Here is a 115,343-nt window from a genome sequence, read left to right as displayed (position 1 = left end):
TCGGTAGTAGCTGTCTTCACACTGGCGGACGAAGAATGCCTTCTGCAACAAGCTCAGACTTTCGCGGATGGCGCCGGCGCTGGGATAGGGGCCGAAATAGCGGCCGATCTCCTTCTTGGCGCCTCGATGAATGCTGAGCCGAGGAAAGTCCCCACTGGAAAGAAAAACATAGGGGTACGACTTATCGTCGCGTAGCAGAATGTTGTACGGCGGCCGCCATTGCTTGATAAGCGTTTGCTCAAGCAGTAGCGCTTCGGTTTCGTTGGCCGTAATCGTCGTTTCGACTTGGGCGATTCTGGCCACGAGCGCGGCTGTTTTCGGTGCTTGCCCGACCTTGCGAAAGTAACTGGCCAGGCGCTTTTTAAGGTTCTTCGCTTTTCCTACATAAAGCAGCTTGGCTTCGGCATCGAACATCCGATAGACGCCGGGACGTCCGCTGCAAGAAGCCAGGAATGCTGAGGAATCGAAGCCGCTCATCAATTGATGGTGTCGACCATGCCGTGTCGTACGGCGAGCAACGCTAGCTCGACGTCACTGGTGATCGACAGCTTTTCATAGATGCGATAGCGGTAGGTGTTCACGGTCTTGGGCGACAAACAGAGCTTATCAGAAATAGCCTGGACCTTTTGACAGTTCGCGATCATCAGCGCGATCTGGATTTCCCGTTCGGACAATAGATCGAAAGGAGAGTCGTTGACCTTGGGCTGAAAAGACTTCAGCGCGAGTTGCTGGGCGATCTGTGGGCTGATGTAGCGCTGGCCGGCGAACACCATGCGAATCGCCTGGATCATTTCTTCCAGCGCCGCGCCTTTGGTCAGGTAGCCAGCCGCACCGGCCTGAAGCAGCCGTGTTGGAAACGGATCTTCCTCGCAAATGGTGACCGCTATGACCTTGATGTCAGGATGGCTGCGCAGCAGCTTGCGTGTCGCCTCGAGGCCGCCAATGCCGGGCATCTTGACGTCCATCAAAACGACGTCCGGCTTGAGCTCACGGGACTTCTTGATCGCCGCCTCACCGGATTCCGCCTGACCGACCACTTGCAAGCCATCGATATCGGCAAGCATGCGGGAAATGCCTGTGCGTACTAGATCGTGGTCGTCGACCACAAGCACTCTAATCAAGCAGACACCTCTTTCTGGACAAATTCAAAGCTGGGCTGGCTGCTCGCTTCATAAGCGGCGAACTTTAACAAAAAAAATAGTGCATTACCCAGACCATACATCGCAGCATGGCGTTTTGGCATCACAGGATTGACTTACGCGGCTTGCCGAGTGAACGCGAGAGCGCAGACTGAAGTCATTGGTAATGATCAAATCGTTACCCATGTATGGAGTCACTCTTGTTTGCCAGCTTCGTCGCCGCCATTGTTCTGGCTACCGTTCATGTTTTTGCAGGCCGTTTGCGCAGGCTCGATAGCCTGCCTCGTAGTCGATGGCTTTCCATGGCTGGCGGCGTTTCGGTCGCCTACGTGTTCGTCCATCTGCTGCCCGAACTGGCGCGCGGTCAGGCGGTGATGGACGGCAGTGACATCTGGGTGCTCAGCTATTTGGAGCATCATGTCTACTTGCTGGCGCTGCTTGGCCTCGCCTCATTCTATGGCTTGGAGCGGCTGATCAAGGAACATCGCCGTCGCTTGCCGGAACATGCCGAATCCCATGCGGGTGTGTTCTGGCTGCATATCGGCGCATTCGCCGTTTACAACGGCCTCATTGGTTATCTGCTGATTCAGGGTGAAAACAGCAGCCTGACTACACTGGTGCTCTATTGTGTCGCGATGGGCCTGCATTTTCTGGTCAATGACTTTGCCCTTCAGCACGACCATAAGGGGTTATTCAGGCGCCGCGGTCGCTGGTTCCTCGCCGCGATGCCGCTGGCCGGTTGGACGCTCGGCCTCGCTACGGAGATTTCGGAGCTCGCCGTGTCGGCACTGACCGCTTTTGTAGGCGGCTCGATCATTCTGAACGTATTGAAAGAGGAATTACCCGAAGAGCGCGACAGCCGCTTCAGTGCCTTCCTGCTCGGCTCGGTCGGCTATTCGACATTGCTGCTCAGCTTTCAGGGCAGCTAGCCGGAGCGAGCGTGGTCCGCGGCCTGTACCGTCACTGCGCCATGAAGGCGGGTAAATATGCGACCAGCTATGGGAGGGCTCTCGGCTCAGCGAGCCTTCAGCAACCGCTCGATTTCGCTTGGAGTCAGTACTTTCCCCATCGACACGACTTTATCGTCAACCGCCAGAGCCGGGGTCGACATGACGCCGTGAGCGGCGATCTCCGCCATGTCGGTGACCTTGACGATCTGTGCTTCGATACCGAGATCGCTGACCGCTTGCTGAGCATTCTCAGTGAGTGCAACGCACTTTTTGCAGCCTGTACCAAGGATTTTGATGATCATGAAATGATTCCCTTACAAGTCATAGAAGTAGGTGGCTGATGCTGTTGAAGAAGTAACCGATCAGCATGATGCCGACTACCACGATGCCAAAAAAGAGAGCCAGCAGCGGCGCCTGAACAACCTTTTTCAGCATGATGAGTGACGGCAGGGACAGCGCAGTCACCGCCATCATGAAGGCCAGCACAGTGCCAATGCCGACACCTTTTCCGACCAGCGCCTCTGCAATAGGCAGGGTGCCGAAGATGTCGGCGTACATCGGCACACCGACGAGCGCAGCCAGCGGCACCGACCACCAGTGGTCCTGACCAATGGCGTCGGTGATCACCTCTTCCGGAATCCAGTTGTGTATCGCCGCGCCAATGCCAACCCCGAGCAGCACGTAAAGCCAGACCCTTTGCGCGATTTCGATTACCTGATCCCGTGCATAGACAAGCCGATCACGCAGTACCAGTTGCTCTTCAGGGAGCTCGAGAGCCTTGTGCTGGGTTACGAAGGCTTCGACGTAGCGCTCCATCTGCGCTTTGCCAATGAGCGTCCCGCCAACTACCGCCAGGATGATGCCGACCACGACGTAGGCCAGCGCGATGGACCAATTGAACACGCTGGCCAAGAGGATCATCGAGGCAAGGTCCACAAGCGGCGAGGAAATGAGAAAGGAGAAGGTCACGGCTAGCGGCAGTCCGGAGCTGGTAAAGCCGATGAACAACGGGATCGACGAGCAGGAGCAAAAAGGCGTGACTGTGCCGAGCAACGCTCCAGTCAGGTTTGCCTTGAAACCATGCATGCCGCCAAGAATCCGCCGAGTGCGTTCCGGCGGAAAGTAACTTTGTACCCACGAAATCAGGAAGATCAAAGCCGACAGCAGAATGAAAATCTTAATTACGTCATATATGAAGAAATGCAGACTGCCCCCCAGGCGGCTGGCCAGGTCCAGGCCGAATACCTCTTCGAGCAGTAAGCGCACCAGAGAGGACAGCCAATCCATTCGCAATAGCTGGTCATCGAGCCATGTGAAAGCGTCCACCTGCTTCTCCTCTAGCCTTGCGGCAGCGCCCGCTCGTACCAGTCTCGGCTTTTGTTGACGGTACGAACCAGCCAAAGCATCACCGGCACCTCGATGAGCACCCCTACGACCGTCGCCAGCGCCGCGCCCGAGTTGAAGCCGTACAGCACGATGGCGACGGCTACCGCGAGCTCGAAGAAATTCGACGCGCCAATCATGGCGGACGGCCCGGCGATGTCATGGCGCACTTTCAGCTGTCGGTTGAGCCAGTAACCCAGCGCGGCAATCACGAGTGTTTGCAGCAGGATCGGCACCGCCAACATGGCGATCACCAGAGGCTGTTCGACAATCGCTTCACCTTGAAAGGAGAACAGCAACACGAGCGTCGCCAGCAGCGCCAGGATAGCGAACGGCTGGATACGGGCCAGTGCTGCCTGAAATCTGTCTTCACCGCGCCTGCGAAGGCGGGAGCGAATGAGCTGAGCAATCGTCAGTGGGATGACGATATACATCACGACAGAAAGGATCAGCGTATCCCACGGCACAGGGATCGACGAGACTCCTAGCAGCAAGGCCACGATGGGCGCAAAAGCAAACACCATGATCAAGTCGTTTACTGCTACTTGAGTCAGGGTGAAGTTGGCGTTGCCGTTACACAGGTTGCTCCAGACGAACACCATGGCTGTGCAAGGGGCCGCGCCGAGCAGGATCAGGCCGGCGACGTAGCTATCGATCTGGTCAGCCGGCAGCCAATCCGCGAATACGTGTCGGAGAAACAGCCAGGCGAGAAACGCCATGGTGAAGGGTTTGATAGCCCAGTTCACGAGGAGGGTCACGCCCATACCGACGCGGTGCTCAAAGATCTCATGAAGTGCGCTGAAGTCGATTTTCATCAGCATCGGGATGATCATCACCCAGATCAGCACCCCTACGGGGATGTTCACGTTTGCCAGCTCCATCGCACCGACCGTCTGTGCCGCCTTTGGCGCAAACAGGCCGATGAGCGTCCCGGCAACGATGCACAGAAAGACCCAGAGGGTCAGGTAACGCTCAAAGAAACCGATTGGCGCACCTGCGGCTTTTTTTCCTATGGTTTCGCATTGGGTAGACATGGAGCTTCTCGTTATTTCATCTAGGTCGCGGTTTTGACGTGCTAGCAGCCGGTGGCAGCTCCGTCAGCATCGAAGTCATCTGATGGGCCATGGGCCGCGCACGGCAGCTCACGCCCATCGAGAGTCACGGCCCGGTCATGCTGCTGCGCTTTTGCAGCCGAGCTTGCCAAGAAACCGTCTGAGCATATTCGCTTTACAGCATATGCGGCTATCAATATATTCTCAGCTTTCCGTGTGGAGCCTGCTCCACGTCAATCCCATCGTCCAGGCCATGAATTCCATGATCGAACCTCTAACGCCTGACATGGTTTTTAAATGCCTCTCCGATGAAACCCGAGCGCGCATGACCTTGCTGATCACGCTCAAAGGAGAACTGTGCGTTTGCGAGCTGACGACCGCGCTTGAGCAAAGCCAGCCGAAGATTTCGCGGCATCTCTCCCAGTTGAGAAGCTGCGCAATCCTTGAAGACAGACGCCAGGGGCAGTGGGTGTATTACCGACTGCACCCGCATCTACCCGATTGGGTTCACGAGATGCTGCAAGTCGTGCTCAATGCCAATAAACAATGGTTGAGTAGTGATGCTGAGCGCCTTGAACGCATGCATGAACGGCCTGACCGCGCGGCAGTCTGCGGCTGAATCGGAGCGATCCGTGAGAGCGCAATGGCCGTGCACAGCTAGCGCGGCTCCGCACGCATCAGCCCGTGCGCGTTCGACGACAGGCTCGAATTTCCAGGTACGCATGGCGGCTCTCCCCGCCCTTCCGCAACCGGCTCGATGCGAACGCCGCGAATGATGAGTGACGCCCTGATGCGAGAAAAGCAATGAACGAAAGTCTTCCCAATATCGACCTCGAGCATCTCGATTTGCCGAGTCTGGCTAAGCTCAACCTGCCCAGCGATCCAGCACACAAACCGCGCATTCTGTTGCTCTATGGCTCGAACCGCGAACGCTCGTTCAGTCGCTTGATGAGCCAGGAGGCGGCGCGTCTGTTGGAGGCAATGGGTTGCGAAACGCGAATCTTCGACCCCGCCGGCCTGCCCTTGCCAGACGACGCGCCCGAATCTCATCCCAAGGTGAAGGAGCTGCGCGAGCTGGTGATCTGGTCGGAAGGCCAGGTGTGGTGCTCGCCGGAACGACACGGGGCGATGAGTGCGGTGTTTAAGGCACAGATCGACTGGGTACCGCTGAGCATGGGTGCCGTCCGCCCGACGCAGGGCAAGACCCTGGCGCTGATGCAGGTCTGTGGGGGCTCGCAGTCCTTCAATGCGGTGAATCAGATGCGCGTGCTGGGCCGCTGGATGCGGATGGTCACGATCCCCAACCAGTCTTCAGTACCTAAGGCGTTTCTGGAGTTCGACGACGCCGGGCGAATGAAACCTTCAGCCTATTACGACCGGGTCGTGGACGTGATGGAGGAACTGGTCAAGTTCACGCTGCTGATACGTGGACGCGGTGGCTACCTTGTCGATCGCTACTCCGAACGCAAGGAATCGGCCGAGGCCCTGTCAGCACGCGTCAATCAGCGCTCGATTTGAAACAAGGAAAGGCAACCATGTCGCACCCCTATGACGTTCTCGATATCCCGGGTTACGCAGGCCGTTTGATGTTCACGCCATGCCCTGGCACCAAGGGCACCGACGTAAGTGAAGCGCTGACGACGATCGAATCAGCTGGCGCGCAGGTACTTATCACGCTGATGCCGAATGCCGAGCTGGCAGCCAACCATGCGGATGACCTTCCGGCTCGCTGCGCCGAGCTTGGCATGGAGTGGTTGCAGCTACCGGTGTCCGATGAACAGGTCCCGCAGGCTGACTTCGATTCTGCTTGGCATCGCCATCGGGAAATCATCCTTGCGCGACTGGCCGAAGGCGCCACGCTGGCGATCCACTGCAAGGGTGGTTCCGGGCGCACCGGGCTGATTGCCGCGCGCATCCTGATCGAGCTGGGCATGCCCCGGGAGACCGCCGTGAAAGAGGTCCAGGCGCTTCGGCCCAAAGCCATTCAACACCCGGCCCATGTCGGCTGGCTCGCACAATTTGGCGACTGACCTCTGATGCTGAAGACCTTTGGCTTGTTCTTCATCACCGCACTGGCCGAAATCGTCGGGTGCTATCTGCCGTACCTATGGCTTCGTCAAGGCAAAAGCGCCTGGCTCCTGATACCTGCCGCGGCATCATTGATGCTGTTTGCTTGGCTGTTATCGCTGCACCCGACAGCAGCCGGACGCGTGTATGCCGCCTATGGCGGCGTTTACATCGGCGCTGCAATCGTCTGGCTGTGGCTCGTCGACGGCATCAGGCCTACCGGCTGGGATCTACTGGGGTCGGCCGTCGCATTGGTCGGCATGGCCATCATCATGTTTGCGCCTCGCGGCGCCTGACTTACGGAAATCAACCATGACGCTCAAAATTGGTATCAACGGTTTCGGCCGGATCGGCCGTCTGGCCCTACGCGCGGCCTGGGACTGGCCGGAGCTGGAATTCATCCAGATCAACGATCCCGCCGGGGACGCAGCCACTCACGCCCACCTGCTGAATTTCGACTCGGTGCATGGCCGCTGGCAGCACGAAGCAAGCAGCGACGGCAATTGCATTGTTGTGGATGGCAAACGAATCCGGGTCACTGCTAACAAGGCCATTGCCGATACCGATTGGTCCGGCTGTGATTTGGTCATCGAAGCCAGCGGCAAGATGAAGACGGTGGCAGTGCTGCAAAGCTATCTCGACCAGGGCGTCAAGCGTGTTGTGGTCAGCGCGCCGGTCAAGGAAGCCGGGGCGCTCAATATCGTCATGGGGGTCAATGACACGCTGTTCGATCCAGCGCTGCACCGGATCGTTACCGCAGCCTCCTGCACCACCAACTGCCTCGCCCCGGTGGTCAAGGTGATCCATGAACACCTGGGCATCCGCCATGGTTCGATTACCACGATCCACGACCTGACCAATACCCAGAGCATCCTCGATCAGCCCCATAAGGATCTGCGTCGCGCCCGAGCCTCGGGCATGAGCCTGATCCCGACTACTACCGGTTCAGCCACCGCGATCGCCGAGATCTTTCCGGAGTTGCGCGGCAAGCTCAACGGCCACGCGGTACGCGTCCCGCTGGCCAATGCATCGCTGACCGACTGCGTTTTCGAAGTCGAGCGAGCCACCTCTGTCGAGGAAGTCAACACGCTACTGCAGGCCGCAGCAAGCGAAGGTCCACTCAAGGGCATCCTTGGCTATGAAACGAGGCCGCTCGTTTCCATCGACTACCGCACCGACCCACGCTCCTCGATCATCGATGCATTGTCGACCATGGTCGTGAACGGCACACAGGTGAAGCTGTATGCCTGGTACGACAACGAGTGGGGCTACGCCAACCGCACCGTGGAATTGGCACGCAAGGTCGGTCTAGCCCCTTGATCCTGAGGATGGCGCGCTCGCGACGCCATCCGTACCCTCCGCACCGCAACAGGACTCGTCATGTACACCCTCTCCCGCCTCGCTCCGGAGGTTCGCCAGTATTTGCTGGTGACCGGCAACTACTGGGCGTTCACCCTGACCGATGGTGCGCTGCGGATGCTGGTAGTCCTGCACTTTCATGCGCTGGGCTATACGCCGTTGCAAATTGCCGCCCTGTTTCTCTTCTATGAAGTGTTCGGTGTCATCACCAATCTGGTTGGCGGCTACCTGGGGGCCCGAATTGGGCTAAACCGCACCATGAACATTGGCCTGGCCATGCAGGTCGTGGCCCTGATGATGCTCACGGTGCCCGCCGCATGGCTGACGATTCCCTGGGTGATGGGCGCGCAAGCGCTGTCGGGCATTGCCAAGGACCTGAACAAGATGAGTGCCAAGAGCTCGATCAAGCTCTTGGTGCCGGAGGGTCAGCAAGGCACGCTGTACCAGTGGGTAGCTGTGTTGACCGGGTCGAAGAACGCGCTCAAGGGTGTCGGTTTTTTCCTCGGCGGTGCCCTGCTTGCTGTTATCGGCTTTCGCGGATCACTTCTCGTCATGGCCGCGGCGCTGTCGCTGATCTGGATTTCCAGTCTGGTATTGCTGAAAAAAGACCTGGGCAAGGCCAAGGCGAAACCGAAGTTTCGCGAAATGCTCTCCAAGAGCCGGGCCATCAATGTTCTGTCAGCCGCACGGCTGTTCCTGTTCGGCGCCCGAGATGTCTGGTTCGTGGTGGCGCTACCGGTCTATCTGTCCGCGGTGTTTGGCTGGGACTTCTGGCAGGTAGGCGGCTTTCTCGCGCTCTGGGTGATCGGCTATGGCATCGTCCAGTCACTTGCCCCAGCTATTACGGGCAAGAGGCGTGGTGATGTTCCAGACGGGCGCTCGGCGTTTGGTTGGGCGCTACTTCTGGCCGGCTTGCCGGGGGGAATCGCGTTGGGGCTGGGCACCGATTGGTCAGCCCAGGCGGTACTGCTCGGCGGCTTGCTGCTGTTTGGAGCGCTTTTCGCCATAAACTCATCGCTGCACAGCTACCTGATCGTCTCTTATGCAAAGGCCGACGGTGTATCGCTGGACGTCGGCTTCTATTACATGTCCAACGCGCTGGGCCGACTGGTTGGCACCCTCCTCTCTGGTTGGGTCTATCAGCGATATGGACTCGAGGCCTGCCTCTGGATCTCGAGCGTCTTTGTGCTGCTGGCTGCACTGATCTCGATCGCCCTGCCGCACCGTGATCACGCAGTGAAACAAGCCAGTTGAGCGTGACGCAGCGAACAACGAGACATTCCGGTTTGCGCCGGTTCATCGCCTGTTCGCGCTTTGGGTCTATCAGCGGTGGCTATCGCTGAGCAAGTGACTCAGTACCGATCGCAATTTCCCCGCCTTGACTGGCTTGTTCAGCACTGGCACGCCAAACCCGTGCAGTTGGCGGCGACACTGGTCGCTGCGATCGGCCGTCACCATCACCACGGGAATTGGCTGCGCAAAGTGCTCCCTCAACGCAGTGGCCACTTCCCAGCCGGTCACGCCCTGATCGAGATGGTAGTCGGCGAGAATTGCCTCCGGCGGCGCTCCGTCGAGCACAGCCAACGCGGCTTCCTGGTCGGTGGCCGTCAACACGTCGCAGCCCCATTGCCCCAGCAACGCAGCCATGCTGTGGAGGATGCTCAGCTCGTTGTCGAGGACCAGCAAACGACGCCCCGGTAACGGGTTGCCAAGCACTGGCATCAACCCAGGCGCTTCGACCGGCAGGTGCTCCGGCGGATCGGCCAGTGGCACATCAATGCTGAAGACGGAGCCTCGACCAAGCTGCGAACGCACCCGAATCGGATAGGCCAGCATCGAAGCAATGCGATCGACAATGGCCAGACCCAGCCCGACGCCGGGGCGCTCGGTGGCGCGCTGTACACCCAGCTGATTGAATTCGAGGAAGATCGATTGCATCTGATCCGCTTCGATTCCGCGACCGGTGTCCCATACCTCGATGCGCAAGTATTCGCCGCGCTTGCGCGCGCCCAGCAATACGCGGCCGTGATCGGTATAGCGGCAGGCATTGCTGAGAAAATTACGCAGGATGCGCGTCAGCAGCCGGAAATCGCTGCGCAACGCGTAGGCCGGAATGTAGTGGTCAAAACCAAGGCCAGCTGCATCCGCCACGGACTGAAATTCAGAAACCAGTGGTAACAGCACTTCATCGAGGCGATAGACGTCGATGTCGGGCTTTATCGCCTGCTGGTCCAATTTGGAAATATCCAGCAAGTCCGTAAGCAGATCTTCAGCCCCTTCAAGCGCCTGATGCGCCCGCTCCACCAGATTGGTCTCAGCATCCGGCAAACGGCGTTCCCGTAGTGTCGAGATCAACAAACGTGCAGCATTGAGCGGCTGCAATAGATCGTGGCTGGCGGCGGCCAAATATTTGTCTTTACTGTGGTTGGCCGCCTCGGCAGCATCCCGCGCCTTACGCAGCTCTAGGGTCCGTTCGGTGACCCGCTGTTCAAGCTGTTCGTTGAGTTGCAACAGGCGCATCTGGGCCAGTTTGCGATCGGTGATGTCCGCTACAAAACCCTCGACCAGACCGTCTTCGTCCGGCTTGAGCAAGAGGTTCATGATCACATCGATAGCGGTGCCGTCCTTGCGCCGCAGACGGGTGTCGTAACCGAACAGGCCTTGCTGTGTCTTCAGGGTGTGGCGAATTTGCTCGAGCTCGGCTTCACCACCGATGAACAGGTGATGCGAGAGATCGGTCAGGTGCCAGAGCGCCTCGGCCGGGTTTTCGTAGCCGAGCATCCTTGCCAGCGCTGGATTGGCTGCACGGATGCCTTCCTGCAGGCTTGCCTGGAAAATGCCGTGTACAGCATGTTCGAACAGCCACTTGTAGCGGTTACGCTCGGCCTCGAGTTCTTCGAGACGGGCCACGAGCTCAGGGTAATGGCTCTTGCGGGCGGAATGTGTACCCAGCCCAAGGAGCCCGACGAGCGCATCGTCTTGTTCAGAGTGCTTCGGCATAGACCACTTCGACGTCTCGTTGGGTCGACGAACGAGGGTTGGTCAGAATGCAGGGGTCCTGCATAGCGTGCTGCGAAAGAAACGGGATGTCGGAGAGGTCCACGCCATGCAAGCCCAGTGTTTCGTGGAAACCAATGGCCTGCTTGAGGCTGATCAGATGTTGCATGAGCCGTTCACGGATCTGCCGATGGCTCAGCCCGCGACTATCGATACCAAGGGTTTCAGCGACCACTTTGAAGCGATCCGGCGCTGAATCGTAGTTGAACGCCACCACGTGCTCGACCAAAACCGCATTACACAGACCATGCGGTAGGTCCAGGTAACCGCCCAAGCTGTGCGACATCGCGTGTACTGCGCCAAGGATCGCGTTGGAGAAGGCCAAGCCGGCCTGCATGCTACCGAGCATGATTTTCTCGCGTAGTTGGATGTCTGCCGGATTGGCGATCATCTCAACCAGATGGCCGTTGATTAGCCGCATCGCCTCCAGCGCGTGCGGATCGGTCAGCGGTCCATGGCCAGTCGAAACGAAGGCTTCTATGGCATGGACCAGCGCATCAATACCCGTACAAGCCGACAGGAACGGATCCATGCTGAGGGTGGTTTCCGGATCGATCAGTGAGACATCCGGTACGGCGCCCTTGCTGACGATGGAAAACTTCATCCGCTCGGTCTGGTTGGAAATGATCACGAACTGCGAAACGTCGGCAGAAGTGCCCGCGGTCGTGGGAATCAGAATCAACGGTGGGCTTGGCACACGCAGCGTGTCGACGCCCTCGAACTCGATGATATTCCGGCCATGCGCCACCGCGATACCGATGCCCTTGGCGCAGTCCATCGGGCTGCCGCCGCCAACCGCGACGATGACGTTGCACCCCTCGCTGCGGTACATCTCGGCACCCAGCATCACTTCTTCCGAGCGGGGGTTGGCCGACACCTGGGTAAACAGGTGGTAGTCGATGTCCTGCCGGCTCAGGCTTGCCTGGACATCACCGACCCAACCGGCAGCTACCACGCCTGGATCAGACACGAGCAGCACCTTTCGGGCGCCGAAATTTTTCGCGTAATTGCCGGCGCTGTGCCGACAGCCCGCGCCGAACACGATCTCTGGGGATACGAACTTACGTTGCAGGCTAAGGTTGGGGCTCATACGACGGCCTCTCGTTATTATTTGTTACTTTTGGCAAGCGTACTGCTTTCCTCCATCAAAGCAATCGGCAAAACGGAGCATGGCGGTGCGAGGGCTGCTTTACTGGCCGCCGGTTCGACCCAGCAGCGACATATAGAAGCGGCACTCGCGCTCCAATGCACCTGCCAGGTTGGCTGCCTGGCGAAAACCATGACGTTCTTGCGGATAGAGGCAATATTCCACCCGCACACCCTGCTCGCGCAATGCGCCCACCATGGACTCGGTTTGTTCGGGCAGAACCACCGCATCCAGCGCGCCCTGGAAAAAAATCACCGGAACCCGTATCTGTGCAGCGTTGTTAAGCGGCGTCCGCTCCTTGTATCGCTGAGCGTCACGCTCAGGATCGCCTATTAGCCAATCCAGATAATCCGCTTCGAATTTGTGCGTCACGCGCCGCAAGGCCATCGGATCGCTGACCCCGTAGAGGCTGGCACCGCCAGTAAAACCGGCATCGGCGGCCAACGCGCAGAGGGCGCTGTAACCGCCCGCGCTGGAGCCTCGGATGAAGGTGCGCGCGGAATCGATCTGGCCGCGAACGGCCAATGCCTGCACCGCCGCGCACGCATCCTCGACGTCCACTACGCCCCATTCGCCGCGCAAACGCTGCCGATAGGCTCGGCCAAATCCACTGCTGCCCCGGTAATTGACATCGGCGACGGCGAAGCCCCGTTGCGTCCAGTACTGAATACGCGGGTCGAAAACCGGATAGCTCGCGGAGGTCGGCCCGCCATGCATGAACACGACCAGCGGTGGTTTCTCTCCGGGCAGGCCAAGGCAGTCGGCATTACGGGGTGGATAGAAAAAAGCGTGCGCCACCTCCTCCTGGCCCGTCGCAAAACTGAACGGTTGCGCGCAAGACAGCTGCTCGGCCGGCAGGGGCTGTTCGCCGCCGGCCAGGATCGCAATTTCACCGGTTAGACGTTCGATTGCCAGCACGGCGGGCATCCGATCAGGAGCCCCGGCAATGCAATAGTAGTGGTGCTCATCCACGGCCAACTGACGACAACGACTGTATGCAGGCGCGAGCTGCCGCTCGCTACCCTCGGCGTCATGCTCGAAAAGCAGGCCGTGCCCCTCCACCAGCCGAGTCAATAGCCAGGCACCGCCAGTTAACGGCACATAGCTGACGGTCGCTAACTGCCAGGGCGCCGGAGCGTGGTCGAAGCGGTGTCGAGCGAAGCGCTCCGCGGGCACGAGAGAATTGCCTTGGCTCCGCCAGGGTTGCCACCAGCCGGCACGGTCGGTCAGGCAAAACAGGTCACCATTGCTGGCGAAGCGAGGCTGTTGCAGTGACTCCGAATCGTCACTGCCAGCCATGCACACCGCGGGGCCGAGTCGGCCATCTGGTAGGACGTCGGCGATCCAGAGACTGGTAGCCGTCCAGGGTTGCTCGGGACGCTGCCATTCAATCCAGGCCAGACGCTCACCTGTAGCGTCCAGCGTAGGCGAGGCATAGAAGTCGGCACCTTCGACAAGCATCTGATGCACGCCTGCAAGCGAAACGCTTACCAACCGATGCCGGACGTCCTCTTCATCATGGGCTTCCTCGACCGCCAGGATCGCGCCACGGCGTCGATCATATTGCAGATCACCGTAACGGCACTGCAGGCGCGAGGTAAGCGCCGCCGGCTGACTCGCACTCGAACCGTCAACGACTTGCAGATAGATCTGCTGATCCTTTTCGTTGACGAACGCAACGCCTTCATCGGTGAGAGTAAACGCACCGCCACCGTATTCGTATACCCGGCTGCGCAGCGAGAAGCCCGTAGGGGTCAGGCACTGTGTTGTACCGTTGCGCCAATACCACAGCGTGCAACGGGCGTCGGCTGGGTCGTATTGGATCCAGAACAGCCCGCCATGGCCGGCGCGCAGCTCAGCGAAGTCGCGGCTGGCCGAGGCGGCTTTTTCAGCGGTCCATTCACTCATCCAAAAGCCGTAGGGCGTTTCTGTCTTGATCATCACTGTCGATCCCGGTCGGTCAGGCTGCCGTTCTTTAAACGGACCTACACCTTGAGAATCAGCTTTGACGCCTTTTCGTTGCGGAAGGTCAGTTCATCCAGCCCGCGCGGAGACTGCTCGGCCTCGGTACGCGCTGCAAGAATCTTGTCGTGATGAGACGACTTGCTGCACACCGGATCGGCGTTGGCAGCATCGCCTGTGAGCATGAAGGCCTGGCAGCGGCAGCCGCCGAAGTCCTTTTCCTTCTCGTCACATGACTGACACGGCTCGGGCATCCAGTCGAAACCGCGGAATTTGTTGAAGCCCATCGAGTGCTTCCAGATCTGCTCGATGCTTTGCTCGCGGACGTTCGGAAACGTGATGGGCAGTTGTCGCGCACTGTGGCACGGTAGTGCCGTACCGTCTGGAGTGATGTCGAGGAACAGGTTGCCCCAGCCGTTCATGCAGCCCTTGGGGCGCTCTTCGTAATAGTCCGGCGTGACGAAGATCAGCTTGCAGGGATGGTTCTCGGCAGCGAGCTTGTCGCGCCATTCATTTGTGATGCGTTCGGCACGCACCAGCTGTTCCTTGCTCGGCAGCAAACCGGCGCGGTTAAGTTCGGCCCAGCCGTAGAACTGACAGGTCGCGAGTTCGACGAAGTCCGCTTCCAGCTCCAGGCAGAGCTGAATGATGCGGTCGATGTTGTCGATATTGTGCCGATGGGTCACGAAATTCAGCACCATCGGATAGCCGTGCGCCTTGACCGCGCGCGCCATCGCAAGCTTCTGTGCGAACGCCTTCTTCGAGCCCGCCAGCAGGTTGTTCACCTCTTCGTCGGCGGCCTGAAAGCTGATCTGAATATGGTCGAGCCCAGCGTCCGCGAACGAAGCGATCTTTTCTTCGGTCAAGCCGATGCCGGAGGTGATCAGGTTGGTGTAGTAGCCCAGATCCCGTGCCGCCTTGATCAGCTCGGCCAGATCCTGGCGAACCAACGGCTCGCCGCCGGAAAAGCCCAATTGTGCCGCGCCCATCTCGCGTGCCTGGCGGAACACCTCGATCCACTCGGCTGTGCTCAGCTCATCGTGGCTGCGCGCGAAGTCCAACGGATTCGAGCAATAGGGGCACTGCAGCGGGCAGCGATAGGTCAGCTCGGCCAATAGCCACAGCGGCGGACCGGGCTCGAAACCCGGCTTAGCGAAGCTCGATCCAGAACCGTTCAACGGCTACCTCCAGGAATGCGACGATGTCCTCCTCGATGCCCTCGGCATCGGGAAAGCGGCTCTGCAGATCAGCCACAATGGCGCCCACGCTCCGAGTGCCATCGACCTCGCCCAGAACCGCTGATGCGCTCTCATTCAGCTTGATCATGCCTTCGGGATAGAGCAGCACATGACAGTTCTGCGCCGGCTCCCATTGAAAGCGGAAACCGCGGCGAAAGACTGGAATCTGCGTCAGTTGGATATCGCTCATGGTCCTCTGTCTCGCCAGTAAAACATCATCGGTATGGGGCAGTGGGCTGCCGCCCCGGGGCTCATCAGGCCGTTCAGTCAGCCGGTTAGAAACTGATGCCCTTATGCCAGACGCGCTCGCGGGTCACCGTATGGTACGGCGGACGGTCCAGCTCATAAGCCATGCTCATGGCATCCAGCATGCTCCAGAGGACGTCCAGTTTGAACTGAAGAATATTCAGCATGCGCTCCTGGGCTTCTCGCGTCTTGTAGTGCTCGAGCGTGATGCGCAAGCCATGCTCGACGTCGCGGCGCGCTTCCTTCAAGCGTTTGCGGAAGTAGTCGTAACCGGACGCATCAATCCAGCTGTAGTGCTGGGGCCACGCGTCCAGACGGGATTGGTGAATGGTCGGGGCGAACAGCTCGGTGAGTGAACTGCTGGCAGCCTCCTGCCAGACGGCGCGGCGGGCGAAATTGACATAGGCGTCGACGGCGAAGCGCACGCCCGGCAGCACCAGTTCCTGCGACAGCACCTGCTCGCGGTCCAGGCCCACCGACTCGGCCAAGCGCAGCCAGGCTTCGATGCCGCCCTCCTCGCCTGGGCTTCCATCGTGATCGATGATGCGCTGGACCCACTCGCGGCGGGTATCGCGATCCGGGCAGTTTGCCATGATCGCCGCATCCTTCACCGGAATGCAGACCTGATAGTAGAAGCGATTGGCAACCCAGCCCTGAATTTGTTCGCGGGTCGAGCGGCCTTCGTACATGGCGCGGTGGAACGGATGATGGATGTGGTAGTAGTCGCCCTTGGCGCGTAGCGCTGCTTCGAACTCGGACGGAGTCATGGCTGGCAGGGTCATAAAAACTTCCTTACGGGTTGTGCGGGCTGTTCCTTCAGGCACAGGTGAGCACCTTCAGCCACTGAGTTCTCTGGTGATCGCGGGCGGATGCAGGCTACAGCTCGATACTCATGCCATCGAACGAAACCTCGATCCCATGCTCGTCGAGCACTGCGCGTTCAGCGGAATCCTCGTCGAGGATCGGATTGGTGTTGTTGATGTGGATGAGAATCTTGCGTGCGGCGGGCATACCGTCGAGCACTTCGATCATGCCGCCAGGCCCGCTTTGTTGTAGGTGGCCCATTTCGGAGCCCAGCTTGGTCCCGACTTCGCGCACCTGCATTTCGTCGTCGCGCCAGAGCGTACCGTCAACCAGCAGGCAGTCTGCACCTCGCATCAGCTCCAGTAGCTCAGGGCTGACCTTACCGAGGCCCGGTGCGTAGAACAGCTTGCCGCCGGTGTTATGGTCCACGATCAGCAGGCCGATGTTGTCACCGGGATGCGGGTCGTTGCGGTGCGGCGAATACGGCGGCGCCGAGCTGCGCAGCGGGATTGGCGTGATTTCGAGTTGCGGGCAAGTCGGAATGCGGAAGCTGCCTTCCAGCGCAATCCGATTCCAGCGCAGCCCGCCGTTCCAGTGCTCCAGCATGTTGAACAGCGGGAAACCCGTGGTGAGGTCCTGATGGACCATTTCCGTGCACCAAACCTGGTGCGGGCAGCCTTCGCGCAGCGTCAGCAATCCCGTGGTGTGGTCGATCTGGCTGTCCAGCAGAATGATGGCTCCAATCGCGGTGTCGCGCGGCGCCCGCGCCGGTTGCAGCTTGGGGAAGGCTTCGAGCTGCGCGCGGATATCAGGCGAGGCGTTGCAGAGGATCCAGTCCTCGCCATTGTCACTGATGGTGATGGACGACTGGGTGCGCGCCTGAGCACGGAGCGTGCCGGCTCGCAGCCCGGCGCAGTTAGCACAATTACAGTTCCACTGAGGAAAGCCGCCGCCAGCAGCAGAACCTAAAATCTGGATGAACATGGGCAGCTCCCAAAAAAACGGAGCCCCGACCGGGGCCGGGGCAGTTCAATCAGCGATTGGCGAAGTACATGGTGACTTCGAAACCAATGCGCAGGTCGGTAAAAGCAGGTTTAGTCCACATGGCTGATTCCTCTTTTTGTGATGACGGAAGTATTCCGGCAACTCATTAAGCACCCTGATCCGTCAAAAGCGGAATGGTACTTTGGAAGGAGACAGCGCTCTGCATTGGTAGTGCCTCGACTGCCTCCGTTTTCGTAACGCGCGCTTACCTGCCTGCTCAGCGGCGCACAGCAGAGCGGCCGTGGGTGCCGCGCCAGGCCAGCTCGTTGGTGATTGTCGCCATCGGCGAGAACATATCGAAGTCGAACGCGGTCAGCGGGACCTGGTCCTGCACACGCAGCGGCCAGTCATGATTGGCCAGCGCCGCCTTGCCTATCGCCACGAAGTCCAGCACGCCGGCGTCTAGCAGTTGTTGCGCCTGATCACCGGTGCCGATGCCGCCGTTGCCGATGATCGGAATCTCGACGGCACCTTTGGCAATTGCCGCCAGACTCTCGCCCTCCTCGAATGCCGGGGTACTGATGTCGGCTTCGGTTACATGGATATAGTCGAGTCCGGCGGCGGCTAACGTGGCGATACGATAGCGCGCCGCCTCTAGCCCTCCGTCCCATTTGAGCCGGCTGTCAGTGACCATGCCTTGTGATAGCCGCATGCCAACAACCAAGTCCGACCCGACCGCTTCACGTACCGCGCGGAGGATTTCCAGTGGCAGGGCCAGTCTCGCCTTGTAGTCACCGCCCCACCGGTCGGTGCGCTGATTGAACTCAGCGGTCATGAATTCGTGCAGCAGGTAGCCGTTGGCACCATGCAACTCCACTCCATCGAAACCGGCGTCGCGTGCATGTTTTGCTGCCTGGACGAAGCCGGCAATCGCTTCCTGGATTTCTGCCTCGGTCATCTCCGCCGGCGTTGCGTAAGGGCCTTCGCCGCCGTAGAAGCTCAACTGCCGCCCGCCAGGCTGGACTGCCGATGGGGCTACGTGACGGGCGTGATGGATGTTGCCCTGAGTCTGTGCGCCGCCGTGCATCAGCTGGGCGATGATGGCTGCACCGGCCTGATGGACCGCACTGACAATCGGCTTCCAGCTGTCACGTTGTGCCTCGGTGGCCAGGCCTGGCTGGTTCAGGTAACCCTGGCTGTAAGCGGTGTCGGTGTAGGTGCCTTCGGTAATCAAAAGGCCGAAGCCGCCCTCGGCAAAGGCCTGGTAGTAGTCGCGCATCAATTCGTTGGGTTGCCCTTCCGGCTCGGCGCTTACGCGGGTCATCGGAGCCAGCACGGCGCGGTTGCGCAGGCGCAGCTGATTCAGCTGGGCAGGTTCGAGCAATTGGGGCATCAGCAAGTCCTCATGAACGTGGGTCATGCTGAATCTGAGGTGCAACGGGCGTTGGAGTTCGCCCCTTACGCTCGCCGGGCTTGGCGAGGGCATAAAAAAACGCGGCCTTTGGGGCCGCGTTGCGTTGATGGACCACCTGCCGCACCCGGTCGGTCGAGGGTCCCCGCACTGATCGCGTGCGAGCAAGTCAGCCGGCGCGCTGGAGCGAACGCGCCGGGTCTCTCAAGTTGCAGTGCCGCGCGCTTAGAAGAAGCCCAGCGGGTTGATGTCGTAGCTGATCAGCAGGTTCTTGGTCTGCTGATAGTGATCGAGCATCATCTTGTGGGTTTCACGACCAACACCGGACTTCTTGTAGCCGCCGAACGCCGCGTGCGCTGGGTACAGGTGATAGCAGTTGGTCCAGACGCGACCGGCCTTGATGCCACGGCCCATGCGGTAGGCGCGGTTGATGTCGCGGGTCCAGACGCCAGCACCGAGACCGAATTCGGTGTCGTTGGCAATCGCCAAGGCTTCGGCCTCGTCCTTGAAGGTCGCAACCCCAACCACCGGCCCAAAGATCTCTTCCTGGAACACGCGCATCTTGTTGTGGCCCTTGATCAGGGTCGGCTGCACGTAATAACCGGTCGCCAGGCCGCCTTCGAGCTTCTCGGCGGCACCGCCTGTGAGAATCTCAGCACCTTCCTGCTGAGCGATTTCCATGTACGACAGGATCTTGTCGAACTGCTGTTCGGAGGCCTGAGCGCCGACCATGGTGTCGGTATCGAGCGGGTTGCCACGCTTGATCGCCTTGATCTTCTTCATCACCACTTCCATGAAGGGTTCGAAGATCGACTCCTGAATCAGTGCACGCGACGGGCAGGTGCACACTTCACCCTGGTTGAAGAACGCCAGTACCAGACCTTCAGCGGCTTTTTCGATGAATGCCGGTTCAGCATTCATGATGTCTTCGAAGAAGATGTTCGGGCTCTTGCCACCCAGCTCCACGGTGCTTGGAATGATGTTTTCGGCAGCGCAGCGCATGATGTGCGAACCAACCGGTGTCGAACCGGTGAACGCGATCTTGGCGATACGAGTGCTGGTAGCCAGCGCCTGGCCTGCTTCGCGGCCGAAGCCTTGAACGATGTTCAGCACGCCTGGTGGCAGCAGGTCACCGACCAGCTCGGCAAAGACCATGATCGACAGCGGCGTCTGTTCGGCCGGCTTGAGCACGATGCAGTTACCCGCGGCCAAGGCCGGAGCGAGCTTCCACGCAGCCATCAGCAACGGGAAGTTCCACGGAATGATCTGACCGACTACACCCAGGGGCTCGTGGAAGTGATAAGCCGCGGTGTGCTCGTTGATTTCAGCGGCGCTGCCTTCCTGCGCACGGATGCAACCGGCGAAGTAACGGAAATGGTCAGCCGCGAGCGGCACGTCGGCGTTCAATGTTTCGCGGACCGCCTTGCCGTTGTCCCAGGTCTCGGCGATGGCCAGTTTTTCCAGGTTGGCTTCGATACGGTCGGCGATTTTCAGCAGCACCAGAGCGCGGTCCTGCACAGAGGTCTTGCCCCAGGCATCAGCGGCAGCGTGGGCGGCATCGAGAGCGTGCTCGACATCCTCGACCCCGGAGCGCGGGAATTCGGCGATGACTTCTCCGTTGACCGGCGAGGTGTTGACGAAATACTCACCCTTGACCGGCGGAACGAATTCACCACCGATGAAGTTGCCATAACGTGGCTTGAACGTAATGACGGAACCTTCTTTGCCGGGTTGGGCGTAAATCATGAGCGGCCTCTCTAATTTTTCTGCTTGTCGGAGCCTGACCGAACATGGACAGGACATGGGACGATCTTAGGCAGCACAACCGCTTGCCCGGAATGCACCCAAGGGACAGATGCGTTCCTCATTTGGTAGTAGATGCAATGGAGCTGTACGAGTCTCGGAGTGACGCAATACGCATGCGAATCGACCAAAACGGGCGAAACAGTTGAGTGCCGAGTGGCACCTGTTAGGTCGCCAGGTCACAGTGCAAGAGTCGGTCAGCACTTTCGACGGATTCACTCCACAAACAAAAAACCCGCCACGAGTGGGCGGGTTTTTGCAGCATCGAGGCCGGATATCGGCCCCTTTGATTTGCCGCTTAGCGCTTGGCTACGACCTCATCCTTCGGCAGTTTGAAGGTCCAGACCATGCCGCCCTGGTTGAAGTCCTTGATGCGCTTGGCGACTTCGCCGCCCCAGAGCGGTACAGCGCCGCCCCAGCCGGAAAGGACCGAAACGTACTGTTCGCCATCCATTTCCCAGGTAACCGGAGAACCGATTACACCGGAGCCGGTGTTGAACTCGTAGACCTTCTCACCCGTCTTGGCATTGAACGCCATCAGGAAGCCTTCCGGGTTACCGGTGAACACCAGATTGCCCTTAGTTGCCAGTACGCCACCCCACAGCGGCGCGTAGTTCTTGTAGCGCCAGACTTCCTTGCCGGTTTTCGGATCAATGGCGCGCAGCACGCCAATGTATTCCTCGTTTAGCGGATGGATGGTGAAGCCGGCACCCAGATAAGCCGCGCCCTTCTTGTAAGCGACGCCTTCGTTCCAGATGTCCATCGCCCATTCGTTCGAAGGCACGTAGAACAGTCCGGTGTCCTGGCTGTACGCCATTGGCATCCAATTCTTGCCGCCGAGGAACGATGGCGCCACGGTGACGGACTTGCCCTTGTCAGCCTCTCCTGGTGCGCCGGGACGGTTGGCGTCGTCGTAGATCGGACGGCCATCCTTGTCCAGACCCTTGGCCCAGGTGATCTTGTCAACGAACGGGAAGCCGCGGATGAACTTGCCGTTGGTGCGATCCAGTACATAGAAGAAGCCGTTACGGTCCGCAGTACCGGCTGCTTTGACGGTTTTGCCGTTTTCCTTGTAATCGAAGGAGATCAGCTCGTTCACGCCGTCGAAGTCCCAGCCGTCATGCGGCGTAGACTGGAAGTGCCATTTGATCGAACCGTCGTCCGGGTCCAGCGCCAGGCGCGAGGAGGAATACAGGTTATCGCCTGGGCGCAGGTGCGAGTTCCACGGCGAAGGGTTACCGGTGCCGAACAGCAGCGAGTCGGTGTCCGGATCGTAGTAGCCACCCAGCCAAGGCGCTGCACCGCCGGTCTTCCACAGGTCGCCCGGCCAAGTCTTGCCGGCTTCGCCGCCGGAAATGCCGTTCTCGACCTTTTTGCCGTCCTTCATCACGTAGCCCATGTGGCCTTCGACGGTCGGACGGGTCCACAGCAGTTCGCCGTTCTTGGGATTGAAGGCCTGGATCATGCCTACAACGCCGAACTCACCGCCGGCCAGGCCGGTGATCAGTTTGCCCTTGACCACCATCGGGGCGGCCGAGATGGAGTAGCCAGCCTTGTAGTCGGCCACGGTCTTTTTCCAGACGACCTTGCCGGTGTCCTTGTTCAGCGCGACCAGCTTGGCGTCCAGGGTGCCGAAAATCACCAGGTCGTCATACAGGGCTACGCCACGGTTGATCACGTCACAGCAAGGCATGATGCCGTCCGGCAGGCGAGCGTCGTACTGCCACAGTTCCTTGCCGGTGCGGGCATCGACCGCAAACACGCGCGAGTAGGAGCCGGTGAGGTACATCACGCCGTCTTTGATCAGTGGCTGCGCTTCCTGGCCACGTTGCTTTTCGCCCCCCAGGGAAAAGCCCCAGACCGGGCGAAGCTGACTGACGTTTTCAGTGTTCAGGGCATCCAGGGTGCTGTAGCGCTGGCCTTGCAGCCCCAGGCCGTTGGTAACGATCTGATCGGTGGACTTGGCGTCATCGAGAATTTCCTGATCGGTGACTGCCCATGCCGACACGCTGGACACGGCCATGGCGGCGCAAAGCGCTGTCAGGGCGAAGGGCTTGCGAAGACCGGTGTGCTTCATTGCGGCTACCTCTACGGGTTCATTGTTATCGTCGCCGGGAAGTTTTCCCGGTCTAGTAGCGATTCTTGGATCTAGCCGCTCCTGCAACAATTACACGCAGTACCGATTTTTCTCCTCCCTTGGTAGCAATACTCGCCGTAGGCCACGCCATCCGTGCATCGTGATGGCAGAGCCGGACGACCACACCGGCACCGAAGTTGGGGCCGGTGTGCCCGAAAAGACAATTTCTCGCGCCGAGTTCGAGGCTTACAACGGACGCCCCTCTGCTCACAAGGACACGAGCCATGCGCCGCCTCATCATCTGCAGCATCCTGTTGGCATTGGCTGCCACCGCCAACGCCGCTCAGCCAATTCGGCTGGGCTTGAATTACCCAAGCACCGGCAACTACAAGAGTGAAGGTCTTGAGCTGCGCCGCGGCGCCCTCCTCGCCATCGAGACCATCAACCAACAGGGCGGCGTGCTGGGTAGACCGCTCGAGCTGATCAGCCGCAACTCAGCCGCCCGTGAAGAAAAGGCGCGGGCCAACATCGACAAGTTTGCCGCCCAAGGTGCCTCGATGGCCTTTGGCGGTGCCACCAGCGAGGAGGCCATAGCCGCCGGCCAGCGCGCCCGCGAGCTGGGCATGTTGTTCTTCCCTACGCTGGGTTACGCCAACGCAATCACCGGGCACGACGGCCAGCGCTATCTGTTCCGTGAAACCAACAGTGCCTTGATGAGTGCACGCGTGCTAGGCGAGTACCTGAGCTGGCATCTGCCGAACCGTCGCTACCACTACGTCAGCCTCGACGACACCTGGGGCCACAGCATGGAGCAGGCACTGCGCGAAGCCACCCGCAGCCGGGACCGAGCCCGCCATGGTTTCTCGCGCATCAGTGCCAGGGGCGCACACCATGAGGAGTATCGCGCCGCGCTGAAGAAGGCCGCGGCCAGTGACGCCGATGTATTGGTCGTTATCCTGCTCGGCCAGGATCTGGTGCAGACCATGCGTCTGGCGCATGACCTCAAGCTCGACCAGCGGATGCAGATCATCGTGCCCAACCTGACCGGCAGCATCGTCGAGCAGGCAGGCCCACAGGTGATGGAGCACGTCATTGGCACGGCAGCCTGGACCTGGCGCGTCCCGGCCCTGGTCAAAAGCGAACAGGGGCAGGCTTTCGTCGAAGCCTTTATCGCCCAGCATCAGCGCTACCCCGACAGTACAGCCGCATCCGCCTTCGCCATCGTTCAGCAATGGGCTGAGGCGGTACAGCGTGCAGGCAGCCTGCACAGCGAAAAAGTCATCAAGGCGCTGGAAGACCATCACTACAGCCTGCTCAAGGACGAACAGTACTGGCGCAGCTTCGACCATCAGAATGTTCAGAGCATCTACGCTGTCCGGGTCCGATCGCGTGATGAGATCATGCAGGACAGGTTCAAGCAGGATTACTTCACCATCATCCATCGCATGGATGGCGAAGCGGCAGCCCCAAGCCTCGATGATTGGCACGAGGAGCGCGGTGACGAGCTGATCTTGCGCTAGGCACTGCGTTGCGCAAGGGAACACCACAGATTGAACGCCGGGCTCATGGGTCGTTAATCACCGAACGAATGAATGCCCGGAGTTCACTTCGAGCCGATACAGTAGGCGCCTAATGATCAGGGCGTTCATGTCCCCATGCGGGGCAGCGCTGAAATGACGCCATTCTCACGTCAAATCGGGCTTTATCAATGAAACAAACGTGGTCCCCTTTTCCCTGGGTGTGCTTCGCCATGTGCGTCGGTGTCATGGGCACAGCGCTCATCTCGCCGCTGTACCCGCTGTACAAGCAGGCGTGGCAGCTTCGTACCAGCGATATATCGCTGATTTACATCATCTATATGGCAGGGGCGCTTTTCGGGCTGTTGTTCATGGGCCGCCTGTCCGACACCCTGGGCTTTCGCAAGGTCATGCTCAGTGGCTTGCTGCTCGGCTGGGCTGGGACGCTGGTGACGATGCTGGCGTGGAACCTGCCGAGTCTCAACATCGGCCGTTTTGCGGTCGGTCTTTCTTCAAGCCTGATCGTGACCAGCGCGTCAGTGGGCCTGGTGCAGATTTCCCGTGATGGCGCGTCGCAGCGGATATCGATGATCACCAGCTTCCTGCTTGCCTTGGGTTTCGGCCTTGGCCCGCTTACTGGCGGCGTCATTGGCCAGTGGTTCGCGCACCCGCTGAAAACCACCTACATCCCGTCCTTGATCCTCGGCGTGCTGGGTGTCTACGCCTTGATGCGGGTGCAGCTCAAGCCGCATCCAGAGTTCAGCGCAGCCGCCCCACTGGGTTTACGTACGTTCATTCCGCGGCTGACCTGGGCCTCACGCCAGGATTCGCTGGCGTTTCTGCTGACCTGTGTGTGCCCTTTTTTCGCCTTTGGCGTGTTCGGGATCTACGCGTCGATGGCCCCGCTGTTTCTGGAGAAGATGCTGCCCTGGCATGGCCCGGTGGTGAGCGGCACCTCCATTGGCGTCATCCTGCTCGCTTCCGCCATGATGCAACTGGCCTGCGCGCGGATGAGTCTGCGCTGGTGCGGACTGCTCGGTCTGTTGTCAGTGGTGTTGAGTAACGCAATGCTCGTACTCAACTTCACGGCCGGCTCGTCGCTGGTGTTCATCATCGGGGTCTGCGCTGCTGCTGCGGGCCATGGAATGTGCCTGTTGGCCGGTATCAGCATGGTCAACCGTATTGCCAGCCCTGCCGAGCGCTCGGGGCTGATTTCGACCTACCTGGTGTGCGGCTACGTTGGCAGCATCGTGCCCTTGCTCGGCGTCGGCTGGGTCGCCGATCACTACGGGCTGCCTGTTGCGATCAGCTTGCTGGGCTGGATGGTGGTAGCACTCGCTACGCCACTGGCCGTGTGGTTTTTCCGGCATCCGCGAATGCAGCCAGCCTGAACGGCGCTGCGAACCGACACCCAGGCCAACGAGTTTGAGATGTAACCCGGAACGCCTAGTCCGTGACCAGGCGGTAGCCCACTCCCGCCTCGGTAATGATGAACCGCGGCGCGGACGGGTCATCGCCGAGCTTGCGCCGCAAATGGCCGACAACCACGCGCAGGTAATGGGTATCGCCGCTGTGGCTGGGGCCCCATATGTCCTTGAGCAGCTGCTGCTGCGTGACGACCCGGCCTGTGTGCTGGGCAAGCTCAGCCAGTACCGCGTACTCCTTGCGGGTCAGGCTGATCTCCTGCCCGTCCAGGCTAACCCGTCGGTACGCGAAGTCGATGCATAGCGGACCTGACATCGCCTGCGCCGGCCCGCTCGATGCCCCCTGGTTCTGACGCAGCAGTGCACGGACCCGAGCGAGGAACTCCTGGATGCCGAATGGTTTGGTCACGTAGTCATTCGCTCCGCCATCGAGCGCCATGACCTTCTCGGTCTCGCTCGACCGTACCGACAGTACGATCACCGGCACCTGACTCCACTCGCGCAATTCGCGCAGCACGGTCTGCCCGTCCATGTCCGGGAGGCCTAGGTCGAGCACGACCAGGTCGGGTTTGTTCAAGGCTGCCGAGGCCAGACCGTCCTGACCGTCTCCACTCTCGCTCACGCGATACCCCTGCGAGCCGAGGCTGATGCGAAGGAATTTCCTGATCTGCGGCTCGTCGTCGATGATCAATATGCTGGCTTGCTGACTCACGTGAGGTCCTTTTCCATCTCAGGCTGAGGTTGTAACGGAAGCTCCAGGGTGACGCTCGCGCCTCTTCCGCCGAGCCCGTCTGCAACGAACACCCGCCCCCCATGTGCGCCGATCATGCCTTGGCAAATGGCGAGGCCGAGTCCGGTGCCCGGCCCGCCCCGATCGCCGCGCGCGGCCGTATAGAACATGTCGAAAATGCGTTCACGTTCGGCCTCGGGAACGCCTGGGCCCTCATCGCTGACGATGAAACGCAGGGTGCCGGCTCCTGTCGAGACTGCAATCTGCAGCCTGCCTTGAGGTGGAGAAAAACGGGCCGCGTTTTCCAGCACATTGACCAGCGCCTGTTCGACCAATGCAGGGTGGACGTACAAAAGCGGCAGATCATCGGGGACCAGCAGCTCAAGCCGCAGGTCTGCTAGCACACGGTGCAGGCGTTGCAGCGCACTGGCGATGATGTCGGCAGGTGTCGTCCAGTCACGGATCAGCTTCAGGCCGCCGTGACCGAGGCGCGTCATATCCAATAAATTTTGAATGTAGCGGTCAAGGCGCTCGGCTTCGTCACGCGTCGCCTCAAGCAGTTCCTGTCGATCCGCCTCACTCATGCTGTGCCCCAGACTCGCCAGGCTGTCGATCGAGCCACGCATGGCTGTAAGCGGCGTGCGCAGATCGTGGGACACGGATGCAAGTAACGCGCTGCGCAGCTCCTCGGTCTGCCCGTGCAGTCGGGCCGCCTCCAACTCCTGAGCCAGCGTGGCGCGCCCCAGTGCTTGTGCCAGGGGTTGAGCGAGCGCAGCGATCAGACGACGCTTCTGTAGCCCTGCCGTGTCTGCGCCCAGCTGGCGAATGCCTAGCAAACCCAGCGGCTGTCCATCGCCACTCAAGGGCAACCACCACCATTGCCCACTGGGCAAGGTATCGGTTCCCTTCCCCGCTGGCTGACCATGCTTGAACGCCCATTCAGCAGCCCCCCTTTCCGGCTCGGCCAGCAGCGGCTCAGCCCCGATGAACATCCATTTCCCCTGCTTGCCGCGCGTCGCGATGACGGCTTCCAGGTTCGCCACCAGTTGCAACTGGCGAACAGCGGCAGCGCCTACGGCCTGAACATCGGTGGCAGCACTCAACTGGCGCGAGAGATCGAGCAAAGCAGTGGTCTGCGCCTGAGTCTGACGCAACGCCTGAAGCTGTCGCCGTTGGCGGCTGGCAAGATTGCCCGCAAGCACCGCCATCAACAGAAAAAACATAAGCGTCAGAACGTCTTCCTGACGCGCGACGATGAACGTGAACGTCGGTGGAATGAACAGGAAATCGTAAAGAACAAACGACAGCCCCGCACATGCCAGGGCCGGCCCCAGACTGCTGCGCACGGCAACCACCAGCACGGCCGCGAGGAATACCAGCGAAATGTTAGGTAACGCGAGATAGCGGGACAACATCAGTGCCACGCCCGTGGCAGTCAGGGTCGCCAGCGCAGCAAGCAGATACTGACGCCAATCCAGAGTGGCGGTGGTTCTCACGGGTGCTGCGGCCAGTGCAGGCTCTTGGCCAAGCACACTGATCTCCAGACCGCGCCCTCCCTTGATCAGTTGCTCAGCTATCGATCGGCGCATCGAGAACTTCCAAACCCTACGGACTCGGCCGCCGCCTACCAACACGAGGGTGGCGCGACGCTCAACGGCATGCTCGATGAGCGTTCGCGCCACCCGCTCGTCACGCAACTCCACAACCTCTCCGCCAAGACGTTCGGCCAGTTGCTGGGCGGACTGGAGATAGCCGAGCTGAACCTCGCCTCGACTCGCGCCGGTGTCGACATGTACGACTGACCATGGGAGATGCCGGCGTTCAGCGACCCGGGCTGCATGCCTGACCAGTCCTTCCGCGTAGGCATCACCATCGATCCCTACCAGCAAGCGGCCCCGGACTGCCGGAGCGGTTTGACCCTGCAACCGGTGGCGTCGATGCAGGTCTGCATCCACCCGCGCCGCTGCGGTCTGCATCGCCAATTCGCGGAGCGCGGTCAGGTTGGTTTGAGTGAAGAAGGCATCGATCGCCGCACGCGCCTGTTCCGGCACGTAGACCTTACCCTCACGAAGACGCTCCAACAGCTCGCGCGGCGGCAGATCGATCAGCAGAATGTCATCGGCCTGATGAAGCACCCAGTCCGGGACCGTTTCCCTGACCTGCACACCGGTTATACCGCGCACCTGATCGTTGAGACTCTCGAGGTGCTGCACGTTGACCGTGGTGTAGACATCGATACCCGCTTCGAGCAGCTCAAGGACATCCTGCCAGCGTTTGGCATGCCGGCTGCCGGGCGCATTGCTGTGCGCCAGCTCGTCGACCAGCGCGAGACTTGGCCGCAATTGCAGCAGGCCGTCGAGGTCCATTTCGAACAGCGTCACACCTCGATACTCGCTGCGGCGCATCGGCTGTTCAGCCATTCCAACCCGCATCGCCTCGGTTTCCGCGCGACCGTGAGTCTCGACCACCCCGACCCGCACATCGCGCTCTAACTGTCGCTGGCGCTGTGCGGCCTGAAGCATCGCGTAGGTCTTGCCTACGCCAGGTGCCGCGCCGAGGAATACCTTGAGCCGCCCGCGTCCTTCGCGGGGCGCGTCATCAAGCAGGGCATCGGCACGTTGAGCATCGCTCATTCATTTCACTCGCCGGAATCAGGCTGCGGATTGTCCGCCAGGGCGAGGTTCAGAGCCAGTACGTTGACGATCGCGGGGCCTACAAGAGGCGTCGTCAGCTGCGCCTGAATCAGGCGATCCAGCGCTTGCTCAGAGACCCCTCGAGCGGCAGCGACACGGACAGCCTGAAACTTCGCGGCGGCCAAGGTGAGGTGCGGATCCAGGCCGCTGCCAGACGTCGTCACCAACTCCATCGGCACGGGCTGTTGTGCCGTGCCGTTCCACTCGCTGACGCGCTCGCGGGCCTGATCGACCAACTGCGGGTTGCTGGGGGCCAGATAACCCAGCACGGCATCGACAGCGCCTTTGCGGTAGCAGTGACCCTCATGATCCGCACCCGACAAACGGGTTTCGGCAGTGAACGGGATACCGGCCACTTCATGCCCAGCCGGCGCCTTTACCGGGTCAAGGCCGCGCAGATATTCAACGATGGATTTGCCTTCTGCCGTGTCGTCGGCCAGCGACGAGAGCAGCGCTGCCCATGAGAGCTCGGTCGATGAAACGCCTGGCGCCTTGAACATGGCCGTGCAACGACGATTGCCAAAGGTGATGGTGCCGGTCTTGTCTAGCAGCAACACCTGAACATCGCCGGCGGCCTCCACTGCCCGTCCAGACTTGGCGATGACGTTGAGCCGCACCAGCCGGTCCATGCCGGCGATCCCGATGGCAGAAAGCAGACCACCAATGGTGGTAGGAATGAGCGTGACCAGCAGCGCCACCAGGTACACCAGCGGGAGATCCCCGCCTGCGAACCGTGCAAAGGGTTGCAGCGTGGCAACCACGACAAGAAAGATCAGCGTGAGCCCGATCAGCAAAACGTCGAGCGCAACCTCGTTGGGTGTCTTCTGTCGTTTGGCGCCTTCCACCAGCGCGATCATACGGTCCAGTGTGGACTCGCCGGGATCGCTGCTGATACGCACAAGCAACCAGTCGGAGACCACGCGCGTATTGCCGGTGACCGCCGAGCGGTCGCCGCCCGATTCGCGGATAACCGGGGCCGATTCACCGGTAATCGCTGCCTCGTTGACGGCGGCGATGCCCTTGATGACTTCGCCATCGCCGGGGATCAGTTCACCGGCCTCGACTCTCACCACGTCTCCGCGGCGCAAGCTGCCGGCGGCAACGCTCCGGAACGCGCCGGTCTCCGTGCGCAAATGCGCCTCCAGCCCCTGCGATCCCGCTTTCAGGCTATCCGCGCGTGCTTTGCCGCGGCCTTCAGCCAGCGCCTCGGCAAAGTTGGCAAAGAGCACCGTGAACCACAACCAGAGTGCGATCTGTACAGCGACACCCGTGCTGACCGCCGCGTTGGGCAGCAGGCACAGCACGCTGGTCAGCACCGCGGTGAGTTCTACCACCAGCATCACCGGCGAACGTGCCAACGTCCGTGGATCAAGCTTGATGAAGGCCTGGCGCAGCGCAGGCTTGCATAACGAAGCGAAGGACGTGGCGGTGGTTTGCTCGGCACCCTCGAGTGCCGTTTGATGGACGTTCATCATGACGCTCCTCAGAAGCCTTGCAGCAAGAAATGTTCGGCGACCGGCCCGAGTGCCAGCGCAGGCAGAAACGTGAGCCCGCCGACGAGCAGAATCACCAGCGTCAGCAGGATCACGAACAGGGGCCCGTGGGTGGGGAAACTGTTTGCGTCGACCGGCGCACGGTTCTTGGCCGCAAGGCCACCGGCAATGGCAAGCACCGGCAGGATGAAACCAAAGCGGCCCAGTAGCATGGCGAACGCGATCATGAGGTTGTGGTAAGGCGTGGCCGCGCCAAACCCGGCGAAGGCCGATCCGTTGTTTCCAGTGCCGGAGGTATACGCGTAAAGAATTTGGCTGAGGCCGTGCGGCCCAGGATTGGTGATCGACTCGGCAGGACCTGAAAGACTGACGCCGAGAGCCGTGAGCACAAGAACACCCACCGGCATCACCAGCAGCGTTGCGACCAGCAGCCGAACCTCTCGCGCTTCAAGTTTCTTGCCCAGATATTCCGGCGTGCGCCCGATCATCAGACCAGCCAGGAACACCGTGATCAGCACAAACAGCAACATGCCGTACAGCCCGGCGCCGACGCCGCCAAAGATGATTTCGCCCAGCATCATATTGACCAGAGGCACCATGCCGCCCAGCGCGCTGAAGCTGTCATGCATAGCGTTGACAGAGCCATTGGACGCCGCGCTGGTTGTTGTCGCCCATAGCGCCGAGGCCGCGATACCGAGTCGGCTCTCCTTGCCCTCCATCGACCCGACCTGCTCAACCGCCAGACCGGACAGCATTGGATTCTCTTGATGCTCGGCGACCAGCGTGACGCCAAGGCCCAGGACGAACACGGTCAGCATGCAGGCAAGAATGGCCCGGCTCTGCCGCAGGTCTCGTACGTAATGGCCGAACATGAAGACCAGCGCGGTGGGAATCAAGATGATCGAGACCATCTCGAACAGGTTGCTCCAGGCGGTCGGGTTCTCGAAGGGATGCGCCGAGTTGACGCCGAAGAAGCCGCCGCCGTTGGTACCCAGTTGCTTGATTGCGATCTGGCTGGCCGCTGGCCCCAGCGGAATGGTCTGCTCGCCGCCGTGCAGCGTGACTGCCTGAACGTAACTCGCAAAACTCTGCGGCACCCCCTGCCAGACCAGAACCAGCGCAAGCACGACGCAGAACGGCAACAGGCAATAAAGCACTGCTCGGGTCAGATCGACCCAGAAATTTCCGATTGCCTTCGCCGAACGGCGTGATAGCGCGCGACAAAACACCACCAACACAGCCAGACCCACTGCCGGACTGACGAAGTTCTGCACGCCAAGGCCGACCATCTGGCTGAAATGGCTGAGCTGGGCTTCGCCGCTGTAGGCTTGCCAGTTGGTATTGGTCACGAAGCTCACAGCGGTATTGAGGGCAAGGTCCCACGCCATGCCCGGCACCGCTTGCGGGTTGAGCGGAAGCCTGGCTTGCAACATGAGCATCGTGAACAGCGATACCAGGCTCACAGCAGTCAACGCCAGTAACGCCAGGCTGTAGGTTTTCCAGTCCTGCTCGCTGTGTTCGTCAATCCCGGCGGAGCGGTAGCAGATGCGCTCGATCGGGCCGAGAACAGGCGTCAACCAAGTACGTTCACCCTCCATGGCTCGAAACAGGTAGCGTCCCAACCAAGGGGCAGGTATCAGGACCAGCGCGAAGAACGCCGCGATCATCCAGTAATCGTGAGTGTTCATTGGCTCTCCTAGCTGCGTTCGGCGCGCAGCAGCGCAACCAGGAGATAAATGAACAGGGCTATGGCCAAGGCCAGCGATAGCCCGTCGAGAAATGTCATGGGGATCAGCTCCGTAGGTCGCATAAGTGCGGTACGGAGAGTTTCAGAGCGAGGGGCGTAAAGATTCGATTGCGCCTTCAGCGCAGCGGCGTAAAGAAAGCGTATTTTTTAAACGACTCGGCTGGCTCATGCACTCGCATCGGCCTGGCCGAATGTGCTTAAGCGCAGCTTCAACCCAACACCTGGCAGCGTGCGGTTGAAGCCACCTGTACAGCGCCATGAGGACGGCGATATCAATCGAAGCAACGGTTTACCGTTGGACGTCAGTTCTCGCCCAGCTGCACCTGATACAGCTCGGGCAGTTCATAGCGCAGCCCGTAGTCGGCATAGATCGCTTCAACAGCACCGTCTTTGACCAGGCCCTCCAGCTCGCCCTCGAGCGCATAGGCCAGTTGCCGATTGGATTCGTGCACGGCCATACCCAGCTCCCAGACCTGCTTGCCCATGTTCGGATAGGCGTTTTCTGCAGGTTTGAGATGACTGTCATTGGCCTGCCCGAGCATCCAGTCGATCTCGCCGCGCATGGCCATCGTCGCGTCAACTTCTCCGGCCTGCATCGCTGCGAATGCAGCCTGTGCTGTCGGGTAGTGATGCAGCATCTTGGCGATGCTGCCGTTGAACACCGACGACAAATAGAACGAGGGAACACTCTCCACTTCAACCCCGACCGGGTGGTAGCGGAACACGGCCACACTGGAGAGATCTTCCAGGCGGCGATCGTCATAGGCCGACTGCCAGCGCTCACGCTGGTACGGACCAAACATGACCACCAGCTCGTTGATCAGCTCGCCCAGCTCGTTCTGCTTGTAGGAGAACTCGCGATCGTAGGGCACGCGCATCATCACGTCGGCCAGTACGTTCGGTCTCAGGTAATGCCCTTTCCAGATGAAGTTGCGCAGGTCGTCATCCAGCGTCTCGTCTGGCGTTACCCACAAAACTTCGATCTTTAGCCCAAGCTTGGACGCCAGTTTTTGCGCGAGGTCGAAGTCGACCCCACGCGGCTTGCCATCGGCCATGAAGCTGTAGGGTGGGAAGTTTTCATACATCGCCACCTTGAGTACGCCCGAATCGATGATGTCATCGAACGCACGCACCTTCACTACTTCCGCCTGTGCCAGCGCGCAAGCCATCAACAAGCAGAGCCCTGCAAGCAACTGGCGCATGATGATCACCGCTTGGCAGCTTCACTTTCGATGTAGGTACGGATCGCCCAGAGCGCTTCCTGGCTGAGGTAGTCGGCCATGCGCGGCATGTAGACGGCACCGTCTCGAACGGCACCGTTGATTACACGTTCCTTGAACCACTCATCACCATCGTAGTCCGCTTCAAGCTCACGCAGATCGGGTGCGATGCCGCCAGAGATTGCCTCAAGGCCATGGCAGCGCGCGCAGTTCTGGTTGTAGGCCGAGGAACCGATTTCAACAGCTTTGTCATGATCTTCGCTGGGCGCGCGGTAGGGGTTTTCATCAACCCACTCTTCGCCTAGCGGCGTCAGCCCTTTGGTTTGCACCGTTTGCGGCGTGACATCGCCATGGGCAAAGGCAAAGCCGGCGAAGCCGAGCAGACCAGCAGCAAAGAGCGCACGCAGTTCAGTTTTATTATTCATGACTACCACCGTTGAGTTCGAATACCTGAGCAAGGCAGCCCCACTAGGAGCGCATGGTGGTCATCTTGGGCATTGCGCCCGGATGGCAGAATCCTGCTTTGGTTGTCGGAGTCTCCTCCCTTGGTAGTAGGGCCTCGTGCAACACCGATGCGGCACACAGGTAGCAGGCCGAAAATACAGCCGTATTAGGAAGTTTTCCCTGAATCAGCGGGAGCTTTTCCGTATCAGCCGTCGCGGCACCGTCCCAATAATCGAATCGCCTGACCAGCCGCTCGCTGCGCAGCGAGCGGTCGGCCTCGTCCGAATCGACCAAGGGATACCAACCATGACAACAACAGCCACCCTGGGCAATAAACGCCCTCTCGCCATCGCGGTTCTGATTGGCGGTCTAGCTCTGAGCGGCTTGGCAGCTGCCAAGAACGTCACCTGGGAAGACATAGCCAACGATCACCTCTCGACCGAAAACGTATTGCAGTACGGCCTGGGTACCAACGCCCAGCGCTGGAGCCCGCTGCAACAGGTAAATGATGAAAACGTGTTCAAGCTAACGCCGGCCTGGTCGTTTTCGTTCGGTGATGAAAAGCAGCGAGGACAGGAGTCCCAGGCGATCGTGCACGATGGGGTCATCTACGTGACCGGTTCGTACTCACGCGTGTTCGCGCTCGATTCGCGTACCGGCAAACGTCTCTGGAGCTACGCCCACCGCCTGCCCGCGGACATTCGCCCCTGCTGTGACGTGGTCAATCGAGGCGCGGCGATCTATGGCGACAAGATCTACTTCGGCACGCTGGATGCCCAGGTAGTCGCCTTAAACAAGGACACTGGCAAGGTCGTCTGGAAGAAGAAGTTCGGTGACCACGGCGCGGGTTACACCATGACCGGCGCACCAACTCTGATCAAAGACCAGAAAAGCGGCAAGGTGCTGTTGATTCATGGCAGCTCGGGCGACGAATTCGGAATAGTCGGCAAGCTGTTCGCCCGCGATCCGGACACCGGCGAGGAAGTCTGGATGCGTCCCTTCGTCGAGGGCCATGTGGGTCGTCTCAACGGCAAAGACAGCACACCGACCGGGGACGTAAAGGCGCCCTCCTGGCCCGATGATCCCAATTCACCCACTGGCAAGAAGGAAGCCTGGAGCCAGGGTGGCGGCGCGCCTTGGCAGAGTGCGAGCTTCGATGCCGAGACCAACACAATTATCGTCGGTGCGGGAAACCCGGCGCCCTGGAACGGTTGGGCGCGTACCGCTGACGGCGGCGAGCCGAAAGACTACGACAGCCTCTATACCTCCGGGCAGGTCGGTGTGGACGCCACCACGGGCGAAGTGAAGTGGTTCTATCAGCACACACCGAACGATGCCTGGGACTTCTCCGGCAACAACGAGCTGGTGCTGTTCGATTACAAAAACAAGGACGGAAAAACCGTCAAGGCGACGGCCCACGCTGACCGCAATGGCTTCTTCTACGTGGTCGATCGCGAGGATGGCAAGCTGCAGAACGCCTTTCCTTTTGTCGACAACATCACCTGGGCCAGCCACATCGACCTGAAGACCGGTCGGCCTGTCGAGAACGAAGGCCAGCGCCCACCCATGCCCGAGCCAGGCGAAGCGCATGGCAAATCAGTGGAGGTTTCGCCGCCATTTCTCGGCGGCAAAAACTGGAATCCCATGGCCTACAGTCAGGACACAGGACTGTTCTACGTGCCGGCCAACCATTGGAAAGAGGACTACTGGACCGAAGAGGTCAGCTACAAGAAGGGTAATGCCTATCTCGGTCAGGGCTTTCGCATCAAGCGCATGTACGACGATCACGTCGGCATTCTTCGCGCCATGGACCCCACCACGGGCAAGGTTGCCTGGGAGCACAAGGAATCGCTGCCGCTCTGGGCGGGCGTGCTTGCCACTAAGGGCAACCTGGTATTCACCGGGACCGGTGATGGTTACCTGAAAGCCTTCAACGCCAAAACCGGCGAAGAGCTGTGGAAATTTCAGACCGGCAGCGGAATCATCGCCCCGCCCATCACCTGGGAGCAAGACGGTGAGCAATTCATCGGTGTGACCGTCGGCTACGGAGGCGCCGTACCGCTGTGGGGCGGTGACATGGCTGCACTGACCAAGCCTGTTGCGCAAGGCGGCTCGTTCTGGGCGTTCCGGATCCCGAGTTGGGACAAGCAGACCGCCAAACGCTAAGTCGAGGCTGCGCCGTGATGCGGCGCAGCCTCCCGCGCTGGACAGCTGGCGTTGCCAACTCGGTTGAACCGCAAGGGTTGGCGCTCTCCGGTTCATCGAGCCGTCACACATCAGCTGTCCATCCCCCTTCAAATACGGAGCTGTCATGAACCCGATTCTTCTTTTGCTGCCCCTTGCATTGCTCGCCAGCACCTCGTTGCTCGCTGACGACGATCAGCCAACCATCATCAATGGCTGCGTCATCCAGCCAGAAAGCAGATGCCCCAACGCCGACCTACGTAATGCCGACCTGAGCAATCAGGACATGCGCAAGATGGACCTAGGCGGTGCCAATCTGGCAGGTGCCAACCTGCGTCATGCGAATCTCGATCTGGCTAATCTGGAAAAGGCTGACCTGACCGGCGCGACCCTCACCCGCGCCAGCCTGCAACAAGCCAACCTGCGGGTGGCGAACCTCACCAATGCCCACCTGGTGGCGATTCAGGGATGGGGCCTGTTCGCTCAGGCCGCACGTTTCAACGGGGCTGACCTGACCGCGGCAAATCTCGAGTTTGCTCGTTTGAGCGGGGCGAAAATGCAGGGCGCAAATCTAACCGCCGCCAACCTTGAAATGACCTGGCTGAGCAAGGCCGATCTTGCACGCGCCACGTTGACCGACGCGAACCTACAAGAAGGCAAGTTCAACGATGCCAACCTCGCAGAGGCCACCCTGACTGGCGCGCGCCGGCACTATGCAACCTTTCAAGGTACCAATATGGATAGCTGTATCGATTGCCCTATGGATTGGGAGAAGTGAGGGATACGCATCAAATATGCGTCTGGGCGCGTTGTGCGCTAGTCTCGCCTGCATCAACGACGCCACTGCACCCCGCTGCTCTTGTCAGCGCTTGCCGGAACCCCTCATGCCCCTCATCCGTATTCCGCAGGTCGTCGAATTGGATGCCCTGCCCCGCTTCGATGGCCTTCATCTCGATCAGATCATCACACCCGAAACCCCCGCAGCGTTCAGCCAAGCCAAGGAAGAGCTGCTCGGCTGGCCGCAGGTCGGCTTCGATACCGAATCCAAACCCACCTTCAAGGTGGGTGAAGTATCGACGGGGCCGCATTTGATTCAGTTTGCCAGCCCCGAGAAAGCCTACCTGTTCAAGGTTGGCTCGGATGGCTGTAGCGAAGCCGTCAGTGCAGTGCTCCAGTCAGATCGGGTGTTGAAAGTGGGGTTCGGGCTGAGCACCGACCGCAGCCGTTTACGCAACCGCCTGGGTATCGAAATGCGGTATTTCATCGATCTGGGCACAACCCTGCGCTACCAAGGCAAAAAGGGACAGGTCGGGCTGCGCGGGGCGGTTGCGGCCGTATTGGGCTCCCGGGTGAGCAAGTCACGTAGCGTATCCACCTCGAATTGGAGCAATCGCTCACTTACGGATGCGCAAAGGCTTTATGCGGCGAATGATGCCTACGCCGCACTCATGGTCTTCCTCGCCCTGAGTGGCGATGACGAAGGTGTTTTTGAAGACCGGATTGTTGCTGGAATGCAGCTAAAGCGCTGACACGGCGACCGGCTGACGCAGCCGCTTCTGTGCACTCATCGTACCGAGCGTGCAACCCATCTATCTCAGAGGCGTCTATCAAGAACCGACTCTTGAGGATATAGATGTGGAAGGCATGTTTTTCAGCGGCTGGTCGACACTGGTCCGAACCCTGGTCATTGGCATCCTGGCTTATATAAACCTGATCGTGCTGCTACGTATTTCCGGTCGCCGCACGCTCTCCAAGATGAACGCATTCGACCTGATCGTCACAGTAGCTCTGGGGTCGACCTTCGCTACCATTTTGCTGAACCGCGATGTATCGCTCGCCGAAGGCACCTTGGCTTTAGCGCTTCTGATCGGTTTGCAGTATCTGGTCACATGGTCCAGCGTCAGAGTTGGTTGGGTACGCAAGCTCGTCACCGGCGAACCAGCACTGCTGCTGTATCAAGGGCAGATGCTCAGCAGTGCGATGCGGGTGGCTCGGGTAACTGAAGAAGAAGTTCGCTCGGCGATACGATCCAGCGGATCTTCTTCCATCGATGACGTTGAAGCGGTCGTTCTGGAAACAGATGGCAGCTTCAGTGTGATCAGCCAAGGTTCCGGCAGCCAGCGCTCGAGCCTATCCGGTGTCATGACGCCGGGTCCTAGAGACGTCGAGCTTTAGGCGAACACACTGGCCGTCAACGGCTCCGGTACACGTGGTGCCATCCCCAGCCGTCGGCGGCCAGTAACGCGCCCAACAAACGGCGCCGCTCGGGTGCGTCGAGCACGTGGTCCTGGTTCGATCTAAGCGGTATTCCGGCTTCTCCAAGTGACGCGAGATCCATGACCGGAGCCTTGGCGTGGCTATCTACGCGGCCGAGGTAATTGGCACGTTGCATCTCGAGATGCTGGTCCAACGCTGAAACGAGCATTTTGTGCTTCAGCGTATCTTGCGGCACCTCTCCAGCGACCCCTTCGAGCAACTGCAACACCTCGTGCAAGGTCGCCACGGCAGGTATGACGTTTTTCTCCGCCTGCTTGTTATGAAAGCAACGAATCACCGGATAGGCGTGATGATTAAGAGTGTGCTCAACCAGCATCTGCCGTATGTCGCTGGCGTTGTCGTAAAAGCGCGAAAAATCAGACCCGTTCCAACTGTTGACGAGGATTTCCTGCGGCGTCCGGCCCATGCTGCTGATGAGCAGACTCAGCTGGTTTTGCAGGCTGACAGCCGACAGTACCGGAACGATGTAGGTGATCGCAGCCGTGATGAAGGTCAGCCCGCAGAAGGCTGCGGCACTGGTCAGTACCCGCCAGCCATCGGCGGATGCGGAGAAGTCCCCGACGCCTAGCGTCGATAACGTGAAGCCTGCGTAATAAAACGTCTCCCACCTGTCCGCGATGAGCTTGGTAGTGTCATTAACCACCGCGCCTGGATCCGACGCGAGCATCAAAAACAGGCTGAGCCATAGACTGGCGATCCAGGTGAGTAGCGCCAGCAGCAGCACGCATTGCCCGGCATACTCCAGCAGCCGGGACTCCCCTCGCCGTCCCGCAGCGCTGAAGAAGCAGTGCCATACCATCTTGGAAACCGCGTTGGTGATCGGCCCACCGCCTCGCGTCGACAGGGTGGTTTTGATGATATCCATCGCTGTAATCAGAAAAAGCACAATTCCCAAAACAAGAAAAACCATATGGCGCGTGTTGCTCCATTGCTGAAGGATTCAGAAGTTATGAAGAATCCAGCCGCTGTTAGTTCAGCGCCGGTTTCCTCTACCGAGTAACCAACCCGGCAAGACAGGCCCAACGCCACTACAAACTTTCATGTCAGACCCAGCGCTTTGAGGTATCTTCACCCACCAAATTAGCGCTCCCACACACCTATCGAATTGCCAGAGGACGGCCCGATGTCGGCCTGTTTGAATTCAGGCTGGAGTTTTTCAGCTCCGGTGCTGATGACGCTGCTAGTCGGGCTGGGCGTCGCGGTATTGGCACGCTGGGTCCGTCATCAGCCGCAATTCGCCGGCAGTTCCGCTTTCACGCTGATGCATCTGGCCATCCTCTGGTGGCTCGGCGCCGCTGCCTTGGAAATGAGTGTCCACCAGCAGAGTTGCAAGATGTTCTGGGCAGGCATGGCTTGGCCCGCCATTCTCGGCGTCCCGACGTTCTGGTCGGTGTTTCTCTGGCAATACGTCAACAGTATTCGCAGCCCCCTCAGACCGCTCACCATTACGGCCTTGATGGCAATGCCAGTGGTGTTCTGGTTGTTGGCACTGAGTAATCCCTGGCATCTCCTGTTTTACGGTGCGGCGAGCGCGCCAATTTCATCAGCGCCAAACGCTCCGATTGCCTATCAGCACGGGGCGCTGTTCTATCTGGCAGCAGCTTACGGCTACCCCTTCATGATTTTCTGCATGGGTATCACGCTGCGCGCAGCCGCCCTCAGCAGCGGCCTCCATCGACGGCACTACCTGGTGTTCCTGGTGCTGACTACGATCCCATGGGGCGCCAATATCAGTTATGTCGCGTTCGATTGGACAGTGTTCGGCTTTGATCCGACGCCATTCAGCTTCGCATTAACCATCGCCGGCTTTGGCTGGTTAATCAGCGGGCTGCGTCTGTTCGATCTGTTACCGGTGGCGCGCCACTTGCTGCTCGACGCATTGATCGACCCGGTGCTGGTGATCGATCCGCAACGCCGTGTTATCGAGGCCAACCCAGCCGCACTTCGCATGGCAAATCTGAAGAAGGACTGGCATGGCCGCGCCCTTTCGCAATGGCCATACATAGGCGAAATGCTGGACGGCATATCGCAACGGTCGGTGCTGGAAGAGTCACCCCAGCTTTTAAGCGTTGCCGCACGAAAACAGCACTTCGAGGTGCGTGTTCAGACAATCTCACGCACAACACGGGAAGGACCGGTGACCCTAGGCCAGATGCTCTACCTGCGCGATATCACAGAGTTTCAGCGCAGCCAGCAGCAGTTGGCCGAAGCGCTGGCGTTGAGCAAGCAGCAGTTGGCGACCATCTCGGACTTGCATGAAACCCTGCAAAATCAGGCACTGCGCGACCCGCTGACGGGGCTCTACAACCGCCGTTACCTGGATGATTTCTTTGCCCGTGAACTGGCTCGAGCGCAGCGTGATAACGCAGCCATCACCTTGGCCATGGTTGACCTTGACCATTTCAAGCTGCTGAACGATACCCACGGCCACGGGGTGGGAGACGATGCCTTGAAGGGCGTGGCGGCATTTCTATTGGGCGAACTGCGCAACACCGATGCGGCATTTCGTATCGGCGGCGAGGAGTTTTTGCTGATGTTGCCGCGCACGCAGCCGACAGAAGCCTTGGCAAAGCTGACGCGACTCTGTCGGCAATTCGCGGCTCAACCGCTGGAAACGCGTGCAGGACCTCTGCAGCTGACCATGTCGATCGGCGTAGCGCACTGCCCATCGCAAGCCAGCGACCTGGACGGCCTCATGCAGCAGGCCGACAGGCAGCTTTATCTGGCCAAGGGCAACGGGCGGAACCAGGTTATGGCGATGCCCGAGTTGATCGACGCAGCGGTCAGTGCCCGACCACTACCTCACTGATCTGCCGGACCGGCGTCAGGTCGGTGTAGTTGGCAATGTCGGCCACGATCTCTTCGGCATGCGGAGCAATGCCAGCTTGGAAAGCCTCTAACGAATCGCTAAAAATGTGACACATCGCGACATACGGCGCCGGTTCGTCAGGAGTGCGTCCGCAGATGGCCTTATCAATGGTGTAGTAAAGGCAGGCATCGCCCATGCGGGCCTTGAGAAGCGGTAGGTGCTTGTCGCGGTAGTAATCGTGATCGAACCTCGCGCCGGGGGTGTTGGGGTACATCACGCTGACTTTGATCATGGTTATCTGCCTATATGGGGACGTAACGCGTTCAGGACCCTTGCTCGATTGCAACCGTTGCGTGTGCAGTATCAACGTTCAGACACGACGCCACGAGGGTCAGCATCTGACAAGCTGCGATGCCCAACGTTTTGCACAAAGAGCCGTCAGTTCGCACTGCCGCCGACAAAGGCGACGTCATCAAACCCCGGCCTACCGAGCTAACCGGCTGCACGATCACCCAGCCGCAGAATACCGGTATCGATGGCCAGATGAACCAGCTCGGCATGGGAGCTGACCTGCAGCTTGCTCTTGAGTAGCGTCAGGTAGTTGGAAACCGTCTTGCCACTGATGCAAAGCCGTTCGGCGATCAGCCTCGTTGGGGTGCCCTTGGCGAGCATCACGAAGATTTCAAATTCACGCTGGGTCATCCCTTGCAAACGTGGATCCAGCGCATTGGCAGTCGCCGGGTTGCGTGCCAATTGAGTGGCCAGCGGCTGTTCGATATAGGCATAACCAGCCAAGGTTCGGCGTACCGCATCCAGCAACACATCCGGCGACGAACTCTTGGTGATATAGCCGGCGGCCCCGGCATCCAGTGCCTGTCGTACCAGGGGCAGTTCGTCGTGCATGCTAAAGAACAGCACGCGCAGTTGTGGCAGCCGCTGCAACAGACGCCGGGTGGTTTCGACGCCGCTGATGCCGGGTAGCCCCACATCCATGATCACCAGACTTGGGGAAGCCTCCTGAGCTTTGGCCAGGGCCTCCTCGCCGTCGCAGGCCTCAATGACCTGAACTTCGGGTAGCAAGGCGCGTAGCAGCGCAGCGTAGCCCTGGCGGACCACAGCGTGATCGTCAACGAGAAGGATCTTCATTGGAGCATGACTCCCTGATCGGAATGTCCAGATAAACCACCCAGCCGTAACCTACTCGCCTGCACGCGATCAACCGGCCATCCAGCGCCCGCGCACGCTCATGCATCGAGCGCAGGCCAATGCCCGGCCGTCCGGGTGCGCCGTGGCCGTGGCCATTGTCACGGACAAGCAGCCTCAGTCGACCGCCGTTCATGCGCAGGCGGATGAACACGAAGCTGGCGCAGGCATGCTTGGCCACGTTTGTGAGCGATTCCTGCAGCAACCGGTACAGCTGTTCTTTCTTGCTCAGCGGAAGACAAGGAATGCGCCGGTCGATCTGCACGCGCAGCTCGATCCCTTGCGCGCTTTGCCACTGCTCGGCCAGCAACTGTATTGCTTCAGGCAACTCCAAATGGTCGAGCATCACGGGATAGAGCTCGCGCGTCAGCCTGCGAAAACCGTCCTGCAACTGTTCACAGTGATCATCCAGAGTGCGTGCCGTTGTGCTGACGAGCTGCGGCTGGTCTTTTATCGCCTGTAGCAGGCAGGCCTGGGCGCGGATACCGGCCAGGTATTGTCCAAGGTCGTCATGCAGCGCCTGAGCAAGCTGTGTGCGCTCCCGCTCCTGCAGCTCCAGCAACGAGCGCGTCAGGTCATCGTTTTCCTGCCGGGTGTACTCCAAGGCGCTGACCATGCGGTTGAAATGCCCGGAGAGCTGCCCTGCCTCCAGCAGGGAGTGGCTCGGCAGACGCGTATCGAGGCGGCCTTGGGAAACTTGGCCAAAGGCTGCAAGCAATTCGTTCAGCACGCCGAGCGCCGGCCGGACAGCCCACCGGATCGCCAGCAGGCTCAGCAATAACGCACTGCCAAACCATACCAATAGCTGTACCAGCGAATCCTCTACCTCCTCGATTTCGTCTCGTGGGTCTACGCTCAATTGCAAGGTCCGACCTTCAGGCATCTGTACTGTCAGGGGCGCGGGCAACTCGGCGGGATACAACAGGGTCTCGAGCAAGGTGCTTCGCTGTGGGCGGATCTCACGGCTCGGAACGCCCGGGCCCAACCAGCGAACCTGCACATGCCGCAAATGACGCGTCAGCTCAGGTTGGAGTGCAGCGGGATCGCGTTCCGCTATATCGCCGAGATAGCTAAGTACGGCACCCGCCGCAGCCAGTTCACGGCCTACGTCTTGGCTCGCCTGACGCAGCAGTACGGCCAAGCAGACGGCCGCAACCAGGCTAAAAAACAGCGAGACCAGCAGGCTGATACGCCAGAGTGCTGACATGTTCAATGTCCGCTTCAAGAGCAGCAGGTTGCTGTGCTACTTGACCACGAAGCTCCCTTCCATGCCCTTGTTCTGCAGCCCTTTGCAATAGAAGGGGAAACGCCCGGGCTTGATCGGCAGGAAGAAAATTTCCGCCTCGCCCGCTTCTTCGAACTCCAGTTCGACGAGCGTCACAGCTTTGATCTCCACTCCGCCGGCCTCGACCTTGCGCAGGAAGATGGCCTGTGAAAACTCAGGGGCCTGAAAAGCACACTCTTTCTGGCCATCGGCGATGACTTTGAGTTGATAGGCGACGCCGGTTTCCAGCTGGTATTCCTTCTGGGAAACCGCGTAATCGCTTTCTTCGGAGCCAAACCTGAGATCGGGCAGCGATTGTGTACGACGGGTAAGGTCACCGGCGGCAAGCACCTGATCGAAGCCGATCAGGCTGGCGATCAGCAAGAGGTGAAGTGTTAGCGCTTTGAATGGAGGCATGGGGCTTCTCGTTTTTGTTATGGATGGCTTCATGCTAGAGGTGCTTGCCAGGGTCCGGTTTACTACCTTGGTACACAGCAGCTGGTACTTTCTGCATATTTCCCCGCGCCGATAGGCTTCCTATGCTGACCGCAACGCCATAGGAGTCGTCCATGTGCCCTCTTTTGTATCGTACCGGTTGCTTGATCGCCCTTGCCTGCTGCGCCGTTTTCGCCAGTACTGCAGGCGCGGCGGGGCCAGAACTCTCGGCGCGCATCGGTTACCTCGGTTACCGCCCGGACCCAGGCCCGCTGCTATCGAATGTGATACCTGAGCCGGTTGACGCGGGCTTGAGCGGCGCCGAGCTGGCCATTACCGACAGCAACAGCACCGGTCGTTTTCTCAAGCACAGCTACACCCTGGACCGCGTCACGGCTGAAACTCCAGAGCAGCTACTGGACGAGGCCCAACAGCTACATGATCAGGGTGTGCGCCTGTTTGTGGTGAACGCTCCCGCGCAGAGCCTGGAAACGCTGGCCGGGGCCATGCCGGACAGTCTGCTGATCAACGCCGGCAGTCCCGATGATGAGCTGCGAACGTCACGTTGCCTCGGTAACGTGCTGCACACCCTGCCAAGCCGCAGCATGTTGGCCGACGCGCTGGGGCAGTTCCTCGCCGTGCGCCGCTGGAATCGCTGGCTGTTGATCAGCGGGCCGACTGAAGAGGATCAGGCCTATGCCGAGGCGCTCAAGCGGGCAGCCAAACGCTTCGGTCACAAGATCATCGAGGAAAAACCCTGGTCGTTCGATAACGACCAGCGGCGCACAGCCCAAGCCGACATGCCTCTGTTCACCCAAGCTGGCGAATACGACTTGATCGTGGTTGCCGATGAGCGCGGCGATTTCGGTGAATATGTGCCCTATCACACCTGGTTGCCGCGGCCGGTTGTGGGCACACAGGGCCTGACCCCGACCGGCTGGCACAAGACGGTCGAAACCTACGGGGCGGCGCAGCTGCAGAAGCGCTTCGAAGCCCATGCCAATCGCTGGATGAATGACCGCGACTTTGCCGCCTGGATCGGGGTGCGCAGCCTGGCCACTGCAATCACCAAGCTCGGAACCACGGACCCACTGGCAATCCGCCAAATATCGCTGAGCGAGTCGCTGCCGGTCGATGGGTTCAAGGGCCGCAAGTTGACGTTCCGGCCCTGGAGCGGCCAGCTGCGGCAACCAGTTCCGTTGGTGCATCCGCGAGGGCTGGTCAGCAATTCGCCCCAGGATGGCTTCCTGCACCCCACCAGCGAGCTGGACACCTTGGGCTTCGATCGGCCAGAGAGCCAGTGCCGGCTGAGCGAGGCGACGTAATGAAGCTCAACCACCTGGCGCTGCTGAGCCTGCTCCTGACCACACCAGCGACCTTCGCCCAGACCAGTGACCTGAGCTACGAAAGCTATGTGGACAGCGACAAGCGCATCAAATGCCTCTACGGCTATGCCGCCGAAAAGACCGGTGATCATGAGTCGGCGATCAAGATTTTCGAAGACTGCGTCGAGCGCTGGAACGATGTGTACTCGATGATCTGGTTTGCCCAGATGTACGAATCCGGCGCCGGCATGGAGGTGGATCTAGCAAAGGCCGCGGCGCTCGTGAAGCGCGGCGCAGAGCAGCCCGACGATGTCGCCTACGTCAGCCTTGCGCGCTATCACTACGGGGTCGCGCTGGCGGAAGGCCGTGGCATCAGAAAAGACTTACAAGCCGCTCGCGTCTGGCTGCAAAGCGCCGCAAAAGGGGGCCAGAGCGAGGCCGATGACTATCTGTCGCGACTGGATCAGTCATCCGCTTCGAGCGCCCGTTAATTGCACCCATACAACAAAAAGAGAATTCAGATGACCCGAACACTCCTTGCTGCCGCTGTTTCCTGTGCACTGGCTTGCGCCAGCGCATCCACCCTCGCCGCCACCGCCTATGTGTCCAACGAGAAAGACGACACCGTCAGTGTGATCGATCTGGATACCCTGGAAACGGTCGAAACGCTTGAAGTAGGCCAGCGTCCACGCGGGTTGACGCTGTCGCGCGACAACAAGCTGCTCTACATCTGCGCCAGCGACTCGGACACGGTGCAGGTCATGGACCTGGCAACCCGGAAGATCATCAAACAGCTGCCGTCCGGCGCTGACCCCGAACAGTTCGCGCTGCACCCGAACAATAAGTGGCTGTACATCTCCAACGAGGACGATGCGCTGGTGACGGTGGTCGACGTCGACAACGAAGAGGTGCTCGCACAGATCGATGTCGGCGTCGAGCCTGAAGGCATGGGCGTCAGCCCGGACGGCAAGTGGGCGGTAAATACCAGCGAAACCACCAATATGCTGCACTGGATCGACACCAGCACCAACCAATTGGTGGACAACACCCTGGTCGACCAGCGCCCGCGCCACGTGGAATTCAACAAGGACAGCACGCTGCTCTGGGCCTCGTCGGAAATCGGCGGGACGGTCAGCGTCGTTGACGTTGAGAAGCGGGAGATCATCAAGACGTTAAATTTCAAGATCAAGGGCGTGCATCCCGACAAGGTCCAGCCAGTCGGCATCAAACTCAGCTCGGACGGCAAATACGCTTTCGTCGCGCTCGGCCCAGCCAACCACATAGCCGTCGTGGATGCCAAAACCTACGAGGTACTCGACTACCTGCTGGTGGGGCGTCGGGTCTGGCACATGGCATTCAACATCGATGAGAGCCGACTGCTGACCACCAATGGTGTCAGCGGTGATGTTTCGGTGATCGACGTGGATTCGCTCAAGGTGATCAAGTCGATCAAGGTTGGCCGCTATCCCTGGGGCGTGGTGGTCGCGCCATGACGGCCCTGCGGGTTGAGGACGTCAGCTTTGCCTACGGGGAACGTCAGGCGTTGCACGACGTCAGTTTCAACACGGCAGCGGGCGGCTTCACCGCCCTGCTCGGCCCCAACGGAGCCGGAAAATCAACGCTGATCGCCTTGCTGACGCGCCTCTACGACTTGCAGCAGGGCGACATCCAGGTGGCGGGCTTCAGTCTGCGCAGCCAGCCGCGCGAAGCCTTGCGGCGGCTTGGGGTGGTCTTCCAGCAAAGCACACTGGACCTGGATCTAAGTGTCGAGCAGAACCTGCGCTATCACGCCGCCCTGCATGGCATGCCGCGCAAGGTCGCCAACGACCGCATCGAAGTCGAGCTGGATCGCCAGCAACTGGGCGAGCGCCGCAAAAGTAAGGTTCGCGAACTCAATGGCGGTCATCGCCGAAGAGTGGAAATTGCCCGTGCCCTGCTCCACAAGCCAAGCCTGCTGCTGCTTGATGAAGCCAGTGCGGGGCTCGATCCCGCTAGCCGCCAGAACCTCAACGATCACGTGAGATCCCTCTGCGATGAGCAAGGCATGAGTGTGCTCTGGACCACCCACCTGCTGGACGAGGTGCAGGCAAGTGACGAACTGATCATCCTCAACCGCGGAAACCTGGTCGCGCAGGGTCGAGCCGATACGCTGGCTGCCGCAGATGGCAGTCTCCAGCAGACCTTTGCCCGGCTCACGCGTAACGCGGTGCCAGCGTGATGCGCTCCAGCCAAGCCATATGTCCCAGGCCAAGTCCAACTCAGGAATCCTCGCCATGACACCCTATTGGGAATGCCTGCGAGCCATCGTGTTTCGCGAGTGGCTGCGCTTCGTTCAGCAGCGCTCGCGGTTCTTCAGCGCTCTGGTGCGACCGCTGCTCTGGCTGGTGGTGTTCGCTGCCGGATTTCGCGCCGCCCTGGGCATCGCCATCATCGAACCCTACGAGACCTATATCACCTACGAAACCTGGATCGTACCGGGCCTGGCCTGCATGATCCTGCTGTTCAACGGCATGCAGGGCTCGCTTTCCATGGTGTACGACCGCGAGATGGGCAGCATGCGCGTATTGCTGACCAGCCCTCTGCCACGCAGTTTCCTGCTGGCGAGCAAGCTGTTGGCAACTGCGCTGATCTCGCTGCTGCAGGTCTATGCGTTTCTTTTCATCGCCTGGTTGTATGGCGTACAGCCGCCTGCGGCAGGCCTGCTGACGGCTCTGCCAGCGCTGTTGCTGGTAGCGTTGCTGCTCAGCGCCCTGGGATTGCTGTTATCCAACGGCATCAGGCAGCTGGAAAACTTCGCCGGGGTGATGAATTTCGTCATCTTCCCGATGTTTTTCCTGTCATCGGCGCTCTATCCGCTGTGGAAAATGCGCGAAGCCAGCGAGTGGCTGTTCTGGATCTGCTCGTTCAATCCCTTTACCTACGCCGTGGAGTTGGTTCGCTATGCGCTGTATGAACGTCTCAATCCGCTGGCGCTGGCGGTTTGCTTCGGCCTGACACTGTTGTTCAGCCTGCTTGCAGTGCTCACCTTCAATCCGCAGCACGCTGCGCTACGACGGTCTACCTGAGCAGTTCACTACTACTTTGGTGCTGGTTTTCCTGTCGATTGTAGGATTTCAAACTGCGGCACTTTGCCCTGTAATGTGGCCGACTGAAGTACTGGAAAACAGGACATGCCAGAGCCCACCAGGCTTTGTAGCGAATCCAGACGCTACGGCGTCCAAAACCCACGACTGTTTCCCCATGGTTTTCTTTTGCAGGACTGGGCAAGCTTGTCGGTGAACAGAACCTGATCGAATAGGCGCCGCACACAGGCTGCCATTGGTCGATCGAAGCCGCGCACAACGAAGGTCTTCTTCCGATCTACCCCACCATAATCACAACAATGAGGTGACCGGCCATGTACAAGATACTGATCGCTGACGACCACCCGCTTTTTCGTGAAGCCATCCATAACGTCATCCAGGACGGCTTCCCAGGCAGCGAGATCCTCGAAACTGCCGACCTCGACAGCGCGCTGTCGATGACTCTGGAAAACGACGACCTCGATCTGGTGCTGCTCGACCTGAACATGCCCGGAATGCACGGCCTTAACGGGCTGATCAATATGCGCAACGAGGCACCGACCATTCCCGTGGTGATCGTCTCTGCCGAGCAGGACAAGCAGATCGTGCTACAGGCGATCACCTATGGCGCGTGCGGCTTCATCACCAAATCATCGCCACGCGCGCAGATGACCGAAGCCATCGAGCAGATCCTCAACGGCAATGTTTACCTGCCTTCGGACATCATCCGCAGCCAGAAGGCCACCACCCGTCGCTCCCAGCACAACGAACAGAGCATCCCGCCCGAGCTGCTACAGGCGCTGACCCGCAAGCAGCTTCTGGTACTGGAACGCATGACCAAGGGTGAGTCCAACAAGCAGATCGCCTACAACCTCGACATCGCCGAGACCACCGTCAAGGCCCATGTCTCGGCCATCCTGCGCAAGCTCAACGTGCACAACCGTGTGCAAGCCATCCTCTCGGCGGGCGACATCGACTTCACGGCATACCTGCGCCGCTGATCGGCCATTACCAACGCGGCCAGGTACGCCCCAGCGACAAGCCCTGTAGGAGCCAGTTTGCTGGTGATATCCGGGGCTCCTGAGTTACAGCTGATCGCGAGCAAGCTCGCTCCTACAGATTGACCATAGACGTCAGCGACGCCGAGCAATTGTAGAGCGAGCCTGGCGGTTCTAAGAATGCCCCTGTTCCATCATGTGGCACATGGCAGTCTTCAATTTCATCGGGCGCACCGGCTTGTGCATCAGCATGTGGCCCAGCTCACGCACCTGTTGTTTCAGTTCATTGCTGTAATTGGCGGTGATCATCAGCGCCGGTAGCGGGCTGGCACGCCGGGCATTGACCGTCTCGACTACGTCGACGCCGTTGCAGCCGTTGTCCAGGTGGTAGTCGGCGATGATCAGATCGGCATCGGCGTGGAAGTTGTCGACCTGACCGGCCAGGTCCTGTTCCGAGAGCGCCGTTACAACATGACAGCCCCAGCCTTCCAGCAAAGTGCGCATGCCGGCACAGATCGCGGTGTCGTTATCCAGAACCCATACGCGCGCGCCTTTGAGCCGTTCGAGCAACTGGTCTGTAGCTGACGGCTCTACGCTGGCTTTAGGCGCTCGCTTGGCCAGCGGCACTTCAATGGCGAATTTAGAGCCGCGCCCCGGCACCGAACTGACCTGAATCCGGTGGCCGAGAATACGCGCGATCTTCTCGACAATCGCCAGGCCCAATCCAAGCCCACGATCCTGCTGAGGCCGTACGCCTTCGCCGCGCTTGAACTCGTGGAAGACTTCCTCGAGCTTGTCCTCGTGGATGCCGATTCCCGTGTCCCACACCTCGATTGACAGGCTCTGCCGCCGGCGACGGCAACCCAGCAGCACGCGACCATGCGGGGTGTAACGAATGGCGTTGGTCAGCAGGTTACGCAGAATGCGCGCCAACAGTTGGATATCGCTGCGTACCAATGCGGAACAGGGAATGAAGTCCAGCTGCAGCTGTTCACTGCCGGCGATCTGGCGAAACTCCGCAGCCAGGGTCTCCAGCAGTTCACTGACGGCAAACGGGGCAATATCGGGCTTGATCACGCCTGCATCGAGCTTGGAAATGTCGACCAGCGTACCCAGCAGGTTTTCCACGTCTTCCAGAGAATTGCTGATGTTGCGGATCAGTCCGCCACTCGGTGCTGAAGGTTGCTCCAGCAGTGCGCTGGTGAACAGCCGAGCAGCGTTCAGGGGTTGCAGCAAGTCGTGGCTCACTGCGGCGAGAAACTTGGTCTTCGACAGGTTGGCCAGTTCCGCTTCGCGCTTGGCTTCACGCAACCGCGCCTCGGCGTGGGCGCGCTCGTCGATTTCGCACAGAAGCTGGTCGTTGAGGCTGGTGAGTTCCGCCGTGCGCTCACGGACTCGCTGTTCGAGGTTCTGATAGGCCTGGTGCAGTGCTTCGGCCGTGCGCCGGCGATCCGTGATGTCCTGAATCAACACAAAGATGCCAACCACCTCGCCGCTGGCCTGACGGTTTGGTACGTAAGAGCGCAGCATGTAACGCTGCTGCCCCGAGTGGTTGTGTTCAGCCATCTCGAAACTGACGCTTTCGCCGCACAAGGCTCGATCAATATAGGGTTCGAGCTGCTGCCAGTGTTCGCCACTGTGGATGTCACGCAGCGACTGACCAAGCATGCCTTCGCTGGGCCAGCGATACCATTCCTCGTAGACCTTGTTGGTGAATTCGTAGGTCAGGTCGGCTGACACATAGGCGATGAGCGCGGGCACGTGGTCGGTGATCAGGCGGATCCAGCGCTCGCTCTCGCGCAGCGCTTCGGCATGGCGGTAACGTTCGGTGATATCGGTGAAGGTGTTGACGAAGCCGCCTGTGGGCAACGGATGCGTCCGAACTTCAAGCGTCCGGCCGTCGAACAGGTGCTGTTCCAGCTCCTTCAGGGGCTGGCCTTCGGCATCAAGCGTGTTGGGCGTCAGCAGTTTCAGCTCACTGTCGGCCATTACCTCGTCGAATGGTCGATGCGCCTCGATGGGCGCCAGGCCGCAGAGCTCAAGAAAGCGACCGTTCCACAGCTCCAAGCCACCATCGGCGCTGACCATGGCCACGCCTTGCGAAAGGTTGTCTACCGCGCGCTGCAACAAGCGGGACTTCTGCGCCAAGGCCTGCTCGCGGCGCATGGTTTCGCTGATTTTCACCTCGGTGATGTCGGTGTAAAGCATCACCAGACCACCCTCGCGGGTGGGCCGCTCGCTCAGCTGCACCCAGCGTCCGTTTTGCAAACGGTAAACCGTCGGTTCGTTGGCCTTGCCCCGGTGTTCCTCGGCGATCAGCCCGCTGCTTTCAGCCAACCGTTTGAGCTCCGAGAGCCGTGTACCGCTGTTGATGCGCGCTCGGGTCCGGCTCCAGAGCGCCTTGAAGCGCTTGTTGAACAGAACGATGCGCTGGTCCTTGTCGAACAGCACGAAGGCATCGGAAATGCTCTCGATGGCATCGACCAGATGCTGATGCGCAGTTTCGGCACGCAGGCGGGCGTCGCTGAGCAGGCGGTTGCTGGCTTTCAGCTCGGCCATCGCCTGGTTCAGCGCATCGGTGCGTTCGCGCACCTGCTCGGCCAGCTCTACCGAATGCTGGAAGGCCGCGTAAGACGCGTCGCGCCCGGTGCTGCTGGACTCGATTCGCTCGATCAGCGCCGCGTTGATGCGCCGCAGCTTATGGTTTTCGCGCTCGAGCTCGGCCTGCCGGTCGAGTTGCTCAACGGGCACCTCTTTCTCCAGCCCGTCCACCTGGCCGGCCGATGGCGACGCCGGTGAAGGTCTGGTTGATATGCATGCCATTGAACTGCTCTCCGTAGGTGTTGAAACCGATCACCTGCTGGCGTCGAAGGAACGCCGAGATGTCGTCGCTGGAGCCATTGCCGTCGATCTCCAGCCGTCGCAGGAAACAGTCGCAGCCGATGGTCAGCAACGGCGGGCCGAGACGCTGTTCGAGGCGCTCGAACACGGCTTCGAGGTTGGGCATCAGCGGCCCCGGATGCATCGCGGTCAGTACGATGCCGTTCTCAACCGCGCAATAGAACGTCAGGCTGAGATCATCGTTGACCTTCTGAATCGAGCGTACGTAGTAATGCTCGTTGATACGCACCGCCAGCGGATGCGCAGCGAACAGGCGGTGATCGAGATCGCTGACCTCGACACCGATAAGCCGTGCGTATTCTTCGGCGGCGGGCTCAGCGTTCAGTTCATAGACACGCCGCGCATGGCTGTCCACGCGTGTCACCACCAGCTTGTCGGTGCGTGGCAGCATGTGATGTGTGGTGAACACCTCGAAATCCAGCCAGGTGTTGATCAGTACAACCGCCGCTGCCCCACTGTGAAACTTGCCGTCGTAGTAGACGTGCGTGTCGGCCAGGTGATTGTCGTCGCCGGCGGAGCCGCCGAAATGCGGAATGCTGCCAAAGGCAGCGCTAAGTGCGGAGAGCACGATTTCTTCGCGGCTGGACAGCCCGTCCAACAGGGTCAGGGCAAAGCTGTGATCCTTGATCGGCGCCAGCGAGTTGCTGCGGCAATCGCTGCCCAGCCGCTCGACCAGTTGCTGGGCATCGGTGAGGCTGAAACGGTCCATCTCGTCGATCAGCTCGCAGGCGATGGAAAAGTTGCGGTGATCAAAGCCAACCGCGGTCACGCAGCTGCGCCCATAGCCCTGCGAGGTGATCTCACCCGCCGACGTACAGCCGACCATGCGCACGCCACCGAAGTACTGGTGCAGCGCATCACCCAGTGCCGGCAGATCGTACTCTGCAGAACAAAAGAACAGGACAAAGCCGAGATGCGGATGAATCAGCTGGCGTGCCAGGTCCTGGGCCACCGTTTCGGCGTGCCGCGCTTCAGACATTGCTGTGCGCACTGCTAAGGATTCTTGCTCGACCACGCACCCCACCCCATACATCGATATCGTATGACCGCATTCTTGGTCAGGGCATAGGGTACGAACATGCTACTTCAGTACCGGCTGCGGCCTGCCAAGGTAGCAAAGCGACGAAACACCACGGCTCCTGTTGCTGCGGCTGCGGGTGGCGCCCCAAACAAAAAAACGGATGCCCCGAAAGGCATCCGTCTGATTGTCGCCGGCTGGGATTAGAAGCTCAGCGTGGCACCAATGGCGTAGGTGCGGGTTTCTTCATCAATGGCACTGGTATCTCGACCGGTCAACTCGAACTGGTTCACTTCGGCCACCAGCTTCAGGTTGTCATTGATGGTGCGGAAATAGGCGATGCCACGGGTTTCGTAATCGGCCGCCGTTCCCAGACCATTGCCGTCATCCTTGGTTTTGCCGGATGACAGTGCGATGCGGTTCTTGCCAAAGGTGTAGGAGCCTTGCAGCAGATAGCCATCGCTGTCCACGTCACGCAGTTGCGCTTCGCCTGCGTTGTTGGTGTAGAAGGGGTTGATGCCCTCGGCCTGGAAGCCTGACGCGGTAACGGAGAAGCCGGCCATCTTGGCCTGTACGCCGTAGCCTATGCCTTGGGAATCAACTTCGTCGACGGTGCTGTCGGTGTTTTTCGAGGTCTGCTGCATGCCGTTGACCCAGGAATAGATCTGAGCACCGCCAACCTCGAACTGATAGGTAATCTCGGTTTCGAAGCGCGGGCTGTCCTGGTAGGCCTCGTCCAACGCGCTGCTGGCGTCGTTCGTGGTGTCGACCGGGTCCATGATGCCTACGGCCACACGCAGGCCACTCATCACCGGTGAGCGATAGGTGACCTGGGAGGTTGGGAACGGATAGGGGTAACCCGTGCCAATGTTGCCAAAGGACACACCACCGAAATCAACCAGGCCCAGGGTGTCGCTAACCTGACCATAGCCGGTCAGCATCTCGTCCAGGAAAATGTTGGAGCGGCCGAACAGGCCGAAGTCCTTACCGAAAAGTACCTCGCCCCACTGGTCGTTAGACGCCGTGCCGTAGAACTGACGAACGTCGATGCCGGTCTCGGTGCCGTTGGTGTCGCTGTCGTTGATCGTGACCCAGAAGGAAGAGCGGCCGCCGACCTTGAGCTCGTCGAGCTGCTTGCCGAAGTTGAAGCCGATGTAATTGGGCAGGAAGCCCATCTTCACGCGGGACTGATCCCGGTCGAATTGCTCCCCAGCGCGATCGACATCGCTGCTGACGTAGAAGGTGTTGAAGTAGCCGTCTACGGTAAAGGTGGTGTCGTCTTTGTCGTAAAGCATGATTTCGGCAACTGCCGACTGGCTTAGGGTCATGCCAATCGCGCTGGCCAGAGCCAAAGGCAATAGTGTGGTAACCGCTTTCTTCTTGTTGTGCATGGCGCTCTCCGCTGATGTGACGACAGGCAGTCGTGTCGAGGCGGATTATCGAAAGCACAACCGGAGGGCCATACGCTCCAATGGCGGCGACTGGCTACTACTTTCGCCACGCTTAACGAATCAGGCGTTAAGGCCCTCCCTGCCGTTCCGTTCGGAGTAGCGCTTAGGTCTTACGCCGTTGCGCTTAAGTAGATCACCAGACGCTAGGCGACAGCTCCGGACTCGCGCGTGCGCGGTCAGACAGTGATAACGGAGCGTGTTTTTAGGAGCTGTTGAGGTCAGCGCCAGCTCAGGTCTGGAGTCGGGGCATTGGCCACCGCTACCCAGCTGGCGTCATCCCGGCGCAGTGCATCCAGGGCTGCCATCAGGTCCTGTCGCTGAAGCCTGCACATTTGGGCGGCAACTTCGGCAGGTCGATCGAGTTCATGTCCCGCCTGCAGGCACTGCCATGCCTGTTCGGCCTGGGCGCGAAAGTCTGCTCTGCTGGCTACGTGCTGGTCACCGGCCTGGCGTGCAGCTCGCTTGACCTCAATGTCAGCTTGGTCGGCCAGTTTCACCGCGCTGTCGTCGAGAAACTTCACGACATGCTCGAGGATTTCCTTGGCCGACGCCCTCGGTGACTGCACCGCGAAAAGTATTCCAGTATGCTCACCGAACTGACAGAAGCGGCTGAAGATAGCGTAGCCCAGTTGCAACTCGCTCCTTAACCGCCGGAAGAAGTCGGCTTCGATCACTCGCGCCAACAGCCGCCAGGACGCTTCGCACTTGGCGGTGCGGTCCGGCAACGGGCAGAACAACAGGAATCCGGTTTCGACCATCGCGCCGTCGCCGCGGACGTCGTGCCAATGCTTCAAAGCTGCGGGCTTACGCCGATCAGGGGGTATTACCGCAGGCGTTCCAGGCAATGCTTTGATGGCGTCGGCCAGCGGTCCACCCAGGGACGGCGCGAAGCCGATGGCCAGACCATGCCACTGAGCTGATTGCCACAGCCGAGACAGTGAGCCAAGGCCGATGTCCGCAGGCTGGCCGTCAACCACAGCAGAGTTCGTCAGCAGTCGAGGCAGATGTTTAAGTAACTGGCGAATCAGCATCTCATCGTTGCCGAGCGCAGCATCGCGCTCGGCCAGTGCAACGCCCTCGGCGAACGCTGCGGCTGGCGGCACGCCAAGCACTTGAATAATGTCAGTGATAATTGCCGGTATGGCGTCGGCAAAACCTTCCAATCTGAGACACCAGGCATTCCCGAAATCATCGAAACGCAGCGTTACGCCCGCTTGCTGCGCAGCCCATGCAGCCGGCTGCAGGGCATGCGCCACGGTGTGCCACAAAGCCGTGCAAGATTGGCCTCGCACCCACTGCCAGCGCAGAAACAGGGCGCCCTGCCCGCTCATGTCTTCCGGACCCTGCCAACGCAGTGCAGGCGTGATAGCACCCGCCTCATGGCGAACGATGTTGGGCTTCAACCAGGGATTCGCAGCGGGTGTTTGCCAGCGCCAGTCAGCCGGGACCGTATGCTGCGGCGGCTCCGTTTTCAAGCGCAGGGGAAAACCGCAGGTTTCGATGGGCGGACAGTCGCTCTTGTCGGTGGTGAGGACCAATGGCGGGGCCCCTAACATCTGCGCCGTAAGCGACCGCAGCGCCTGGCGAATCTCGCCTACATCGCTGTCGAGGCCCCATGCCTGCGAATCCACCCAGTAACGTAGCCGTGCCAGAGGCTCGGCGTTTTGCAGGCTTCGCTCACGGATCAGTTGGTATTCCTCGCTGCATGCCTGCCAACGCGCGTCATCCGAGAAGAAACCTATCCAGTCGAGCACCGCAGTGACGACAGCGGCGCGAGCGTCCAACCCCCGCTCTGTCAGCAACAGCTCGATGACCGCAACGCCCTGCCCTGCATACCAGTATGGGGTGCGCAGCTTTACCGACTGGCACAGTCCGGCTTCTCGCAGCCGTTGAGAGAGACCACCTGGCGCTTCGGAGGCAAGCCAGACAGACAGATAATCCAGCGCAGGCCCGGCATGCTCCGTCAACTGATCAAGCACAAACGCCAGGTGCAGGCGTGGCTGGGCATTGCTGAGTTGCAAGCGAAACCAGGCGTTGGCGTTCCAGCGCAATGGCTGAGCCTCATGTGGCACGAACGAATGGCTAGCAAGTTCAGCGTCCATCCGCTCGGCGAGACGCTGCAACGTTTCCTCATCCTGAGGCCCGGCCAGCAGTAATTCGATCTGGCCGGTTTGATAGAAGCGCCGATGATAGCCAAGCAGCGCCCGCTGAAAGGCAGTGTCCTCTACCGGCAGCGTGCCGCGGTTGCCCGCATGAAAGCCTCCGAACGGATGGGCTGAGCCGGTCGCATGCCCGAAAGCCGCATCGCACAGCGTTTCGGCGTCCTGCGCACGCGCCAGATACTCAGCCTGCAACACCTCGCGTTCGCGCAGCTGCGCTTCGGGGTCGAGCAGCGGATGGGCGAGCATATCCAGGAGACGGTGCAAACCTTCTTCGAACTGACTGGCCGGTAGTTGAAAAAAGAAGTCGGTATGCCGCTCTCGGGTCGAGGCGTTCAGCTGCCCTCCGCACCGTTGGACGAAGGGCATCAGACCTTCTGCTGCAGAGTATTTGTGACTGCCAAGAAACAGCAGGTGCTCAAGAAAGTGCGCCAGTCCCGGATAGGCACTCGGCGCGTCATGCGAGCCAGCGTGCACTCGCACCAGTGCTGCCGCCTTTGAGTTGCCAACCAACGGCAACAGGCGCACGCGCAAACCATGGGTAAGGGTTTTCTGCGGTGGTCGCTGGGCGGGATCGGCTGACGAATGCATTGGCGACGTGTTCCGGCTGAGAGTTGGAGGATCGCGCCAAGGTTCGCTTGACACAATGCTGCCTAGGCATCAAACCCTGATCAGGCTCGGCAAGGCCCGCGGTCGTCAGGTGTCCAGATGCCCATCGAGAAACTGCAGCAGACGGCGCTGCATCAGTTTGCCGGCGTTGCCCAGACAGGCGATCGGCGATCCGCGCAGCCCTTCCTGAGAAAACTCGGCCGCTTCACCCGCCATAGCCAAGGGGCAGTCGAGGCTCAGCGCAAGCTTGGCCAGTTGCTTTAGCAAAGCTGCATTGGGCGGAACGTTGGAGTACAACACCAATGCGCGCGGGCGGACTTTTTCGCAGATCAGAGTCAGCTCATCCAATGGCTGGCCGATAGCCAATACGCTGGCGGCTACCTCGTCGCTGGTAAGCAACAGGCCGGCGATCAGTAATTCCAGTTCGCGGCATTGACCAGGGACAGCCGCCAAAAGCACGCGATCTTGCGCCTGGGCTCGTGCAAGTTGCAGCCGCTGCAACACGCGAGCACGCAGGAAATTGTCGAGGAAGAGCCACTCGCTGGTTTGACCGAACTCATCCTGGCGCACCAGCAACTGTTGCCACAAAGGCAACAGCACGTCCTGAAATACCACTGGTAGTGGATACGTCGAGAAGACCTGTCCATACACTTGATCGAGGCGGCTCTCATCGAAACTGCTCACTGCCCGCTGCACCTGAGCCTGCCATTCACCCCACTCGCCGGCGACGGCCTCCTGCTGTTCAGGCGGCACCGCCGCTCGGGTTGCAGCGCTGCGTGACAGAATGCTGCCCACCTTGCTCACTGCCACGCCACGTTCCGTCCAAGCCACGATGCTGCGCACCGCCTCGACATCAGCCATCGAATAAAGGCGATGACCGCTTTCGGTGCGAGTCGGTTGGATCAAGCCATAGCGTCGTTCCCAGGCACGCAAGGTGACCGGGTTGACACCCGTCAGGCGTGAAACCTCTCGGATCGGGAACAACTCTTCCTGCTTGAGGGATGAAGACGAAAGCAGCGAAGAGGCACGGGCAAATTCGGTCATGACGCGCACAGCTCATGCAAAGGAATGGGCGCATTGTAACTCAGGGCCTGCAGGCATAGGCTGTACAGAAGTTATACAAGTACAGGATTGTGCAATGTCTCCTAAGCTACCGCTTACGCTCTATGTCGACGGTGCCTGCCCGCTCTGCGCCCGCGAAGTCATTTGGTTGCGGCGTCATGCCACACAGGAGCGCCTGCGACTGGTGGACATCAGTTCGCCTGGTTTCGTTAGCGAGGAGCGATCGCTTGCCCAGCTCCGCGGCAAGCTTCACGCGCGCAGCGCCGATGGGCACTGGCTTACAGGTCTTGACGCGACCTACTGGAGTTGGCGCGCGGCAGGCCTTAGCAAATGGGCCGCGCCTCTGGGTTGGCGTCCGTTACGACCCCTGCTCCTGCTCGCCTATTGGCTGTTCAGCCTGGCGCGACCTCATCTTGGCTGGCTACCCCATCCCGAAGGCAGCAGCCGTTGTACCGACCGTTGCGATCCTTTTTGACACCTTGCCGCTCAGAAAAACCTCTACAGGCACAGATGCTCATGCGCGCTGCATTGTTCAGCTCAACTGCTCAGGAAACGCTACAAGACGCGGGAGATAAAGCCAGTTAAGCGGTTCAGACTCTGATCTCATGGCGCCAGGCTATTGTAATTTTCTTGTACAGATAAATTATTTGGTATAGCTTTGCCTCACCAGCGAGGCTGTACAGGCTGCTCGCCATCGACGCCTTCGCCACGACCCAAACACGTAGGGTTTGCCTACGGATGGCTTCCCAGAGGATCACCCATGAACGAACTACCCGGCCATTTTCACCAAATACTTCTGGGGGTCGGTGAAGACCCGCAGCGCGAAGGCTTGCTCGACACCCCGAAGCGCGCCGCCAAGGCCATGCAGTACTTGTGCAATGGGTACGGCAAGAGCCTCGAGGAAGTGGTCAACGGCGCCCTGTTTGCCTCGGATAGCGACGAAATGGTCATCGTCCGTGACATCGAGCTCTATTCTCTCTGCGAACACCACATGCTGCCCTTCATTGGCAAAGCACACGTTGCTTACATCCCGACCGGCAAGGTGCTCGGTCTGTCCAAGATTGCACGAATCGTCGACATGTATGCGCGCCGTTTGCAGATTCAAGAGAACCTCACCCGCCAGATCGCCGAGGCGATTCAGGAGGTGACTCGCGCAGCTGGTGTTGCGGTGGTCATCGAAGCCAAGCACATGTGCATGATGATGCGCGGGGTCGAGAAGCAGAACTCGCTGATGAACACGTCGGTGATGTTGGGTGCCTTCCGGGAGTCCTGCACCACCCGAATGGAATTCCTGCAGCTAATTAGGGGGAATCGCTAATGCCTCGTCTGGAATCCGGCATCGCCCGCATCCGCGTCAAGGATTTACGTCTTCGCACCTACATCGGCATCAATGAGGATGAAATCCTCAACAAGCAGGACGTGCTGATCAACCTGACGGTGCTCTACAAGGCCGTCGATGCGGTTCGCGATAACGACATAGACACTGCATTGAACTACCGGACGCTGACCAAAGCGGTCATCTCCCACGTCGAGCACAATCGGTTCAGCCTGCTGGAGCGCATGACACAGGAAATCTTGGACCTGGTTATGCGGCTGCCCAGCGTTGAGTACGCCGAGGTCGAGGTCGACAAGCCACATGCGCTGCGGTTTGCCGAATCGGTTTCCATTACGCTCGCTGCCAGCGGCGGGCAACGCCTCGCCTGAACCACTCCCCTCGTCAGCTGACGGGCTATCCATCGCTCGGCCGCACTTTCTACCGCCGGTACCGGAGCATCTGCTCTGCGCCAGACCCTATAGATCTGCCGGGGCCGTGCCGAGGCTCTCGGCCTATGGCGACCGCAACTTCGCAACCAATAACCCAGCCGTTTACCAGGCACTGCGGGAGCGCAACGACTGAGCGCTTTCGCAGCCACCGTTGAGGCGTCAACCGACTTGCCAACCGGCAGAACCGCCTCGCTACAAAAAGCCTTGTGCCAGCCTTCAGGTAGTTGTTCTAGAATGCCGAAAAACGCACAAGAGACACCCTGATGATCAATGCCAAACTGCTGCAACTGGTAATCGAAGCCTCCAACGACGGGATCGTGGTAGCCGAGCAGGAAGGCGACGACAATATTCTGATCTACGCTAATCCTGCGTTTCAGCGCCTCACGGGCTATGAGGTCGACGACATCCTCTACCAGGACTGCCGTTTCCTGCAGGCGGACGACCGTGACCAGCCGGGTCTTGCAGCGATTCGTGAAGCAGTTCGAAGCAACACTCCCTGCCGCCAGATTATTCGTAACTACCGTAAGGACGGCAGTGCCTTCTGGAACGAACTGTCCATTACACCTGTGTTTAACGAGGGTGATCAGCTCACCTATTACATCGGTATCCAGAAGGACGTCACCCCGGAAGTCGAAGCCAAGCAACGAGTCCGTGAGCTTGAAGCCGAAGTCCAGCAACTCCGGGAGCAGCTTGCGGCCCTCCAAAGCTAACCAGTGTGCCGCATGTCGGCCTGTGCTCCGTGGCACTTCAGCCTTCATCAGGGCTGCCGATAAGGCTGGTAGGCGCTTCAGCCTGAAGTCGCGGCAACACTTGTGACCAGAAAGTGCATTTATTGATGCAGACTGCTGGGAAAACACGAATAATTGCCATCTGCCATTACATTCCCGCCAACTTGGACGGCGGCTGAATTCAGGTCCGCTTCTTTGACTTCCTACGCTTTCGTTGAAAACGCAACGGTGCTGCTTGCGCTTTGCTGGCTGCTATCGGTTACCGCGCGTCATTGGGGCCAGAGCCACCAGATATGGGCGCAATGCACGGCCGGCATCTGGTTCGGCGGAGCCTGCATCGTTGGCATGCTGATGCCCATATCCGTCCAGGACGGTGTCATCTTCGATGCGCGCACTGTTGTGCTGAGCATGGCGGCCTTGTTTGGAGGCCCGATCGCCGCGGGTATCGCGGGTCTGGTTGCCGGCGCGTATCGGCTGTGGGTGGGTGGCGTAGGCGTCTGGGTCGGGTTGATCAACGTACTGCTACCCATCGCCCTGGGACTTGCCTACCGTCATTTCCATCGCCGCGGCCAGATCGCCGTCGGCAGCTGGCAATTGCTGATCTTTGGCCTGGTCCTGCATGGCGGTGTCGTAGCCTCACTGTTGTTGTTACCGGCTCAACTTGTCGCACCTACACTCGAGCAGGTTGCGGTGCCCATGTTGCTGGTGCTGCCAACAGCGGTAATGCTATTAGGTCTGCTATTGGCTGATCTGCTCAGACGCGACCAGATCGAACGTGCGATGCATCTCAGTGAGGCACGTTTGAGGGCGATCACTCAGGCGATCCCCGACGTGCTGTTGGTGCTTGATGAGGACGGTCGCTACCTGGAGGTGATCGCCAACGACTCGTCGCTGCTTCAAGGAGGCAGCCAAAACCTGATCGGTAAGACTGTGGATGATGTGCTCCCTCCCATCCAGGCAGAACGCTTCCGCGAACTGATTCGTGACACACTTTCAAGCGGCACACCCGGCCTGCTTGAATATTCTATCCAGACCGCAAACGGCTTGAAGATATTCGAAGTACGCGCCCAGCGCCTGCCACTGGCGCAACCGTACAAGCCAGCCGTGGTGTGTTTGAGCCGTGACATCAGCGAGCGTGCCAAAGCCGAACAGGAGCGTCGCATCGCCGCAATCGCCTTCGAATCCCAGCAGGGCATGATCATCACCGACGCCAAGAACCGCATTCTGCAGGTTAACCAGGCATTCACCGAGATCAGCGGCTACAGCGCAGACGAGGCCATCGGACAAGACACGCGCCTGCTCGCCTCCGGTCGCCACGCGCCCGATTTCTACCTGACCATGTGGCGCAGTATCCAGCAGACAGGGGCGTGGCAGGGCGAGATCTGGAACCGCCGCAAGACTGGCGAGGTATACCCCGAGTGGCTGTCGATCAGCACCGTGCTCGACGCTCAGGGCGCTGTGTCCAACTACGTGGCGGCCTTCACCGACATTACCGAACGCAAGCAAGCCGAAGAACGCATTCATAACCTCGCTTTTTACGACCCCCTGAGCGGCCTGCCCAACCGTCGCCTGTTGCTCGATCGCCTCAAGCAGGCCCTGGCAGCCACTGTACGCAGCCAGCATTACGGCGCGCTGATGTTCATCGATCTGGATAACTTCAAAAACATCAATGATCTTCATGGCCACCAGGCCGGCGACCAATTGCTCTGCATGGTGGCCGAACGCCTGAGCGGTGAGGTCCGTGGCATCAACACCGTTGCCCGCCTCGGCGGCGACGAATTCGTGGTCATGCTCGAAGATCTGGATGCCAAGGCGGAATACGCAGCAGCCCAGGCCGAGCAGATAGGCGAAAGGATTCTGTCGGCATTGGGTCAGCCTTACCGACTGGGCGCCCTGCTGCTGCACAGCAGCGCCAGCATCGGTGTGGTATTGCTGAACAGCAATGACGGGGACGCTGAAGAGCTGATGAAGCGCGCCGACATGTCGATGTACGAAGCCAAACAGGCCGGCAAGAACGCCCTGCGCTTCTTCGACCCGCGCATGCAGCAGGCTGTACAAGAACGCCTGCGCTTGGAAGACGAAATCCGCCGCGGCCTGACAGCCGGCGAGTTCGTGATTCATTTCCAGCCCCAAATTGAACGCCATCGTGGGATCGTCGGTGCTGAAGTTCTGGTTCGCTGGCAGCATCCGCAACGCGGCTTGCTCAGCCCGTTCCACTTCATCGGGCCGGCCGAAAGGGCCGGACTGATCGAGACATTGGATTTCGTGGTGCTCACCCAGGCCTGCGAACAGCTCGCCGCTTGGGCCAAACAGCCACGCTGGGCGACACTGACGCTTGCCGTCAACTTGAGTGCAAGCCTGCTCTATCAGGCCGACTTCGTTGATCGTGTGCTCGCGTTGCTCGAACGCACCGGTGCCAATCCGCGACTGCTCAAGCTTGAAATTACCGAATCCCTGTTGCTCGATGATATGGAAGAAGCGGTAGTTCGAATGAGGACGCTGAAGCAGCACGGCATTCGGTTCTCGATCGACGACTTCGGCACAGGTTATTCGTCCATGGCCTACCTACAGCGGTTGCCGCTCGACCAACTGAAAATCGACCAGTCGTTCGTTCGTCAGCTGGTCGATGACGTCAGCAGCCAGACCATCATCCGTGCCACCTGCGCTCTTGCCTCCGGGCTCAATCTGGAAGTGATCGCCGAAGGGGTCGAGACGGAAGAGCAGCGGTCACTGTTGGTCGCCAATGGTTGCGACATGTTCCAGGGTTATCTGTTCAGCCGTCCCGTGCCGCTAGAAGCGTTCGAAGCACTGGAGCTCGACCCCGTGGCGTGAGGGTCGCATTCGCTTACCTCACGCCGAGATGGACCGCTTACAGCGCCAGCGGGGCCCGGCGACACAGGGTGGCCAGCGCCTGCACCCACTGCTCATGGGTATTCAGGCAAGGGACCAGCTGTAGATCCGTACCACCAGCCGCAACGAACTGTTCGCGGCCTCGATCACCGATTTCCTCAAGCGTTTCGATGCAGTCAGACACGAACGCCGGGCACATCACCAGCAACTTCTTCACGCCTCTGGCCGCCAGCTCTTCCAGCTGCGCCTCGGTATAGGGCTCGATCCACTTGGCACGCCCCAGTCGTGACTGGAATGACACCGACCACTGTTCGGGTTGCAAGCCGGCACGCTCGGCAAATGCCGCTGCGCTCTGAATGCACTGCGCGCGGTAGCAGCTGGCGAGCACCGCGCCTTCGGCACGCTGGCAGCAATCATCGGTTTTCAGGCAATGCGCGCCGGTCGGATCCGTCTTGCGCAAATGCCGCTCAGGCAAGCCGTGATAGCTCAGCAGAAGGTGGTCGAACGATTGTTCCAGGTGCGGTTGAACACTCGCAACCAACGCCTCGAGATATTCCGGCTGGTCGAAAAACGGCTGCAGAATGGACAGCTGAATGTCGAGGCCGCGTTCGCGAATCACCCGCCGTGCCTCTTCAATGACGGTGGTCGTGGTGCTGTCCGCGAATTGTGGATACAGCGGCGCCAGAGTGACCTGCCTGATGCCCTGCCCTGCCAATTTCAAGAGCGAGCGCTCAATGGACAGTTCGCCATAGCGCATCGCCAGCTCGACCGGGCCCTCTTTCCAATACGGCCGAACAGCGTCGGCCAGGCGTTGGCTCAGCACCACCAGAGGTGATCCTTCCGGCCACCAGATGGACGCGTAGGCATGTGCCGACTGTTCCGGGCGCTTGATCAGGATGAGCGAGACCAGCAGCCGGCGAACGGGCCAAGGCAGGTCGATGACATATGGGTCCATCAGAAACTGATTGAGATAGCGGCGAACATCGGCCACTTCGGTGGACGCCGGAGAACCCAGATTGACCAACAACAACGCCTGCTCGGACATGCACATTTCCAACTACTGATTTAATGGATCGCGCCGCACCCCTGGGTCGCGACGCTATTTTCACACAGCGGTCACGCCTTGCGCAGGTCTGCCAATGCCGCATCCAATGTCACGAAACGAAACTGAAATCCTGCGACCTGCAATCGCAACGGTCGCACTTTTTGTCCGCCAAGGATCAGCCCGGAAAGTTCGCCCAAACCGACCTTCAAGGCCAGCGCAGGCACCGGCAGTATTGCCGGACGCCCCATGCTCGCTGCGAAGGCTTTAGCAAACTCGGCATTGCGTGCCGGCTGTGGTGCGCACGCATTGTAGGGGCCGCCTGCTTCGGGCTGGTGAAACAGAAAATCTATCAGGCCGATCTGATCGTCTATGTGAATCCAAGGCATCCACTGACGGCCATTGCCCTGTCTGCCGCCAAGCCCAAGCGCGAACAGCGGCCTGAGACGTTGCAGAAAGCCGCCTTGAGGTGCCAACACCAAGCCGGTCCGGATCAGGACCACGCGAATGCCCAACGACTCCGCTCGCATGGCACTCTCTTCCCACGCAGCACACAGCTGGCTAGCGAAATCGTTGGTAACCGGACTGTCGTCCTCGCTCAGTTCCCGCTCACCACCGTCGCCATACCAACCGACCGCCGAGCCGGAAATCAGCACACTGGGTTTCTGCTGCCGTGTTGCAAGCCATTCCACCAGCTGCTCGGTCAATTTGATGCGACTGTTCCACAGCAGCAAACGACGGGACTTGGTCCAAGGCCGATCGGCAATCGGTGCACCTGCCAGATTGATAACTGCATCGAGCTGGACCTGGTCCAGTTCGCGAAGCTCGCCAATGCCTTTTACCGACTCGCCGCAACGCTCCGCAACCTGCTCGGGTGACCGACTCCAGACCCAGAGCCGATGCCCCTGTGGCAACCAGTGTTTACACAGCGCCTGACCAATCAGGCCAGTCCCGCCGGTGAGCAATATGTTCATTGCAGCCTCCGCATCTCAGCTGTGGGCCCGCACCGATGACTCAGCGGGCTGCTACATTCTGATGTTACACCTATACAGAAATCAAATGCTGTATAACTTGGTAATGCAAGCGTAGTCTATGTACAACTACTCAACAGGCTGCCAATGCTCTTTTCAGTCTTTTTCCGGTGTCCGGTCGTTATGAATCGATTCAATCCAGACAAACTGCTGCTTTCCAAGTGGACGTCCACTACGCCCCAAAAAAAGGAAAAGCACTTCCTCATCACGGAGCTGTTACGGGATGAAAACGGAGTTCTGCTGCAAGTTGAGCTTCAGGCTGTCCTCACTCAACGAAGCCAGTGGATCGACTGGCAGGTCCTGCGCGACGATCAGCAATGGCTGTTCGGGTGGCGTTAAAGTAGGCGCTTAGCAGGCAGCATCAGCTGTCTCACGGAATCTTGTACATGCAGTATTGACTTGTACAAGTAACCACTTATGATGGCCTCATATTGTACAGAAAACCTTACCTGTACAAGTGCAGCGAGGTCGATCACATGCCTAATAGCTCTCGTTCCCCTATCAAAGTCGGTATCAGTGCCTGTCTGCTGGGCAGCCCGGTGCGTTTCAATGGCGGCCATAAGGAATCGCGCCTATGCAGCGAAACGTTGGCCAGGCATTTCGAATTCGTGCCGGTCTGCCCTGAGGTCGCCATAGGTCTCGGCACGCCACGTGAGCCAATCCGCCTGGTCGGTGATCCCGATAGCCCTCGTGCAGTGGGCACCGTGCACCCGGAGCTGGACGTAAGCGAAGCCCTGACTGCATACGGCAAGCAGATCGCTCGCGAACTGAGCGATATCAGCGGCTATATCCTGATGCAGAAATCCCCCTCCTGCGGGATGGAACGGGTCAAGGTCTACCAAGCCAATGGGCATCCTATCGACGGCGGCGGCACCGGCCTGTTTGCCCATGCGCTGATGGAAGCGCGACCGGACCTGCCCATCGAGGAAGACGGTCGGCTGAACGACCCCGTACTGCGAGAAAATTTCCTCACAAGAATCTTTGCCTACGCCGAATGGCAGCGTTTGCTCGAAGCCGGGCTTACCCGCAAGGCACTGGTCGAATTTCACTCGCGTCACAAGTATCAGCTGATGGCGACCAACCCTGGGCAATACAAAGCCCTCGGCCGGATGGTCGCAACGGTGGGCATAAAGCCGCTCGATGAGTTCGCACCGATCTACTTCAGCCAGCTGATGGCCGCGCTCAAGACCACCGCATCGCGCGGCACCCACAGCAATGTGCTGCAGCACCTGAGCGGGTACTTGAAGAACGATCTTTGCGGCGACGACAAGCAGGAACTGCAACGCCTTATCAGCCAATACCGCGAGGGCATCGTGCCGCTCGTCGTACCGATGACATTGCTCAAGCATCACTTCCGCCGTCATCCGGATCGCTATGTGGCCAGCCAGGTATATCTGCAGCCGCACCCCGAAGACCTCAGCCTGCGCAACGGCATCTAGACATGACCCTGACTGTTGATGACGACATCGATCTGAGCCGTGAAGACGGCTGGTTCCCGATCAGGGAAGTTGCGCGCGTCACCGGCGTCAATCCGGTCACGCTGCGGGCCTGGGAACGGCGCTACGGGCTGATCGTGCCGCGTCGCACACCCAAGGGCCATCGGCTCTATGACGACAGCCACGTCAGGCGGATCCAGAGCATTCTCAAATGGCTGAATCGGGGTGTAGCCGTCGGCCAGGTCAAGCAGTTGCTGGATGCTCGCCAGAGTCTCAATCTGAACGAGCACAGCCCATGGGGCGGTCTGCATGACCAGATATTCCTGGCCGTCACCGAACTCTCCGAACGACAGCTCGACGACAGTTTCAACCGTGCGCTTTCGCTGTATCCGCCATTGACCTTGTGCAAGCACCTGTTGCTGCCACTGCTGCTGAGCCTCGAACAACGTTGGACCAGCTCTTTCGGCGCAGAAGTCGAGCGTGGATTGTTCTGTTCGTGGCTGCGAACCAAACTCGGCACTCGCATCTATCACAGCAACCGTCAGCATGGCGGCGCACCGCTGCTGTTGACGACCCTGTGCGATCAGCGCTTCGATCCGGGGCTGTGGCTCAGCGCCTGGCTGGTGTCCAGTGCAGGTTGCGCTGCCGAGGTGATCGAGTGGTCTGTACCACTGGCGGAACTGCCACTGGCCCTGGAGCGAATCAAGCCGCGGGGTCTGCTGCTGTATGCCAGCCAGTCACTGGACAGCGGCTACCTCAAGCGGCATCTGCCCCGGCTGGCCGACCCGGAAAACATGCCGCTGCTGCTGGCGGGGCCGGCAGCCAGCATTCACTTTGCTGAACTGCGTGACATACCCGGCCTGACCCTCGCCGTTGACCCGCTCGCCGCGCTCGAAGCCCTGCAGGCTGGGTCGCTGCTTGAAAACCCTAAAGGGTATCTGGAATGAACCAGCTTCTCTGGCTACGCACCGACTTGCGCGTCAGTGACAACAGCGCCCTGGCAGCCGCGATGAGCTCCGGCCCCACGGTGGCGCTCTATCTGATCACGCCGGGCCAATGGCATGCCCATGACGATGCGCCTTGCAAGGTCGATTTCTGGCTACGCAACCTGGCTGAGCTGTCGCTACGCCTCTCAGAACTGAACGTTCCGTTGCTGATTCGCACCGTTCAAGACTGGCAGGCAGTGCCCGCTGTGATCGCCGACCTTTGCGGCACCCACGAGATCGGCACCCTGCATGTCAATGACGAGTATGGAGTGAACGAGCAGCGCCGTGACGAGGCAGTCGCCGAAGCGCTTCGGAAAACACCCACAAGCATGCGACGCCACCTTGATCAGCTGCTGTTTGCACCAGGAACTATCACTACGTTGTCGGGTGGCTACTTCAAAGTCTTCAGCCAGTTTCGAAAGGTGTGCTATGCCCGGCTGGCAGGGTCACTTCCCGCGTGTTTACCCGTTCCGGATCGCCAGGCATCGCTGCCGATTGCCAGCGACTCGGTACCGCAGACAGTCGATGGATTCGCCCAACCCAGCGATTATCTGCGCTCGCTGTGGCCGGCAGGCGAAGACTTCGCCCAGCTGCGCCTCGCCCAGTTTGCCGAAGACGACCTTGCAGACTATCAACAGCGTCGTGACTTCCCTGCCGAGCCTGGTACCAGCCAGATTTCTGCCTATCTGGCTGCCGGCGTCGTTTCGCCTCGGCAATGTCTGCATGCTGCGCTGAGAGCAAATCGCGGTGAACACGACAGCGGCAATCCAGGTGCCGTCACTTGGATCAATGAGCTGCTCTGGCGCGAGTTCTACAAACATATCCTGGTGGGCTATCCACACGTCTCGATGGGTCGAGGCTTCCGGCGAGAAACCGAAGCCCTGCCCTGGCGTCACGCACCCGATGAGCTGGCTGCCTGGCAGCAGGGCCATACCGGTTTTCCGATCATCGACGCGGCAATGCGCCAGTTGCTGGCGACCGGCTGGATGCATAACCGCCTGCGCATGATCGTCGCCATGTTTCTGAGCAAGAACCTGCTCATCGACTGGCGTGAAGGTGAGCGGTGGTTCATGCAAAACCTGATCGACGGCGACCTCGCAGCCAACAATGGCGGCTGGCAGTGGAGCGCCTCGACGGGAACCGACTCGGTGCCCTATTTCCGACTGTTCAATCCGCTCAGTCAGTCTGCCAAGTTTGACCCGGACGGCCGTTTCTTGCGGCGTTGGCTGCCTGAGCTGGCCGAGTTGGACAAACGCGCGATTCACAACCCTGCGAAACTCAACGGTCTGTTTGCTGCCGTCGATTACCCGACACCTATCATCGACCTGCCGATGAGCCGTGACCGCGCGCTTACGGCCTTCAGGCAACTGGGGGAGGCGCTGTGAGCGGCTTTCTGCAGCAATTCTCGGCCAACTTCGCCCAGCTTAATGCCCATAACCTCGACCGCCTGAGTGAGCTCTATGCAGAAAACGTTCACTTCACAGATCCGCTGCATGAAATCTGCGGGCTGGCCGATCTGCACGAGTATTTCGCGGAGCTTTACGCCAACGTCACTGCCCTCGACTTCGCCTTCTTCGCCTTCGACGAGGTGCGCGAAGGCGAAGGCTATCTACGCTGGATCATGAGTTTTCGTCACCCCCGCCTCAACCAAGGCCAGCTCATCAGCCTGGAAGGCTGCACCATGCTGCGCTGGGACGCTGCAGGCAAAGTGGTGCGTCATCGCGACTACTTCGACGCGGGCGCCCTGCTTTATCAACACGTTCCCGTCGTTGGCTCGATGATTCGCTGGCTGCATCGCAGGATCGCGTGAGCCCGACACGAAGCTTCTGGCTCGTCCCACAGAACCAGCCTACCCCGCACCGTTGAGCGTCACCGACGTGCCTTGTCAACTGGGTTAAGCGCCCTGCCCTAAAGCACCCCCGCTTGTTTAAAGCCACACGTTGCCGCTGAGGCGATGAACGGTCTGATAGCCAGTTCAAGCCCAGCCGATATAGCGATGCGCGCCCGAGCGCTTTACGAGAGACACTCTATGAGCAACACGACCATCACCATGCAAGACCATTACCGCAAGGCCGACCGCATCATGCTCGGCGTGCTGTGGTTTCTCTTCGTATATGCGCTCGGTCTGGCTGCGATGAGTGGCAGCTGGGCACAGGCCTTCGTCATTGGCGGCGGTACCGCCCTCGCCATGACGGTGCTCAACGCACTGATTGCCGGCGAGCGGTTGATGCGTTGCCTTATCGGTGCGGCGTTCATGGTCATGTCAGCGCTGCACATCAACCAGGAACACGGCATGCTGGAAATGCACTTCGGCATCTTCGCCCTGCTCGCGTTTCTGGTGTACTACCGGGACTGGCTGCCCATCGTCGTGGCTGCTGCGACCATCGCAGTGCATCACCTGACGTTCTTTGCGCTGCAGCAACAAGGTGCCGGTGTGTTTTTGATGCCTGAGGGCAATTGGGGCGAGGTCTTCCTGCATGCGTTTTATGTGGTGCTTGAGAGTGCCATCCTCATCTACCTGGCGGTGCGCGCCAATGCCGAAGCGCGCGAAGGCGAGGCATTGCTCCGCGCTGCGGCAGAGATCACACGCAACCCCGAACGGATCGACCTCAACCAGCGCTCTGCTGCCAGTGGCCCTGTGGGCGAGCGGTTCAATCACTTGCTCGATCAACTGTCCGAACTCGTCAGTGCCGTGGTAGCGGATGCGCGCAGCCTCGACGGCACGGCTGGCAGCCTGAACACCGCCACCCGGCAAATGCGTAATGGTGCTGACCTGCAACTGGGTGAAACCGCACAGATGGTCGATGCGATGCAGCAGATGTCGACCGCCATCGAGGAAGTTGCCGGCCACGCCGATCGGGCCTCACAGGCGGCACAGGCTGCAAACGCGAAGGCGGGACAGGGGCGCCAATCGGTCCTGACCAGCCGTGAGGAGATCACCCTGCTGGCGCACCGCATCGACGGAACCGACGAGGTCATGCAAGACCTGGCCGCACAGTCCGAGCAGATCGGCCGCGTTTTGGAAGTGATCCGCAGCATCGCTGAACAGACCAACCTCCTGGCCTTGAACGCCGCTATCGAAGCCGCTCGGGCCGGGGAGCAAGGTCGAGGGTTTGCCGTGGTTGCCGATGAGGTGCGTAACCTCGCGCAGAAAACGGCGACCTCGACCCGCGAGATCCAGGAGATCATCACACGCCTGCAGCAGAGCAGCCGAAAAGCGGCCGATTCGATGCAGGACAGCAGACTGAGCGTGGCCCGCTGCGTCGACGACAGTCAGAAAACTACGGTACTGCTGGAATCCATGGCGCAGGAAATCGAAGCCATCAGCCACATGAATGAACTGATAGCCGCTGCCACCCATGAGCAAACCGCGGTCTCTGCGGATATCGCCAGTCACCTGCAGAGCGTTCAGCAGATTGCCGAACAGAATGCCGTGGATGCGAGCCAGCTGGAGCAGGACAGTGCCGGGTTGAGTGCACTGGCTTCTCGACTGGGCACACTCAGCGGTCGCTTCGCCATTCGTTGACCGAATCCCTTAGGGCCCAATTGAACACTGGCGCCCTGAGGCTATCACTTGCTACGCCCTCGCGGAGTTGCGCTTTCACTGAAACATCAGGCAGACATGCTCCCTGTTGTAGCGCATCAATAAGTGGCATGTAACAAGTCTCCAAAACATCCCAGGGATGGAGCTTGAACAGTCGAAGTAGCCGAGCAAGACCTGGGAGAAATCGCTGCCGCTGGTGTATCGGTATCCTCAGTGGTATTGATCGATGCCCGTTTAGCCGCTGATGCAAAGGAGTCAGTCTATGATCCCGGACCCACTGCTCGACGCGCTGCACCGTGCAAGGCACGTTGTGGTTTTTTCAGGCGCAGGCGTGTCAGCGGAAAGCGGCATTCCGACATTTCGCGACTCGCTCACCGGCCTGTGGGAACGCTTCGACGCCGCATCGCTGGCTACGCCAGAAGCCTTCCGAGCTGACCCGGCTCTGGTCTGGGGATGGTACGAGTGGCGGCGCATGAAGGTGCTGCAGGCTCAGCCGAACCCCGCCCACATGGCGATTGCCGAATTGGCTCGGCACGTCCCCCATCTCACGCTCGTCACCCAGAACGTCGACGATTTGCATGAGCGAGCCGGCAGCACCGACGTTATCCATTTGCACGGCAGCCTCCATCAGCCTCGCTGTTTCAACTGCGGTGAACGCCCGGACACATCGCCAACCATGCCGGACGAGCCCGAAGGTGGCCGCCGTCTGGAGCCGCCACGCTGCGCGGCATGCGGTGGTCAGCTGCGTCCAGGTGTGGTCTGGTTTGGCGAAAGCCTGCCAACTGAGGCGTTGAACACCGCTTTCGCTGCCGTGCAATCGTGCGACCTGCTGATCTCCGTCGGCACGTCTGGGATGGTCTACCCCGCCGCCGAGGTTCCGGGCTTGGCCTGGCGCGCCGGTGCTGTGGTCGTCCACGTCAATCCGCAACCCCAAACCGATCACAGCGAGCGGGAATTTGCGTTGGCCGGGCCGGCTGGCGAACAGTTGCCACTGCTGATCAGGCAGGTTTTCGGTCAGGCGACCCCGGGGTGACCGACGATTGAATTACCTACAGGTTCCACCGCTGAAGCGTCTTCAACAGGCCCGGGCGAACCGCATCATGTCAATGGCGTAACAACAGCGGTCTGATACGCCCTACGCTGCTGAAGCCGTTCATACCAGGCCTGCAGGTGCGGCAGGTCAGGACGTTCGATAGGCATCTCGAACCAGGCATAGGCGAAACAACCCAGCGGAATGTCACCCATGGCGAACGACGCGCCGGACAGGTAGGGTTGTACCGACAGTGTCCGGTCGGCAATCGCCAGCAACTTGCCGCACTCCGCTGTTGCGGCGTGCACCGCAGGCATGTCGCGCTGCTCCGGCGCGGTGCGCACCATGTTCCAGAACACCGTGCGAAACGGCGCAGCCAGGGACGAGGTGACCCAGTCCATCCACTTGTCAGCCTCGGCGCGTTGCGCCGGATCGACCTGCCACAAGATGCCCTCACCGTACTGCGCCGCCAGATAACGAACGATGGCGTTGGATTCCCACAGCACCAATTCGCCATCCTCCAGGCAAGGCACCAGCTGGTTGGGATTCTTAGCAATGTAGTCCGCCTCGCCAACCACCCCGAAGACTCCGCCGGCATCGACACGGGTGTATTCGATATTCAGCTCTGCCAGGCACCAGAGTGCTTTTTTCACGTTGGTCGAGTTCGTCCGGCCCCAAAGTTTCAGCATTCGATGTGCTCCAGTGCGTCGATATCGGATTTAAGCGCCCTCACCCTAGCTTCTGACGGCTATCGGCCGCCAGTCCGCCTTACTCACTGCGCCTTGCAATGGTCGGCTAGCAGCCGCGTTGCGCCCTGGACTTTGTGGGTATACCAGAACACCCGGCTAACGCCACGGGTGATCGCCACGTAAGCTAGGCGCAGGCTCTCGTCGGCCATCGCCTGGTCATAGCTGTTACGGAAGAAACCTGAGTAGGCATACAGCGCGTTTCGCAAAGGATGGCGCTCGGCCGGCAGACAATCATCGACGATGATCGCGACCTCGGCCTGCAGGCCCTTGGCGCGATGAATGGTGTAGGTCTTGACCGGCAGCTTGCGGTCCAGCTGCGCCTCGATGGCCCGCAATGGCTCGTTGCGCCGGCTGAGTACCAGCACCGCGTTGCGGTCAGCATTCGGGCGAGCGGCAACATGTTCGCATTGGGCCTTGATCTCGCGGATCAGCTCTGGCAGCCGGCTCTTCACATCGAAGCGGGTTACCAGTTTTACGCCATGATCGCCCTGTTGCGTCGCCTTGGCCGCCTGGCTGACCTTGGTCTGCTTGAACGTCACCCCGCTCAACACGGCCTCGCCATCGCGGATGACTGGCTCGATTGAACGGTAGTTGGTTTCCAGCATCAGCACCCTGCTCTTCTTCGATGCGCCGCGGCCAGGGAAGTATTTGTCGAAATCCATGAACAACTCCGGCGAACTGCCGCGCCAGCCGTAGATCGACTGCCAGTCGTCGCCAATGGCCATCAGGCTGACGGCCTCGCCCTGGCTCGACAGCGCACGGTGCAGCGCCTGCAGCCACTGAACGATCTGCGGTGAGATGTCCTGAAATTCATCGATCAGCAAGTGGCTGAACGGCGTCAATGCTGCTGACGACACACTGCGGTCAGCCGCCGCAAGACGTTGGGTCAAGGCTTGGAACGCACCGTTGAAGGTGGTCAATCCCTGAGATGCGAGCAGCGCCTGGAAATGCCGCCAGAACAGCACCAAGGCCTCGCTGAAGGCACGTTCCACCGACGAACCCTGCAATCGGGCGGGTTGCATCTGGTCGATGCGAATACCGATGCTTTCGATAAACCCGGCTTGCGCGTAGAACGCCTCGAACAGCGGCGCTGGGGTGAACTCGCCGGCCAGCTTGAATACGTCCAGAGGCGCCTTGGGAGCGCGCTTTTTATCGTCTGGTGATGGCAAGCGCAGTAGCTCGTGCACCAGCGTGCGAAAACGATCCTCTTCGGCATAGCAGGTCTGATAGGCCTGTTTGAGCAGTCGCTGTTGTGCCGGCCGCATGCGTGAAGCGGTCAGGGGGTTATCCAGATCTAGAGGCGAGGCACCCTTTTCGTCCAGTTGCTCGAACCAGACCGGCTTGCCCAACACGTCCCTGGCCATTGCTGCCATGGCCGAATGGAACGTCCTCACGCACTGCCGCGCACTAGCGGGATCGAAATCGAAATTCCAGAATCCCAACACCCGGATCAGCTGTTCGCGCAGTTGAGTGCAGGATGCATTAGTGAAGGAAATGACGGTCAGCCGTTCTGGCGCGATGCCCAAATGGCAGAGCATGAACACCACACGCAGCACCAGGGTGGTGGACTTGCCCGAGCCGGCGCCCGCGAAGATGCGCGTCACTGGGCTGTCTCCAAGGATCATTGCCCATTGCTCATCCGACGGCGCGCAGATCACGCCAACCTCTACCGCGCGACCGACACGAAGACGCATTGCCTGAATCTGCTGCTCATCGACCGTCAACTTAGCCGGCCCATAAATGCCTTCACTGGCCGGCTTGCGAGCTTTTGCGCGGGGCTTGGCTGGGGTAGCTGTCCCCGCAGGGGACTTGGTCGCACGGCCGATCTTCGCAGCTGCAGCTGACTTTTTGCTCGTACGAGGCAGCGTCTGTTTGGAAACGGCGTTCGGCCAGCGCCGCACTAACAGCTCCTCTTCCGACTGAAAATAAGCGGAGGTACGAGGGAAACAACGCGCCAAGGCACCCGACACCAGGAGCTTGTAGCGCTTGACGGCAGAAAACATTGAAATAAACAACCAAGGCGTCAACAGATGGTTGATATGTTACGGGTTTTTCGTCGCTGACTGATGGCCGACCGAGTAATGGTCACGTCGACCAGCAGCCAATTATGCGCGGCTGCCTCACCTTATTTGCGGGGCGATGACTCGACGCTCCTGTGCACGGACCGAAATACGGATGCGACTATTGCTGCGCCACTGGACTTACAGATCACGTTCGGGCCGCAGCGGTCGACTGTTCATCAGAGGCAGGGCACCTGCCGCAGTGTCCGAGTACTAAACAAGACAGTCATTTGTAGCGGCTACACCAGCCGTCCGGCATAGGTCATTTATGTACAAAATCGGTTTCGCCTGCATGTACCGTCATCCCGGCCACAGCGAGTCGCTGAAGGAGCTGGAAGCCATCGAACGCGCCTTCAATCCTCGCTCGACCACGCTGCGCTGGCTCAACAGTGTGTCGCAGGACGCGGCGCGCGAGAAGCTGAACGGCATCATCGAACACAACCTGGCCGCGCAGTTGCGCTTGCTCGAATACGTCGAGACCTTGCCACCACCGCTGCGCATGTTGCGCCTGAGCAGCGACTTGCTGCCGTTCTACAGCCATCCGGAAGCAGCCGACTTCTACCGTCAGGCCGAGGTGCAAGCGGCGACGGAGAAAGGCTTTGCCCTGATTGGCGAGCGCGCACGAGCAGCCGGCATTAGGCTGTCGCTGCACCCGGGTCAATATTGCGTGCTCGGCTCGGACAAGCCTCAGGTCGTCGAGAACAGCCTGGCCGAGTTCGAATATCACGCCGACATGATCCGCATGATGGGCTTCGGTCGGCAGTTCCAGGACTTCAAATGCAACGTGCACATAGCCGGTCGCCTGGCCGGCGAAGGCATCCGCACGATCTGGCCGCGACTCTCCACCGAGGCGCGTAATTGCATCACCTTCGAGAACGAGGAAAAGACCTACGGCGTCGACGACTGCCTCCAGCTTGCCGACCTTGCGCCGGTGGTGCTGGACATCCACCACTGCTGGATCAATGAAGACCGGTATATCGACCCACAGGACCCGCGTGTGGCGCGCATCATCGACAGCTGGCACGGTGTACGGCCGACCATGCATTACTCGCAGCCGCCGGAAAGCCTGATGGAGCTGGGATTCAACGTCGATGAGAAACTGGAAATACCGGCGCTGCTGGAAAAGGTCAGCAAACGTGACCTCTACAGCCACAGCAAACGCATGTGGAATCGCTGGACCAACCTTTATGCGCGTGAATTCCTCGACCGGTTCGACATGATGTTCGAAGCCAAGGACAAGAACCTCGCCACGCTGGACTACTACCGCGATTATCTTGAAACGGCCAAAGTCGAGTAGTCGCCACCGCGGAGCCAAAGCGCTTTTTTCAGCTCTTAAAGACGCAGCGCCTCAGCCGCCCCACTTGAACCATGCCCACACACCAAACAGCACAAGCCCGGCAATGCCTATGGGCTTGGCATGTCGATTCCAGATATCCAGGGCCGCCTTGCCCGCCACCTCTATCAACAGCGCAAGGCCGAAATAACGAGCCCCTCGGGCGAGACAGGCAGCGGCGAGAAAGAGAACGATGGGATAGGCGCTGGCGCCCGCTACGAGCATGGCGATCTGAAACGGTATAGGGACAATCCCGATGGCCAGGATTGCCATGAAACCGTCTTCCTGGAACTGCTTGTCGAATTCCTCGTACGCAGCCTCACCGCCAAAGAGCCCGACGAGCCTGTCGCCCCATTGATCCATCGCGAACATACCGAGGTAGTAACCCAGTGTGGCTGCGGTCAGGTTCCCTGCCAGCGCGACCGTCGCGATTCGCCATTTACGGTCCGCGTGGCAAAGCATCCAAGGGATGAGGATGACCTCGATCGGGATGGGGATCAGCAAGGTTTCCATCATGGAGGCTAGGAATAGCAGCGTCATCGCGTGACGTGACTTGTCGAGGCGATCAAGCCAGGCGCGTGCGGAGGTCAGGTTGGCTTGGGACATGAATGACGGGCTCGTCGTGGCTTAAAAATAGCGGGTTGATGAGCTAATCGGACTCGCCGACTAACGACCCATTCCAACCTATCGGAAAACAATGTGGGGGCATTGGTTCGAGAAGGCTGCCTATATCCGACCGTAACGCTGCACTTTTCCAAAGGCGTCGAGTCAACTAGTGCAACGGGCCACCTTCGAGCCCATAAGTGCGTAGCAGCCTTGCACGGATTAGTAGATGACAAACGATAAATACCGCACTGCAGTAGACGCTGCTGCTATTTATTCGGAGACGGACCTCCACGGCATGATCACGTATATCAACGATCAGTTTTGCGCCATTTCTGGCTACAGCCGTGAAGAACTGATCGGCGCCAACCATCGGCTGCTCAACTCCGGCCATCATTCGCCCGAGTTTTTTCGCAACCTCTGGCGCACCATCGCTGACGGGCGAATCTGGAAGGGCGAGATCTGCAATCGTCGCAAGGACGGCTCGATGTACTGGGTCAACAGCACCATCGTGCCGATCATGGACGACATGGCGTCGCGTGTAGAAAAGTACATTTCCATCCGTTTCGATGTAACGGAAAAGCAGGAGCTCCTCGAGGCCCTGCAATGGCGCGCCTCCCATGATGTGCTCACCGCTTTACCCAACCGCGTATATCTGCACGATCGAATGCATCAGGCCATCGCTGCCGCCCATCGCCATCAGCGTTCACTTGCGGTGTGCATACTCGATCTGGATGGTTTCAAGGCAGTGAATGACCGCTTTGGACACGCCATCGGCGACATGCTGCTTGTTGAAGTCGCCAATCGACTGACTCGTGAGATGCGCACCGAAGATCTGCTGGCGCGTCTGGGCGGTGATGAGTTTGTCCTGCTGCTTGACCAGGTCGACGAGCTACTTCTGCCCGCCGCGCTACAGCGGATCCTTGACGTGATAGCTGTTCCTTTTCACATCGATGGCAATTTGCTCAACGTCGCGGGCTCGCTCGGCGTCTCCATATACCCGAAAGATAACGAGGGCCCTGATACCTTGCTACGCCATGCCGACCAGGCGATGTACGAGGCCAAGCAAAACGGGCGCAATCGATACCGTTTTTTTGATGTCTCGATCAGCAACGAGACCAGAGCAGCGTTTCAAACGATTGAATGTATGCGGCATGCGCTGGAACGCGACGAGCTCGAGCTCCATTATCAGCCAAAGGTCAACCTGCGCAGCGGCACGGTGACGGGTTTCGAAGCACTGCTGCGCTGGAACCATCCGGCACGGGGAATTCTCCTGCCGGACACCTTTCTCCCCGCAGTCGAGCGCACTGACTTGATAATTGATATCGGGGAGTGGGTAATTGATCGCGCGTTACAGCAGATCGAGTCATGGGCGGGTGAAGGCCATCACCGGCCGGTCAGCGTAAACATCGCGGCGCGGCATTTCCAACTTCCCGATTTCGTGGAACGGCTGCGAATTTTGCTCGGACGACATCCCAGCGTTTCGCCGCATTACCTTGATATAGAAATCCTAGAGTCCACCGCAATCGACAACCTCGAGCATGTCAGCCAGTGCTTGATCGACTGCCAGAAAATAGGGATCACCTTCTCTCTGGACGATTTTGGTACCGGCTTCTCTTCGCTCAACTATCTCAAACGCCTACCCGCGCAAACCATAAAGATAGACAAGTCATTCATACGCGACATCCTCCATGACAAGGAAGACCTGGCGTTATCCGAGGCAATCATCAATTTGTCACGTACCTTCGAGCGTGAAGTCATTGCTGAAGGCGTCGAGACGAGCTTGCAGGAAAGCATGCTGCTTGGATTGGGCTGCTACCTGGCTCAGGGTTACGGCATTGCAGCGCCAATGCCGGCCCACGAGGTTACAGAGTGGGCGGCCCACTACGAAATTAGCCATAAGTGAGGCAGCTAAGCTGGCAAATGGACGGCGACAAGAACAATAGCGGAGGGTTTTATCCTGCGCGAACCGCACGGGTCGGCGCAGGAGGGCAGGTGGTCAGGAATTCCTTAGTTGAATGTCATGCTCCCGACGTCTGGCCAACATGTCTGCAGCAACGAGCGCCAGTAACGGCAGCACGCCGACCTTGAGGCCCAGCTCCCATGATCCAAGGAACCCAATCAGTACCGCTCCTACAACAACGATGGCAGCAACGCAGTGTGCGCAAAAGCGCCATAACTCGAGTGCAACGACCTGAGCATTCTGGTTGTTGGTCATAGTTAGCCCCTCTTTCTTGTTGTAATAAGCTTTGTACAATTTCAGCGTAGTCAGCATAACGGCTCGTGCAAACACAATTTTGTTTCAAGAATGTGTCTATCTCGCAGGTTCCAGCCGCTTAACCCCCTCCCAACGACAGTATTCACGAGGCCTCCGGCACGCGTAATGGGTAAACAACTGGGCCGCGAATCGTTATTGACGCCTTTTGATTGCTCGACGAGCGGTCTTTATTCTTCCGGACCGCTCTTATAGCCTTGACCTAGACGGGAACGATCTCATTGAGCGCGCGCTGCAAGATATTCAAAGTCCGATCGATATTTTTCAGTTTTTCAAGACCAAATAGCCCCATGCGGAAGGTCTGGAAATCCGCTGGCTCGTCGCACTGTAGGGGCACACCCGCAGCAATTTGCAGCCCCTGCGCCGCAAACTTGCTACCGTTCTTGATGCCTGCATCGTCGGTGTAGCAGACCACTACGCCGGGCGCTTCGAATCCTTCGGCAGCCACACTCTTGAAGCCCTGCTGAGCCAGCAACGACCGAACTCGCTGACCGAGTTCCAGTTGCTGTGCACGAACGGTTTCGAAGCCGTAATCCCGTGTCTCCAACATGACGTCGCGAAATCGCGCCAATCCGTCGCTTGGCATGGTCGCGTGATAGGCATGACCGCCCTGCTCGTAGGCCTGCATGATCTGCAGCCACTTCTTGAGGTCGCAAGCGAAACTGCTGCTCTGTGTCGCCTCGACGCGTGCCTGGGCAGCCTCGCTGAGCATCACCAGCGCGCAGCAGGGTGACGCGCTCCAGCCTTTTTGTGGCGCACTGATCAGCACATCCATACCGCTTGCCTGCATATCCACCCACAGCGCTCCTGAGGCGATGCAGTCCAGCACAAACAGCCCCCCCACCGCGTGTACCGCATCGCTGACTGCGCGCAGGTAGTCGTCGGGGAGGATGATCCCGGACGATGTTTCCACGTGCGGAGCGAACACGAGGTCCGGCTTATTGGCGGCGATGCTGGCGACGACTTCGTCTATTGGCGGTGGCATGAAAGCAGCTTGCGCCGCCTGATCCACCGGTCGAGCTTTCAGCACCGTGGACTGCGCCGGAATGCTGCCCATATCGAATATTTGCGTCCATCGATAGCTGAACCAGCCGTTTCGGATCACCAGGCAGTTGCGGTCATGCGCAAGCTGGCGCGCAACAGCTTCCATTCCGAAAGTACCACTGCCGGGCACCACTACAACCGAGTGGGCGTTGTAGACAGATTTCAGTGTGGTGGATATGTCGTTCATGACGCCCTGGAACGACTTGGACATGTGGTTTAGCGATCGGTCCGTGTAGACAACTGAATATTCGATCAGTCCATCGGGGTCGACGCGGGGATATAGCTCCGACATGAGTTCACTCCGTAGATAGAAGCCTGGCTTCGACCCTGCCCGAAGCATCAGCGCTTTACAAGCACAACCAAAACCCTTCCTCAACGTAGCCACAAACGCGCGAACTGCGTGAGCGCAAGCCTCGCTTCGGGTGGCTTATCCGTGTACCGATTCGCCATGAACTTCACCGGCCTGCAGATAGTTCAAAAATAATGATGCCGTTTATCGGATTATCTCTGCCGCCTGAAGCGAGACGGCGTTAACGGCGAATTCAAAAAAATGACGCCACTATTACTGCCGCCTTTATAGCTAGGGGCTTCCAGCCCTTCTCGAAATCCGGTAAGCATGGCATTTGAACATCAAATTGATATCAAGCTTATAAACTGACTGTTTTTTGACGACTTATACAAGGCGCTTAATGTTTTAGCGATATATGAAATAAATTATAACTATCCAAGCGGAACGGGCGGCCTCGCAAGCCCATTTCGCTTACCCATTGGTTCGTTCTGTTTGTGGTATCCGCCTGCCTTTGCAGCGCCGCTTATTGATCAACCTCCCCCTGTCACTTCATCGAAACCTGCGTTTCGATGTTCATGATCACGGTGAGCCGATGTTTACCTCGTTTGTTTCTAAGGCCTGCAAAGGGCCCATGTCCACAATTGCCCTGTCCGCGCTTTTTGCTTTGGTCCCTGTAAGCGGTCTATACGCCGCTACCACCCCGACTACGGGCGTCTCAACCGTCTCCTACTCGGCGCTGATTAATAAATTCACCAACAGCTACTGGCTGAACGGCTCCTGGCGCGCCTCGGCTGGGGTATCGGTTGCCGCGACCCAGCAGAATATTGCCGCGTTCAAAGTCGGCACCGCGGTGCGAACGGCAGATGGACAGATTCGAACTGTCACCGCGCTCAAACCCGCCAGCGGGGCGCTGACGGTGTTCATGAACGGTCCGGTGCTCAACGGCAATCTGGTCGGTTATCCCAACAGGCTCCGCGTGAGTACCGTGGCGAGCACGCTGCCCATGCCAGTCGAACAGAGTCCAGCTCCGGTTTCCGCTCCGAGCCATGCGGCGCTTATCAACAAGTTCACCAATAGCTACTGGCTGAACGGCTCCTGGCGGGCGTCGGCGGGCGTTTCGGTCGCTGCGACGGCGCAGAACAAGGCGGCCTTCGTAGTAGGCGCATCGGTACGCACGGCCGACGGTCAGGTGCGCACCATCACCTCAGTGAAGGCTGCCAGCGGCGCGCTGTCGGTATTCATGGATGGTCCTGCGCTTGACGGCAATCGTGTTGGGTACCCTAACAAACTGAGCCTGGCTGCAGGGCCAGCTCTTCTGCCGGCCGGATCTTCGCCGATAGGCAATGTAACGCTGCCAGCAATCGAGCCTGTTCAACTGGTCGGTGTTGCCCTGTCCGGGGCCGCCTTCGGTCCTTCTGTTTTGCCGGGCAAGCACGGTACCAATTACATCTATCCTGCCGAGTCCTATTACAAGAAGTACGCCGAACAAGGCCTGAAACTGGTCCGGTTGCCATTCCTATGGGAGCGCATCCAACCCCGGCTGGACACTGAACTCGACACCGCGCAACTGACATTGCTTACCCAGTCACTCGACTTTGCCCACAAGCACGGCGTCAAGGTTGTGCTGGACATGCATAACTACTATCGCTACTACCGCCAACCGATCGGATCCGAAACTGTATCGATCCAGTCGTTCGCCAATACCTGGAAGCGTATCGCGCAGAAAATCGGCAATCATCCGGCACTGAGTGGTTACGGACTGATGAATGAGCCAAACACCAAGGGACTTTGGCCCCAAGCGGCGCTGGCCGCCGCGAAGGAAATCCGCAAAGTTGACCGCACACATTGGATCTACGTGGCTGGCGACCGCTTCTCAAGCGCCTGGCATTGGCCGCAATCCAACACCCAGCTGATCGCAGATCCCTGGATGCGCGATCCGAAGAACAAACTAATCTTCGAAGCTCACATGTACCTGGACCGGGATACCTCGGGCATGTACGCCGACAAGACCGAAACCTTTGCCCCGGAGCTCGGCATCAATCGCGCCAAGCCTTTCGTGGACTGGCTGCGGACCAACAACCTGCGTGGTTTCATCGGCGAGATGGGCGTGCCCAACTACGCTCCCGATGCGATCGTCGCGATGGATAACCTGCTCGGCTACCTACGCGAGAACTGCGTTCCAATGACCTACTGGGCCGGCGGCCCATGGTGGGGCAACTACATTCTTGCCCTCGACGTAGCAGGAGGCGCGGAGCAGCCCCAGTTGGCGGTGTTGAGAAAGCATGCCGCGACGCCGAACAGCTGCGCGGCCATTGGCGAGCCGCTGTAACAGCCAGAGATAACCGTTCCAGCGAAGGCCTGACACGTTTTGCGTGTCAGGCTTTTTTGTGGGCTCCTTTTACTCAGCGCTTCCTTAACACTGCCGCTCTCTCCCCGTTCTCTCCAACACATAACAAGCGGAACCAATGAAGGCATCAACGGGACGAATCCGTAATGCCTGCTTTCAGGTACCCAAAAGGCCGATATCACATCGCGCCGAACTCCATGGAGAGTCGATCATGACGGAAGGGATCTTGTTGGCAGCGACTGGCCTGCTGGTTGCGCTAACGCTTCTACCGCTATGGAAGAACCCAGTCTGGTGGGTACGCGGGCTGGATTTTCCTCGCCTGCAACTGTGCGTACTCGCCTTTGCATTACTACTGGCCCAGGCATTATTGCTGTCCTATTCAGAACCGCTGCAGGTTCTGATCAGCGCCCTGGCGATTTTCTGCCTCGCCTATCAGGCCTGGTGGATCATTCCCTACACCCGTTTGTGGCGCTCCGAGGTCAAAACCGCCGTCCCAGGCCGCGACAAGCCTCGCATACGCGTCATGGCGGCCAACGTCCTGACGCCTAACCGCCAGACGGACAAGCTCAAGGCGCTTGTCCGTGAGTATCGCCCCGACATTCTGGTGACGCTCGAAACAGACCAATGGTGGGAGGATCAGCTCGAGGAACTGAGCGACGATTACCCCTACTCCTGCCGGTGCCCGCTGGACAACCTTTACGGTATGCATGTCTGGTCCCGGTTGCCGCTGGAAAACGCGGAGACCCGTTTCCTGGTCGAAGACGATGTGCCGTCGATGCACGCCAAGGTCCATCTGAATGATCAGTTGGCGATTCGCATGCACTTCCTGCACCCCGCACCGCCTAGCCCCACGGAAAACGACGAATCAACCGAGCGCGACGTCGAACTGCTGGTAGTGGCTGAGAGCGTTCGGGACGATCTGGAAGATATTCCGGTCATCGTGACAGGCGATCTCAACGATGTAGCCTGGTCACCCAACACACGTCTGTTTCGCAAGATCAGCGGCCTGCTGGACCCCCGGGTCGGGCGCGGCATGGTCAACAGCTTCCACGCCCAGCACTGGTTTCTCCGCTGGCCGCTGGACCACCTGTTTCATAGCCACCATTTCCAGCTGGTACGCATCCAGCGCCTGCCGGCGTTCGGCTCTGACCATTTCCCCGTGCTGGTCGAACTGCAATACGACCCAGCACCTGATCAGCAGAGCCTGCAAGGCGACGAGGACGATGAACTTGAAGCGGAAGACAAAATCCGCGAGGAAGGAGTCAGCGTGACCGACGTGCCTGAGCCCGAAAAGCGTTGAGCTGATCAGGTTACTCAGGCGTGGATAGGGCACCGAGGACCGGACAGGCGAGCAGCGACCCGGCGAGAATTGGCGCTCAGTGGGGTGCATTCACATCGCGTTGAACCGGCTGAATCTGGTCGCCAGACGGATCGTGTCGTGAGACTCCAGAGCCGGCAGCTCATCAACGGGCTCGCCGGCACCGTCGATTTCGGCGCGGCGTGCCAGTGAAATACGCCATCAGCCATTTGGCGCACTGCTCGTCATGACCCGCTGCGCTGCGGCGCAAACACCTGGAAAGCTCACGGCGGGTATCGCGGGCCCAATCGATATGATCTTCAGACCGTTCCGATCTTCATCTCCACTTTCTCCTTCACGCTTGCTCATAGGAGTTGCGATGCTTGCGCGTCGCTGGCCACTGCTCGCCCTCGAGAAGCCCAGTCGCATGCGGTTGAGCCAGCGCGCAGATGACCACGCACTCCGGCAACGGCCTGCACCGTTCTCCGGAGGACGGTCCAACGCACTGCAAGGGTCTACGCTGAGGAGGAGAGACACGGATGCCGATCACGTTCTTATTCGGCTATCGGTCGACATGACAGATTGCATTGACCGTGCCGCCGCTCAGGTATCCAGCCTCACCTCACCCCGGAGGACAGCCACATGGTCACCAGCACGCTCGGTGTCGAGCTCGACGAGGCAATGCGCAATCGGCTCGAGGAGGCAGCCAACCGGCTTGAGCGTCCTCCGCAGTGGGTGATCGAGCAAGCGCTGCTGCGCTACCTTGAACAGGTCGAGAGCGACACTCAACCACACGACGCCGAGCCGCCGCCGCAGGCCAGCCAGCACCAGACGGCTGAATTCACCCCTGGCAGCCTGCCATTTCTCGAGTTTGCCGAAAGTATCCTGCCGCAGTCGGTGCTCCGCGCGGCCATTACTGCAGCCTATCGCCGCCCTGAACCAGAGGCATTGCCGATGTTGTTGGAGCAGGCGCGGCTGTCACCGGAAAAGGCCGAAGCGACCCACCGTCTCGCGCTGCGCATCGCCGAGAAACTGCGTAATCAGAAAAGTGCCGGCGGACGTCAGGGCCTGGTTCAAGGGCTGCTTCAGGAATTCTCGTTGTCATCCCAGGAAGGCGTCGCCCTGATGTGCCTGGCCGAAGCGCTGCTCAGGGTGCCGGACAAAGGCACACGTGATGCGTTGATCCGCGACAAGATCAGCACCGGCAACTGGCAACCGCACCTAGGTAACAGCCAGTCGGTCTTCGTCAACGCCGCCACCTGGGGCTTGATGCTCACCGGCCGGCTGGTGGCCACGCACAATGAAACCAGCCTTTCTTCATCACTGAATCGCCTGATCGGCAAAGGTGGCGAGCCGCTCATCCGCAAGGGCGTGGATATGGCGATGCGGCTGATGGGCGAGCAGTTCGTTACCGGCGAAACCATCAACGAAGCGCTGGCCAATGCCCAAACCATGGAGGCCAAAGGCTTCCGCTACTCCTATGACATGCTTGGCGAAGCGGCGCTGACCGCTGCAGACGCACGTCGTTATCTGGCCTCGTACGAACAGGCGATCCACTCCATCGGCATGGCTTCGCGCGGTCGGGGGATCTACGAGGGCCCAGGCATCTCGATCAAACTGTCGGCGCTGCACCCGCGTTACAGCCGTGCGCAGTACGATCGGGTGATGGACGAGCTCTACCCGGTCCTGGTGTCGCTGACTGAACTGGCACGGCGCTACGACATTGGCATCAACATTGATGCCGAGGAAGCGGACCGTCTCGAGCTGTCGCTGGAACTGCTCGAACGGCTCTGCTTCGAGCCTTCACTGGCCGACTGGAATGGCATCGGCTTTGTCATTCAGGCTTACCAGAAGCGCTGCCCCTATGTAGTGGATTTCCTGATCGACCTAGCCAAGCGCAGCCACCATCGCTTGATGATCCGCCTGGTCAAGGGCGCTTACTGGGACAGCGAGATCAAACTGGCGCAACTTAACGGTCTGGAGGGCTACCCGGTCTATACGCGCAAGGCTTATACCGACGTGTCGTTCATTGCCTGTGCACGCAAACTGCTCGCTGCGCCCGAGGCGATCTATCCGCAGTTTGCCACGCACAATGCGCACACGCTGGCTGCGGTCTACCACCTGGCCGGCCAGAACTATTACCCCGGCCAATATGAATTTCAGTGCCTGCACGGCATGGGCGAGCCGCTGTACGAACAGGTAGTTGGCAAGGGTGAAGACCGTCTAAACCGGCCTTGCCGGATCTACGCACCGGTTGGCAGCCATGAAACCCTACTGGCCTATCTGGTGCGTCGCCTGCTGGAAAACGGCGCCAATACCTCCTTCGTCAACCGCATTGCGGACAAGAGCATCTCGTTGGACGAACTGGTGGCCGACCCGGTAAAGACGGTCGAGCAGTTGTTCTCCTCGGAAGGCACCCTCGGCCTGCCGCATCCACGGATTCCGTTGCCGCACAATCTCTATGGCGAAGGCCGTCTCAACGCCTGCGGTATCGATCTGTCCAACGAGCAAAGGCTGGCCTCGCTTTCGTCCGCCTTGCTTGCCGGCGCACGCGTGCGCCTCACCGCCAGCCCATTGCTCGGCTGCGACACCGTTTCGACGACCTCTGCTGCCCCCTTGCTCAATCCTGCTGACCACCGAGACATCGTCGGTCACGTGCAAGAAGCGAGCGAAACGGACGTCGATACTGCCCTGCGCTGTGCTCTCGACAGTGCCAGTGCCTGGCGCACCACACCACCGGCAGAGCGCGCCGCGGCATTGGAAAAAGCTGCGGAATTGATGGAACAGCGCATGCAGCAGCTGCTAGGTGTGCTCATCCGTGAGGCTGGCAAGTCATACGCCAATGCGATAGCGGAGGTGCGCGAAGCCGTCGATTTCCTGCGCTTCTACGGCGCCGAGGTGCGTGACAACTTCCACAACGACACTCATCTCCCGCTCGGCCCGGTGGTCTGCATCAGCCCTTGGAACTTCCCATTGGCAATCTTTACCGGCCAGGTCTGCGCCGCGTTGGGCGCCGGCAATACGGTACTGGCCAAGCCTGCGGAGCAGACACCCTTGGTTGCCATGCTGGGCGTGCAGATCCTGCATGAAGCAGGCGTGCCTAAAAGCGCGCTGCAGCTACTGCCGGGACGCGGCGAAACCGTCGGTGCCCAACTGATCGCCGACGAGCGCATCCGCGGCGTGATGTTCACCGGTTCCACAGCGGTCGCTTCGATCCTGCAGCGCAGCATTGCCGGGCGCCTGGATGAGCGCGGCCGTAGCATTCCCTTGATTGCTGAAACCGGTGGCCAGAATGCGATGATCGTTGATTCGTCAGCATTGGCCGAGCAGGTGGTCATGGACGTGATGGCGTCGGCTTTCGACAGTGCCGGTCAACGCTGCTCAGCCCTGCGGGTGTTTTGCATACAGGAGGATGTCGCCGAAAGAGTTATCGGCATGCTCAAGGGTGCCATGGGCGAAGCGCGTATAGGGAACCCGCAGCGCCTGTCAGTGGATGTCGGCCCGGTAATCGACGCCGAGGCGCGCGACAACATCGAGCGCCACCTGCAAGCCATGCGCGACAAGGGTCGCCGCGTGCATCAGCTGGCCCGTGTCGATGAAATAGCCTGTGCTCATGGCACTTATGTAACACCTACGCTGATCGAACTCGAACGCCTTGATGAGCTGCAGCAGGAAGTCTTCGGCCCGGTACTGCATGTGTTGCGCTACCGCCGCACCGAGCTTGATCAATTACTGGACCAGATCAACGCAGCGGGCTATGGACTGACGCTAGGGGTGCATACGCGCATCGACGAAACCATCGCCAGGGTCATCGACCGGGCCAAGGTGGGCAATCTGTACGTCAATCGCAACATCGTCGGCGCGGTTGTCGGGGTGCAGCCGTTCGGCGGCGAAGGGCTTTCCGGTACCGGCCCCAAGGCTGGCGGCCCACTGTATCTATACCGTCTGCTGTCAGAGCGGCCGGACGACGCACTGTTGCGCGCACTCGACTTCGGCGGTTCTCCTGCGCAGCCCGAAGTGCGTCGCTCCCCCGCCCAGGTCGACGCCGCCAGGCAGTTCCAGGACTGGGCCCGGCGAAACGGCCGGGAATCAATTGCCGCGTTGTGCGACCGTTACGCCAGTCAATCTCAGAGCGGCACCACGCGCCTGCTTAACGGCCCCACCGGTGAACGTAACAGCTACAGCCTGCTACCACGCGAACATGTCCTGTGTCTGGCGGATGACGAAGGCGACCTGTTGACCCAGCTGGCTGCGGTATTGGCCGTTGGCAGCGAGGCGGTGATGACGGATCTACCGTCGGTAAAAGCGCTGCACGGCACGCTCCCGCAGTCAGTTCAAGCCAGGATCACGCTGACGCCGGATTGGACCAGCGACGCGACGCGTTTCGATGCCGTGCTGTATCACGGCGACACCGACCAGTTACTTGAGGTCAGCCAGCGGCTGTCGCAGCGCAGCGGTCCGATTATCGGCGTGCAGGGAATGATGAGCGGCGACACCGACATTCCGCTTGAGCGGCTGTTGATCGAGCGGGCGTTGAGCATCAATACCGCTGCGGCGGGCGGCAATGCCAGCCTGATGACCATCGGCTGACTGGCGTGGGTGACAGGCTAAATTAACGGAGAAGGTCACGCTCTTGCTGGTTTGGTCTCGACATGCTGGTCGACCGAACCCACCCACTCCGCCGCGAAATAACCCGCCGAAGGTCTGCAGTTTGAACATGTGGGTTGCGGTTTCGCGCGTTGCGCAATGTTGCTGTTGCATCTGAAGGCAACAACCGGCATCGCCTGATTATGCTAATGCGAACGATTTGTGTTTGATATAGCGTTAAGCTTGTCTTAGGATGCAGCCCGCCTGACAAACCGAGCGTGCCGCAATCCGATGAAAGTTGCCGTCCAGACAAGGATCGCCGTTCACCTAGCGATGCTGATCAACATGCTGTCCATTGGCAGCCTGATGATGGTCATGCCGCTGGGGCCGGACCTCGTGCGCGAGCTCGGCATGGAGGCTAGCCACATCGGCTACATCAGCGGCGGCGCCACCTTGGCTGCCGCGCTGAGCGGATTCGTCAGTGCACCCTGGTTGGATCATTTCGACCGTAAGCGCGCACTGGTCGCCCTGCTCGTTTTACGGTTTCTCCTGCTGCTCAGTTGTGCCTGGGCGACCGGGCCCAACCAACTGATTGCGATTTTCGTATTGTCCGGCCTGGTGGCGGGACCGATGGGCGCAATCCTGATGGCCACCATGCTCGACCTGATACCGCCCGCAGAACGCGGCCGTCAGCTCGCCTACGTCGGAATGGGATTTTCACTTGCTGCGATCCTGATCATTCCATTGGCCTTGGAATGCTCGATTCGCTTGGACTGGACCGCTCCTTTCTTACTGTTGGGCGGCACTGGGCTGCTGCTGGCATTACTGTGCCAGTTGTTGCTTCCCAAGCCCGTGACCGTTCAGCGCCCGAAGGCCTCGATCAAATCGCTGCTGGCTTCGCGCCTTTGCCTGGCCGCGCTCGGCATCACATCGTTACAGATGTTCGGGCACTTCCTGTTGGTGCCCCACTTCGCCACTTACTTTGAATTCAACCTGGGTTTTCCCCGCGCGCATCTCGGCATGCTGTATCTGCACGGCGGGGTGGCCAGCCTTGCGGCCATGCGGATCGGCGGCGCCTGGATTGATCGCGGCAGCGCCGTAACAGTGGTGCTTGTCAGCAGTGGCTGCCTCTCGCTGGTGACGCTGCTCGGGTTCGCCGCCCCGGTTGGCATCACCCTTTACGTCATCTTCACGCTGTTCATGGCGCTGAGTGCCGTGCGCACCAACAGCAGCATGACCATTGCCGCCGGCGTTCCCCATGCTCACCAACGCGCAGCGTTCATGGCCTTTCAAGGAACGGTTTCGAACATCGCCGCCGGACTCGGCAGTCTGTTTTCAGCGCACTACCTGAGCGAAGGGCCTCAACACCAGTTGATCGGCTTCGAACAGCTAGCAGCCTTCTACGCATTAGCGGGCGTCGTGGCCGGTCTGGGCGTGCTTTACCTGCTTCATGGCATCAGACAGCGCGACATGAGCCCGACCAAACAACAGGCGGGCTAACCCGCCGCGGATACGTGATCAGTCCTTTCGACCCTCGAGCAGCAACGGAGCATGCTATGTCAATCGCACTAAACCGGGGTATCAGCCGTCCCCGTCACCTATCCCTGACCATTCTGGCCAGCCTTATGCCGCTTGCCGCCCTTGCGGCCGAGCCTGTTGCCCTGGAACAGCAAGTCATCACCGCCACGCAGACCTCGCATAGCGAACTCAGTGCGCCGGCCAGCGTATCGGTCGTTACCCGCGAAGAGCTCGAGCAGCGTCCGGTGTACAACCTGGCCGATGCGGTGAAGTACCTGCCTGGCGTCCATCTCAACCCGTCGTCGACCTACGGGCGGCAGGAAATCAAGCTGCGCGGAATGGACTCGGACTACACCCTGTTGCTGGTCAACGGCCGCCGGATCAACTCACGCGATGCGCTGTCCTCCAACTATGCCAACGACTTCGATCTGTCCTCGATCCCGATGGCGGCTATCGAGCGCATCGAAGTGATTCGCGGCCCGATGTCATCGTTGTACGGTGCTGATGCGCTGGGCGGCGTGGTCAACGTGATCCTGCGTCAGCCCACCGAAGAGACCAAGGCCGGTATCGCCTACACCTACGCACACCCCACCGAGGGCGAATCGGGCGACAGCCATAAGGCTAGCGGGTACGTCAGCGGCTCGCTGATCGAGAACAAGCTGCTCGGCAATCTCATTCTTGAAACAACCGACCAGGCCGCCTGGCTCAGCGAACAAACGGTCAACCCCAATACCGATGCAGCCGAACAGCGCCAGGCCACCAGCGCATACGGCTCCCTCAGCTGGTTGCTGGACGAACGTCAGACGGTTGACCTGGATATCACCCACCGCAAGGATGACCGCGAAGCCGAGTGGAATAACTTCGGTGCGGTCGTTCAAAACATTCAGGAGATGGAGCGCTGGAGCTTTGGCCTCGGCCATACCGGCAACTGGGACGGATTCAACACACGGGTTCGGTATTACTACGAAAACGTGGAGTTGATGGACGACTCGCAGATCATGACCAACCTGCGCGGCATGAAAGGCGACATCGAGCAGAAGAACCACACCGTTGACGGCCAGGTGACCGCATTTCTCGGCAACCACCTGCTTACCCTCGGCAGTGAATTGCGCCGTACCGAGCTGGCACACAACCAGAATCTGGGCAGCGAAACGGAGGTCGATCAGAAGGCTGTTTACCTGCAAGACGAGTTTTCTATCGGTAATCTGGACGTGACCCTGGGTGGACGCCTGGATGACCACGACAGCTTCGGCAGCGAATTCAGCCCGCGGGCCTACGGCGTGTACAACCTCACCGACAACTGGGTAATCAAAGGCGGCGTGGGTCGCTCGTTCAAGGCACCAAGCATTTATCAGTCTGACGAAACCTATGGCGTCTTGGCCTGCCGTGGCATGTGTACGCTGGTCGGCAACCCAAACCTCAAGCCCGAGACAGCAACCAGCTACGAGATCGGTACGCTCTACCAGAACGAGCGCGTTGAGGCCGGCATCATGCTTTTCAACAACGATATCGACGACATGATCATCACCGACACCTGGCGTGTTGGCTACCGACCTGCCGTGATGACCTATAGCAACGTCAGCAAGGCGCGCGTTCAGGGCTACGAGTTGCAAGGTCGTTATAACCTGAGCGATACCATGGGACTGCGGGCGAACTACACCTATTCGGATGCAGAGGATCGAGATACCGACGAACAGCTGCGCAATAGCCCGCAGCATGTCGCCAACATCGGCTTCGACTGGCAGGCCATGCCGGATTTGGGGCTGAATCTGGATTACCAGTACACCGGTAGCCAACTCCTCTACGTCTCGGCAGCCCAGCCAAACGTTGAAAGCGGTGCGTTCCATCAGCTGAATCTTGGTGCGAGGTATCAGGCCACCCGCGAGCTTTCCTTGAAAGCGGGCATGAACAACCTGACCAACGAGAAGCGCGACGATGTCGCCCAGTCAGTCGACAACATCCTCATGGGCCGCACGGTGTTCGTTGGCTTCAGTTACGACATCTAACCCCCGCTACACCCCGGCAGCTCGCTGCCGGGTTCAGGAATTTGCTTAAAACCAATGACACGAACTGACGCGACTTTCCCCGGCTACCAGCAAGCTGTCCTCGTTATGGGTGGCGCGCTTCTGATGAGTTTGCTGGTGATCTCGATGAGCACCGGCGCCGGAGTCTACGGCGCGGTGGACGTGCTGCACTTTCTGCTCGGAGACCAACTCGCCGTGGCGGATGAAAAGCTCGCCATGGTCGTAGAAACACTGCGTTTGCCACGCACGCTGGCAGCGCTTGTTGTTGGCGGAAGTCTTGCCATTGCCGCTTCGCTGTTGCAAAGCGCGACACGTAATCCGCTGGCCGAACCCGGCTTGCTCGGCGTAAATGCCGGCGCCGTACTGGGTCTGGTCATCGGTCTCATTTTCTACGGCGTCGAATCGACACGGGGCTACCTGCTCTGGTCCGGTGCCGGTGCCCTGCTGGGCAATCTCGTGGTACTCGGCATCGGCCTCATGCTGGGCCAGGCCAGCCCGCTGAAACTCATTTTGGCTGGCGTGGCGCTGGCTGCGATATTCGGCGGCCTTTCGAATTTCATGCTGCTGTCGACACGGGTGGCGCTGGAGCAGTTTCGGTTCTGGAATCTGGGTTCCCTCTCGGCCACCCGGCTCGAAGCGGTGGGCACCGTCACGCCCGTCGCGCTGATAGGCCTTGCGCTTGCCGGGCTGCTGTGCCGACAACTGACCCTGATGCAGATGGGTGACAGCCAGGCCCGGGCCCTGGGCATTCACACGACATGGGTGCGACTGGGCGTACTGGTCGCGTCGACCTTGCTCACGGCCTGTGCGATCTCGTTAGCCGGACCCGTTGGCTTCGTGGGTTTTCTGGCTGCGTATTGCGCTCGCTTGATCGAGCCGGTCGCCCTGCTACGACAGCTGCTGTTCTCGACGCTGTTCGGCATGCTGTTTTTGCTGGCAGCTGACGTTCTGGCCCGCTGGCTGTTGCAGCCCTTCGAGCTGCCCGTCGGGACCTTGCTGGCCGCGCTTGGCGCGCCGGCGCTGATCGCTATCGTCTTGCGCGGTGGCTTCCGCTCTCTGTTGGCGGTGAGGTAAGAATGGAATCAACCACTCCCAGTGGCGTATGGGCCCTGCGCATCGGCGGCCTGAGCCTGCTGCTGCATCGCCGCAACTGGCTGATGTGTGGCCTGCTGACCCTGTTGCTTACCGTACTGGCTACGCTGGCGATCAGCCTGGGTTCAGGCAAGATGGGCCTACAAGATGTGATCGCCACCCTGCTCGGCAATGGCAGCAAGCTGCACGAGATCATGGTGTTCAAGATCCGTATGCCGCGGGTGGCAGCCGCCATCGTTGCCGGCCTCGCCATGGGCATGGCGGGCTGCCTGATACAGACACTGGTGCGCAATCGTCTGGCGACACCAGACATGATCGGTGTGAACGAAGGCGCCTCCCTGGCAGTAGTGGGTTTTTCCCTGTACCTGACGCTAGGTAGCTGGCCCTGGTGGGCTTCACCGCTGGGCGCGGTGCTGGCCGCTGTGGCGTTGTTCACCCTGTGTCGGCGCCCCGGTGAGCAAGGCTATCTGTTCATAGTCATCGGTATCGCACTGTCGGAACTACTCGGGGCGATCGGTGACTTCGCCATGTCCACTCAACCGCTGGTGCACCTGGGCAGTCTCTATCTCTGGACCATGGGGCACTTCGCTGGCGTCAGCTACCAGACCGTCAACCCAATCGCCATGGTGCTGCTCGCACTGTGTCCGCTGATGGCCTTGGTCAACCGCCCCCTGGCCTTGCTGCGTTTTGGCGACGCCACTGCACAGAACCTGGGCATCCGCGTGCCGCTGGTACAGCTCGGCGTGCTGGGCCTGGCCATTCTAGTGGCCTCGCTGGGTACAGCGATTGGCGGGCCAGTGGTGTTTATCGCCATGGCAGCCCCCATTCTGGCTTCGTGGCTGGCGCGCGATAACCTGGCCCCACTTTGGCTATCGGCTCTTTGCGGAGCGGTCCTGCTGTTGGGCAGTGACACTCTGGTTCGGGTACTGGCGCAGCCGGCAGAGATCCCCACCGGCATCATGACACGGCTACTTGGCGGCATCCTGCTGCTGGCATTGCTGCTCAAGGACAGACGAGGAGCTGACTGATGACGGTACTGAGCGTCGAACACCTTCATTTCGCCTATCAGGACAAGGTGGTCCTGGACGACCTCACTTTCTCACTGCCCAAGGGCCGGTTGATCGGAATCGTCGGGCCCAACGGCAGCGGCAAATCCACCCTGCTCAAGCTATTGGCGCGTCAGCTTCCGTTGCAACGTGGCGAAATCCACGTGCACGGGCAGTCGCTTTCCCGTTACTCGATGAAAAGTCTGGCTCGTCAGCTGGCGTTTCTCCCGCAGCGCCCCGTGATGGCCGAAGGAATTCGTGTCGAGCAGTTGGTGCAGTACGGCCGGCATCCGCATCAAGGCTGGTTCAACCAGTGGACTGATGAGGATGCGCACCAGGTCGCCCGCGCACGTACCGCCATGCAGCTCGACGCCATCTGGCATCGCCAGGCGTCCTCACTCTCCGGCGGCCAGGCGCAGCGAGCGTGGCTAGCCATGATCCTGGCGCAGAACACCGATCTGATTCTGCTCGACGAGCCCACCAGCGCACTGGATATCGGCCACCAGGCCGAAGTCATGGAGGCAGTCCACCGAATCGCAGCCGAAGGCCGCACGGTACTGATCGTCATCCATGACCTGGGCATCGCCGCGCGCTATTGCGACGACCTGATTGCACTCGCCGACGGGCAGATTCAAGCAATGGGGCCAGCACGCGAGGCGATGACCAAAGCGCTGGTGGACCGCCTTTATCAGACCGAGGTGGACATTCTGCCTGCGCCTGGTGACGGCGCTCCGGTGATCGTCCCACGTCGCCGTTCGCTCGCAGCGTCTGCGCATCCTTCCTCAGCACCATCAGCCACCCGCACCCCAGCGGTGCCCGAACCCGTTGAAAAGGACACGACCCAATGATCAAACGAACCCCCTGGCATCTCACCATCGCGCTTTTAGCGGGGCTGATGACCCTCAGTGCGCAAGCCGCCACCCGCGAGGTCGAAGATGCGTTCGGCAACACCGTTACCGTGCCAGCCATGCCTGAGCGCGTTGTCACGCTTAACGAGATCGATCTGGATACGGCGCTGACGCTGGGTGTGACACCGATAGGCACCGTCAACGGTCGCGGCCAGGCTGCACCGCCGCGTTATCTGGAAGGCAAGGTGCCGTCCAGCATCAAGGTCGTCGGAGACCTGGACAACCCCAACCTGGAAACGCTGCTGGAGCTGGAGCCGGACCTGATCCTCACCGGGCCGGCCAAGCCAGAGCAGTTGGCGATCCTCAACGAAATCGCGCCCACGGTCGTGACTTTCAAATGGGCGGAACCTTGGCGAGCCAGCATGCAGCGAACGGCGCACGTCCTGAACAAGGACGCTGAAGCCAAGGCCTTTCTTAACCGATACGAAACGCGGGTAGCCGAAGCACGTGAGAATCTGAAGGATCATCAAGGCGAGACGTTCAGCATTGTTCGCTGGAACCCTAAGGGTCCGTCCTACATGTTCAAAGACGCCTTCTCCAGCACCGTCGTTGAAGATGTTGGCCTGGTACGCCCAGCTCACCAGCAGGATCCCGGCCATACCCATTCCATGGCGCTCAGCCTTGAATCGCTTGAACTGCTGGATGCGGACTGGCTGGTGATCGGTACGCTGGCTACCAGCGGTGAAGCGGTCGAGGCGCTCCGCCAGGCGGAAGAAACTCCGGCCTTCCGTCAGCTTTCCGCGATTCAGGCCAAGCGTTTCGCCGCCGTTGATGGATCCTTGTGGACCTCCCTGGGTGGGCCGATGGCTGCTCTGCAGGTTATCGAAGATGTAGAGTCCATCGTCGGCAAAAAGAACGCCGAGCCAGTCGCAAAGAACTGACGTAGATACACCCCGTGGCCGCTTGGCTACGGGGTAGAGATTACCAATCAGGCCGGTTCGGGCAGACGCTTGCGGTCGATCTTGCCGCTCGGTGTTTTCGGCAGTGATTCCAACAGGACGATGCGACTCGGAATCATGTAGTGCGGCAGGCTTAAGTGCAGTGCTCGGCGAATCTGAACCCGACCGGGCGCACCTTCGGCACGTGTCTCCACATAACCGACCAGGCACGCCTCGTCCCCTTCACCCTGCAACCGCACCGCAGCATCCTGCACGCCATCGATGCGCCGCAGATTGGCTTAGATTTCGCCAAGTTCGATTCGAAAGCCGCGCAGCTTGAGCTCGTCGTCTTTTAAAGGCTTTATTATTAAATATCAGTAGGTTGAATCATTTTACTAATGTTGATTATCGGATGATCTTGCGCCGTTCAAGCCTACGCAGCATATCGGTTTATAAAGCGTACAACCGACACTAGATAGGAACCCTATCTTCCTGATTTAAATAGATAACGTAATCTTACGATCTCTTCAGCGCCTTGCGCGCTGGAAGATTAGTCAGCTGACGCTGACTAGGCTGTATCGAAGGGACTGTCCCTCGACCTTGATCTCGGCTTCATCACCTTCCTCGCAGCCCAGCAGCGCCCTGCCCAGAGGCGAACGCGGAGAGATCACCAGCACCTCTTCGCCTTCAACCGTCACACTCAGCCCAGCGGCATCTGGTCCCAGAAATACCCAACGGCAACTGTCAGCGGACTCCAGCGAAACCAACGCGCCCAGGGTGATGGCTTCATTGCGATGCGATCGTACGGGCAGGTTTTGGTAGCTTGAGATCGCTTTCTCTATTTCGTGAACGCGCTTCCGTTGCCCAACGGCCAGGTAGGCGGCTTCCAATCCTCGGGTGTCGTACTTGTTCTCCGCTTTGCTTTCGGCGTGCGTCGCCGCCTCGTGTGAGGCCTTCAGTGCATCCTTTGCAACAGCCAGATCGGCCTGCAGCTTGTCGATTATCAGCGTCTGAAGATGGGTCTTGTTCATGCGGGCTCGGTCGATAGGTCGTTTGGCGCCTAGCATCGCATTGCTGCGTTCGTGGAGCCACGGCGGCGTCATTCGATACAAGACGAGACTGACTGGTCAGCCGTTTGGCTGGCCGATCCGTTAGAAGCACGGCACTATCGCCAGACATTTTGGGCAGCTTGGTGCGCCCGCCCTCGATTCATTCGATAAACACGTCGACCAGGAGCGAATCCCATGACACTGCGCGTAGCGCTAACTTTGGTAACAATGGTGATAGGTCAAGCGGCTTTCGCCGATGGCCAGCCGTTGACAGTCAAACTCAACAACATCGAGCACGATCGCGGCACTGTTCGCGTGGCTTTGTTCTCCGACCCGAAGACATTCCGTAAAGCGGACCAGGCATTCGCCTCCAGCGAGTCGCCGGCCAAGGCCGGAACTGTCACCGTGCTGTTCGAAGACGTTCCTGCCGGTGATTACGCCGTGATGGCCTACCACGACGAAAACGCTAACGGCGAATTGGACCTCAGGTTTGGCATGTTTCCCACCGAAGGCTATGGCTTGTCCAATAACCCCAAGGTGATGGGCCCGCCGGCGTTCGAGGATAGCCGGTTCGATGTGCCAGGCGACAAGCCTCTGGAGATCGGCATCGACGTCCATTATTGAAGTTGAAGACGAGCCAATCAGCCTGTGAATAGACGGTTACTGCCTTCAGATCTCGAACCATGTGTTCCATGCTGCGTGACGGGTGCTATGGCGCATCCAGCAGACAGCAAGCTACCAATGGTCGGGAGGGCAATGAACCGGAGCCAAAATTTCGATGTCCAGACAAAAGCGTCTGGATCAGGCAACCAAGTGATTTGTCGCCCCGCACGGGATATTTTTGAAAAAGAGGAAATTTGCCGCAGGCGACAGGGCAAGACGCTGCTTATACTGACCACCCATTCCAATCTGGAGCCACACCCGTGAATAAAGCCGAGTTGATTGAAGCGATCGCCGCCTCCGCCGATGTACCGAAGAGCACTGCCACTCGTGTGCTGGATGCCTTCACCGAAAGCGTGACCAACACCCTGCAGAACGGCGACAGCGTGACGCTCGTCGGCTTCGGCACCTTTGCTGTCAAAGAGCGCGCAGCCCGTGACGGCCGCAATCCGCAGACAGGTGCAACGATCAAGATCTCCGCAGCAAAGCTGCCAGGCTTCAAGCCAGGCAAGTCGCTGAAGGACGCAGTGAACTAAGTCACTGCATCCAGGAAACCGGGCCGCTGACGTCCTCGCGGACGCAGCGCCTGCTCGGACCCTCCCACCCTGCTCTATCCCCACCTGATTCCAACGCGTCGCTCCGGTCCAGGACCGCGCCTTATGAACTCCGCATCTGTAGAAACCGAATAAGTCGGCAGATTCGCACCCCCTCCTGTACTCCAAATACCCAAACCACTATCAAGCGACACTAATCGGCTCGGCAAAACGTTCCGGCTGCCGGTTAACGCTTACGCCTATGCGCACCCGATCCCGATTAAACGCTCAGCGTTCGCTTCGCGTACGACAACATGATCTGGGACCGGCTATATATCCTGGTGCGGCCACAACGTGGCGACGCAGATTAGCGCCATAACTGAGCGGGCTCGGCGTGCCTGACGGCGCAGTGAAGCGCGCATTTCTTGGGATACGTCAGAACGACGGACATTACTACTGGCGAAGCCCGACTTCGCCCGGCCCCACCTGAGCTGCCGCCTATTCCAAATCGATGCTTCGAAAGGAAGCACGCTACGCGCGCATTGCACCATCAAGGCGCGCCAGAGCTGCCCGCCAGCGTGGCAATGGCCCAAACCAGGCGGCTCTGCGCTTGGCACCGCTCTTGCAAAACCACTTATGCCAGGAAGCTGCGGCTCAGGGACGAGACAAATTTAGAAATAGCCGACTAGGGTTCCGGCTCGCGTTGCGAGTGGCTGGTCCGAGAGTTGGCGACCTCCAGTGAGGTTACACGGCGGGATAAAAGCCCGGGAGACGGCGTTCGACACGCAGCTCCTTTGCTATGCCCACTCACTGGAGGCCCTTATATGCCACCGCTCGGATTCGACAAGACGACCGGCCCGCGGCAACACCCCCCACTCAAAAGGGGGTACTCCCCATGCGTCTGATCAATCGCGTTCCCGGCCGCACCGGCTGGACGCTGCTGGTAATCCTGCCCTTTGCCATCTTGCTGTTCACCTACCTGACCAGCTCTGCACAACGGCTTGAAACCAACCCCAACGACAAGCTCCTGCCCAGCTTCACGCAGATGTCCAGTGCAGTGGAGCGCCTCGCGTTCACCCCGGACAAACGCAGCGGCGACTACCTGTTCTGGCAGGACACCGCGTCCAGTCTCAAACGGCTGGGTGTCGGCCTCGGCATTGCAGCGGTTGCCGGCTTGTGCCTCGGTGTTGCGGCTGGAACGCTGCCGCTGTTCAGCGCACCTCTGTCGCCGTTGCTGACGGTGCTGTCGATGGTTCCGCCGCTGGCAATCCTGCCGATTCTGTTCATCGTCTTTGGCCTCGGCGAGCTGTCCAAAGTCATGCTCATCGTCATTGGCGTCACCCCGGTTCTGGCGCGGGATCTGGAGCAGCGCGCTCGAGAGTTGCCGCCGGAGTTGCTGATCAAGGCACAGACGCTCGGTGCCAACACCTGGACGCTGATCCTGCGCGTGGTGCTGCCGCAACTGCTGCCGCGGCTGTTGATCGCGCTGCGCCTGGTGCTGGGTTCGGCCTGGCTGTTTCTGATCGCCGCCGAGGCCATCGCATCCACTGACGGTCTGGGTTACCGCATCTTTCTGGTTCGCCGTTATCTGGCAATGGACGTGATCCTGCCGTATGTGGCCTGGATCACCCTGCTCGCCTGGAGCATGGATTTCGGTCTGCGCAAGCTCACCCAGCTGGCCTTCCCCTGGTACGACGGAGCCAAGGCATGAGCGATGTCATCCGCACGGTAGGCGAACAGCCAGCCAAACCATTCATACGAGTCAATAACGTCTGGCAGGAATATGGCGATCAGATAGTGCTGGAACGCCTGAACCTGAGCGTCAATGAAGGTGAATTCTGCACCCTGGTCGGCGCCTCCGGCTGTGGGAAATCTACCTTTCTACGCCTGTTGCTCGGCCAGGAACGGCCCAGCCGGGGCGAAATCCTGCTCGACGACGCCCCCATCGCCGGAGAGCCGGACGCCAGCCGCGGCGTCGTATTTCAACGTTATTCGGTGTTTCCGCATCTGTCGGTGCTGGACAACGTCGCCCTCGGCCTGGAGCTGCCCAAGGCCCCGCTACTGGGCAGGCTGTTCGGCCGCAGCAAGCGCGAAGCACGCGAGCAGGCCGAAGTGATCCTGCGCAAGGTGGGCCTTGGACACTCGCTGGACAAGTACCCGGCGCAGCTCTCCGGCGGCATGCAGCAACGCCTGGCCATCGCCCAGGCACTGGTGATGAAGCCCCGCGTGCTGTTGCTAGACGAGCCGTTTGGCGCGCTTGATCCCGGTATTCGCAAGGACATGCACGAGCTGCTGCTGGAACTCTGGTGTGAAACCCGACTGACCGTGTTCATGGTCACCCACGACCTCTCCGAGGGCTTCACCCTTGGCACGCGCATTCTGGTGTTCGACAAGACCCGCCTTGATCCGCACGCCCCCGGCGCCTATGGCGCACGCGTCACTTACGACATCCCGCTGAACACCGATCGCCAGGTTGCGCGCGCCTCTGTTGGCGACCTGTCGACGCACCTGGGCCATCTGCACACCGACAATCAAGGAGCCTGACATGAGTGCTTCACTCGCCATTCGCCCCACGCTGTACGAGGAACTCGTTCCCGGCGGCGGCCACACTTCTTTCATCCTCAAGCGCGGTCAGTTGCTGCGTCTGACCGATCTCGAAGGCGGCGCCAACGTCAGCCTGCTGATGTTCAACGCTTACGAAAAAAGCGAGCGCCTCAACCTGCCGGACACCCTGAAGTGTCAGCACACCGCCAAACTCACCGCCGGCCACTGCCTGTATTCGGACATGGGCCGGGTCCTGGCCTGCATCACGGCTGACACCTGCGGCTGGCATGACAGTTTCGGTGGCGTACTGAACGCAGACGAAGTCGCCGAGAAATACGGCCAGGGTCGCTATCAGGAGCTGCGTAACGGCTTCTTCCGCAACGGCACAGACAACCTGCTGGTGGAAATGGGCAAGTGGAACCTGAACCTGCAGGATCTGTTGATGACCCTCAACCTGTTCAGCAAGGTCACCGTCGACGCCAATGGCAGTTTCGGCTTCGAGTTCGGCAACAGCAAAGCCGGCGACTATCTCGAGCTGTACGCGCCAATGGACACGCTGGTAGTGCTCACCAGCTTGCAGCACCCAATGGACCCGAATCCCGAGTACGCACCAAAACCCGTGCAGCTCAGCTGGCACCGCGTCGACAGCGACGGTATCAGCGTCCTTTGCCGCACATCGCGCCCGGAGAATGCCCGCGGCTTCCACAACACCGAACGACTCTACATCTGAGGGGGCGCCAACATGACCATCCACGAAAGCAACTTGCACCCCGAGGCTGCCACCTTTTGCCATATGATCCCGGCGGGCGAGCCTTATCTGTTCGAAGTGAAGGCCGGCCAGACCCTGCGCCTGCTCGACCTTGAGGGCAATCAGGCGGTCGATACACTGTTCTTCAGTGCCACGAACCCGCGTGAGCGGTATGACCCCCAGCGCACCCTGCGCAAGCAGAACAATGTCTACCTCACCACCGGCACGGTGCTCTACTCCAACCTCGGCAACCCGCTGCTAACCATCGTTGCCGACACCTGCGGTCGCCACGACACCCTCGGCGGCGCCTGTGCACAGGAGAGCAACGTGGTGCGCTACGCACTGGACAAGCGCTACATGCACAGCTGCCGCGACAATTTCCTGCGGGCCAGCCTGCATGACGGTCGCCTGGAGAAACGCGATGTCGGCGCCAACATCAACTTCTTCATGAACGTTCCGGTCACGCCCGATGGCAGCCTGACCTTCGAGGACGGTATCTCCGCCCCGGGCAAATACGTTGAGCTGAAAGCCGAGCAGGACGTGATCGTGCTGATTTCAAACTGCCCACAGCTAAACAACCCGTGCAACGGCTGGAATCCCACGCCGGCCGAGGTACTGGTATGGGACTGATGCCGCTGCTGCAGCGTTATGTGCTGCCCCTGATGCAGGCGCGCGCCGGCCAGCGGCCTGCAACGCATGTCCCGGATGCGCCCGACTCAGCACCTGCGAAAACCACTCGCACAGCCCCAGACAGCGGCCCGCCGCTTCGCTGAAACCACCCTACAGACGATTCAGTCCCTGGACGACCGGGGGCGACGACGAAAGAAAGCGGGACGGCCCGCCTCCCCCTGAGGGAATGAAGATGTTCGACAAACTCTTGATCGCCAACCGCGGCGCCATCGCCTGCCGCATTCTGCACACGCTGCGTGCCCTGGACGTAAAAGGCGTGGCCGTCTATTCAGAAGCGGATGCCGCCAGCTTGCACATCCAGCAGGCTGATGAAGCCCATAGCCTCGGTGAAGGCGCTGCATCGAACACATATCTGGTGGTCGACAAGATCCTCGGTATCGCGCAGGCCACCGGTGCGACGGCGATTCATCCCGGCTACGGTTTTCTTTCCGAGAATGCCGCCTTTGCCGAGGCGTGCGAGGCCGCCGGCATCGCCTTTGTCGGGCCGACTCCCGAGCAGCTTCGGGTGTTCGGGCTCAAGCACACCGCCCGAGCGCTGGCCAAGCAGCACGGCGTGCCGATGCTGGAAGGCACCGAACTGCTGGAGAGCCTCGAAGCCGCGCTGGAAGCCGGCCAACAGGTCGGTTATCCCGTCATGCTCAAGAGCACGGCTGGCGGCGGCGGCATTGGCATGCGCGTATGCCGCTCGGCCGAGGAGCTGTCGGATGCCTTCGACGCAGTTAAACGCCTGGGGCAGAACAATTTCAGCGATTCGGGTGTGTTCATCGAAAAATACATTCAGCGCGCCCGCCATCTGGAAGTGCAGGTATTTGGTGACGGCGAGGGCGAGGTGATCGCACTGGGCGTTCGCGACTGCTCGGTGCAGCGGCGCAACCAGAAAGTGCTGGAAGAAACACCGGCACCGAACCTGCCGACCGGTATGGCTGAGGCCCTGTGCGAAGCCGCCATCAAGCTGGCCAAGGCGGTGAACTACCGCAGCGCTGGTACCGTCGAGTTTGTCTATGACGCCGAGGCCGAGCGCTTCTACTTCCTCGAAGTGAACACCCGCCTGCAGGTCGAACACGGCGTGACCGAGCAAGTCTGGGGCGTCGACCTGGTGCGCTGGATGATCGAACTGGCCGCCGGCGATCTGGCACCTTTGTCGGCACTGGCGAAAGACTTGAATCCCAGCGGCCATGCCGTCCAGGCACGCCTCTACGCCGAAGACCCGGGCCGCGACTTCCAACCGAGTCCGGGCCTGCTGACCGCCGTGAATTTCCCCGAGTCAGATCGCAAGGCTCTGCGCATCGACACCTGGGTCGAGGCTGGCTGCGAGATTCCGCCCTACTTTGACCCGATGATCGCCAAGCTCATCACCCATGCGCCGACCCGTGAAGCGGCCCACGCTGCGCTCGATCAGGCTTTAGCCGACACCCTGCTCTATGGCCTCGAGACCAACCGCGACTACCTGCGCCAGATCCTCGCCTATGCGCCCTTTGCCGAAGGCAATCCCTGGACCCGCTGCCTGGAAGGGTTGACTTACCAAGCCGCCACCTTCGAGGTGCTCGCAGCTGGCACCCAGACCACCGTGCAGGACTTCCCCGGACGGCTCGGCTACTGGGCTGTCGGCGTGCCACCGTCCGGTCCGATGGACAGCCGTGCGCTGCGCCTGGGCAATGCGCTGCTGGGCAATCCGGCCGATGCCGCAGGCCTGGAAGTCACCATGAGCGGGCCGATCCTGCGCTTCAATACCGATGCGGTAGTCGCAGTAACCGGCGCTGACATTCCAGTGAAACTCGACGACATCGAGCAACCGATGTGCACCGCGATTCTGGTCAAGGCTGGCAGCACGCTTGCGCTCGGCACCATCGCCGGTGCGGGTGCGCGCAGCTACCTAAGCGTACGCGGCGGACTGCAGGTGCCCGATTATCTGGGCAGCAAGAGCACCTTCACCCTCGGCCAGTTCGGCGGCCATTCCGGGCGCGCTTTGCGGGCCGGTGACGTGCTGCACCTTCCCGAACTGGCTGACGACAGCGTTGGCGCAAGCCTGCCGCTGGAACTGTGCTCAGCCTTGCCCGCAGTGCGCGAGATCCGTGTGATCTACGGCCCACATGGTGCACCGGAGTATTTCACCGAAGGCTATATCGACAAATTCTTCACCACCAACTGGGAAGTCCATTTCAACTCAAGCCGGACCGGCGTGCGCTTGATCGGCCCGAAACCCGAGTGGGTACGCGACAGCGGTGGCGAGGCCGGCCTGCACCCGTCGAACATCCACGACAACCCCTACGCCATCGGCGCGGTGGATTTCACCGGCGACATGCCGGTAATACTCGGTCCGGACGGCCCGAGCCTCGGCGGCTTCGTCTGCCCGGTGACCATCATTGAGGCCGACCTCTGGCAGATGGGCCAGCTCAAGGCTGGCGACAAGGTGCGTTTCGTACCAGTGGAGGTGACCACCGCGCGGCAGCTGGCGAAGGCGCTGAGCGACGAATGTGCGCTTCGTGGCAGTCAGAGCGGCACCGTCGTTTCTACAAGTGCGCAAGCGCTCACCTCGCCCATCGTCCTCGATCTAGGTGAGGACGATACCCGGCTGGTCGCCCGCCTCTCCGGCGACACCCACCTGTTGCTGGAAATCGGCGCGCCTGAACTGGATCTTGTTCTGCGCTTTCGTGGCCATGCGCTGATGCAGGCGCTGGAGGCGAAGAACCTCGACGGCGTAATCGACCTCACCCCCGGCATTCGCTCCCTGCAGGTCCATTACCAGCCAGAAACCCTGCCGTTGCGGACGTTGCTCGACATCGTCGAGGGCGAATGGGACGCGGTGTGCGCCGCCCGCGACCTGAAAGTCCCCTCGCGAACCGTTTACCTGCCGTTGTCCTGGGACGACCCGGCCTGTCAGTTGGCCATCGAAAAATACATGACCACCGTACGCAAGGATGCGCCCTGGTGCCCGAGCAACCTGGAATTCATCCGCCGCATCAACGATTTGCCAAACCTCGACGAAGTGCATCGCACGGTGTTCGAAGCCAGCTATCTGGTGATGGGCCTCGGTGATGTCTACCTCGGCGCCCCGGTCGCGACGCCGCTCGACCCAAGGCATCGGCTGGTCACCACTAAGTACAACCCGGCACGCACCTGGACTGCGGAAAACTCCGTGGGCATCGGTGGCGCCTACATGTGCGTCTACGGCATGGAAGGTCCGGGTGGCTACCAGTTCGTCGGCCGCACCCTGCAGATGTGGAACCGCTACCGCGCTGTGGAGGCCTTCGGCGGCAAGCCCTGGCTGCTGCGCTTCTTTGACCAGATTCGCTTCCACCCGGTTTCTGCCGAAGAGCTCTTGAAGATCCGCCGCGATTTCCCCCTGGGCCGCTACCCGCTGAAGATCGAAGAGAGTGAGCTGCGCCTGTCCGACTATCAGGACTTTCTGGCGAAGGAAGCCGAAGGCATTGACGCCTTTCGCAGCCAGCAGCGCGCCGCGTTCGACGCCGAACGCCAACGCTGGATCGCCTCAGGCCAGGCGCACTTCGAGAGCGAGGAAGTCGCCGCTGAACTCGGTGAAGACGCCCCGCTCGGCGCCGGCGAGCACGGTATCGAAAGCCACATTGCCGGCAACCTCTGGCAGGTCTCGGTGGCCGAGGGCGCACGGGTGGAAGCCGGCGACGTGCTGGTGATCCTGGAAAGCATGAAGATGGAAATCCCGCTCACCGCCCCTGTTTCCGGCGTGATCAAGGAAGTCCGTGTGCAACCCGGCTCGCCAGTGCGCGCCGGACAGCGCGTGGTAGTGATTGAGGGCGCGTAACGCCCCAGGACCAACGCACAGATAACCGCAGGGTGGATCACGCTTCACCGATCCACCAACAGGCCCAACGGGTCGGCAACGAACATTGCGGTGGGAAAGGCTTTGCCGTTTCCACCCTACGAGGAATACAACGTGACCATCGACTTCGATCTACGCCTCGACACACTGCGCACGGCTTACTCCAGCGCCCAGCTGTCACCGCGCAACCTTATCGCTGCAGTGCACGAGCAAGCCACCGCCCTGCAAGCCGAATTCAATCTCTTCATTCATCTGCTAACAGAGGATGAACTGGAGCCCTACCTCGCCGCCCTGGACAGTAAATCCCCGGAAGATCTGCCGCTGTACGGCATCCCCTTTGCGATCAAGGACAACATTGATCTGGCCGGCATTCCTACCACAGCCGCCTGCCCGGCCTTTGCCTACACGCCCGAAACCAGCGCCACCATCGTCGAGCAGCTGATTGCCCTTGGCGCGGTCCCGCTGGGCAAGACCAACCTCGACCAGTTCGCCACCGGCCTCAACGGTACCCGCTCGCCCTATGGTGAATGCCGTAACAGCGTGCACCCGGCTTACCCGTCGGGCGGCTCCAGTGCCGGCTCGTCACTCGCCGTCGCGCTGGGCATTTGCAGCTTTGCGCTGGGCACCGACACCGCCGGCTCCGGTCGGGTGCCGGCGGCGCTGAACAACCTGGTCGGCCTCAAGGCCAGCAAAGGACTGATCTCCACCGCAGGCGTCGTGCCGGCGTGCCGCACGCTGGATTGCGTCACCTTTTTCACCGCGACCGCAGCCGAAGCCAGCCAGCTTCTCGCCCTGACCGCCAGGCTCGATCCGCGTGACGAATACAGCCGCGCCAACCCGGCATGGAACGACGGTTCGGCCTTCGGCAAGATCGCTACCTTCCGCTTCGGCGTGCCAAGCGGGCTGGAGTTTCTCGGCTGCCCAGAAAGCCCGGCGCTGTTCGCTGCCACCATCGAGCATCTACAGGCCCTTGGGGGCGAGCCGGTCGAAATCGACTTCCAGCCGTTCCTTGAGGCAGCGCGCTTGCTGTATGAGGGGCCCTGGGTCGCAGAACGCTACAGCGTCGCCGGCGAGCTGATCGAGCAACAACCGGACGCCGTGCTGCCGGTGATCAAGGCTGTACTGGAAAAGGCGCCCGGCACCACCGCGGTTCAGCTGTTCCGCGCGCAATATCGGCTGCAGCAGCTCAAGGCAATCTGCGACCGGATCATGGCTGAGGTCGACTGCATCCTCACGCCTGCCTACCCGCGACCGGTCACCCTGGACGAGCTGCACGCCGAACCGGTCAAGCGCAACTCGGATCTGGGCTATTACACCAACTTCATGAACATGCTCGACTATTCCGCCGTAGCGGTGCCTGCCGGCACAATGCAGAGCGGCCTGCCGTGGGGGGTAACCCTGTTCGGTCGCGTGTTCACCGACCAGTACCTGCTGAGCCTGGCCGACGCACTGCAGCGAGGCACCGTAATCCCCCTGGTCGGCGGCCAGCCCATCACCAAAGCCGCGCCGACACATCCGGCGCGCAATGACCGGGCCCGCGTGGTTGTCTGCGGCGCGCATCTGGACGGTCTGCCGCTGAACGGGCAGCTCAAGCAGCGCAATGGTCGGCTGCTGGAAGCCACCTACAGCTCAGCGAACTACAAGCTCTACGCGCTGGCTGGCGGCCCACCGTTTCGCCCTGGCATGCTAAGGGTTGCCGAAGGCGGAGCCGCCATCGAAGTGGAAGTCTGGGACATTCCCAGCAGCGAACTGGGCTCTTTTCTCACCGGCATCCCCGCGCCGTTGGGGCTGGGCAAGGTGCAGCTGGCCGACGGCCGCTGGGAAACCGGCTTCATCTGCGAGCCCTATGGCTTGGACGGCGCCGTTGACATCACCGAATTCGGTGGCTGGCGGGCTTATATGAAGAGTCGGCGCTAACAGCCATTCGGGCCGGATGATCTGGCCCTACGAACACCGCCACTCGCATCTGCTGCCGCTCGGCCTGGCTGCGACGTGGCTCGGTGTTGGGCTGGATTGATATCGCCACTCCTTTTTGTCCCCGCCGGAACATCCCTTACTGAACGTCCTCCGATGCAAAGCGACGCCGAACATTCGGCTCAATCTGCATCAGAGGAGGCTCCATGCGCATCACCCTTCCACCTCTCGGCTTTGGCGGCGCGCCGCTGGGCAACATGTTCCAGCCACTCGACGAAGCCACGGCCGACGCGACGCTCAAGGCCGCCTGGGAAGCGGGCATCCGCTATTACGACACCTCGCCGCATTACGGCGCGGGCCTTGCCGAACAGCGCTTCGGGAGGTTGCTCAGCCACAAGCCACGCGACGAATTTGTGCTGAGTACCAAGGTCGGTCGGCTGCTGAGGCCGGCAAATGCCCCTGAGAACGCCAAACCCTTTGTCGACGAGCTGCCGAACAAGCGTGTCGTCGATTACTCCGCCGACGGCGCGCGGCGCTCCATTGAAGACAGCCTGGAGCGCATGGGGGTCGACCGAATCGATGTCGCCTTCATTCATGACGTGTCTGAAGACCAATGGGGGCCGCAGTGGACCGAGTACTTCCAGCAGGCCATGCAGGGCGCGGCGAAAGCCCTAACGCAAATGCGCGACGAAGGCCTGATTCGCGGCTGGGGCCTGGGCGTGAACCTGGTCGAGCCCTGCCGTCTGGCGCTCGAGCAGTCCGACCCTGACGTATTCCTGCTAGCCGGGCGCTACTCGCTTCTGGATCACCGCGAAGCGCTGGACACCTTGTTCCCACAGTGCGTGGAGCGTGGCGTCGGCATCGTCGTCGGTGGCCCCTTCAACTCCGGTGTGCTGGCCGGCGGCGAGCACTACGACTATGCCGACGCACCCGAGGCGATCCGCAAGAAGACCCAGGCGATCGAGGCCGTGTGCGGCGAGATCGGCGTCGATATCCGTGCCGCAGCGTTGCAGTTCTGCCTGGCCCATCCAGCGGTGCTGTCAGCCATCCCCGGCACCAGCAACCCGAAGCGTCCGGCGCAGTATGTGCAGCAGTTCGAAGCCGAGATACCGGCCGCGTTCTGGCGGGCACTGAAGGACAAGCAACTGCTGCCTGAGGATGTGCCGGTGCCGGCGTAACGCCGACCGCCAGTATTGAATTGCTGGCATGACGCAGGACGTCATGCCAGCAATTGCTTGAGCCCAGCACACCGCCGCAGAACGCCACGAGGCACCCGTCGCTCCCAGTTTATGCCTCGTTCTGCCCCCTGATGACGTCCGTCACGCTCCTCCCCTGTTACGACCAACGGGGCACCATTGCAGCGCACAACTCACCATTTGAGCGCAGCCCGGTTACGGCCATAGCGTGACAATCGGTCGAGATATGCCAGCCAACTAATTGAATCCATTTAGAAAAAATCAACCAGATAAAGATGGCACGCAACCTGCTCATCCCAGATAGAACGGGATGAGTCGCCACCACGCTCATGACGCTCGGCACACAGGAGCAACACAACAGGCGAACTAGGGTTCCGGCTCACAGGGTGAGCGCTGGTCCGAGAGTTTTCCGGTCCCACGGATTGGGACTACACGGCGGGATAAAAGCCCGGGAGGACGCGATGTCATCCCGTGCCGGTTCTTCCACTGTGTAGGAGCTACATCATGACTGGACCACTGCTGCGTTCGCTGCACCACACCTTGCTTGGCGCCACGCTGGCGGCCGCGACGATATTTGCTCCGCTGGCGGCTCAAGCCGCGGAAACGATGAAAATCGGCACTGTGGTATGGGCCGGTTATGGCCCCTTCTACGTCGCCGACAAGAAAGACCTGTTCAAGCCCCACGGCCTGGATGTCGAACTGCAGTTCTTCAATGACCCGGCGCTGATCCCCACCGCGATGCTCAGCCGCGCTCTGGACGGCGGCATGCTCACCTATGACCAGGTGGTGGCCTCGGTCGCCAAGGGCCTCAAGCACCGCGTGGTGATGCCCATCGACTTTTCCAACGGTGGTGACGCCATCGTCGCCGACGCTTCGATCAACTCTGTGGCCGATTTCAAAGGCAAGAAGGTGGGTTACAACCCGCTGTCACCTTCTGACTTCCTGCTCGCCTATGCGCTGCAGCAGAACGGAATGACCGAGAAGGACATCGATCCAGTCAACATGACGCCCGAAGGCATTCCCGGCGCCATGGCCTCTGGCAATCTGCCGGTCGGCGTGACCTACGAACCCAACGTTTCGCAGATCCTCTCCATGGGCAGCGGCGATAAGTTCAAGGTGGTGTATTCCTCCAAGGACGCGCCCGGCCTGATCACAGACGTGCTGGTGTTCGACGAGGCGGTAATCGCCAAGAAGCCGGAAGCCATCAAGGCGATGATCCAGGGCTACCTCGACGGCCTCGCCTATATGCAGGCGCACCCCGAGGAGTCGGCAGAGATCATTGGTGAAGTGCTGGGCGTCAGCGCCGAGGAAGCCACCGAGCAGATGTCCGGCGCCTACAACATTCCGCTCGCTGAAATGGGCAAGAGCTTCGCCCCCGGAGACGACACCCATTCTTTCCATGGCAGCGGCGCGATCATCGCCAAGCTGCTGGTCGACAACGGACAGATCCCGGCCATGCCGGACTTCAGCAACACCTACGACGCCCAGTTCATCGAGACGCTCGCCAAGTAGTGCATGCCGGGCGAGCCACCGCTCGCCGGTAGGAGACCGATATGCAAACGCGCAAACCGCTCTACCGATATGCCGATGGCCGCGTGCCGAACAGCCTGGCCATGACCTACACCCTGCTCGGCTACCTTGCCGGCCTGGGACTGCTGTTCCCGGCCAATGCCTGGCTCAATGCCCTGGGCACGCTGTTGCTCGCTCACGCGATGATCATCGCTGCCTACCTGATCCACGAGTTTGCCCACGGCACCATTTTCAGTGTGCCCAAGCACAACCAGTGGGCCGGCAACGCCTGCAGCTGGCTGGCCGGCAGCTGCTACGCCGATTTCCAGGACTTGCGCAAAAAGCACATGCGTCACCACGTCGACCGTGCCGATGTGATCACCTTCGACAGCAAGGCCTTTCTCAAGGCGCGCCCCGTGTGGTTCCAGAAGCTGGTCATCGCGCTGGAGTGGGCCTACGTGCCAGCGGTCGAGCTGATCATGCACCTCTACGTAATCGTGCTGCCCTTCGTGACCACTAACGAGAAGCACCGTGCCCGGCGCGGCAAAGTCGCCCGCGTCATGCTGATCCGGGCACTGCTGTTCGCCCTGCTCGGTTGGTTATCGCTCAAAGCCCTGGCGCTGTATGCCGTGGCCTGGTTGCTGATGGTCACCGTGCTGCGCTTTGCCGACGCCTACCAGCACACCTACGACGCCTTCGCCGTGCTGGAAGACGGCCAGGTACCCGAAGACAAGCCACGCGACCGCGCCTACGAACAGCTCAATACCTACAGCAACGTGGTGTCCGCCCGTTGGCCGTCGCTCAACCTGCTGCTGCTCAACTTTCCCTACCACAACGCCCACCACGAGAAACCCGTCGCGCCCTGGTATCGCCTCCCCGCGCTGCACGCCGAGCTGTATGGCAGCGCCTACAACCAGGTCATTCCGATGCGCGACCTGCTTGGCAGCTTCCACCGCTATCGCCTGCGTCGTGTACTGGATGACGACTACGGCGCAGTCAGTGAAGGTCCGCAAAAAGCAGAGGGTTTCTACGGTGCAGTTGGCGTGTCTTTCCTCACGGCGGTGTGAAATGCATAAAGCACTCGATTATCGCGGACGTTGTGTCGTACTCACCGGGGCTGCTGGCGGCATTGGTCGGCAGCTGGCCAAGACCTACGCCGAGGCCGGCGCCACGCTGGAACTGGTAGACCGCGACCCGGACGCCCTCGCCGAACTGGTCGAAAGTTTGCAGCCGGAGGGCCCGCTGCATGCCACCACGCTTGAGCTCGGCGATTGGCGGGCGGTGCAGCTCTTCGCTGACGACCTCGCCTGCCGCAACCGCTCGGTCGAGGTGCTGGTGAACAATGCCGGTGTCGAGTACCAGACACCCATTACCGAACCCACTGCCGAAGCTGACGCTTGCTGGGCGCAGCTACTGGATAACAACGTGTCGTCCATGCAGCGCCTGACCCGGGCGCTGCTGCCTCGGCTGCGCGCCGGTGCCAGCGTGATCAACCAGGCTTCGATCTGGGGCTTGAAAGGCGTGCCGGGCTTTTCCGCCTATGCGGCAAGCAAGCATGCAGTGATCGGCCTGACCCGCTCCTTGGCGTGGGAACTGGGGCCTCGGCGCATCCGCGTCAATGCCGTCTGCCCTGGCTGGATAGGCACCGATGCCGCGATGCGCTCGCTGCGCATCATGGCAGCGGAAAATGGCCGCAGCGAGACTGAAGAACTGGTCGCCGTGCTGGCGGCGCAGGCCATTCCGGAATTGCTGACTCCAGCGGACCTGTCCGGCACTTTTCTGTTTCTCGGCTCGCCGCTGGCCGCGGCGCTGACCGGCCAGGCGCTGTCGGTCAGCCACGGTGAGGTCATGCATTGATGGATCGTCTGCCACTGGAGGGCAAGGTGGCTCTGGTCACCGGCGCGGCGACCGGCATTGGTCGTGCAACCGCCGTGGGCCTGGCAAGAGCCGGCGCGCGGGTCTGGATCAATCACCTCGGCCAGCACGAACTGGCGGAGGGATTGTGCGCAGAAGTCGAATCGCGCGGCGGCCAGGCGTGCCATGCCGAGGCTGATGTCTGCTCGCCAGCCGCCGTTGCAGGGATGTTTGAACAGATCCTCGCCGACGGGCCGCTGGATCTGCTGGTCAACAATGCCGGGATCATCCTGGAAAAACCTTTTCTCGACACCACTGAACAGGACTGGGCGCAGGTGCTCGGCGTCGACCTGCATGGCGTCTACCACTGCTGCCAGCACGCACTGCGCCATATGCAACCGCGCGGCTGCGGGGCCATCGTCAATGTGGCCTCGGACCTCGGTTTTCTTGGCCGCAGCGATTACGCCGCGTATTGCACCGCCAAGGCCGCCGTGATCGGCCTGACGCGCTCACTGGCCCGCGAATTCTCCGCCAGCGGAATCCGTGTGAACGCCGTCGCGCCGGGTCCCATCGCCACGGCCATGGTTTCGCCAGAGCACATGAGTCGCGAGTGGATGGCCAAGGAACTCGACATACCCATGGCCCGGCTCGGCACGCCGGACGAGGTCGCGGCCGTCATTGTTTTTCTGCTCTCGCCTCAGGCCAGCTACTTCACCGGGCAAACACTCGGGCCCAATGGCGGCTCCTGGATGGGCGCGTGATGACCCTGCTCCCGCAGATCTTACTGGTCACCGGCGCAGTCGCCTGGGGCCTCGGCTGGCTGCCCCTGCACCATTTCGCCAGCGTCGGGCTGGTCGGCATGCCGCTGGTACTGCTGGTCTATGGCTTGCTCAGCCTCTTCGCCATTCCAGTGCTGTGGTTCGAGCGCCGTGCGTGGATGCCGCAGCGCAACGGTTTGCTGGCCATCGCCGTCTGTGGAGGCGGTGCGACCGCTGCGCTGGTCACGGCGCTGGCCATCGGTGAGGTGGTGCGGGTCATGCTGCTGTTCTATCTCGCACCGGTCTGGGGCGTACTGGGTGGCTGGCTGCTGCTGGGCGAACGCCTGACGCCGCTGCGTATCGGTGCCCTGCTGCTGGCCATGCTCGGCATTGCCTTGACACTGAATATCAGCAGCGCACTGACCCACCCACTGAGCGGCAGCGACTGGCTCGCACTCGCCGCTGGCCTTGGTTTCAGCCTGAACAATCTGGCCACGCGCGCGGCCGATCAGGTGCCACTGGCGAGCAAGACGTTGGCGCCGTTCCTGGGCAGTGCACTGATTGCCGTTGTGCTCTGCCCTGTGCTTGGTGAATACCCGCCACCGCTAAGCCTCACGCTGAGCTGGCAGATCGGTTTGATGGCGCTGGGCTGGCTGCTGAGCATGGCTGCGGTGCAATACGGCGTCAGTCACATCGAGGCCGGGCGCGCGGCGGTGCTGGTGGTCTTCGAACTGGTGGCCGCCGTGCTCTCTTCCGCCTGGCTCGGCAACCAGGCCATCGGCACACATGAATGGCTGGGTGCAGCCCTTGTCATGATTGCCGCACTGACCGCCAGCTGGCCAGAACGCCCGGCCCTGACCGTGATTCGGAGTCCTTCGCTATGAACAGCGTGCACATGGATCAACTGAGCTGGGTCGAGTACGA

101 protein-coding genes and 2 riboswitches (2 of these 103 cut by a window edge) are annotated in these 115,343 nt (G+C 60.3%); of the genes, 58 read left to right on the top strand and 43 right to left on the bottom strand.

The window, feature by feature from the left end:
* Both uvrC and gacA read right to left on the bottom strand, forming a co-directional pair.
* A protein-coding gene (gene uvrC, locus CXK96_RS04020) for an excinuclease ABC subunit UvrC (protein WP_423835180.1) crosses the window boundary here: on the bottom strand, window positions 1-477 show its beginning. The gene continues 1,344 nt to the left of window position 1, outside the view; 477 of the gene's 1,821 nt are visible here — the first part of the coding sequence; it begins with the start codon at window positions 475-477; the stop codon falls past the left edge of the window.
* Entirely contained in the window at window positions 477-1,121 is a 645-nt protein-coding gene (gene gacA, locus CXK96_RS04015; RefSeq protein WP_102835207.1) for a response regulator transcription factor GacA, read from the bottom strand. Before gacA ends, uvrC begins: the two co-directional genes overlap by 1 nt.
* A gap of 218 nt (window positions 1,122-1,339) precedes the next feature.
* Here gacA and CXK96_RS04010 point away from each other — a divergent pair, with 218 nt between their 5' ends.
* Window positions 1,340-2,068 carry a hypothetical protein gene (locus CXK96_RS04010; RefSeq protein WP_258005595.1) on the top strand — a complete coding sequence of 243 codons (729 nt, stop codon included), beginning with the start codon at window positions 1,340-1,342 and terminating at the stop codon, window positions 2,066-2,068.
* 86 nt (window positions 2,069-2,154) lie between these two features.
* Here CXK96_RS04010 and CXK96_RS04005 read toward each other — a convergent pair whose 3' ends face one another.
* Genes CXK96_RS04005 through arsB form a run of 3 tightly spaced genes read right to left on the bottom strand, consistent with a single transcriptional unit; the run spans window position 2,155 to window position 4,506 of the window.
* Window positions 2,155-2,391, bottom strand: coding sequence for a thioredoxin family protein (locus tag CXK96_RS04005; protein WP_102835205.1), 237 nt, complete (start codon window positions 2,389-2,391; stop codon window positions 2,155-2,157).
* Window positions 2,392-2,410: 19 nt separating this feature from the next.
* Complete coding sequence (locus tag CXK96_RS04000) at window positions 2,411-3,415, bottom strand: permease (protein ID WP_102835204.1); 1,005 nt, start codon at window positions 3,413-3,415, stop codon at window positions 2,411-2,413.
* An 11-nt stretch (window positions 3,416-3,426) separates the two neighbouring features.
* The gene (arsB, locus tag CXK96_RS03995) at window positions 3,427-4,506 is read right to left on the bottom strand and encodes an ACR3 family arsenite efflux transporter (RefSeq protein ID WP_102835203.1); all 1,080 of its coding nucleotides are present in this window, start codon (window positions 4,504-4,506) and stop codon (window positions 3,427-3,429) included.
* 280 nt (window positions 4,507-4,786) lie between these two features.
* On the opposite strand from arsB, the gene CXK96_RS03990 reads away from it, so the two are divergent.
* The 6 genes from CXK96_RS03990 to arsJ all read left to right on the top strand — a co-directional run bounded on the left by CXK96_RS03990 (window position 4,787) and on the right by arsJ (window position 9,204).
* Window positions 4,787-5,143 (top strand): metalloregulator ArsR/SmtB family transcription factor, encoded by a 357-nt coding sequence (locus tag CXK96_RS03990; RefSeq protein WP_102835500.1) that lies wholly within the window; start codon window positions 4,787-4,789, stop codon window positions 5,141-5,143.
* Between the two features lie 185 nt (window positions 5,144-5,328).
* A complete protein-coding gene (gene arsH / locus CXK96_RS03985; RefSeq protein WP_102835202.1) occupies window positions 5,329-6,042 on the top strand; it encodes an arsenical resistance protein ArsH in 714 nt (237 codons plus the stop codon).
* Between the two features lie 17 nt (window positions 6,043-6,059).
* On the top strand, window positions 6,060-6,554 hold the full coding sequence (locus CXK96_RS03980) for a tyrosine-protein phosphatase (RefSeq protein ID WP_102835201.1): 495 nt from the start codon (window positions 6,060-6,062) through the stop codon (window positions 6,552-6,554).
* A 6-nt stretch (window positions 6,555-6,560) separates the two neighbouring features.
* Window positions 6,561-6,887 (top strand): YnfA family protein, encoded by a 327-nt coding sequence (locus CXK96_RS03975; protein WP_102835200.1) that lies wholly within the window; start codon window positions 6,561-6,563, stop codon window positions 6,885-6,887.
* Between the two features lie 16 nt (window positions 6,888-6,903).
* Complete coding sequence (locus tag CXK96_RS03970) at window positions 6,904-7,911, top strand: ArsJ-associated glyceraldehyde-3-phosphate dehydrogenase (RefSeq protein ID WP_102835199.1); 1,008 nt, start codon at window positions 6,904-6,906, stop codon at window positions 7,909-7,911.
* Window positions 7,912-7,971: 60 nt separating this feature from the next.
* Window positions 7,972-9,204, top strand: a complete 1,233-nt coding sequence (arsJ, locus tag CXK96_RS03965; RefSeq protein WP_102835198.1) for an organoarsenical effux MFS transporter ArsJ — start codon at window positions 7,972-7,974, stop codon at window positions 9,202-9,204.
* Window positions 9,205-9,273: 69 nt separating this feature from the next.
* Here the strand turns inward: arsJ and CXK96_RS03960 are convergent, their stop codons facing one another.
* The 11 genes from CXK96_RS03960 to CXK96_RS03910 all read right to left on the bottom strand — a co-directional run bounded on the left by CXK96_RS03960 (window position 9,274) and on the right by CXK96_RS03910 (window position 22,679).
* Window positions 9,274-10,950: a PAS domain-containing hybrid sensor histidine kinase/response regulator gene (locus tag CXK96_RS03960; protein WP_102835197.1), complete on the bottom strand. Its 1,677-nt coding sequence runs from the start codon at window positions 10,948-10,950 to the stop codon at window positions 9,274-9,276.
* Window positions 10,934-12,097, bottom strand: coding sequence for an alcohol dehydrogenase-like regulatory protein ErcA (ercA, locus tag CXK96_RS03955; protein WP_102835196.1), 1,164 nt, complete (start codon window positions 12,095-12,097; stop codon window positions 10,934-10,936). Before ercA ends, CXK96_RS03960 begins: the two co-directional genes overlap by 17 nt.
* Before the next feature lie 99 nt (window positions 12,098-12,196).
* The gene (locus CXK96_RS03950) at window positions 12,197-14,095 is read right to left on the bottom strand and encodes an alpha/beta hydrolase family protein (protein WP_102835195.1); all 1,899 of its coding nucleotides are present in this window, start codon (window positions 14,093-14,095) and stop codon (window positions 12,197-12,199) included.
* 44 nt (window positions 14,096-14,139) lie between these two features.
* Window positions 14,140-15,294: a pyrroloquinoline quinone biosynthesis protein PqqE gene (gene pqqE, locus CXK96_RS03945; RefSeq protein ID WP_102835194.1), complete on the bottom strand. Its 1,155-nt coding sequence runs from the start codon at window positions 15,292-15,294 to the stop codon at window positions 14,140-14,142.
* The gene (pqqD, locus tag CXK96_RS03940; RefSeq protein WP_102835193.1) at window positions 15,266-15,544 is read right to left on the bottom strand and encodes a pyrroloquinoline quinone biosynthesis peptide chaperone PqqD; all 279 of its coding nucleotides are present in this window, start codon (window positions 15,542-15,544) and stop codon (window positions 15,266-15,268) included. Before pqqD ends, pqqE begins: the two co-directional genes overlap by 29 nt.
* A gap of 85 nt (window positions 15,545-15,629) precedes the next feature.
* Complete coding sequence (gene pqqC, locus CXK96_RS03935) at window positions 15,630-16,382, bottom strand: pyrroloquinoline-quinone synthase PqqC (RefSeq protein ID WP_102835192.1); 753 nt, start codon at window positions 16,380-16,382, stop codon at window positions 15,630-15,632.
* Window positions 16,383-16,476: 94 nt separating this feature from the next.
* Entirely contained in the window at window positions 16,477-17,388 is a 912-nt protein-coding gene (pqqB, locus tag CXK96_RS03930; protein ID WP_102835191.1) for a pyrroloquinoline quinone biosynthesis protein PqqB, read from the bottom strand.
* A 49-nt stretch (window positions 17,389-17,437) separates the two neighbouring features.
* Window positions 17,438-17,509: a pyrroloquinoline quinone precursor peptide PqqA gene (gene pqqA / locus CXK96_RS03925; protein ID WP_003253598.1), complete on the bottom strand. Its 72-nt coding sequence runs from the start codon at window positions 17,507-17,509 to the stop codon at window positions 17,438-17,440.
* A gap of 156 nt (window positions 17,510-17,665) precedes the next feature.
* Window positions 17,666-18,781 (bottom strand): NADH:flavin oxidoreductase, encoded by a 1,116-nt coding sequence (locus CXK96_RS03920; RefSeq protein WP_102835190.1) that lies wholly within the window; start codon window positions 18,779-18,781, stop codon window positions 17,666-17,668.
* Window positions 18,782-19,024: 243 nt separating this feature from the next.
* A complete protein-coding gene (gene exaC / locus CXK96_RS03915; protein ID WP_102835189.1) occupies window positions 19,025-20,545 on the bottom strand; it encodes an acetaldehyde dehydrogenase ExaC in 1,521 nt (506 codons plus the stop codon).
* Window positions 20,546-20,900: 355 nt separating this feature from the next.
* Complete coding sequence (locus CXK96_RS03910; protein WP_102835188.1) at window positions 20,901-22,679, bottom strand: PQQ-dependent methanol/ethanol family dehydrogenase; 1,779 nt, start codon at window positions 22,677-22,679, stop codon at window positions 20,901-20,903.
* Window positions 22,680-22,963: 284 nt separating this feature from the next.
* Here CXK96_RS03910 and CXK96_RS03905 point away from each other — a divergent pair, with 284 nt between their 5' ends.
* Both CXK96_RS03905 and CXK96_RS03900 read left to right on the top strand, forming a co-directional pair.
* Window positions 22,964-24,199, top strand: a complete 1,236-nt coding sequence (locus tag CXK96_RS03905) for an ABC transporter substrate-binding protein (RefSeq protein ID WP_102835187.1) — start codon at window positions 22,964-22,966, stop codon at window positions 24,197-24,199.
* Window positions 24,200-24,387: 188 nt separating this feature from the next.
* A complete protein-coding gene (locus CXK96_RS03900; RefSeq protein WP_102835186.1) occupies window positions 24,388-25,587 on the top strand; it encodes an MFS transporter in 1,200 nt (399 codons plus the stop codon).
* Between the two features lie 55 nt (window positions 25,588-25,642).
* Here the strand turns inward: CXK96_RS03900 and CXK96_RS03895 are convergent, their stop codons facing one another.
* The 8 genes from CXK96_RS03895 to CXK96_RS20800 form a co-directional block, all read right to left on the bottom strand.
* Window positions 25,643-26,332, bottom strand: coding sequence for a response regulator (locus CXK96_RS03895; protein ID WP_102835185.1), 690 nt, complete (start codon window positions 26,330-26,332; stop codon window positions 25,643-25,645).
* Window positions 26,329-28,983, bottom strand: a complete 2,655-nt coding sequence (locus tag CXK96_RS03890; RefSeq protein WP_102835184.1) for a sensor histidine kinase — start codon at window positions 28,981-28,983, stop codon at window positions 26,329-26,331. The genes CXK96_RS03895 and CXK96_RS03890 overlap by 4 nt, the downstream gene beginning before the upstream one ends.
* A gap of 5 nt (window positions 28,984-28,988) precedes the next feature.
* Window positions 28,989-30,515: an HAD-IC family P-type ATPase gene (locus CXK96_RS03885; protein ID WP_146030690.1), complete on the bottom strand. Its 1,527-nt coding sequence runs from the start codon at window positions 30,513-30,515 to the stop codon at window positions 28,989-28,991.
* Between the two features lie 11 nt (window positions 30,516-30,526).
* Window positions 30,527-32,224 (bottom strand): potassium-transporting ATPase subunit KdpA, encoded by a 1,698-nt coding sequence (gene kdpA, locus CXK96_RS03880; protein ID WP_102835183.1) that lies wholly within the window; start codon window positions 32,222-32,224, stop codon window positions 30,527-30,529.
* Between the two features lie 8 nt (window positions 32,225-32,232).
* On the bottom strand, window positions 32,233-32,322 hold the full coding sequence (kdpF, locus tag CXK96_RS03875; RefSeq protein WP_063880480.1) for a K(+)-transporting ATPase subunit F: 90 nt from the start codon (window positions 32,320-32,322) through the stop codon (window positions 32,233-32,235).
* Window positions 32,323-32,585: 263 nt separating this feature from the next.
* On the bottom strand, window positions 32,586-33,485 hold the full coding sequence (locus CXK96_RS03870; protein WP_102835499.1) for a substrate-binding periplasmic protein: 900 nt from the start codon (window positions 33,483-33,485) through the stop codon (window positions 32,586-32,588).
* Window positions 33,486-33,490: 5 nt separating this feature from the next.
* Window positions 33,491-33,928 carry a cytochrome c-550 PedF gene (pedF, locus tag CXK96_RS03865; protein ID WP_102835182.1) on the bottom strand — a complete coding sequence of 146 codons (438 nt, stop codon included), beginning with the start codon at window positions 33,926-33,928 and terminating at the stop codon, window positions 33,491-33,493.
* A 43-nt stretch (window positions 33,929-33,971) separates the two neighbouring features.
* On the bottom strand, window positions 33,972-34,241 hold the full coding sequence (locus tag CXK96_RS20800) for a hypothetical protein (protein ID WP_146030689.1): 270 nt from the start codon (window positions 34,239-34,241) through the stop codon (window positions 33,972-33,974).
* A gap of 12 nt (window positions 34,242-34,253) precedes the next feature.
* On the opposite strand from CXK96_RS20800, the gene exaA reads away from it, so the two are divergent.
* The 4 genes from exaA (at window position 34,254) to CXK96_RS03845 (ending at window position 38,306) form a co-directional block, all read left to right on the top strand.
* The gene (exaA, locus tag CXK96_RS03860; protein ID WP_102835181.1) at window positions 34,254-36,113 is read left to right on the top strand and encodes a quinoprotein ethanol dehydrogenase; all 1,860 of its coding nucleotides are present in this window, start codon (window positions 34,254-34,256) and stop codon (window positions 36,111-36,113) included.
* Between the two features lie 145 nt (window positions 36,114-36,258).
* Complete coding sequence (locus tag CXK96_RS03855) at window positions 36,259-36,909, top strand: pentapeptide repeat-containing protein (RefSeq protein ID WP_102835180.1); 651 nt, start codon at window positions 36,259-36,261, stop codon at window positions 36,907-36,909.
* Between the two features lie 16 nt (window positions 36,910-36,925).
* The gene (locus CXK96_RS03850; RefSeq protein ID WP_336442433.1) at window positions 36,926-37,660 is read left to right on the top strand and encodes a 3'-5' exonuclease; all 735 of its coding nucleotides are present in this window, start codon (window positions 36,926-36,928) and stop codon (window positions 37,658-37,660) included.
* Window positions 37,661-37,766: 106 nt separating this feature from the next.
* Entirely contained in the window at window positions 37,767-38,306 is a 540-nt protein-coding gene (locus CXK96_RS03845) for a DUF421 domain-containing protein (protein ID WP_102835178.1), read from the top strand.
* A 16-nt stretch (window positions 38,307-38,322) separates the two neighbouring features.
* Here the strand turns inward: CXK96_RS03845 and CXK96_RS03840 are convergent, their stop codons facing one another.
* A complete protein-coding gene (locus CXK96_RS03840) occupies window positions 38,323-39,318 on the bottom strand; it encodes a potassium channel family protein (protein WP_102835177.1) in 996 nt (331 codons plus the stop codon).
* 213 nt (window positions 39,319-39,531) lie between these two features.
* Between CXK96_RS03840 and CXK96_RS03835 the strand changes: the two genes are divergently transcribed.
* On the top strand, window positions 39,532-41,217 hold the full coding sequence (locus CXK96_RS03835; RefSeq protein ID WP_102835176.1) for a histidine kinase N-terminal 7TM domain-containing diguanylate cyclase: 1,686 nt from the start codon (window positions 39,532-39,534) through the stop codon (window positions 41,215-41,217).
* Here the strand turns inward: CXK96_RS03835 and CXK96_RS03830 are convergent.
* From CXK96_RS03830 to CXK96_RS03815, 4 genes are all read right to left on the bottom strand, one after another.
* Complete coding sequence (locus tag CXK96_RS03830; protein ID WP_102835175.1) at window positions 41,192-41,509, bottom strand: EthD family reductase; 318 nt, start codon at window positions 41,507-41,509, stop codon at window positions 41,192-41,194. The genes CXK96_RS03835 and CXK96_RS03830 overlap by 26 nt on opposite strands.
* Before the next feature lie 200 nt (window positions 41,510-41,709).
* Window positions 41,710-42,363 (bottom strand): response regulator, encoded by a 654-nt coding sequence (locus tag CXK96_RS03825; protein WP_019339033.1) that lies wholly within the window; start codon window positions 42,361-42,363, stop codon window positions 41,710-41,712.
* Window positions 42,344-43,627 (bottom strand): HAMP domain-containing sensor histidine kinase, encoded by a 1,284-nt coding sequence (locus tag CXK96_RS03820; RefSeq protein WP_102835174.1) that lies wholly within the window; start codon window positions 43,625-43,627, stop codon window positions 42,344-42,346. Before CXK96_RS03820 ends, CXK96_RS03825 begins: the two co-directional genes overlap by 20 nt.
* A 36-nt stretch (window positions 43,628-43,663) precedes the next feature.
* Window positions 43,664-44,101 (bottom strand): copper-binding protein, encoded by a 438-nt coding sequence (locus tag CXK96_RS03815; RefSeq protein ID WP_019339031.1) that lies wholly within the window; start codon window positions 44,099-44,101, stop codon window positions 43,664-43,666.
* A gap of 152 nt (window positions 44,102-44,253) precedes the next feature.
* On the opposite strand from CXK96_RS03815, the gene CXK96_RS03810 reads away from it, so the two are divergent.
* The 6 genes from CXK96_RS03810 (at window position 44,254) to CXK96_RS03785 (ending at window position 49,507) form a co-directional block, all read left to right on the top strand.
* Window positions 44,254-45,444 (top strand): ABC transporter substrate-binding protein, encoded by a 1,191-nt coding sequence (locus tag CXK96_RS03810; RefSeq protein ID WP_102835173.1) that lies wholly within the window; start codon window positions 44,254-44,256, stop codon window positions 45,442-45,444.
* A complete protein-coding gene (locus tag CXK96_RS03805) occupies window positions 45,444-45,935 on the top strand; it encodes a tetratricopeptide repeat protein (RefSeq protein ID WP_102835172.1) in 492 nt (163 codons plus the stop codon). Before CXK96_RS03810 ends, CXK96_RS03805 begins: the two co-directional genes overlap by 1 nt.
* A 30-nt stretch (window positions 45,936-45,965) precedes the next feature.
* Window positions 45,966-46,937 carry a YVTN family beta-propeller repeat protein gene (locus tag CXK96_RS03800; protein WP_102835171.1) on the top strand — a complete coding sequence of 324 codons (972 nt, stop codon included), beginning with the start codon at window positions 45,966-45,968 and terminating at the stop codon, window positions 46,935-46,937.
* Complete coding sequence (locus tag CXK96_RS03795) at window positions 46,934-47,662, top strand: ABC transporter ATP-binding protein (protein WP_102835170.1); 729 nt, start codon at window positions 46,934-46,936, stop codon at window positions 47,660-47,662. The genes CXK96_RS03800 and CXK96_RS03795 overlap by 4 nt, the downstream gene beginning before the upstream one ends.
* A gap of 55 nt (window positions 47,663-47,717) precedes the next feature.
* Window positions 47,718-48,509 (top strand): ABC transporter permease, encoded by a 792-nt coding sequence (locus CXK96_RS03790; RefSeq protein WP_102835169.1) that lies wholly within the window; start codon window positions 47,718-47,720, stop codon window positions 48,507-48,509.
* A 332-nt stretch (window positions 48,510-48,841) separates the two neighbouring features.
* Window positions 48,842-49,507, top strand: a complete 666-nt coding sequence (locus CXK96_RS03785; protein ID WP_102835168.1) for a response regulator transcription factor — start codon at window positions 48,842-48,844, stop codon at window positions 49,505-49,507.
* Between the two features lie 171 nt (window positions 49,508-49,678).
* On the opposite strand, the gene nahK is transcribed toward CXK96_RS03785, so the two are convergent.
* The 5 genes from nahK to CXK96_RS03760 form a co-directional block, all read right to left on the bottom strand.
* Window positions 49,679-52,327 carry a hybrid sensor histidine kinase/response regulator NahK/ErcS' gene (gene nahK / locus CXK96_RS03780; RefSeq protein ID WP_102835167.1) on the bottom strand — a complete coding sequence of 883 codons (2,649 nt, stop codon included), beginning with the start codon at window positions 52,325-52,327 and terminating at the stop codon, window positions 49,679-49,681.
* Window positions 52,245-53,438, bottom strand: a complete 1,194-nt coding sequence (gene nosP / locus CXK96_RS03775; protein ID WP_423835179.1) for a nitric oxide-sensing protein NosP — start codon at window positions 53,436-53,438, stop codon at window positions 52,245-52,247. The genes nahK and nosP overlap by 83 nt, the downstream gene beginning before the upstream one ends.
* Before the next feature lie 188 nt (window positions 53,439-53,626).
* A complete protein-coding gene (locus tag CXK96_RS03770; protein ID WP_102835166.1) occupies window positions 53,627-54,814 on the bottom strand; it encodes a porin in 1,188 nt (395 codons plus the stop codon).
* A 278-nt stretch (window positions 54,815-55,092) separates the two neighbouring features.
* A complete protein-coding gene (pqqF, locus tag CXK96_RS03765) occupies window positions 55,093-57,624 on the bottom strand; it encodes a pyrroloquinoline quinone biosynthesis protein PqqF (RefSeq protein ID WP_102835165.1) in 2,532 nt (843 codons plus the stop codon).
* Between the two features lie 105 nt (window positions 57,625-57,729).
* Complete coding sequence (locus CXK96_RS03760; protein WP_102835164.1) at window positions 57,730-58,686, bottom strand: MerR family transcriptional regulator; 957 nt, start codon at window positions 58,684-58,686, stop codon at window positions 57,730-57,732.
* A gap of 94 nt (window positions 58,687-58,780) precedes the next feature.
* Between CXK96_RS03760 and CXK96_RS03755 the strand changes: the two genes are divergently transcribed.
* From CXK96_RS03755 to CXK96_RS03735, 5 genes are all read left to right on the top strand, one after another.
* Window positions 58,781-59,179, top strand: coding sequence for a thiol-disulfide oxidoreductase DCC family protein (locus CXK96_RS03755; protein ID WP_102835163.1), 399 nt, complete (start codon window positions 58,781-58,783; stop codon window positions 59,177-59,179).
* Window positions 59,180-59,464: 285 nt separating this feature from the next.
* Complete coding sequence (gene folE / locus CXK96_RS03750; RefSeq protein ID WP_102835162.1) at window positions 59,465-60,022, top strand: GTP cyclohydrolase I FolE; 558 nt, start codon at window positions 59,465-59,467, stop codon at window positions 60,020-60,022.
* Window positions 60,022-60,408 (top strand): dihydroneopterin triphosphate 2'-epimerase, encoded by a 387-nt coding sequence (gene folX / locus CXK96_RS03745; RefSeq protein ID WP_102835161.1) that lies wholly within the window; start codon window positions 60,022-60,024, stop codon window positions 60,406-60,408. The genes folE and folX overlap by 1 nt, the downstream gene beginning before the upstream one ends.
* 323 nt (window positions 60,409-60,731) lie before the next feature.
* Window positions 60,732-61,178 (top strand): PAS domain-containing protein, encoded by a 447-nt coding sequence (locus tag CXK96_RS03740; RefSeq protein WP_102835160.1) that lies wholly within the window; start codon window positions 60,732-60,734, stop codon window positions 61,176-61,178.
* A 213-nt stretch (window positions 61,179-61,391) separates the two neighbouring features.
* A complete protein-coding gene (locus tag CXK96_RS03735) occupies window positions 61,392-64,028 on the top strand; it encodes an EAL domain-containing protein (RefSeq protein ID WP_102835159.1) in 2,637 nt (878 codons plus the stop codon).
* A 37-nt stretch (window positions 64,029-64,065) separates the two neighbouring features.
* Here the strand turns inward: CXK96_RS03735 and hemH are convergent, their stop codons facing one another.
* Window positions 64,066-65,091 (bottom strand): ferrochelatase, encoded by a 1,026-nt coding sequence (gene hemH / locus CXK96_RS03730; protein ID WP_102835158.1) that lies wholly within the window; start codon window positions 65,089-65,091, stop codon window positions 64,066-64,068.
* A gap of 71 nt (window positions 65,092-65,162) precedes the next feature.
* Window positions 65,163-66,062: a TIGR01777 family oxidoreductase gene (locus CXK96_RS03725; protein ID WP_102835157.1), complete on the bottom strand. Its 900-nt coding sequence runs from the start codon at window positions 66,060-66,062 to the stop codon at window positions 65,163-65,165.
* Window positions 66,063-66,242: 180 nt separating this feature from the next.
* On the opposite strand from CXK96_RS03725, the gene CXK96_RS03720 reads away from it, so the two are divergent.
* The 7 genes from CXK96_RS03720 to CXK96_RS03690 all read left to right on the top strand — a co-directional run bounded on the left by CXK96_RS03720 (window position 66,243) and on the right by CXK96_RS03690 (window position 73,118).
* The gene (locus CXK96_RS03720) at window positions 66,243-66,458 is read left to right on the top strand and encodes a TIGR02450 family Trp-rich protein (RefSeq protein ID WP_102835156.1); all 216 of its coding nucleotides are present in this window, start codon (window positions 66,243-66,245) and stop codon (window positions 66,456-66,458) included.
* 137 nt (window positions 66,459-66,595) lie between these two features.
* A complete protein-coding gene (locus CXK96_RS03715; protein ID WP_102835155.1) occupies window positions 66,596-67,558 on the top strand; it encodes a YbgA family protein in 963 nt (320 codons plus the stop codon).
* A gap of 2 nt (window positions 67,559-67,560) precedes the next feature.
* Complete coding sequence (locus tag CXK96_RS03710; RefSeq protein WP_102835154.1) at window positions 67,561-68,502, top strand: MerR family transcriptional regulator; 942 nt, start codon at window positions 67,561-67,563, stop codon at window positions 68,500-68,502.
* Window positions 68,499-69,926 (top strand): deoxyribodipyrimidine photo-lyase, encoded by a 1,428-nt coding sequence (phrB, locus tag CXK96_RS03705; protein ID WP_102835153.1) that lies wholly within the window; start codon window positions 68,499-68,501, stop codon window positions 69,924-69,926. Before CXK96_RS03710 ends, phrB begins: the two co-directional genes overlap by 4 nt.
* Entirely contained in the window at window positions 69,923-70,351 is a 429-nt protein-coding gene (locus CXK96_RS03700; RefSeq protein ID WP_102835152.1) for a nuclear transport factor 2 family protein, read from the top strand. The genes phrB and CXK96_RS03700 overlap by 4 nt, the downstream gene beginning before the upstream one ends.
* Window positions 70,352-70,570: 219 nt before the next feature.
* On the top strand, window positions 70,571-72,067 hold the full coding sequence (locus tag CXK96_RS03695; protein WP_102835151.1) for a methyl-accepting chemotaxis protein: 1,497 nt from the start codon (window positions 70,571-70,573) through the stop codon (window positions 72,065-72,067).
* Window positions 72,068-72,347: 280 nt separating this feature from the next.
* Entirely contained in the window at window positions 72,348-73,118 is a 771-nt protein-coding gene (locus CXK96_RS03690; RefSeq protein ID WP_102835150.1) for an SIR2 family NAD-dependent protein deacylase, read from the top strand.
* A 65-nt stretch (window positions 73,119-73,183) separates the two neighbouring features.
* Here the strand turns inward: CXK96_RS03690 and CXK96_RS03685 are convergent, their stop codons facing one another.
* Window positions 73,184-73,804 carry a glutathione S-transferase gene (locus CXK96_RS03685; protein WP_102835149.1) on the bottom strand — a complete coding sequence of 207 codons (621 nt, stop codon included), beginning with the start codon at window positions 73,802-73,804 and terminating at the stop codon, window positions 73,184-73,186.
* An 83-nt stretch (window positions 73,805-73,887) separates the two neighbouring features.
* Complete coding sequence (locus tag CXK96_RS03680; protein ID WP_102835148.1) at window positions 73,888-75,867, bottom strand: DEAD/DEAH box helicase; 1,980 nt, start codon at window positions 75,865-75,867, stop codon at window positions 73,888-73,890.
* Between the two features lie 325 nt (window positions 75,868-76,192).
* Here CXK96_RS03680 and uvsE point away from each other — a divergent pair, with 325 nt between their 5' ends.
* Entirely contained in the window at window positions 76,193-77,221 is a 1,029-nt protein-coding gene (gene uvsE / locus CXK96_RS03675; RefSeq protein ID WP_102835147.1) for a UV DNA damage repair endonuclease UvsE, read from the top strand.
* A gap of 51 nt (window positions 77,222-77,272) precedes the next feature.
* On the opposite strand, the gene CXK96_RS03670 is transcribed toward uvsE, so the two are convergent.
* Complete coding sequence (locus CXK96_RS03670; protein WP_102835146.1) at window positions 77,273-77,863, bottom strand: YqaA family protein; 591 nt, start codon at window positions 77,861-77,863, stop codon at window positions 77,273-77,275.
* A gap of 226 nt (window positions 77,864-78,089) precedes the next feature.
* Between CXK96_RS03670 and CXK96_RS03665 the strand changes: the two genes are divergently transcribed.
* On the top strand, window positions 78,090-79,766 hold the full coding sequence (locus CXK96_RS03665; protein ID WP_102835145.1) for a putative bifunctional diguanylate cyclase/phosphodiesterase: 1,677 nt from the start codon (window positions 78,090-78,092) through the stop codon (window positions 79,764-79,766).
* A 93-nt stretch (window positions 79,767-79,859) separates the two neighbouring features.
* Here CXK96_RS03665 and CXK96_RS03660 read toward each other — a convergent pair whose 3' ends face one another.
* The gene (locus CXK96_RS03660; protein WP_234484575.1) at window positions 79,860-80,135 is read right to left on the bottom strand and encodes a hypothetical protein; all 276 of its coding nucleotides are present in this window, start codon (window positions 80,133-80,135) and stop codon (window positions 79,860-79,862) included.
* A gap of 202 nt (window positions 80,136-80,337) precedes the next feature.
* Entirely contained in the window at window positions 80,338-81,471 is a 1,134-nt protein-coding gene (locus CXK96_RS03655; protein ID WP_102835144.1) for an aminotransferase class V-fold PLP-dependent enzyme, read from the bottom strand.
* A gap of 628 nt (window positions 81,472-82,099) precedes the next feature.
* Here CXK96_RS03655 and CXK96_RS03650 point away from each other — a divergent pair.
* The 9 genes from CXK96_RS03650 to CXK96_RS03605 all read left to right on the top strand — a co-directional run bounded on the left by CXK96_RS03650 (window position 82,100) and on the right by CXK96_RS03605 (window position 97,168).
* Window positions 82,100-83,797, top strand: coding sequence for a glycoside hydrolase family 5 protein (locus tag CXK96_RS03650; protein ID WP_102835143.1), 1,698 nt, complete (start codon window positions 82,100-82,102; stop codon window positions 83,795-83,797).
* A 229-nt stretch (window positions 83,798-84,026) separates the two neighbouring features.
* A complete protein-coding gene (locus CXK96_RS03645; RefSeq protein ID WP_102835142.1) occupies window positions 84,027-85,115 on the top strand; it encodes an endonuclease/exonuclease/phosphatase family protein in 1,089 nt (362 codons plus the stop codon).
* Between the two features lie 639 nt (window positions 85,116-85,754).
* Complete coding sequence (putA, locus tag CXK96_RS03635; RefSeq protein ID WP_102835141.1) at window positions 85,755-89,702, top strand: trifunctional transcriptional regulator/proline dehydrogenase/L-glutamate gamma-semialdehyde dehydrogenase; 3,948 nt, start codon at window positions 85,755-85,757, stop codon at window positions 89,700-89,702.
* A gap of 288 nt (window positions 89,703-89,990) precedes the next feature.
* Window positions 89,991-91,199, top strand: a complete 1,209-nt coding sequence (locus CXK96_RS03630; RefSeq protein WP_180981486.1) for an MFS transporter — start codon at window positions 89,991-89,993, stop codon at window positions 91,197-91,199.
* Window positions 91,200-91,255: 56 nt separating this feature from the next.
* The gene (locus tag CXK96_RS03625; protein ID WP_180981485.1) at window positions 91,256-93,223 is read left to right on the top strand and encodes a TonB-dependent receptor domain-containing protein; all 1,968 of its coding nucleotides are present in this window, start codon (window positions 91,256-91,258) and stop codon (window positions 93,221-93,223) included.
* 54 nt (window positions 93,224-93,277) lie between these two features.
* Window positions 93,278-94,315: a FecCD family ABC transporter permease gene (locus CXK96_RS03620; protein ID WP_102835139.1), complete on the top strand. Its 1,038-nt coding sequence runs from the start codon at window positions 93,278-93,280 to the stop codon at window positions 94,313-94,315.
* Between the two features lie 2 nt (window positions 94,316-94,317).
* Window positions 94,318-95,361, top strand: coding sequence for a FecCD family ABC transporter permease (locus tag CXK96_RS03615; protein ID WP_102835138.1), 1,044 nt, complete (start codon window positions 94,318-94,320; stop codon window positions 95,359-95,361).
* Window positions 95,361-96,227: an ABC transporter ATP-binding protein gene (locus CXK96_RS03610; protein WP_102835137.1), complete on the top strand. Its 867-nt coding sequence runs from the start codon at window positions 95,361-95,363 to the stop codon at window positions 96,225-96,227. The genes CXK96_RS03615 and CXK96_RS03610 overlap by 1 nt, the downstream gene beginning before the upstream one ends.
* Window positions 96,224-97,168, top strand: a complete 945-nt coding sequence (locus CXK96_RS03605) for an iron-siderophore ABC transporter substrate-binding protein (RefSeq protein WP_102835136.1) — start codon at window positions 96,224-96,226, stop codon at window positions 97,166-97,168. The genes CXK96_RS03610 and CXK96_RS03605 overlap by 4 nt, the downstream gene beginning before the upstream one ends.
* A gap of 47 nt (window positions 97,169-97,215) precedes the next feature.
* On the opposite strand, the gene CXK96_RS03600 is transcribed toward CXK96_RS03605, so the two are convergent.
* Both CXK96_RS03600 and CXK96_RS03595 read right to left on the bottom strand, forming a co-directional pair.
* The gene (locus CXK96_RS03600; protein ID WP_272867943.1) at window positions 97,216-97,449 is read right to left on the bottom strand and encodes an AMP-binding enzyme; all 234 of its coding nucleotides are present in this window, start codon (window positions 97,447-97,449) and stop codon (window positions 97,216-97,218) included.
* A gap of 270 nt (window positions 97,450-97,719) precedes the next feature.
* Window positions 97,720-98,196 (bottom strand): GreA/GreB family elongation factor, encoded by a 477-nt coding sequence (locus CXK96_RS03595; protein ID WP_102835135.1) that lies wholly within the window; start codon window positions 98,194-98,196, stop codon window positions 97,720-97,722.
* A gap of 213 nt (window positions 98,197-98,409) precedes the next feature.
* On the opposite strand from CXK96_RS03595, the gene CXK96_RS03590 reads away from it, so the two are divergent.
* The 15 genes from CXK96_RS03590 to CXK96_RS03520 all read left to right on the top strand — a co-directional run.
* The gene (locus tag CXK96_RS03590) at window positions 98,410-98,838 is read left to right on the top strand and encodes a DUF2141 domain-containing protein (protein ID WP_102835134.1); all 429 of its coding nucleotides are present in this window, start codon (window positions 98,410-98,412) and stop codon (window positions 98,836-98,838) included.
* 299 nt (window positions 98,839-99,137) lie between these two features.
* Window positions 99,138-99,410: an HU family DNA-binding protein gene (locus CXK96_RS03585; protein WP_019339665.1), complete on the top strand. Its 273-nt coding sequence runs from the start codon at window positions 99,138-99,140 to the stop codon at window positions 99,408-99,410.
* A gap of 671 nt (window positions 99,411-100,081) precedes the next feature.
* Window positions 100,082-100,180, top strand: a riboswitch (guanidine-I (ykkC/yxkD leader).
* Between the two features lie 122 nt (window positions 100,181-100,302).
* Entirely contained in the window at window positions 100,303-101,118 is an 816-nt protein-coding gene (locus CXK96_RS03580) for an ABC transporter permease (protein WP_102835133.1), read from the top strand.
* Window positions 101,115-101,951: an ABC transporter ATP-binding protein gene (locus CXK96_RS03575; protein WP_102835132.1), complete on the top strand. Its 837-nt coding sequence runs from the start codon at window positions 101,115-101,117 to the stop codon at window positions 101,949-101,951. The genes CXK96_RS03580 and CXK96_RS03575 overlap by 4 nt, the downstream gene beginning before the upstream one ends.
* A gap of 1 nt (window position 101,952) precedes the next feature.
* Window positions 101,953-102,681 (top strand): urea amidolyase associated protein UAAP1, encoded by a 729-nt coding sequence (locus tag CXK96_RS03570; RefSeq protein WP_102835131.1) that lies wholly within the window; start codon window positions 101,953-101,955, stop codon window positions 102,679-102,681.
* A gap of 12 nt (window positions 102,682-102,693) precedes the next feature.
* Window positions 102,694-103,329, top strand: a complete 636-nt coding sequence (locus CXK96_RS03565) for an urea amidolyase associated protein UAAP2 (RefSeq protein ID WP_102835130.1) — start codon at window positions 102,694-102,696, stop codon at window positions 103,327-103,329.
* A gap of 232 nt (window positions 103,330-103,561) precedes the next feature.
* Window positions 103,562-107,170, top strand: a complete 3,609-nt coding sequence (gene uca, locus CXK96_RS03560; RefSeq protein WP_102835495.1) for an urea carboxylase — start codon at window positions 103,562-103,564, stop codon at window positions 107,168-107,170.
* A 132-nt stretch (window positions 107,171-107,302) separates the two neighbouring features.
* Complete coding sequence (gene atzF, locus CXK96_RS03555; protein WP_102835494.1) at window positions 107,303-109,105, top strand: allophanate hydrolase; 1,803 nt, start codon at window positions 107,303-107,305, stop codon at window positions 109,103-109,105.
* Between the two features lie 203 nt (window positions 109,106-109,308).
* Window positions 109,309-110,280 carry an aldo/keto reductase gene (locus CXK96_RS03550; RefSeq protein WP_102835129.1) on the top strand — a complete coding sequence of 324 codons (972 nt, stop codon included), beginning with the start codon at window positions 109,309-109,311 and terminating at the stop codon, window positions 110,278-110,280.
* Between the two features lie 373 nt (window positions 110,281-110,653).
* Window positions 110,654-110,755, top strand: a riboswitch (guanidine-I (ykkC/yxkD leader).
* 47 nt (window positions 110,756-110,802) lie between these two features.
* Window positions 110,803-111,810 (top strand): ABC transporter substrate-binding protein, encoded by a 1,008-nt coding sequence (locus tag CXK96_RS03545; RefSeq protein WP_102835128.1) that lies wholly within the window; start codon window positions 110,803-110,805, stop codon window positions 111,808-111,810.
* Between the two features lie 41 nt (window positions 111,811-111,851).
* Window positions 111,852-112,874, top strand: coding sequence for a fatty acid desaturase family protein (locus tag CXK96_RS03540; RefSeq protein ID WP_102835127.1), 1,023 nt, complete (start codon window positions 111,852-111,854; stop codon window positions 112,872-112,874).
* 1 nt (window position 112,875) lies between these two features.
* Window positions 112,876-113,664, top strand: a complete 789-nt coding sequence (locus CXK96_RS03535; RefSeq protein ID WP_102835126.1) for an SDR family NAD(P)-dependent oxidoreductase — start codon at window positions 112,876-112,878, stop codon at window positions 113,662-113,664.
* Window positions 113,664-114,422 carry an SDR family NAD(P)-dependent oxidoreductase gene (locus CXK96_RS03530; protein WP_102835125.1) on the top strand — a complete coding sequence of 253 codons (759 nt, stop codon included), beginning with the start codon at window positions 113,664-113,666 and terminating at the stop codon, window positions 114,420-114,422. The genes CXK96_RS03535 and CXK96_RS03530 overlap by 1 nt, the downstream gene beginning before the upstream one ends.
* Complete coding sequence (locus tag CXK96_RS03525) at window positions 114,422-115,303, top strand: DMT family transporter (RefSeq protein ID WP_256061639.1); 882 nt, start codon at window positions 114,422-114,424, stop codon at window positions 115,301-115,303. The genes CXK96_RS03530 and CXK96_RS03525 overlap by 1 nt, the downstream gene beginning before the upstream one ends.
* On the top strand, window positions 115,300-115,343 hold the start of the coding sequence (locus CXK96_RS03520) for a creatininase (protein ID WP_102835123.1). Its footprint extends 733 nt past the window's final position; the window shows 44 of its 777 coding nt (coding positions 1-44); the start codon lies at window positions 115,300-115,302; the stop codon falls past the right edge of the window. Before CXK96_RS03525 ends, CXK96_RS03520 begins: the two co-directional genes overlap by 4 nt.

This window comes from Stutzerimonas stutzeri, assembly GCF_002890895.1.
Classification (GTDB): Bacteria; Pseudomonadota; Gammaproteobacteria; order Pseudomonadales; family Pseudomonadaceae; genus Stutzerimonas; species Stutzerimonas stutzeri_AB.
This window is presented reverse-complemented; position numbering and strand designations above follow the sequence as displayed.

What these genes read in the sequence shown, in the direction of transcription:
- CXK96_RS04005 (WP_102835205.1), bottom strand. Translation starts at nt 2,391, where the DNA reads ATGATCATCAAAATCCTTGGTACAGGCTGCAAAAAGTGCGTTGCACTC.
- arsB (WP_102835203.1), bottom strand. Translation starts at nt 4,506, where the DNA reads ATGTCTACCCAATGCGAAACCATAGGAAAAAAAGCCGCAGGTGCGCCA.
- CXK96_RS03990 (WP_102835500.1), top strand. Translation starts at nt 4,787, where the DNA reads ATGATCGAACCTCTAACGCCTGACATGGTTTTTAAATGCCTCTCCGAT.
- arsH (WP_102835202.1), top strand. Translation starts at nt 5,329, where the DNA reads ATGAACGAAAGTCTTCCCAATATCGACCTCGAGCATCTCGATTTGCCG.
- CXK96_RS03980 (WP_102835201.1), top strand. Translation starts at nt 6,060, where the DNA reads ATGTCGCACCCCTATGACGTTCTCGATATCCCGGGTTACGCAGGCCGT.
- CXK96_RS03975 (WP_102835200.1), top strand. Translation starts at nt 6,561, where the DNA reads ATGCTGAAGACCTTTGGCTTGTTCTTCATCACCGCACTGGCCGAAATC.
- CXK96_RS03970 (WP_102835199.1), top strand. Translation starts at nt 6,904, where the DNA reads ATGACGCTCAAAATTGGTATCAACGGTTTCGGCCGGATCGGCCGTCTG.
- arsJ (WP_102835198.1), top strand. Translation starts at nt 7,972, where the DNA reads ATGTACACCCTCTCCCGCCTCGCTCCGGAGGTTCGCCAGTATTTGCTG.
- CXK96_RS03960 (WP_102835197.1), bottom strand. Translation starts at nt 10,950, where the DNA reads ATGCCGAAGCACTCTGAACAAGACGATGCGCTCGTCGGGCTCCTTGGG.
- ercA (WP_102835196.1), bottom strand. Translation starts at nt 12,097, where the DNA reads ATGAGCCCCAACCTTAGCCTGCAACGTAAGTTCGTATCCCCAGAGATC.
- CXK96_RS03950 (WP_102835195.1), bottom strand. Translation starts at nt 14,095, where the DNA reads ATGATCAAGACAGAAACGCCCTACGGCTTTTGGATGAGTGAATGGACC.
- pqqD (WP_102835193.1), bottom strand. Translation starts at nt 15,544, where the DNA reads ATGAGCGATATCCAACTGACGCAGATTCCAGTCTTTCGCCGCGGTTTC.
- pqqC (WP_102835192.1), bottom strand. Translation starts at nt 16,382, where the DNA reads ATGACCCTGCCAGCCATGACTCCGTCCGAGTTCGAAGCAGCGCTACGC.
- pqqB (WP_102835191.1), bottom strand. Translation starts at nt 17,388, where the DNA reads ATGTTCATCCAGATTTTAGGTTCTGCTGCTGGCGGCGGCTTTCCTCAG.
- CXK96_RS03920 (WP_102835190.1), bottom strand. Translation starts at nt 18,781, where the DNA reads ATGCCCCAATTGCTCGAACCTGCCCAGCTGAATCAGCTGCGCCTGCGC.
- exaC (WP_102835189.1), bottom strand. Translation starts at nt 20,545, where the DNA reads ATGATTTACGCCCAACCCGGCAAAGAAGGTTCCGTCATTACGTTCAAG.
- CXK96_RS03910 (WP_102835188.1), bottom strand. Translation starts at nt 22,679, where the DNA reads ATGAAGCACACCGGTCTTCGCAAGCCCTTCGCCCTGACAGCGCTTTGC.
- CXK96_RS03905 (WP_102835187.1), top strand. Translation starts at nt 22,964, where the DNA reads ATGCGCCGCCTCATCATCTGCAGCATCCTGTTGGCATTGGCTGCCACC.
- CXK96_RS03900 (WP_102835186.1), top strand. Translation starts at nt 24,388, where the DNA reads ATGAAACAAACGTGGTCCCCTTTTCCCTGGGTGTGCTTCGCCATGTGC.
- CXK96_RS03890 (WP_102835184.1), bottom strand. Translation starts at nt 28,983, where the DNA reads ATGAGCGATGCTCAACGTGCCGATGCCCTGCTTGATGACGCGCCCCGC.
- CXK96_RS03885 (WP_146030690.1), bottom strand. Translation starts at nt 30,515, where the DNA reads ATGAACGTCCATCAAACGGCACTCGAGGGTGCCGAGCAAACCACCGCC.
- kdpA (WP_102835183.1), bottom strand. Translation starts at nt 32,224, where the DNA reads ATGAACACTCACGATTACTGGATGATCGCGGCGTTCTTCGCGCTGGTC.
- kdpF (WP_063880480.1), bottom strand. Translation starts at nt 32,322, where the DNA reads ATGACATTTCTCGACGGGCTATCGCTGGCCTTGGCCATAGCCCTGTTC.
- CXK96_RS03870 (WP_102835499.1), bottom strand. Translation starts at nt 33,485, where the DNA reads ATGCGCCAGTTGCTTGCAGGGCTCTGCTTGTTGATGGCTTGCGCGCTG.
- pedF (WP_102835182.1), bottom strand. Translation starts at nt 33,928, where the DNA reads ATGAATAATAAAACTGAACTGCGTGCGCTCTTTGCTGCTGGTCTGCTC.
- exaA (WP_102835181.1), top strand. Translation starts at nt 34,254, where the DNA reads ATGACAACAACAGCCACCCTGGGCAATAAACGCCCTCTCGCCATCGCG.
- CXK96_RS03855 (WP_102835180.1), top strand. Translation starts at nt 36,259, where the DNA reads ATGAACCCGATTCTTCTTTTGCTGCCCCTTGCATTGCTCGCCAGCACC.
- CXK96_RS03850 (WP_336442433.1), top strand. Translation starts at nt 36,926, where the DNA reads ATGCGTCTGGGCGCGTTGTGCGCTAGTCTCGCCTGCATCAACGACGCC.
- CXK96_RS03840 (WP_102835177.1), bottom strand. Translation starts at nt 39,318, where the DNA reads ATGGTTTTTCTTGTTTTGGGAATTGTGCTTTTTCTGATTACAGCGATG.
- CXK96_RS03835 (WP_102835176.1), top strand. Translation starts at nt 39,532, where the DNA reads ATGTCGGCCTGTTTGAATTCAGGCTGGAGTTTTTCAGCTCCGGTGCTG.
- CXK96_RS03830 (WP_102835175.1), bottom strand. Translation starts at nt 41,509, where the DNA reads ATGATCAAAGTCAGCGTGATGTACCCCAACACCCCCGGCGCGAGGTTC.
- CXK96_RS03825 (WP_019339033.1), bottom strand. Translation starts at nt 42,363, where the DNA reads ATGAAGATCCTTCTCGTTGACGATCACGCTGTGGTCCGCCAGGGCTAC.
- CXK96_RS03820 (WP_102835174.1), bottom strand. Translation starts at nt 43,627, where the DNA reads ATGTCAGCACTCTGGCGTATCAGCCTGCTGGTCTCGCTGTTTTTTAGC.
- CXK96_RS03815 (WP_019339031.1), bottom strand. Translation starts at nt 44,101, where the DNA reads ATGCCTCCATTCAAAGCGCTAACACTTCACCTCTTGCTGATCGCCAGC.
- CXK96_RS03810 (WP_102835173.1), top strand. Translation starts at nt 44,254, where the DNA reads ATGTGCCCTCTTTTGTATCGTACCGGTTGCTTGATCGCCCTTGCCTGC.
- CXK96_RS03805 (WP_102835172.1), top strand. Translation starts at nt 45,444, where the DNA reads ATGAAGCTCAACCACCTGGCGCTGCTGAGCCTGCTCCTGACCACACCA.
- CXK96_RS03800 (WP_102835171.1), top strand. Translation starts at nt 45,966, where the DNA reads ATGACCCGAACACTCCTTGCTGCCGCTGTTTCCTGTGCACTGGCTTGC.
- CXK96_RS03795 (WP_102835170.1), top strand. Translation starts at nt 46,934, where the DNA reads ATGACGGCCCTGCGGGTTGAGGACGTCAGCTTTGCCTACGGGGAACGT.
- CXK96_RS03790 (WP_102835169.1), top strand. Translation starts at nt 47,718, where the DNA reads ATGACACCCTATTGGGAATGCCTGCGAGCCATCGTGTTTCGCGAGTGG.
- CXK96_RS03785 (WP_102835168.1), top strand. Translation starts at nt 48,842, where the DNA reads ATGTACAAGATACTGATCGCTGACGACCACCCGCTTTTTCGTGAAGCC.
- nahK (WP_102835167.1), bottom strand. Translation starts at nt 52,327, where the DNA reads ATGGCATGCATATCAACCAGACCTTCACCGGCGTCGCCATCGGCCGGC.
- nosP (WP_423835179.1), bottom strand. Translation starts at nt 53,438, where the DNA reads ATGTATGGGGTGGGGTGCGTGGTCGAGCAAGAATCCTTAGCAGTGCGC.
- CXK96_RS03770 (WP_102835166.1), bottom strand. Translation starts at nt 54,814, where the DNA reads ATGCACAACAAGAAGAAAGCGGTTACCACACTATTGCCTTTGGCTCTG.
- pqqF (WP_102835165.1), bottom strand. Translation starts at nt 57,624, where the DNA reads ATGCATTCGTCAGCCGATCCCGCCCAGCGACCACCGCAGAAAACCCTT.
- CXK96_RS03760 (WP_102835164.1), bottom strand. Translation starts at nt 58,686, where the DNA reads ATGACCGAATTTGCCCGTGCCTCTTCGCTGCTTTCGTCTTCATCCCTC.
- CXK96_RS03755 (WP_102835163.1), top strand. Translation starts at nt 58,781, where the DNA reads ATGTCTCCTAAGCTACCGCTTACGCTCTATGTCGACGGTGCCTGCCCG.
- folE (WP_102835162.1), top strand. Translation starts at nt 59,465, where the DNA reads ATGAACGAACTACCCGGCCATTTTCACCAAATACTTCTGGGGGTCGGT.
- folX (WP_102835161.1), top strand. Translation starts at nt 60,022, where the DNA reads ATGCCTCGTCTGGAATCCGGCATCGCCCGCATCCGCGTCAAGGATTTA.
- CXK96_RS03740 (WP_102835160.1), top strand. Translation starts at nt 60,732, where the DNA reads ATGATCAATGCCAAACTGCTGCAACTGGTAATCGAAGCCTCCAACGAC.
- hemH (WP_102835158.1), bottom strand. Translation starts at nt 65,091, where the DNA reads ATGTCCGAGCAGGCGTTGTTGTTGGTCAATCTGGGTTCTCCGGCGTCC.
- CXK96_RS03725 (WP_102835157.1), bottom strand. Translation starts at nt 66,062, where the DNA reads ATGAACATATTGCTCACCGGCGGGACTGGCCTGATTGGTCAGGCGCTG.
- CXK96_RS03720 (WP_102835156.1), top strand. Translation starts at nt 66,243, where the DNA reads ATGAATCGATTCAATCCAGACAAACTGCTGCTTTCCAAGTGGACGTCC.
- CXK96_RS03715 (WP_102835155.1), top strand. Translation starts at nt 66,596, where the DNA reads ATGCCTAATAGCTCTCGTTCCCCTATCAAAGTCGGTATCAGTGCCTGT.
- CXK96_RS03710 (WP_102835154.1), top strand. Translation starts at nt 67,561, where the DNA reads ATGACCCTGACTGTTGATGACGACATCGATCTGAGCCGTGAAGACGGC.
- phrB (WP_102835153.1), top strand. Translation starts at nt 68,499, where the DNA reads ATGAACCAGCTTCTCTGGCTACGCACCGACTTGCGCGTCAGTGACAAC.
- CXK96_RS03695 (WP_102835151.1), top strand. Translation starts at nt 70,571, where the DNA reads ATGAGCAACACGACCATCACCATGCAAGACCATTACCGCAAGGCCGAC.
- CXK96_RS03690 (WP_102835150.1), top strand. Translation starts at nt 72,348, where the DNA reads ATGATCCCGGACCCACTGCTCGACGCGCTGCACCGTGCAAGGCACGTT.
- CXK96_RS03685 (WP_102835149.1), bottom strand. Translation starts at nt 73,804, where the DNA reads ATGCTGAAACTTTGGGGCCGGACGAACTCGACCAACGTGAAAAAAGCA.
- CXK96_RS03680 (WP_102835148.1), bottom strand. Translation starts at nt 75,867, where the DNA reads ATGTTTTCTGCCGTCAAGCGCTACAAGCTCCTGGTGTCGGGTGCCTTG.
- uvsE (WP_102835147.1), top strand. Translation starts at nt 76,193, where the DNA reads ATGTACAAAATCGGTTTCGCCTGCATGTACCGTCATCCCGGCCACAGC.
- CXK96_RS03670 (WP_102835146.1), bottom strand. Translation starts at nt 77,863, where the DNA reads ATGTCCCAAGCCAACCTGACCTCCGCACGCGCCTGGCTTGATCGCCTC.
- CXK96_RS03665 (WP_102835145.1), top strand. Translation starts at nt 78,090, where the DNA reads ATGACAAACGATAAATACCGCACTGCAGTAGACGCTGCTGCTATTTAT.
- CXK96_RS03660 (WP_234484575.1), bottom strand. Translation starts at nt 80,135, where the DNA reads ATGCTGACTACGCTGAAATTGTACAAAGCTTATTACAACAAGAAAGAG.
- CXK96_RS03655 (WP_102835144.1), bottom strand. Translation starts at nt 81,471, where the DNA reads ATGTCGGAGCTATATCCCCGCGTCGACCCCGATGGACTGATCGAATAT.
- CXK96_RS03650 (WP_102835143.1), top strand. Translation starts at nt 82,100, where the DNA reads ATGTCCACAATTGCCCTGTCCGCGCTTTTTGCTTTGGTCCCTGTAAGC.
- CXK96_RS03645 (WP_102835142.1), top strand. Translation starts at nt 84,027, where the DNA reads ATGACGGAAGGGATCTTGTTGGCAGCGACTGGCCTGCTGGTTGCGCTA.
- putA (WP_102835141.1), top strand. Translation starts at nt 85,755, where the DNA reads ATGGTCACCAGCACGCTCGGTGTCGAGCTCGACGAGGCAATGCGCAAT.
- CXK96_RS03630 (WP_180981486.1), top strand. Translation starts at nt 89,991, where the DNA reads ATGAAAGTTGCCGTCCAGACAAGGATCGCCGTTCACCTAGCGATGCTG.
- CXK96_RS03625 (WP_180981485.1), top strand. Translation starts at nt 91,256, where the DNA reads ATGTCAATCGCACTAAACCGGGGTATCAGCCGTCCCCGTCACCTATCC.
- CXK96_RS03620 (WP_102835139.1), top strand. Translation starts at nt 93,278, where the DNA reads ATGACACGAACTGACGCGACTTTCCCCGGCTACCAGCAAGCTGTCCTC.
- CXK96_RS03615 (WP_102835138.1), top strand. Translation starts at nt 94,318, where the DNA reads ATGGAATCAACCACTCCCAGTGGCGTATGGGCCCTGCGCATCGGCGGC.
- CXK96_RS03610 (WP_102835137.1), top strand. Translation starts at nt 95,361, where the DNA reads ATGACGGTACTGAGCGTCGAACACCTTCATTTCGCCTATCAGGACAAG.
- CXK96_RS03605 (WP_102835136.1), top strand. Translation starts at nt 96,224, where the DNA reads ATGATCAAACGAACCCCCTGGCATCTCACCATCGCGCTTTTAGCGGGG.
- CXK96_RS03595 (WP_102835135.1), bottom strand. Translation starts at nt 98,196, where the DNA reads ATGAACAAGACCCATCTTCAGACGCTGATAATCGACAAGCTGCAGGCC.
- CXK96_RS03590 (WP_102835134.1), top strand. Translation starts at nt 98,410, where the DNA reads ATGACACTGCGCGTAGCGCTAACTTTGGTAACAATGGTGATAGGTCAA.
- CXK96_RS03580 (WP_102835133.1), top strand. Translation starts at nt 100,303, where the DNA reads ATGCGTCTGATCAATCGCGTTCCCGGCCGCACCGGCTGGACGCTGCTG.
- CXK96_RS03575 (WP_102835132.1), top strand. Translation starts at nt 101,115, where the DNA reads ATGAGCGATGTCATCCGCACGGTAGGCGAACAGCCAGCCAAACCATTC.
- CXK96_RS03570 (WP_102835131.1), top strand. Translation starts at nt 101,953, where the DNA reads ATGAGTGCTTCACTCGCCATTCGCCCCACGCTGTACGAGGAACTCGTT.
- CXK96_RS03565 (WP_102835130.1), top strand. Translation starts at nt 102,694, where the DNA reads ATGACCATCCACGAAAGCAACTTGCACCCCGAGGCTGCCACCTTTTGC.
- uca (WP_102835495.1), top strand. Translation starts at nt 103,562, where the DNA reads ATGTTCGACAAACTCTTGATCGCCAACCGCGGCGCCATCGCCTGCCGC.
- CXK96_RS03550 (WP_102835129.1), top strand. Translation starts at nt 109,309, where the DNA reads ATGCGCATCACCCTTCCACCTCTCGGCTTTGGCGGCGCGCCGCTGGGC.
- CXK96_RS03545 (WP_102835128.1), top strand. Translation starts at nt 110,803, where the DNA reads ATGACTGGACCACTGCTGCGTTCGCTGCACCACACCTTGCTTGGCGCC.
- CXK96_RS03540 (WP_102835127.1), top strand. Translation starts at nt 111,852, where the DNA reads ATGCAAACGCGCAAACCGCTCTACCGATATGCCGATGGCCGCGTGCCG.
- CXK96_RS03535 (WP_102835126.1), top strand. Translation starts at nt 112,876, where the DNA reads ATGCATAAAGCACTCGATTATCGCGGACGTTGTGTCGTACTCACCGGG.
- CXK96_RS03530 (WP_102835125.1), top strand. Translation starts at nt 113,664, where the DNA reads ATGGATCGTCTGCCACTGGAGGGCAAGGTGGCTCTGGTCACCGGCGCG.
- CXK96_RS03525 (WP_256061639.1), top strand. Translation starts at nt 114,422, where the DNA reads ATGACCCTGCTCCCGCAGATCTTACTGGTCACCGGCGCAGTCGCCTGG.